A 115,343-nucleotide genomic window follows, 5' to 3' on the forward strand; every position below is an offset into this window, starting at 1 on the left:
CCAGACCGCGCAACACGGAAATCAGGGCAACGGCGGTGATACCGATGATCAGAACAACCTGTGCGGTGGTGCTGATGGGAATTCCGAACACGAAGTCGAGGCCGGCATTGGCCTGCTGGGCACCGAAGCCAAGCGACGTTGCAAGCCCGAAGAGCGTTGCGAACACGGCCAGGATATCGATGATATGGCCCGGCCAGCCCCAGGTCCGTTCACCGAAAATCGGGTAAAAGACTGACCGCATCGTCAAGGGCAGGCCCTTGTTGAAGGAAAACAGCGCCAGCGCGAGGGCAACAACCGCGTAGATCGCCCAGGGATGCAGCCCCCAGTGAAAAATCGTTGCGGCCATGCCCATGGCCTTGGCGGCCGCGACGTTTTCTTCAATCAGGTTTCCGTCGCCGTCAAAGGGCGAAGGGACGCCCAGGGGCGACGAAAACGCCATGTGATAAACGGGTTCCAGAACTCCGAAGAACATCAGGCCGATGCCCATGCCGGCGGCGAAGAGCATCGCGAACCAGCCGAAGTAGCTGTAGTCGGGTTCGGCGTCCTTGCCGCCGATGCGGACACTCCCCAATGGCGTGACGATCAGCGCCAGGCAGACAATCACGAAGATGTTGCCGGAGATGATGAAGAACCAGTCGAGATTGGACGTCAGCCATTTGCGCAGGGTGTCGAAGACCGGTCCGACGTCGTTTTGAAACGCCATGGTCAGAAAGGTGAACAGGGCAATGGTGAGACCCGAGACCATGAAAACGGGGTTGTGAATGTCCAGATTGAACGGCCCCAGCCTGGTTTCGATGTTGTCCTGTCCGATTTCGTATTCGGTGTCGATGACGTTGGCGGGCCCTTCCGGATCCGGAATGCCCTGATTGGCAGCGTTGTCGCTCATGGAGCCTTCCTTGTGGTTCTAGGCTTCGAATTATCTGACGAGGAAAACGGACACATCCGCATGCGATGCGACCCTGCCGCCGTTGGACGGCCAGAAATGATCGGTGGCATTGGGGATGTGTGTCGCCATGACGACGAGGTCCGCGCCGGTTTCCTGAATGGCCCGCAGCAGCGCATCCTCCAGATCGATTGTCGGATCGTGCGAGAACACGGCGTGGCCGGTTGCCTGAATGCCGTGTTTTCCAGCCTGGGTCTCCGCGTATGCGGCAAGCTTCGACCGGAATTCGTCCGGGTTATGCGCCAGACCGCTCGGCGCCGCCGTTGTCACAGCGGCAAAGACAACCGGAATATCGCCCTGTTTCGCGAGATATGCTCCCGTGAAAACAGCCCTTTCCAGGTTGTCCGCATGCTTCAGGTCGATCGGAATCAGTATTTTGTTGAACAAACATCCCTCCCGTCTGGTTCCGGCAAGAACAGCCAGAGTTCCTGCCTCAAGGGCGAGTAGGGGAGAGATAAGCCTGATTTGCGATTGTTCTTTTTGGGTAGCCCCGCTCCACTCCACGCCAACCCAGCGTAGTGTGACGTATAACCGCAGCGCCGTCAAAGACCGTCAGTTGCACGCTTTGAGGCGACATAAACCTGTTTTTCCGCAGGGTCATGGTCAATGATGTTGGGTGACCGGGCCGGGATCATCCATTCGGGAAGTGTTGCCGATAACCGGGAGAAACCCTGCACGCCAGGGCTTCCGACGATTTGGATGAACCGGGTTCGTGGTTTTCTGGCTGGAGGGTTCAAGTATGTTCGACCACCTCGGAATCATTGTCAGGGACGCCGAAAGCGCGGCGGCGTTCTACGCGGCGGCGCTTATGCCATTGGGCCTGCCCATCATCCAGCGTCATCCGAACGGAGCTTTCATTGTCGGAGAGCAAAGTGGAGATCGGTTCCTCTATGTCGGACCGGATGCGCCCGGCTTCTGGAATGAAGACCACAAATCTTCGCGTAGCCCGATACACATATGCTTCAGTGCTCCGTCGCGGGAGGCTGTCGACACATTCTATGAAGCGGCGCTTGCCAACGGAGGAAAGGGAAACGGCGAACCGGGCGACCGGGAAAGGGGGTATTACGCCGCATATGTGCTCGATCCTGACGGGAACAACATCGAAGCGGTGTACAAGTCTGCCTGATCGAGACGGGGGCGGGCGAGCTGAAGGGTTTGTTTGGGTTTCGACACGGGAGCGCCGCCATGCGGGGGCAGGGTGGAAAAGCGGCAACCGGCTGCTTGAGTGCAGCCTTGAAGTCTTTTGCGGGCGGATTGTCCGGAAGCTGACTTTTACGGTTCCGTGCCGTAGGCCGGGGCCTGCTCCAGAGGAGCTTCGCTATAGGGAACGCACTTGTTCCTGCCAGAAGCCTTGGCTTCGTAGAGAGCGGCGTCCGCTTTTTGCATCAGGCCCGAGAACTCGATGTCGTCGCGGCCGGCCGTGGCGAGGCCCATGCTGCAGGTGATCGTGCGCTCGACCACATCGACCTGGCAGTCTCTGACGACCCGCTCGCGCAGCCGCTCGCAGGCGATCATGGCATCGTCGACGCTGGTGTCGCTCAGGATCATGCAGAATTCCTCGCCGCCGATGCGGCCGAAGACGTCCACCGCCCTGAGGGCGTTTTTCACCGTGCTTGCGAACAGTTTCAGGACTTCGTCGCCAACGGCATGACCGTACATGTCATTGATGTCCTTGAACTTGTCCAGGTCCATCATGACGGCCGTAAAGGGCTGCTTCGTCCGGCGGAAGCGTTGAACTTCCTTGGAAGCGGCCTCGAAAAACGCGCGGCGGTTCAGGACCTGAGTGAGATCGTCGATATTCGCGACCTTTTCCAGGTTGATCTTGGCATCCATCAGAGCCTGATGGTCCCGCTGACGGGCGATTTCGTGACCGACCCAATCGGCGAACTGGCGGACGATCTGGATATCGGCCGGCGTGAAGTCCCGCTTGCGCGCGTTCGGGTCGGTGAAATTTATGGTGCCGTGTCTTGCCCCGTCCACGAGCAACGGCGCGCCGATATAGCTTTCCAGCGCGAAGATCTCATAACAGGGATGTTGCGCGAAATTGGAGTTCGCGGCGTCGGTGGTGGCGATTGGCTCATCCGCGTCAAGCGTCAGCGCGCAGTAGGTGTCCATCAGCGGAAAGCCGGTGCCCGGAACGAGTTCCCCGTTGGGGCTGTGGGCGTGGGTGATGGTGTAGTTGTCTTCGAAGACGTGACTGATGATGCCGAAACTCAGGTCGAAGTGCTCGCAACCGAGCCGCAGGATCTCACGGATCTTGTCTTCGTGTCCGAGTTCACGGGTCGAGGTGATGGCATAAAGTTCGGAGAGTGTCCGCTCCGTTTTCTTCCGGTCGGTGACGTCGGTGCCGAGAACGACAAAGCCGTCGACCTCTCCCCTGTCGTTGAAGCGGGGATTGCAGTCGACGCGGCACTCGCGGGCGATGCCGTCGGGAAAGTGGAAGCAGGTCTCCAGAACCGCTTTTCGGCCCGAACGGGCTTCTTGAAAGACTGTCCGGATGATTTCACGTTCCTTCCAGGGCAAGCGCTCCCGCAGGCGGGTGCCGATAAGCTCTTCGCTGGTGCCCCTGAACCATTCGCAAGCGGTCTTGTTCGCATAGACACAGGTTCCCGACAGGTCGACCTCCGTCACGCAGGCGGAAATGCTGTCCGCCATAAGGAACAGGTTCTTGTAGGCCGTCTCGGCCTGTGCCTGTGCGTTTTTCAGCTCCGTGATATCGACACGGATTCCGGCTATGGCGCCGCTGCCGGTGCGGGTTTCGGTGATCCTCAGCCAGCGACCGTCTTGGAGGTTCTGTTCAATGACGCTGCCATCGGCCTGCCGGTGCCATTCGAGGCGCTGGCCCAGCCATTCTTCCTCGCTCAGTTCCCCGGTGTCGTATTGTTGCCGGTTAAGGCCAAATCGAAGAATGTCCTCAAACCGGTTCCCGGGAAAAATCGCGGGCGCGGAATGGGCGTAGATTTCGCGGTAGTTGTCGTTGCAGATGACCAGCCGGTCTTCCTTGTCATAAAGGGCAAAGCCGTCCGAAACGGCATCCAGCGCATCTTCCAGCGTCAGCGCGATGTCGCTGAGCTTGTTTTCAAGCGCGATCCGGTCGCTCAGATCGCGGGCGATGAACAGGAACCCGGTGAGCACCTGGCTGGTATCATACAAAGGCGCGCTGACGACTTCGACCGACTTGATCGTTCCGTCGCCGAGAACCAACTCGATTGGACACGCCTTGTGGCGCTCCTGATCGGACGATTTCGAGTAGAGCTTGCCGATGTCGTCATACTGGGATTGCTTGGCAAAAAAACGCCGGGTTTTTGATCCGACAAGTTCTGCGCGTTTCAACCGCAGGAGATTTTCCATGGCCTTGTTGGCAAAGACAATGACCCGGTTGGGATCGGTGACCAGAATGCTGTCTCTCAGGTCTCCAAAAGACGTTTCAAGGTCCAGCATGATGCTTGCCACCAACTTCTCCCCCGGCTGCGAGCTAATTTGTTATTCCCGATATAAAAAACAGAAAAGATTTAACAAAAAAAGTATGGGGGAGCTTAATTGTTAAATCTACTATTGCGTAAATTGGCAGAAATAAATTCGACAATGTCATTACTTTAAGTTTTTAGTGAATTAAAATTTAGAAAATTTTTTATGCGATCCAGCGCAGCCAGGATGTTTTCTGAAGAGTTGGCGTAAGACAATCTGATGTATCCTTCACCCATCGTGCCGAAATCCGGCCCGCCGATCGTGGCCACGCCTTCTTCTTCCAGAAGCGCGGATGCAAGGTCCTTGGCCTTCCATCCGGTGCTCCTGATATTCGGATAGGCATAAAAAGCGCCGCGAGGCGTCTTGCAGGACAGGCCTTCGATCGCGTTGAGACCGTCGACGATGAGCCTTCGGCGGCCGTCGAATTCCGCGACCATGTCCCGCACGGCATCCTGCGGTCCGTTGAGCGCGGCCAGTCCGCCAAACTGCGCCGGGGCGTTGACGCAGGACCATGCATTGACCGCGAGCTTGCGCGCCTTGTCGAACAATGTGTCCGGCCACACCGAATAGCCCATGCGCCAGCCGGTCATGGCATAGGTCTTCGACCAGCCGTCGAGCAGGATAAGCCGGTCGCGCAGGTCTTCGAACTCCAGAAGCGACACATGCTCCGTGCCGTCGTAGGTCATCTGTGAATAGATTTCGTCCGACAGGATGGCGACATGCGGTAAGGCCTCCAGGCCGGCGGCGAGTTTTTCGATCTCGGCGCGCGGCGTGACACCGCCAGTCGGGTTGGCCGGAGAATTCAGGATCAGAAGGCGCGTCCTGTCAGAAACCAGAGAGAGCGTTTCCTCCGCGGAGAAGGCAAAATCGTTCTCTTCGCGGATTGGAACCGGCACCGGCCGGGCCCCGGTGAACTCGATCATCGACCGGTAAATAGGAAATCCCGGATCCGGATAGAGGATTTCCGCGCCGGGTTCTCCGAACATCAGGATTGCCATGAACATGGTGACCTTGCCGCCGGGCACGATCAGAACGTTTCCGGGGTCGGTTTCGACACGGTAGCGCTTGTGCAGGTCGGAGCTGACCGCTTCGCGCAAGGGGGCGATGCCGGTCGCCGGCGTGTAGCCGTGGTGGCCGTCCCTCAGCGCCTTGACGGCAGCCTCGACGATGTGGTCCGGGGTTTTGAAATCGGGCTGGCCGATGCCGAGATTGATGACGTCGCGGCCCGATTGTGCAAGCTCGGTCGCCCGGGCCAGCACGGCAAAGGCGTTTTCTTCCCCGATGCGATCAAAACCGTCGATTGTCTTCAGCATGCTGTCCTCCCGTGTTCGCTTCCGGCGCGAACCAATTACCGGCTTTTTACGGCGTGCGTCAGGCCTTGGAAAGGCGCAAACGGCCAGGAAGCGTCTCGCTGGAAACAAATAGGTTTCGTTGCCCAGGGAAAATAAACGCAGGCCCTCCCATTGCGCGGTCGATATGCTTATATTTCCGCGCACATGGCCCGCCGATCTGCGGGCGGATCTCAAACGAACGCCAGGATTTAGCGCAATGACCGCGGCCCAGGATGCACCGGCTCAAATTCCCGTCACCGTTCTCACGGGCTATCTCGGAGCCGGCAAGACCACTCTCCTCAACAGGATACTGACCGAAAATCACGGCCAGCGCTATGCCGTGATCGTCAACGAGTTCGGCGAAGTCGGTATCGACAACGACCTGCTGGTGGAATCCGACGAAGAAATATTCGAGATGAACAACGGCTGCATCTGCTGCACGGTGCGGGGAGACCTGATTCGTACGGTGCAGAACCTGATGAAGCGCAGGAACGCGTTCGATGCCATCATCGTCGAAACGACCGGCGTCGCCGACCCGGCTCCGGTCGCGCAGACCTTCTTCATGGATGACGACGTCCGGGCCAAGGCAAGGCTCGATGCCGTCGTCGCGGTCGTCGATGCGCGGCATGTTCTCAAACGCCTGGAAGACACGGAAGAGGCGGAAGACCAGGTTGCCTTTGCCGACGTGATCCTGATCAACAAGACCGACCTCGTGTCGGAACAGCAACTTGCCGAGGTCGAGGCGCGCATCCGCTCTATCAACCCCTACGCGGTCCTCCACCGGAGCGAACGCTGCGGGATCGATATTGCCAAGGTGCTCGACCGCGGCGCGTTCGACCTCGACCGGATCCTGTCTCTCGATCCGCATTTTCTGCAGCATGGCCATCATGCCGACGAGTGCGGACCCGATTGCGATCATGACCATGACCACCATCACCACGGCCACGATCACGATCATGAATGCGGTCCCGACTGCGACCATGATCACCATCATCATCACCACCACGACGATCCGCATTCAGTGAAGAGCATTTCGTTGAAGGCGGGCGACCTCGACCCGAACATGTTTTTTCCCTGGATCAATCAGATCACCCAGGTGCAGGGACCGAACATCTTGAGGATGAAAGGCATCCTTGCCTTCAAGGGTGATCCTCAGAGATATGTGATCCAGGGCGTTCACATGATCGTCGAGGGCGATCATCAGCGGGACTGGAAAGAAGACGAGCCGCGCGAGAGCCGCCTGGTGTTCATCGGCCGGGACCTGAACTGGGATGTCCTGAGAGACAGTTTTCAGGCCTGCGCGGCCGAATAAGGACCATCGTTTTGCCGACAATTGCGCCTGTGGATGTGGACGGTTTCGTCGTCCGTGCCGGTTTTTTGAAGGATTGCGTCTTTTTCGCCTCCGGCGAGGGAGACATCGTGTTTTCAGGTCAGGGCGAGCGGACGGAGCGGCCTCACAAAGCCGGTCTTCTCGCGGCCGAGCCGGTACGCGACGGTGCGGGCCTGATTACTTCGGGAGATGACGGCCGCGTTTTTCTGAGCGACGGCGACGGCTCATGCGAATGTCTCGCGGAGCGACCGCGCAAGTGGATCGATCTGGTCGCGGCCGGCCCGTCCGGGGCTATTGCCTTCGCGAGTGGAAGGACCGCTTGGGTGCGGTTTCCCGACGGACGAGAGAAGGAATTTTCGAACGACACTGCCGTCGGCGGGCTCGCTTTTGCCCCGAAGGGCATGCGTCTCGCGGTTTCGCACTACGACGGTGCGACGCTTTATTGGGCGGGGACCGACGGGGCTCCGGTGAAACTGACCTGGAAGGGCGCGCATCTGGGTGTGAGTTTTTCGCCGGACGGCAAGTATCTCGTCACAGCCATGCAGGAAAACGCTCTCCATGGATGGCGGCTGTCTGACGGGCAGGACATGCGGATGACGGGATATCCCGGCAAGGTGAAGTCCTTCAGCTGGTCGGCAAAAGGCCGGTATCTGGCGACGTCCGGAGCGAATGCCGCGATCCTCTGGCCGTTCTTCGGCAAGACCGGACCGATGGGACAGTCTCCGTTGCAACTCGGTGCGCGGGGCGACGCTCTGGTCACCGCCGTTGCCTGTCATCCGGTCGAGGATGTCGCCGCTGTCGGGTATCAGGACGGCATGATCATGATGTGCCGGTTCGAGGATAACGCGGAAGTCCTGTTGCGCCGTCCCGGCAACGGTCCGGTCAGTTCCCTGGACTGGGACGGAGACGGCACCCGGTTGGCCTTCGGCACGGAGGCCGGCGAGGCGGGGATCGTCAGTCTGCAAGACTGAACGGGTTACGTTTTTTTTAAGTCTGCATCCTGTCGGGAGACGGTTTTGGTTCGGATCTTGATGCTGGTTGTCATGCTGCTCAGTGGAACGGCGACATCGCAATTGCCGGAGTTCTCGCAGCAGTACCGGCAGCGGCTCGGTGGCGCCATCGACGCCCTGGAGGAGATCCTCGCCGACTTCCGCCGGGACGCCGAGCAATTCGGTTTGACCGTGCAGCAAGCTATCCAGCGTCAAAGAAGTTCTCCCGATCCGTTCGTCAGGGCACGCGGCAACAGTATGGCAGTTGCGGAAACCCGCCTGGACCGGCTGAAGCGCCAGCAGCGGGATCTGGCGGCCGCGGGACCGGTTCAGCGGATGGTGATTTTCGCGCAGGGCTTCGATGCCAGGCTTGCCCGGGCAACGGCGGACGATTTCGAACCGGCGATTCCGGTGACCTTGACGGGATTTGCCAGTGCCGGGGTGGGCGGGCTTGCCGGTTTTTTGCTGGTCAGGCTTCTTGTCGGTTTGGCGCGGTTCGGCGGCCGGCGGAGGCCGGTGCGCGATTGAGCGTTCTCATGCGGAAATGGTGCTGCCGGTGATCTTGTGACCGATACTCGGCACAGGACGGGTGGCGCAACACCGCCGATGGGCTGCTTTCCAAAATCAAATCGTGCAAACTTGTCGCGCAATGTTATGGGTCCTCACCCTAGGCAATCAAATTTTGTTGGACCCCTTGGAAAGGAAACCGGATGGATTCAATTACACGGATGCGCTGTTTCCTTCAGGTCGTCGATTCAAACGGGTTTTCCGCCGCGGCCCGGGAGATGGGGCGGTCAAAAGCTCTGGTGTCGAAATATGTGGGTGAGCTCGAGGATGAACTCGGTGTGCGCTTGCTCAACCGAACGACGCGTCAGGTGTCGCTGACGGAGGTCGGGGAAGCCTATTACAAAGAGGCGGCCGAAATTCTTCAGCGCATCGACGATCTGCAGACCTCGGTCCAGTCGACACATCGGGAAGCGCGTGGACGGCTGAGGGTCTCGGCCCCCAGGTCCATGGGCGACGACATGCTGAACCGGGCGATGATGCAGTTCCTTGTCGAGCATCCGGACATCAATCTGGACCTGCGCCTTGAGGACAGGTTCGTCGATCTGGTCGAAGAAGGGTTCGATGTGGCCGTCCGCGTGGCACAGCTGGAGGATTCCAGTCTGATCGCGCGCAAGATTGCTCCGTTTCGGACTGTCGTCTGTGCGACGCCGCAGACGATAGAGACCTTTGGTGCGCCAAAGGTTCCGGGCGACCTTTCGTCTCTCCCCTGCCTGATCGACACGAATTACCGGTTCAGGCAAAACTGGAACTTTCAGCAAAACGGCGAGCGCCTTTCCGTGTCGGTGAAGGGACCGCTGGAGGTTAACAGCGCCGCGGCCGGGCGCGATGCGGCGCTGTGCCATCTGGGGTTCTTGAGGACGCCGCTGTTCTTCGTCGTCGACGACGTGAAAAAGGGAACGCTCAAGATTCTCCTGGAGGACTATGAGGAGCCTATGCGCGGAATATATGCCGTTTACCCGCACAGACGGCATTTGAGCACAAAGGTTCGCGTTTTCGTCGACTTCCTGGCCGAGTGGTTTGCCCGGCAGCCGAATTCCTAAGGAAAATTACGTATACATTACTTCTTGATTGCAGTTTCGTTGCTTTGCAAATGCTTCCGTGTATTTGTAATTTTCAATTTGGCTTTCTTGAATTTTTTGTGTCTCAGGGCCATTATCTTTCCATGGACAGTACCCAAAGGCAAATTGCGGCCAGTCTGGAACAGGTTTTCTGGAACAGAGGTTTTGCCGAACCCAGCGTGCCCGAACTGCGAGCGGGCGCGGGTATCAGCATGCGGACGCTTTACCGGTATTTTCCATCCAGGGAGGCCATGATCCTCGGTGCCCTGGAATATCGTCATCAGCGATACATCACCTATGTCCGCGAAGGGGTCTCGGGCCCGGGGCTCGAAGCGGCCGAACAATTGTTCGACAAGCTCGGCGGCTGGATGCGCATGACAAAGGGCAAGGAATGCTTTTTCCGGCAGGCGCTCGCCGCCAATCCGGACAGCGGGGAAATCGAGGCCACCGTCAAGCGCCACAAGGGTGAGCTGCTCGCCTTTTTCGGTGAATTGAGCGGCCAGGAGAACTTTGCCTCGACGCTCTATATGCTCCATGAAGGCGTTACTGCCTGTTACGCCGAAATGGGCGAGACGGCTGTCGAGGACGCCAAGCGCCTCGTCCGGCAGATGTTCAAGGCCGTGAACCGACAACAGTATTGCTGAGCAGGCGCGTCAGTCTATTTCCGGTCCGAGGCAAGCTGCCTTTCAAACCCATCGAGGGCCTGCCGCAGGAACGGCAAGGCCTTTTGCCGGTACCGCCAGGGCTTGACCCGGGCCGGAAGGCGGCTCAGCCAATGAGAATTCGGTCCCTTTGACGAGCCTCGTTCGCGGCAGAGATGACGAACGCTCGGCATCAGCTTCATCTCGAAAACACGAATGAGTTCGCGCAACTCCGCAAGCGATGCGAAATAGAAAGTAAAGCCGTCTATTTCAACCAGAAAGGCTGGGAAGCCCCGCCCGCCAACAGGGCGGGTTAGCGGTGGGTCGTAAGCGTCCGCGTAGACCCAGATCTGGTTTCTGCGGGTGGGAAGATGGACCCAGAAAGCCATCGGCGACCAGACCGGCATGTCCTGATAGGCGATCCAATAGCGCTTCAATTTCCGGTTCCTTCCCGTTCAGAGCGCCGTGCGACAAGTCCGATCCATGCACTCGGGTCCCATCATCCTGATGGCCCGGACGCGACGGTGCAACCGGTTTCGGTCTACGGCGCCCGTCAATTCAGGCCAGACCGAAACGCGCTCCCTCGGGGGGCGTACCTTCGGTCAGGCTCTCCGTCCCTTCGCCAGTCTTTCTTCCGCGATCGCGTCCGCCACCTGTTCGGGGGTGCTTTCCTCTCTGGCGGCGCGTTCGAAGATGACGGCCAGCGTGTCGCCGATCGCCTGGGTCTTGTCGCGCACGGCCGTGTCGCCGCTTCCGGGGCTTGCCAGGGCGATTGAAATAACGCCGCCGGCATTGATCGCGTAATCGGGCGCGTAAAGTATGCCGCGTTTCTTCAGTGCAATGCCGTCGGCGGGGGTCTGGAGCTGATTGTTGGCGGCTCCGGCCACGATCCGGGCCTCGATCTGTGGAATGGTTGCGGCGTTCAGGCCGGCGCCAAGGGCGCAGGGAACGAAGATATCCGCCTGCACCCTATGGGCTTCGGCCGGGTCGACCGCGGTCGCGCCAAAAGCCTCCAGGGCCCGCAGCACCGCAGGGGCGTGAATGTCGGAGACGATCAGTTTCGCTCCCGCCTCATGAAGCCGGCGGGCGACGTCGAAACCGACATGGCCAAGCCCCTGGACGGAGACGGTCTTGCCGTCCAGGTCGGTGCTGCCGAACACATGGCGCGCAGAGGCCTTGATACCCTCGAAAACACCCAGGGCCGTATAGGGGGACGGATCCCCGAGGCCGGTCGCGCTGGTGCCGCGGACATGCGCTGTATGCCGGGCGACGGCTTCCATGTCGTCAGGCGACACGCCGACATCTTCGGCGGTGATGTAGGTTCCGGCAAGACGGTCCACATGGCGGCCGAAGGCCTCCATCATCTCCACGGTCTTCTCCTTGCGCGGATCGGCGACGATGACGGCCTTGCCGCCTCCGAGATCGAGGCCGGCGAGGGCGTTCTTATAGGTCATCCCCCGGGACAGGCGCAGGGCGTCCGTCAGGGCGGCGGAGGCCGTTTCGTAAGGCCAGACGCGGCAACCGCCCAGGGCGGGACCAAGCGTCGTGTCGTGAACCGCGATGATCGCGCTCAGACCGGTGTCCCTGTCCTGAGCGAAGACGACATTTTCGTGCGCTCCCATCTCCGGATGGTCGAAAACGGCGCTGTGGAGTACCGAAGTGTGCAAGGCGTTCATTTTTAAGCTCTGCAAGCTGATATGGACTGCGAATATTTTAGGCAAAAAACAGAGAAATATGTCTTCTTTGATCTAACTTCTGATCGTTCTGTGTTATAAAAATTTCTGATTTTGATTCACCTGAGAAAATTTGTTCTTCAGGAGTTTTGCGTTGCGGGGCAGGTGCGGCCTTTTTCCTGCCGTCTTTTCTCGTCACGCAGGCCGGTGTATGTAACAAACTTACATTCGACCTGTTGGTGCGCCGTGAAACGTCCTCTCTTTCTCTTCGCCAAGACCCTGTTTTCGGTTCTTGGCTTCATCGCCACTTCCTGCGCGATCGTGTCGATGTCGGCGGTTGGCGCTCTTGCCCATCCTCATGTTTTCGTGGAGACCCGGTCTCAACTGGTTTTCGACGATGACGGCAAGGCGGTCGAGGTCAGACACGTCTTCCGGTTCGACGATGCCTTTTCCGCTTTTGCGATGCAGGGCTTCGACACGAACAACGATGGCGTCTATTCGCGCGAGGAACTCAGCGAGCTTGCCAAGGTCAACGTCGAGAGCATGGCCGATTTCGGCTATTTCACCTTCGGCGACAACACCAAGGTGGAGCTCGATTTCACCGCGCCGACCGACTACTGGCTGGAGGTCGCGACGGTTCCGCTCAAAGACTACTGGGCGATGAAACCGGAAGACTTCGAGGCGATGGAAGAAGATGTCCGCATGAATGGCGGATCGATGCCGGAAAGCGTCGATCTTCTGGAATTGCACTTCAATCTACCGCTGAAGGACGCGACGGGAGCCGGAGAGCCGATCACCCTCGATGTCTACGACCCGACCTACTACGTGGACTTCAGGTTTGCCGAGAGCGACAACGCCGTCGGTTTGGAGAACGCCCCCGGCGCCTGCACCGTGACGAGGAAAGAGCCGCCGCCCCTGGACGATGCCACGGCCTATGCCCTTGCCCAGGTCGGTGCCGACCAGCGGGAGTTGCCGCCGGAGCTGCAATGGGCCGCGAGTTCCCAGATCAACCAGATGATCGTCACATGCGAATCGGACGCTGCGAAAGCCGGCGAGAGACCGGAAGGCAGCGTGGCGGAAGCGGATGCGGGCCGGCCGGATCCTGACGGTGCGGTCGACGAAACGGCGCCGGCACGGGTCGACGAAAGTTTCGACGTCGCTGAAGCCACCGCCCAGGTGATCAACGATCCCCCTTCGGCCCCCGTTCAGGTGAGCCTTTTGGATCGGATTTTCGGCACCATCGCGATCCAGCAGAAGGAATTCTACCAGAAACTTGTGGCCAGTCTCAGGTCGTTCCGTAGCAATCCCAACGCCATGTGGCTTCTGATCGCCATCTCCTTTGCCTATGGGGTTTTCCATGCGGCCGGTCCGGGCCACGGCAAGGCGGTGATCACGTCATATGTGGTCGCCAACAACGAGACGTTGCGCAAAGGCATCGTGCTGTCGTTTCTTTCGGCCTTCGCGCAGGCGGTGACGGCGATTGTGCTGGTCGGCGGTCTTGCGATGGTCTTCAACCTGACCAGTATCGCCATCCAGGACACCGCCCGCTGGTTCGAGGTCGGTTCCTATCTCCTGATCACCGGGCTCGGCGGTTGGTTGCTCTGGGGGAAAGCCGTAAGGCCGCTTCTCCTCTCGATCGCGGGCCGCTTCGAACGCGGTGGACAACTGGCCCATGCGGGAGCGGGCGCGGCCGGTCATCACGATCATCACCACCATGGGCATGGCCACCATCACCATCACCATCACGAAATCGGTGACGACGGGGTCTGCGCAACTTGCGGCCATGCCCACGCGCCGACACCTGACATGATCCAGGGCAAGATCACGGTGGGGCGCGCGGCCTCGATCGTGCTGGCTGTCGGGTTGCGGCCCTGTACCGGCGCGCTGGTCGTGCTCGTCTTCGCGCTTTCCCAGGGCATGATCGCCGCCGGCATCGCGTCGACCCTGGTCATGGCTGTCGGCACGGGGATCACGGTTTCCGTGCTCGCCAGCCTTGCGGTCGGCGCCAAGGATCTGGCCGTGAGGCTTTTCGGCGCGGGCAGCCCCACGGCCGGCCGCGTTCACAGAGCCATCGAGATTACCGGTGCGGCGGTCGTGTTTCTCCTCGGCCTGACGCTCCTGATCGCGACGCTCGGCTGGGGGTGAGGCGCCAGGGATGGGCGCCTGTTCCTTTTCCGCGAGGCGTGGACGGCCAAAGCGTCGGTCGCGGTGGCTTCAGTCCTGAGCCGTCATAGACCAAGCCGCTTGTCGCGGTAGGTGCGTACGGCGTTTCCGAAGGCTGCGAACAGCCTTTTCGAAGGGCCGTCGGTGGTCACCCAGTATTCCGGGTGCCACTGGGTGGCCAGGACATAGCCCGGACTGTCCTTGACGGAGACGGCTTCAATGGTGCCGTCTTCGGCTTCCGCCTCGATGACGAGGCCGTTCCCGAGTGCGCCGACCGCCTGCCGGTGGAGCGAGTTGACCTCGAAAGGTTCTTCGCCGAGCACTGCCGCCAGGCAGCCGCCTTCGGTGACTTCAACGGGGTGGGCGATGCGAAAACGTTCGTCCTGTTTGTCCGAGGTCGGTGCGCGGTGATCCCGGCGGCCTTCGAGAACCTGGATTTCGGTCAGAAGCGTGCCGCCGAGCGCGACGTTGAGCTCCTGCATGCCACGGCAGATCGCGAAGACCGGAATACCGCGCTCGACCGCGCGCTTCAGGAGCGGCAGCGTGGTCGCGTCCCGGTCCGGGTCGTAAGGGCCGTTTTCCTGTGTCGGCTCCTGGCCGTAAAGCAGTGGATTGACGTTTGAACGGGAACCGGTCGCCAGGACGCCGTCGACATGATCGAGCGCCGCATCCAGGTCCAGTTCGGAGCCGAGCGAGGGCAGGATCATCGGAATGGCGTCCGAGCCCTTCAGCACGGCATGAAGATAGGTGGAGATCGCGGCGTGCCAGTTGTAACCGTCGAGAGCCTTGACGTCGGCGGTTACGAGAACGAGCGGTTTGGTCATTTTGAACCTTCGGAATCAGACGCGGGTGTCTTGGGGCGAAGCGAGGTGAACGGTCCTTGGTCTTAGCCGAAAGCGGGTCATTCCAGCAATCCCAGATCCTGGGCGACCTTGTAGAGCTGGGCGGCATTCTTGGTGCCGACCTTTTCGCGTAGGTTCAACCGGTGGGACTCGACCGTGCGGACACTGATGCCGAGTTCCTTGGCGACTTCCTTGTTCGGCTGTCCCCTGGCGATCGCGGCCAGAACCTGCCGTTCCCGCTCGGTCAGGCCGTAGGGGTCTTCAACCGGTGCGGACGTATTGGCGCCGACGAGTGTCGGGCCGACGGCCGCGGAAAAATAGTAGCCGCCGGAAGCGACACTGTTTATCGCGGTGATCATTTCGGATGCCGAGATGTCCTTCAGGATATAGCCGCGCGCACCGGCCTGGACGACCCCGCGGACATATTCCGGGTTGTCATAGACCGACAGGATGAGCACCGCGACGTGGGGCCGGGACTTGCGGATCTGCGTCGCCGCTTCAAGTCCGTTCATAACCGGCATGGACACATCCATGAGCAGCACGTCCGGATGAAGCTCCATGGCAAGCGCGAGAGCTTCCCTGCCGTTGGTCGCTTCGCCGACGACCTTGAGCTCGGGTACTTTCTCCAGGCGCGCGCGGATGCCGTCGCGGACCAGTTCGTGATCGTCGGCCAAAAGGATCCGGACAGGTTTGCCGGCCGCCTGAGGCGTGGAAGTCTGCATTGTCATTGCCGGCATCATGCTGCCTTTGCGGTCTGATTGTCGAGGGGCATCTGGACTTTGATCTGAGTGCCTCCGGAGGGGCGCCGGTTCACGGTCAGGGTGCCGGCATAGGTTTCGATGCGTTCGCGCATGTTGCGGAAACCCAGGCCGCCGGTCTTCGGCAGGGGGCTTGGCAGGCCAATGCCGTTGTCTTCCACCGAAAGCACCAGGCTGCGGTCGCCGACCGTGAGGCTGATGCTGACCTCAGTTGCCCTGGAGTGGCGGGCGACATTGGTCATGCATTCCTGAACCACCCGGTAGAGCGCCGTCTTGGCGCCTTCGGACAGGCGGCTGAGCGTTTGTTCGGCGGAGACGTTGACGGTGATGCCGGACTGGCTCTGGAATTCCTTGCCAAGACTTATCAGGGCGGCCGCGAGCCCGATGTCGTCCAGGATGCTGGGTCTCAGGTCGCGCGAGATCCGCCGGACCTCGGCGATGGTGCCGTCCAGGGTTTTCAGACATTTCGCGGCCTGTGTCTGTAATTCCGTCGTGTGCCCCGCCTCGCTGTGGATCATTTCCACGCCGTAGCGCACGGACACGAGCAGTTGGGAAATACTGTCATGGAGCTCGGTCGATACCCGCTTTCGCTCCTGTTCCTGCACCTGGAAAATCCGGTTGGTCAGCTCCTTGAGCCTGCTGTCGGCGAAGCGCTGCTCGGAGAAGCGAACACCTGCGATCAATGAGCCCGCAATCACGATTGCCGCCAGCGTGATCATGAAGGTGACAAGCAGCGTCTGGCTGATACTGCGCGCGAAGTCCGCCCGGATCGCCACGACCTCCCGGGCGATGTCGTCCGTGTAAAGCCCTGTGCCCAGCATCCAGCCCCATTTGTCGAGCAAAATGGCGTAGCCAAGCTTTTCCTCGACCGTTCCCGTCGAGGGCTTGTTCCAGACATATTGGTGAAAGCGGCCGCCCTGCCGCGCGGCTTCGATCAGGTTGCGGATTACATAGTCGCCGTTCTCGTCCTTCAGGTCCCACCAGTTGCCGCCAACAAGTTGCGGCAGTTTGGGATGGACGATGTTGGTGCCGTCCAGAGTGTAGGCGAAGAAATAGCCGTCATAGTCGAAGGTCAGCTGTTCCAGGATCTCCTTCACCTGGGCCTGCGCGGCTTCGCGTCCGCCGGGTTCGTGCTCGTAGATCTGCTCGATGGACGTCAGTGCGAGGCTGACGTAGTTGCGGATCTCCTGTCTTTTCGCGGACAGGATCCGCTCTTCGACCGCCCTGGTCTGGGCATTGATCAGTTCCGTCGACTGGTAATAGGTCGTGACGCCGATCAGCAGGGACACTGCGACCAGGGGTAGAAGCGTGATGAGCAGCAATTTGGTCTTAAATGTCACCGAAACCGTCCTCTTGTTGCGCGACCATTACCCGGAATGAAGATCTATTGCGAAGTTTCAGTACTACTACTGAGGTTTTGCGCAAAACCACGAATAGCGTATCAACCTCGCAGTCAACTAGACATACGGCGAGATCGGTGCAAGTGTGTAGCCCGGTCCGCAACCGGGTCCGATTAGGGAGGAAACTAATGGATCGTCGTTCGTTTATTAAAAAGGCCGGTCTTGGTGCCGGCGGTATCGCTGCTGGTTCCGCACTTGCCGCTCCGGCAATCGCGCAGGGCGCCAAAGAACTTACCATCGTCTCCACATGGCCGCGGGACTTCCCGGGTCTGGGCATTCCGGCCCAGCGTCTGGCAGCCCGTATTGCCGAGCTGACCGAGGGCCGTCTCAACGTTGAATATTTTGCCGCCGGCGAACGTGTCGGTGCCTTCGATTCCTTCGACGAAGTCGCTTCCGGCAACGCTCAGGCCTACATCGGCGCCGACTACTACTGGAAGGGCAAGCACCCGGGCTGGGCTGCCTTCACCGCCGTTCCGTTCGGCCTGACCTACACCGAAATGGACGCCTGGATGAAATTCGGCGGCGGCCAGGAGCTGTGGGACGAACTGGCCGGTGAATTCGGCCTGAAGAACCTCGCCATGGGCAACACCGGTGTCCAGATGGGCGGCTGGTTCAACAAGGAAATCGAAACCGCCGACGACCTGAAGGGTCTGAAGATGCGTATTCCGGGCCAGGGCGGCGACGTCATGGCGAAACTGGGCGCGTCTCCGGTTTCCCTGCCGGGCGGTCAGATCTACGAAAACCTCGTCTCCGGCGCGATCGACGCGACCGAGTGGGTCGGTCCGTTCAACGACTACTTCATGAAGTTCTACGAAGCCGCCAAGTACTACTACTACCCGGGCATGCACGAGCCGGGTGCGCAGCTGGCCATCGGCTTCAACAAGGCGTTCTGGGACGGCCTCGACAAGACCGACCAGGAAATCATCAAGGCGGCCTGTAACGAGGAAAACTCCCTGACGATGGCGGAAACCAACGCCAACAACGGTGTCTACCTCGAGCGCCTGATCACCGAGCACGGCGTTGAATTGCGTGAGTTCTCCGACGAGATCTACGACGCGTTCGGCGAAGCCGCTCAGGAAGTTCTGGAAGAAGCCATGGATCACTCGGCCCTGTCCAAGAAGATCTACGAAGGCTTCATCAAGGCCCGCCAGGAAATCGGCAGCTACATGGCGATCTCCGACGTTGCCTACAGCAACAAGCGCAACCGCTTCCTCGGTATTCCGAACTGATCGGTAGCAAATACAAAAGGGGCGGGAGAAATCCCGTCCCTCTTTCATTGGCATAAGAAAAAAAGGCACAGCCAAAATGACGGCCTTGGACACGGTTCAAGACGGCGCGCCTGTTGTGAAGTCCAGCGAAAGCGGTTCGTCCGAAGGGGCTCGGATTTTCCGGCTCTTTGGCTGGATCGTGCTGGCGATCATGACCGGGTTCGTGATCAACAATTACCTGACCTACTGGCAGGATCTGCCCGGTATCGCGCCGATCTACGGCGGTGCGGCGAGCGGTTCGTCGCCGCTGCTGTGGTCTTGGCTGCAACTGGCGCTCTATGGTCTCCTGGTGCTGGCCGCCATCGCCTATGTGCTGAAAAACAGCCGGACGCTGCGTGAAGACAGCGCCCGCATCAGCAATATCAACGCCTTTCTCATCCGCGCCGCCTTCTTCGCCGTTTTGATTGTCGGACTTGTCGACAGCTTCATCTCGTTCGTGCGCATCGAGGAATTCCTGCCCGGTCTCGTGGGCGAGGGGCTTGCCAACGATCTCGGGCGCTCCCAGTTCCGGGGACCTTATGTGCATATGCCGCTGATCGCGCTTGCCGTTGTGATCGCGGCGTTTACGCGGACTCTGGGCTTTACCTGGCTTGCACTGCTCGTGGTCGCGGCCGAGTTCATGATCGTGATCGGACGTTTCGTCTTTTCCTACGAACAGGCGTTCCTGTCCGACCTGGTCCGGTTCTGGTACGCGGCCCTGTTCCTCTTCGCCAGTGCCTACACCCTGCTCGAAGAGGGCCATGTCCGCGTGGATGTGTTCTACGCGGGCTTTTCCGCGAGGACCAAAGGTATCGTGAACGCAGTCGGGTCGGTGGTTCTCGGGATGAGCCTTTGCACCGTCATCCTGGTCATCGGCATGGGCGGCAAGCAGAACATCATCAACAGTCCGATCCTGACCTACGAGACCACACAGGCCGGCTTCGGTCTCTATGTGAAGTATCTCATGGCCGGTTTCCTGGGCATTTTCGCGATTTCCATGATGATCCAGTTCGTGGCCTATTTCCTGGACGCGGTCGCCGATATCCGCGGCGAGCCGGGCGGCCGGGACCATGACAGCCATACTGTGCAATAGAGCCTGACGAGACCGATTGAAATGGAACTTTTCTTCCTTCTGCTTCTCATTGTCCTGATGGCATTTGCGCTCGGTTCCGGGTTTCCGGTGGCCTTCGCCCTGCCGGGGTCCGCGATCCTGACCATCGGCATCGCGGCCGGGTCAGGTTATCTCTTCGCGGGCGATCCGGACGCGTATTTCTCCCATGGCGGACCCGGACAGTGGCTCAGCGCCGGGGTGACCAACTTCCGCGGCATCTATTGGGAGGCGGAGCGCGACACGCTGATCGCGATTCCATTGTTTGTCTTCATGGGCATCATGCTGCAGCGCTCCAAGATCGCCGAGGACCTCCTGGTGACGATGGCGCGTCTGTTCGGGCCGGTTCCGGGCGGCCTCGGCATTTCCGTCGTGTTCGTCGGCGCGCTTCTGGCGGCCACCACCGGCATCGTCGGCGCGACCGTCGTCGCCATGGGCCTGATCTCGCTGCCCGCGATGCTGCGCAACAACTATTCGGTCCCGCTGGCGACCGGAACGATCGCGGCCTCCGGTACGCTCGGCCAGATCATTCCGCCTTCGATCGTGCTCATCATCCTGGCCGATCAGCTCGCCAGCGCCGTGGACCAGGCCGGATCGCTGCGGCAAACGCTTTACAAGGCAAGCACCGGCGAATTGTCGATGCCGTCGGACTACGCCGTGGTTTCGACAAGTGCGGGTGAAATGTTCCTCGGCGCCTTCCTGCCGGGTCTTGTGCTTGTCGGGCTCTACATGCTGTTCATTCTGGGCTTCGCGCTCATGAACCCGAAGTCGGCGCCTGCCGTCCATGAAGAGGGGACCTTCACCCGGCAGTTCGCCGTCAAGGTCGTCATCACGCTGGTGCCGCCGCTCGCATTGATCTTCCTGGTGCTCGGATCGATCATCGCCGGTGTCGCCACCGTGAACCAGGCCGGCGCAATCGGTGCGATCGGCGCCATGGTCATGGCCGGTTACCGTCTGCGGGACGGCAAGCGCGGGGCCTACAGCCCGGCGATCATCGCCATTCTGGCGCTGCTTGGCCTGGCGCTTGTGATCAGCTTCTTCGGTTCGGTGAACATCAAGCTGATCGAAACCAGCGACGACCTCGTCGCCCTGGTCCTGGCCCTGATCGCGGTTTCGCTCCTGTTGATCGCGATCTTCTGGTCCGGCTGGCGCACGCTGCAGCTGGAGAACACGCTGCGCGGCGTCATGGTGGAGACGGCCAAGACGACATCGCTCGTGTTCATCATCCTGCTCGGCGCGGCCATGCTGACATCGGCCTTCCGCGCCTTCGGCGGGGAAGAGCTGGTCAAGGACTTCCTGCAAGGTCTGCCGGGAGGATTCTGGGCACAGTTCCTGATCGTCATGCTGGTGATCTTCATCCTCGGCTTCTTCCTCGATTTCATCGAGATCGCCGTCGTGGTGGTGCCGATCGTCGCGCCGATCCTGCTTGCCGACCCGTCCGCCAATGTCACCGCCGTGTGGCTGGGCGTGATGATCGGGCTGAACATCCAGACCTCGTTCCTGACACCGCCCTTTGGCTTCGCGCTGTTCTACCTGCGCGGGGTTGCCCCGGCGGTGGTCAAGACGCTGGACATGTACAAGGGCGTGATTGCCTTCATCTTCCTGCAGCTGGTGGCACTCTGCATCGTGGGTTTCTATCCGCAGCTGGTGAACTACCTGCCGAACCGCTCGTCGCTTCTGTCCGAAACGGCGCCGCCGCCCAAGAACCCGCGCCTTCAGTACTGCATGGAAAAGCTCATCTACGCAGACTTCCAGGACAATGGCGACGGCATTCTGGCGGCGATCCAGTCGGCTGAAGGCATCGATATGAGTTACCTGCCGGCGGATGTTCAAAAGGACATGTCCGAAGGCTTTGAAAAAGCCCGGGACGCGCTTCCCAAGATGCAGGCGATTCACGACGCAGAGGCCGAGGTTGCCGCGGCCGCCGGAGCCTACCGGCCGGTCCATACCAAGGTCCGCGCACTGGAACGCGACGCCCGGCGTCTGGAAGAGCAGATCGAGGAACTGGAAGTGGTCGTCGATCGCTCGGGCGAAGGCGGGATTTACACCGCGGAGCAAGGCGAGCGGGCGCAGGCCCGGATCGAGGCCCTGACGGCTCAGCACGACGCGCTTCTGGCCGAGATTCCTTCGGACTGGGAAGAGACCTACGGCACTTTCTCGAAAATCCAGAAGGCCGAGAATACAGCACGGCTGACCTATCGCAGAACGGTCGATCAGGCCTATGAGCCGGTTCTGGAATTGAAGGCCATCCTGGCGGATGCCGATCTGGTGGCCAGCCTGAGGCCGGAGATCGAGGCCTTGAAGGAGCAGGTTCCGCAACTTGATCCGAAGGCGGCCGTCGACGCCATCGCCACCATGCGTTCACGCGTGGGCGAAGCCGAGGGCACAAGCGATATCCGCGACGGTTTGAGCGAGGCGCGCAAGATCATGCGGAGCCGCGAGCCGAACGCCGAAGAGGCGATTGCGGAGATCGACAAGTCTCTTGCGGCGCTCGACGCGGACCTCGCCTGGCGGCAGAAGGCGGCGGCAGACATTCTGCCGAAGCTGGAGGCTTACGACGAGGCCGTTGCCAACTCTATCGGCCTGCGCGCGCAAGACAGGCTGCCGACGGACATGGCACTCGACGTCGCCGGCTGCCTGTCGGGGCACCGCAACATCTCGCTGAACTTCTGATCGGTTCGAGAGCAATTCCTGAAGCGGGCTTTGCAGCCCGCTTCAGAGCGCTGACAAGCCTTCAGACGGTCATTCCGGACAAGTGCAGCGGAGCTGCGCGCAGATCCGGAAACCAGAAATCTTCTGCGCCAAAGGCGCTCAGTATTCAAGTTACATCAGATAGATACAAGAGAAGGGGCTCGCTGCCGCTCGCGCTTGTCAGCTGGATTCCGGCTCACGCGACACCGCTTCGCGGTGCGCTGGCCGGAATGACTTCGGGACGTTCGTCAGCAATCCGAAGCGGGCTGGTATCCCGCTTTTCTTGCCTTTTGTCCTGTTCGGACTTGCCGTCGAAAACGGCCTTTGGCAATACCTGCTTGCCTGTGATTCCTAGCCCCACTTCACATCGCAGGCCAGCATGTAGCCTGAGCCGTAGATGGTGCGGATATGGGCCGGGCCGTCCTTTCGGTTGAGCTTCTTGCGGATGCGGGAAATACGCACGTCGATCGAGCGGTCGAGGCTTTCGTCCCGCCCTCCGTGTTCCAGCAGATAGTCCCGGGTCAGAACTCTTTTGGGTGCCCTTAGCAGGGCTTCCAGAAGCGTCGCCTCGCCGGTCGAAAGGAACGTTTCCTCGCCTTCCGGCGAGGTCAGGCAATGGGAGGCCGGCTGATAGGTCCAGCCTTCGAAAAGAGCGAGTTCCGGCCGCTGGTCCGGCTGGGGCTGATCCGAGGAACGCCGCAAGATCGATCTGATCCGGGCAATGACTTCGCGCGGATCGAACGGCTTGACCACATAGTCGTCCGCGCCCAGTTCCAGACCCATGACCCGGTCGCTCGCGTGACCGCGCGCGGACAGCACGATGATCGGCACGGAAGACTGGCGCCGGATTTCGTTGATCAGGGTCATGCCTTCCATGTCCGGAAGGCCGAGGTCGACGATACAGGCGTCCGGGGTTTCCCGGTCGAGGGCCGCAAGCAGCTGCGCGGCGGTGGAAAAGACCTTGCCGGCGATTTCGAACTGGCTCATGGCGTCCAGCAGTAGATTGCCGATATCCGGTTCGTCATCGACGACGAAGACAGTCCGTTTGACCGCTTGGGCTGGGCGTGTCTGCAAGGCTTGAGCCTTTCTCATGGTTTCAACGACAGGATCCGGTGCAGGGTCTCGGCAAGCTCGCCATCGGCAAATGGCTTGGCGAGAACCGGAAACTCGCATCGGTTGCCCTGGTCTGACAAGCCTGACCAATCGGCGTAACCGGACATCAGCGCGATCGCGAGGTCCTGCCGGTGGCGCCGGATGTCGCGGGCGAGGACGAGACCGTTCTGCTGACCGGGCATCACGATGTCGCTGAGGACGCCGCGCAGTTCAGGAAGCTCCAGGGCGAGGGTCTTGGCGTCTTCGGCGCTCTCGGCTCTCAGTACCGTATATCCCAGGGTCTGGAGCTGGTCGGTGACGGTGTCGGCGACATCCGGGTCGTCTTCGACCAGCAGCAGAAGCTCGCCCTGTCCGCGCTTGACGTCCGGGGCCTTGTCCGCTCCCTCCGTCTTTCCCCAGGCTCGTTCAAGTCGTTCAAGGGGAAGAAACAGCGACAGGCAGGTTCCTGCGCCGGGTGCGCTATCAACCTGGATCGCGCCGCCGGATTGACGGATGAAGCCGTAGACCATGGATAGCCCGAGACCGCTTCCGGTGCCGAAGTTCTTGGTGGTGAAGAAGGGTTCGAAGATCTTGAGCCTGATCTCTTCCTCCATGCCGCCGCCCGTATCCGAGACTGAAATGCGGGCGTAAGGGCCTGGCGGAACGCCGAGGTCGCCGGCCTGTTCTTTAGTCAGGTCCGTCTCCGAAAGGCTCAGGCGCAGAAGTCCACCGTCCGGCATGGCGTCGCGGGCGTTGAAGGCCAGATTGATCAAAGCGGTTTCCATCTGGGTCGGGTCGATCCTCGCGCCGACCCTGTCGTCAGCCGCGTCCGCTTCCAGGGAAATGACGGAAGGCAGGGACCCTTCCAGCAACCGGGTGGCGTTGCCGATGACCTGCGCCAGCGGAACGATCTTGGGATCGATGGCCTTGCCGCGGCTGAAGGCCAGCAGCCGCTGGATCAGATCGGAGCCTCGTTTCGTGGCCTCCATCATGGGCTGCAGCTTGCCGTCCAGCGCCTGCCTGTCGATTGGCGTTTCCAGCCGGCTCAACGAAAGCAGGTTCCCCATCAAGATGGCGAGCAGGTTGTTGAAGTCGTGGGCGAGGCCGCCGGTCAGCTTGCCGACGGCGTCCATGCGCTGGGATTGCACGAGGGCGGCTTCCGCCTGTTTCTGATCGGTGGCATCCAGAGACAACACGAAAATCCCGAGGGTGCGTCCGTCCGCGGTCATGTCCGGGATCAGGGTGGAGCGCATGTAGGCGGACGAACCGTCCGGACGCTGGCGCTGGTATTCATAGCTGACCGCGTTGCCTTGAAAGGCCCGTTCGATATGCGGTTCGAGTTCCTTGAAGAGCTCCTCGCCGACGACCTCAGGCGCACTGCGGCCCGCCACGGAGGCGACCGAATGACCGAACCAGTCGGCGTAGCGGCGGTTGGCGAAGCGGAAGACCGGACCGGGCGCCATATAGGCAATGAGCGCCGGTATGTTGTCGGTGACCAGACGCAGCCAGTCCTCGCTTTGGCGCAGCGCCCGGGTGCGCTCGGCCACTGTTCGCTCCAGCTTCTCCTGCAGGCGGCGGTCCGCCGTGACATCGGAGTAGGTGGTCACGAAACCGCCCTGCGGCAGCGGCGTGCCGGAGACGGCGATCACCTGGCCGTTCGGGCGGATACGTTCGAAATAATGCGGCTCGAACAGCTTGGCGCGTTCCAGCCGGCGGCGTATCTTGCCTTCGATGTCGCCCGGACCGTATTCGCCGCGTTCCGCGTTGACCCTCAGGAAAGCTTCCAGATGGGTTCCCCGGCGGGCGAGCTCGTGCGGGAAATCGAGCATTTCCCAAAGGCCACGGTTCCAGGCGACAAGCTTCAAATCCGCGTCGAAAGCGGAAAAACCCTGATTGATGTGGTCAAGCGCGGCCTGCATCAGATCGAGTTGCGTCTTGAGCTGCTGTGTGTCCTCCATGGTGGAAGATTAAGGGCAAATGACCGGTTTGGCCATGTACTCCGGGAGGCATTGTTCAAGCGCCGCTTCCAGGTATTCGTCCTCTGCGTCTTGACGGTGTGGAACGGTGGAGGAGGATGGATATCTACAGGCGGATCCGAGGCGCGCACCTCCGGATTTCCGCCGGAAATGCGGCCCGCGGCTGAAACGCAAGCCCGGCACTACGTGCCGGTTTCGCTGTCGCTCAAGTCGTGGTGGAAGTGAAACAAATTGCCGTTAAAGTCCTTGACCGTGAACTGCCGCAATCCCCACGGTTTGTCGTCGACCGGATCGACGATATCCGCGCCGCGCGCGGCAAGTTCGGCGTGGGCTTCGTCCACGTCTGCGGAGAAGATCCAGAATGTCGCCGGGTGGATTTCGCCTTTTGTTTCCCTGAAGAAGATCGCGCAATTCCCGTGTGAGACGGCCCCGATCGCGCCCTCGGGATGAAACCAGCCGATTTCAAACCCCATGAAGTCCCGGAAGTAGCGCTGCGCGGCCTTCACATCCGCAACCGGCAATTCGGGCGTGGGCTGCTCGAGTTTCATGACCATACTCCGTGTCGGGTCCAGTACGGTCGCCAGTTTATCGCTAAGTGCGTTTAAGTTGAATTTTCATCTCAGGTATTTCGATGCTCCTGCCGTGCGGCCGCCTTCTGATGTGGGCAGACTTCCGCGCCGATCGGGACTACCTGTAATGTTCTAGAATTTCGTCGATCCGGCCGCTGTCCTTCAGCTTTCGGAAAGCGCGTGCCAGATCGTCAAACGGAACCGGCGACTTGCGGGAAATCATGGCTTTTACGTCATGGGTGCTTTCGATCTTCTCGGCGACGATGAAATCACCCTGTGCCTGATGTTTCGCCAGATAATGTAAGATGAGCGTGTCGGCATCCAGCAGGGCGTCGATGCGGCCCAGTTTCAACCTTTTGAAATTCGACGCGAGCGAGTCGACATCGTCACGGATCACGGTCCCCTCTGAAAATCTTTCATCGAGTTCGCCCGGATACCGGTACCCGCGGATTGTCCCGATCCTCTTTCCGGTCAGATCGTCATAGTCGGCAACAGAGAAAGAATTTTGCACCGAAACGACATAGCGTCCCGATTCCCGGAACAAGGTTTCGGACCAGAGAAACTGCTCCGGATTTGTGTACCAGCGCGGACTGGACAAGACCAGGACATGGGATTTTCCGGTCAGGAGATGGTTATCCATCCGTGCCCTTGGAATGTTCTCGTAACTGATTTCGACATCGATCTCATTTGCGACTTCATCCATGATGTCCTTGACGATACCGCCCACCAGCCTGCCGTTTTCCACGAAGGCATACGGCTCGCCATAGTGACTTCCGAAGCTGACGATCAATCCATCGTGATGGGCGGATACGGGCGTAAGAAATGATATAAAAACAATTAGATAGAAAATCAGCCCTGGGGTTCTCATCAGTGGAATTCCTATGCGCTTTGAATTCTTTTTGTTTTTCGGCATGGGAAATCATTGGAGATGCTTAAGAGATCTGCCTGTATTTAATTTCCATGGCTGGAACTATTTTAAACGAGGAGTTGTAAATAAAAAATCCGGCTTTTTGCCAAGGTAATTTCTATTATCGCTCGAACCTATTGCCGAAGGCAGCCGAACATGACCTGACCTTTTCCGTCCCAGGCAATTTCCAGCAGATCGGCGTCCCGGTGACAGGAGAATTCGTTGCGCTGTCGTCCGCAGAACCAGACGACCGGCTGGCCTCGGGCGATCGGCAGGCGGCTGGTTTCGTTTCGAAACAGCGTTTTGCGTTCCTTGTCGCCCCAGACTTCCATTTCGTAGTCCAGGCAGCGGTAGCTTCGCTCATCGAGAAATTGCTGGGCCTGCACCGGCGAGGATTCGCCGGCAAGGAGCGGCGCGATGACGAGGAGCAGGGCCGGGGCGAGTTTGCGCATCTAATTATCCTCTTCGCCTGAAGCTTCTGTCTCGGGAATGACGCAGTTTATCCGGATCCGTCCCGCGTCCCGCCAGCTGATGACGGCCGAGGCCGCAGTGTCGGTGCAATCGAAAGTTTCTTTCCACAAAAGGGTCGCACTGGATTCGCCGGGCCGCAAGCAGAGCAATTGAAACGTGGTGACCGCGACCGGTTCTGCAATCCCAGCGGAGGGAAACAGGTCTGTATCGCCGGTACGGATCACGAGAACTTCGCTGACCGGGTCGCAGCGGTCCTGCAGAAACTGGGCCTGCGCCACCTTGAAAGACAGGACTACGGCCGCCAGCGCACAGGCCGAGACCCGCCCGGCGCTCATGAGCAGAATTCCTCATAGCCCGTGTCGCTGCCGTCGAGAAAGTCACGAATGACGAGATTCCGGTCGCCGAAGACCGGCGGTCCGACGGCGAATTCCGCCGAGCGGCAGGCATAACCCTTGGCTTCCGCCGGCAGTCCCTTGTCCTTCAGGAGAAGCGCCATTGCGGACAGCGACTGGAACAGGACGAGCCGGTCGTCGGTATATTGGGCGACCCGGACCGCCTTTTCGAACGCGGTTCGGGCGGCGTCGGGATCGTAGATTTCCGGAAACTCGCGGCGGATGCGGATATTGCCGACGGTCTTGAGGATTCTCGAAAGCCGGGGAAAGTCCTGGGCCTCGTCATAGTAGAGCGCGGCCTGCTCGTATTTCTGGATGGCTTGCGCGAATTTCAGGTGGTTCTGATAGATGTTGCCGATGGCTTGGTAAACGCTGCCCTTCATGGAGTCGTCCGACCCCTCCAGACTGCGCACGGCCCGCTCCTCCAGGGTGATCAGCGCCTCGGTAAAAAGGCCCTGGTCGCTTTCGGTCCGAGCCCGCTGCATCAGCACGTTCAGATATTCATCGTTGCTGATGGCGCGAGCTTTTTTCTCCGCCTCGTCGAACAGCCGCCGGGCGCGCTGGACCTCGTTGTTGAAGGCCCGGTTGATCGCCAGTTGCACCGTCGCGAAGACTTCTAGCTGGGTATAGTCCTGATTGTGGGCGAACTCCCGGATCGCGGCATAGAACCCGGCCGTTTCGTTGTCGAAGGGATCGAGCGTGTTGCCGAAATTGATGGCAATGATGTCGGTCTGTTCGCGAATGAAGCCGTCCAGCTGGTCCTGAACCCTCTGGCTGTCCTGCTCGATTTTGGAAAAGGTCGTCTCCAGACCGCCGAATTCGGTCTTGAGAACGTCGAAGTCCGCGAGCAGGGGACCCAGTTCGCGTTCCAGTTCGTCGATCCGGTCCCGGAACGCGTCGAGGTCCGTTTTGGCGTTGGCGACGTCCTGGGAGAGATCGCTCAGGCTCGCGCGCAGCTCCTCCCGCGCCCGGTCGATGAAATCATAGCCGAAAAAGGCGGCTGCGGAGAGCAGGATCGCGAAGGCGGCGCCGTAGCGATACTTCAGCGTTGTCTCGACCCGCGAACGGACGCTGTCGGCGAGACGCCGCTCGAAAAGCTCGAACCTCTCCTTGTCGGACAGCCTTTGGCCCGAACTTTGATCCGGCTTTTCAACGGACGTTCGATCTGGCGGGTCCTGGGGCATCCTGCGCTCATCCGGTCATGGGGGTTCAACCATAGCAGGTTTTCACCTTCCCGAGGACTCTGGAAAGTGCCGTAGAGACATGCTTTGCGTCGAAACTTCGGCACTTTCTGGTTGTGTGTCGGTTGAGAGTGAAGCCGTTTGAAAGGTGCTTTCTCATTCGGGTCAGGCTCCCGGCCAAAATGCGGGAGGCGCGGTCGGCTGTTTTGTTATCCGGCCGTTTCGTCTGTCTTCAATTGCGACAGAACCTCCGCTGCGAGTTCAAAGGATTTCTTGCGCGCGCCGTGGTCGTGGATCATGCCGGTGATCATCAGCTCGTCCGGCCGGTAGCGGTCGATGAGCGCGCCGAGCTCTTTCCTGACGGTTGCGGGCGAGCCGGTTGCCGAACAGGAGAGCGCCAGGTTCACCTGCGCCAGGATCGGGGCGGGGATTTCCTCGGTGATATTTTCAACCGGCCGGGGCAGTTTGCCGGGGTTGCCCTGTCTGAGCCGGGCGAAGGCCAGCACCTGTGACGAGCGCAGATAGGCGGCCTCCCGGTCGGTTTCCGCCACAAAGACACCCGCAGCGATCATCGCGTAAGGTTCGGCAAGTTCCGCCGAGGGGCGGAACGTGCGGCGGTAGATTTCCAGGGCTTCTTCCAGCATCTGTGGCGCGAAATGCGAGGCGAAGGCATAGGGCAGGCCGAGGGCGGCGGCGAGTTGCGCACCGTAGAGGCTCGAGCCGAGGATCCAGACCGGTACATGGGTGCCTTCACCCGGAACGGCGCGCACGCGGGGGTCCAGCGGACCGTTGCCGAGATAGGCCATGAGTTCCTGCACGTCGTGGGGGAAGCTGTCTTCGCCGCCTGCAAGGTTCCGGCGCAGCGCTCGCGCCGTCGCCATGTCGGTTCCCGGCGCGCGGCCGAGGCCGAGATCGATCCGGTCCGGATAGAGCGTCGCCAGCGTTCCGAACTGTTCGGCGATAATCAGTGGTGCGTGATTGGGCAGCATGACGCCGCCGGCGCCGACGCGCATGGTCCTGGTCGCCGCCGCAACCTGGCCGATCACGACGGCGGTCGCCGCGCTCGCGATCCCCGGCATGTTGTGATGCTCGGCGAGCCAGTAGCGGCGGTAACCCGCCTTTTCGGCGGTTTTCGCCATATCGACCGTGTTGGCAAGGGCATCCGCCGCCGTCTTGCCTTCCGGCACGGGGGAAAGATCGAGAAGGGAGAAATGCTGCATCGGGATCGAAACTCCATTGAGCGGTTTATTTAGGAAGTTTCAAATGGGGAAGGAAGGGGAAGGGCGCGGCCGTATTGTGCCCGGCCGCGACTCTCGGTAATTCGAACAGGGGTATCGGAAGGTTGGTCCCGCCCGTCGGAAGGATTCAAGATGGTGGATGACAGCATGCAGGCCTTGAGAGACGGCGGCAGCCGGACTTCCCGGCTGACGGCGAACTGGGTCTATGGCGCGCTGCCGTTCGCCTTGCTGCTGATCGCGTTTTCGCCTTTCGTCGATGGCATTGCGTTGCCCGTCTATCTGTCCCTGCCGGTCTATATGCTGCACCAGTACGAGGAGCACGACGCCGACCGGTTCCTGAAAAACATCAATCTGCTGCTCGGACCGAAGGCGCGCGGGCTGACCCATGCCTCCGTCTGGACAATCAACGTCATCTTTGTCTGGTTCCTGCTGCTTGGTGTTTTCTATGTGGTCCGCGTGGCGCCGGGCTGGGGGGTGGTTGCCGCCTATCTGATGGCGATCAACGCGCTCGTTCACATCGCGGCGGCAATCCGCACGAGACAAGGCAATCCGGGCCTCGTCACGGCCATCGTCCTGTTCCTGCCGCTTTCCGCCTGGATCTTCGCCATCCAGCCCGCGAGCGTCGTGCAATATCTGGCCGGTGCGGCGCTGATCGTCGCCCTGCACGGCGGCATCGCGTTCTGGGCAACACGAAGGGGTGCATAGGAAATAGCCGGGGCCGGGGGACTGTCCTCCGAAGAGTTCTGTGGCACAGGGCGGCCAAGACCTTTGGTTTCCATCCAAGAGCGATTAAAAGGGCGATGTGAGGAAGACACCCCAAAGACATCGAAGGGTAGAGCGGAACATGGAAAAACGCAGGCTGGGCGCCAATGGGCCGGAAGTCGGGGCAATCGGGTATGGCGCCATGTCGTTTTCCGACATGTACGGCCCCACCAACGAGGCGGAGAGCCATGCGATCCTCGACGCCTGCCGCGATCTGGGCGTTACCCACCTGGACACCGCGAATGTCTACGGGATGGGGAAATCGGAGAGCGCCATCGGGAGCTATCTGAAAGCCGATCCGGGTGCGCGCGACGCGTTCGTCATCGCGACGAAGGCGACGATCACCCGCGATGCGGACGGCAAGCGCAGTTTCGACAATTCGGCGGAGCATCTTGAAGCCGAGCTGGACAAATCCCTGCTGCGGCTCGGTCTGGATCATGTGGACCTCTTTTACGCCCACCGCCGCGATCCGCGCTTCACGCCGGAAGAAACGGCGGCCAATCTCGGGCGGCTCGTGGAAAAGGGCAAGACCCGTGCAATCGGTCTTTCGGAGATCGCCCCCTCGACGTTGCGGCGCGCGGCGAAGGTCTTTCCGATCGCAGCCGTTCAATCGGAATATTCGCTTTCCACCCGTTTCCCCGATCTCGGACTGGTGCAGGCGTGTGCCGAACTCGGTGTTGCCATGGTGGCTTTCTCGCCGGTGGGCCGTTCTCTTCTGACGGACAATCCGATCCCGCGCGAGCGCATTCCGAGCCTGCCGTTTCTTGCCGGAAACCCCCGTTTCATGGAGCCTAACCTGACGGAAAACCTGCGCATGGTGGAGGGCTTCCGGACCCTTGCGGCGGAAATGGGCACGACTGCGGCCGGCCTGGCGAACGCCTGGCTTCTGACCCGCGGACCGCATGTGATCCCGATCCCGGGAACACGGTCGGTGGAGCACCTGCGCGAATGCGTTTCTGGCGCGGCCCTGTCGCTTTCAGAAACGGACCTTCAACGCATCGAAGCCGTGCTGCCCGTCGGCTGGGCACACGGGGACCGTTATTCCGACGACCAATGGATCGGGCCGGAGCGCTATTGCTGAGGGGTGATCTCCCTCCTGGGGAGAGTTTGCCCTGAATGGCCGGGTGAAGGGGTGCGAGCCGGCCCTGCGACGCTCCCAACCTGGTGGCAAGAGGGGTGCCCTATACCGTGATCCTTATGCCGCCACGCTGTCCGGCGGTGCGCACGTCTGCGAGGAAGCCGGGGTTGGTCTGGCCGTCGCGGGTGCCGACAACACGAAAATCGCCCGCGCTTACCCGATCGCCGAAGAAGAGCCAGGCGGTGGCGGGATCGCACTGGTTGGAGGTCCACTCCAGACCGTCGATGCCGGGAAACCGATGGTGGATGGCCTCCGCCCACTTGACAGTCGCCGCATAGAGTGTCGGTGGGGAGGCGATCAGCGCGGTCCGGCCGATCCGCCATTTCTTAAGGTCCGGTGCGCGCAGAGACGCGAGGGTCAGATCGCGCAGCACTTCCAGTGTGCCGTGGGCCCGGCGCGTGACGTCGGCCTTGCGCACGGTCTTGAATTTCGCCTTGGCCGGAATGTCGTGAAAGACGGTCTCGTAGATCGCGGCCTCCAGCGTTTCGCCTGCATAGAGCGAGGGGACACAGGCGCCGGAGGTGTCGCGGACCGGCGCGAAACGGGTTGGTCCGCCCCGGCATGGGTTGAAGGCGTTGGAGGCGAAGGACCGGTCGTGGACGCGCTCGATCAGCGTGCCTTTTGCCAGCGCGACGGTATTGGGTGCGGTCAGGTTTGCCGGAGGCTTTCGGATCGACATGGGAGCGTGTGCTCATCCCAAGGGGAATAGGTTATGGCTCATCTGACCTGGTTTCCCTGGTCTCAGCCGATGGCGGGATCTGAAAGCCGCCGGGCGGCCTGTACCACGTCTTCGACTTGCGCGAGGCACTCCTGCGGCGCCTTGCCGTCGAGCCAGCCGTTGCCGGAAGCAAACCAGAGTGCGGTCTGCCAGGGCGACATGTCGCGCGGCAAGGTGTCCAGGATTTTCCTGATTGCCGGGTTCGGCTCGCCATCGGCGAACTGGAAGGCCGGGTAAAGATCAATCCCACCCTTGCGTATGCCAAAGAGCTTGCCTTCCCGCTTCCAGCGCGAGGCGGGCTCGCTCCTGTTCGCCGGTCTCAGCCCGGACTTCTCGCGCACTTCCGCGCCGGTCAGAACGGGCGTCTCGGCCAGATACTCGGCGCGCAAGGCCGCGTTGTCGAGGTCCAGCGCGCTTTCCACCTCGGCCCGGGGAAGGTCCTCGGCAAGGATTTCCAGAAGCCGGTCGATGTTCTTTTCCTGAAGGGCCGCCGCATGGCTGGTTGCCAGCGGTCCGAGCCGCTCCAGAACCAGATCCAGAAGTGCGGCCAGCCGCCCGGTCGGAGCCCCGACCAGCCGCCACGCACCATTCGCCTTTTCGGACGGCGCGAACGCCGCTTCGACTTTCCGCCGGATGCCCGCGGGAAGCCGTGCGATCTCGGCTTCAGTCAGGTCGATATGGGAGAGGGTGTCGGTCATTGGCTTTCAGGTTGACGTGAGAGTCGTGATTGAAAACAAATATAGTGGAAATCATGAAAAGACGCAACGATAGGTGAAGAGGGGCGCGCGGTGGCACGGCGTCCGCCGGTTGATGTCTTCCGGATTAAGATACCCGGGGGACATGTTTCCGGCCTCCTTCTCTGTCCATTTCCTGACGTCTCTGCGAAAATCGGAAAACCGGGCTATGATCGCCTGAGAACCTGTTTCGGACCAAGTTGGGAGGATCGGCGGCATGATTACACTGGAAGACTGCCTCGGGCTTTGCGATTTGAGCGAGGAAGAGATCCTGGCGATTGCCGAACACGATCACCTTCCGGAAATCGCCGCGATCGCCAAGGGCCAGTATCTGCTCAGGAAAGAGCATGGCACGAGCACCATCTTTTCCATTGTCGTGGACGATATTCGCGACGCGCAAGCCAGGGGCGACAAGGACCATGTGGTCGCCTTGCTGCATGTGCTTCATCACTTTGTCCGGGCGCATCCCGAGGCCGCGCCGGAGGTGCACCCCTGGAGCCGAGTGGGGTGAGGCGGTGTCGGCGCCGAGGTCTCGAACAGGTTGGCAACCTCCCGGCGGTCCGTACCTTGCAGGTTTTCCAGCAATGTTGCCCCGACCATGGAACCGGGCGCTTGTGTGAACGACCTCTTGGCCTGGAGTGAACACGTCACGGCGAACGAGGTGCTGCTTGTGGAACCTTGCACGGGAATTTGACGTGCCTCCGGCAAGCCGGACTGCGCCGCATGGACCGGTTTAGAGGCTCTTGTGCCTCCTCCGTGCCATGCGGCGGTCTGGTATAACCGAAGTGCAGAGAGCGGACAGAGGAAGGTGCTCCGGTGAGCTGTGCGTCCCTGGTCGTCCTTTTAGGGAGTCAAATCGACGACTTTCGAAAAATCGAGATTCTGTGGCGTTATCCACCCCAATTCGCGCGGGCCTGTGTCTCTCGGCTCTCCCGTAAGCGGAACAGAGTTGCTTACGACAGCGACCGCAAAATCTGCCGCCCACACCGTACCCGTTCCTTTCAGGAAGAACCCGAACTGAAGGGATACGCCTTCTGGCGGCACATCCAAAACGACTTTTCGTCCGGTCAGGCCATTATCGCCGAAGAGCCATCCTTCGGGGTGGTGCCGGAGGTTGTCAAACGCCAGGGAATGCCCCGGTGACTTGTCGATCCGTGCCCATAGTGTTGCACCGTGGGAAACCCGTTCGGTTGCCAGATCGGCACGAATAGCAATCCGCTTTCCGTGATAGGGGACCGCGGAGACAGTTTGCGCGAGCGTCCCGAACACTTGCGCTATATCGCGATAACGCGTGAAAGGGGTGCGGGTGTAGCGGATCAGCGCTGCCCTTCTGCCGGATCCGCCCACGCTTTCATCGATGCCGTAGTCGAATTCGGTTGGGTGTTCGCCAATGAAATCCCATGACGTGAGCGCTTGCACGCGGCGTGTGGTAGACGCTTTGTCCCGCTTGATGCAAGCAGCGAGGGTGTTCCAGTCCGCCAATCCAAACTGCTTGGCAATTATATTCAGGCATTCGCCATGGGTGATGTTTATATTCTTCTCGCGCAGAGAAGTTTCGAGAACCTTCGCCATACGTTTGGCGTCTCGATAGGTCTGCATTGCATTTCCCTGTGACGGGTCAATCCCGGAAGATCAGTGCTCACGTTGCTGACGGATCGACCTCTCGCAAGGAAATTGATCGCCTTTTGATGCTTTCACCATCCTGAACAGGTGTGAGCGGCCGGCAGCATCAGCCTCACTGCCACGGTGCTTGTCTGGCCGATTTCTGTCAAGCGATTCCTCGCCGCGATTTGTCGGACCGGTTTCCCGGCTGATTGGAAACGACGATCCCGAAGACAGTTCAGCGAAGGCTTCTGGTGTTTCACGAGCCCAGCGGATGTCGTGACTGAATTTGATCCGGTGCCTGAAGGCTGAAGTCCGCTCCCGACATGCGCTTCACGCTCAAAAAAAAGGCCGCCCAACCGGACGGCCTCCTTTTTCTGATTGCCGGGAGTGCGCGGTTCACCGCTTCCCGGTCAGGCAGCCTCGCTGGTGGAGTTCGCCTTGATACCTTCCAGGAAGGCGCCGACGCTGGCGCGCAGGTCGCGGGCTTCCTTGTCGAGGCTGCCGGCGGCCGTATAGACCATGTCGGCGGCTTCATTGGTGATGCCGGCCGCTTCCGAAACGCCCGCGATGTTGTCCGAGACCTGCTGAGTGCCGGCGGCGGCCTGCTGGATGTTGGAAGCGATCTCGTTGGTGGCCATGCCCTGCTGCTCGACCGCAGCGGAAATGCTGGTCGTGATCTCGTTGATCTTGTCGATGGTGGCGGTGATCGTTCCGATCGCCTCCACGGCATGGTGGGTTTCGCCCTGGATAGAGGAAATCTGCGACGAGATTTCTTCGGTTGCCTTGGACGTCTGGGTGGCCAGTTCCTTCACTTCCGCGGCAACCACCGCGAAGCCTTTGCCGGCCTCTCCGGCACGGGCTGCCTCGATGGTGGCGTTGAGGGCGAGCAGGTTGGTCTGTTCCGCGATCGCCTGAATGAGGGTCACCACCTCTCCGATCTTGGCGGCGGCTTCAGAAAGTCCCTGGATGCGCTGATTGGTGGCGGACGCCTGGGTGGCCGCCTGCGAAGCGATCTCGCTGGAAGAGGAGACCTGGCGGCTGATCTCGGAGACCGAGGTGGCAAGCTCTTCCGCCGCCGCGGCAACCGTTTCCGTGTTTGCGGAGGCGGTCGCGGCCGCCGATGTAACGGCCTCGCTCTGGTTCGTCGTCTGCTGCGCTCCGGAATTCAGGTTGGTGGAGGCGTGCTGCAGGCTTTCCACCGATCCGGTGATCGTGTTCAAGAGACCGGAGACCTGAACATCGAACTCCGAAGACAGGGTCTGAATATTGCGCGAGCGCTGCAGGTCGAGTTTCTGGCGTTCGCCCTGCTCCTGTTCCAGCACCCGTCGGGTGTTTTCATTGGCGACGAAGGTCTCCATGGCTTCCGCCATTTCTCCGATCTCGTCGCCGCGCTGCATGCCCTGGATCTCGACATCGGTGTCGCCGTCGGCCAGCTTTTTCATGCTCCGGGTCAGCCCCTTCAGCGGACCGGCGATGTTGCGGATGGCGGCGGCCGCGACGATCGCGGCGATCAGGCCGCCGACGGCGACAAAGCCGAACATCTTGCTGGCCTTGGACCAGAAAGCCGCCGCCACATCGTCAACATAGACGCCCGTGGCCGTTACCCAGCCCCAGGGTTCGAAAGCTTCGGACCAGGAGGACTTCGGGAGGAGCGCGTCTTCTCCCTTGCGGGTCCACATGTAGGTCACGACCCCGCCGCCATTGCGGGCAACCTCGATAATCTCGCGGACATGGTACTTGCCGGTCTTGTCCTTCGAGTCCCAGGCGCTCTTGCCTTCGCTTGCCTTGTTGGCGCTGACGATGCGGGTGCCGTCGTAGCTCTGGATGAAGGCATAGTTGTTGCCGTCATACTGGATGGCGCGGACCACGTTGCGTGCCCATTCCTGGGCCTCTTCCCGTGTCAATTCGCCGGAGGCTTCCAGGCCGTGGAAATATTTCAGAACGGAATTGGTTATCTCGACAACCGTCTGTGTTTTTGCAGTGCGCTCGCCGTAAAGGATTGAGCGCAAGGACAACAGATCGTAGGTCGCAAGCGCCAGCGTGAAGACGGCGAGACTGATGACCGGGATCCAGATCTTGAAGCTGATGCGAAATTTATCGAGGAACATTCGAGTTGTCCTATTCAAATATCGATAATCTGTAATTGCATGATTCTATTAAATAATTCTGAATTTCAACGAGCGAAGGCCGTGTAAATGTTATGGTTTTTTACTCTCGGTTCGCGCAGGTGGAATCGCGGTTCGGTTGTCCTGATGAACCTTCGCAAGGAGCTTGCCGTGTATTGTTTCTGAATTTGCGTGCCGGTTTGCTTTTCTGTAATTTCATCTCCTCATTCAGGGATTTCTTCGCATGTGCAATATACTTGAAACAATTTGGCACAATTGACACATACTCGTGAAAATTGCCCTCTCTAGCGTAATGGTCGCCGGGCCGGAAACGCCGCTCCCGTCCGCCTTTAACAATTTAAAGGTTGAAGGTTCGGGCGGCAGATTGTTTCATGGTCCCAAGACAACGATCCCGGAAAAATCGGGGCGCTTGAAAACCGGTCCGACCGTCTGCGGAGGAGCAGGGAAGCGGAAGGTCCGGTCGGTCGGAAAAAGATGGAGCCCTTCGCCCGCGTTCAATCGGGTGCGGGAGCGGCTCCCGAGGGGAAGAAACGACATATGGCAGGGTCAGCCAGCGCTTCACCGCGCGGGGAGGACACCTTTCCCAAAATCCTTCTGCGCAACGCGAAGGTTTTCGGGACCCGGACCGCGTTCCGGGAAAAGGATTTCGGGATCTGGCAGAGCTGGACCTGGTCCGAGGTGTGTGAGGAAATCCGTGCGTTTTCCATCGGATTAAAGTCTTTGGGTCTTCAGGCCGGAGACAAGGTCGCCATCGTCGGGGCTAACCGGCCCAGACTTTACTGGTCGATGGTCGCCGCCCAGGCGCTCGGCGCGGTGCCGGTGCCGGTCTATGCCGACAGCGTCGCGGAGGAAATGGCCTATGTGCTCGGGCATGCGGAAGTCGCTTTCGCGGTCGTGCAGGACCAGGAGCAGGTCGACAAGCTGATCTCCATGGCCGAGGACGTGCCGAGCCTCAAGCAGATCGTTTATGACGAACCGCGCGGCCTGCGCGATTACGAACACGAGCATCTGCACGATTTCGCCTCCGTTCAGGCTGAAGGCAAGGCGCTTCTGGAAAAGACGCCGTCGCTTGCGGGCGAGTGGGAAGAGGGCTTTTCCGGGGGCAAGGGCGCCGATATCGCGGTGATGCTCTATACCTCGGGCACGACCGGACGGCCCAAGGGCGTGATGCTTTCCTTCGACAATCTGGTCGTCTCCGCTATCAACGGCAACGTCTTCGATCGTCTCGACGAGACCGAGGAAGTGCTCGCCTATCTGCCCATGGCCTGGATCGGCGATCACGTGTTTTCGCTCGCCCAGGCGTTTACCGCCGGATACTGCGTCAACTGCCCGGAGAGCATGGACACGATCGACACCGACCGGCGGGAGATCGCCCCGACCTACTTTTTCGCGCCGCCGCGCGTCTTCGAAACCATGCTCACCAACATCATGGTGCGCATGGAGGACGCCGGAAAGACCAAGCGGCGCATGTTCGACTATTTCATGGGCGTGGCGCGCAAGGTCGGCGAGAAGATCCTCAACGGCGAGTCCGTTTCTCTCGGTGACCGGCTGCTCTATGCGCTCGGCGAGTTCTGCGTCTACGGCCCCCTGAAAAACCGCATGGGCCTGACCCGGATGAAGGTCGGCTACACGGCAGGCGAGGCGATCGGGCCGGAAATCTTCCGCTTCTTCCGCTCGCTCGGGCTGAACCTGAAGCAGCTCTACGGCCAGACCGAGGCCAGCGTCTATATCACGCTGCAGCCGGACGGAGAGATCTTCGGCGACACGGTCGGCAAGCCGGCGCCGGATGTCGAGCTGAAGATTGCCGACAACGGCGAGGTCATGTACCGCTCGCCCGGCGTTTTCGTCGGCTATTTCAAGAACGATCAGGCGACGGCGGAAACCAAGACGCCGGACGGCTGGGTGCATACGGGCGATGCCGGCATCATCGCCGACAACGGGCACCTGAAGATCATCGACCGGGCCAAGGATGTCGGCAAGCTGACCGACGGTTCTCTGTTCGCGCCGAAATACATCGAGAACAAGCTGAAGTTCTTCCCCAACATCAAGGAGGCGGTCGCCTTCGGTCACGAGCGGGACCGGGTCGGCGTGTTCATCAACATCGATCTGACCGCTGTCGGCTCCTGGGCGGAGCGCAACAACGTCAACTACGCCTCCTATCAGGAACTTGCCGCCAATCCGGACGTCTACAGGATGATCGAGGAACACGTGGACCAGGTGAACCGGGATCTCGCCAACGAGCCGATGATGGCGGGCGCGCAGATCAGACGGTTCCTCGTTCTGCACAAGGAACTCGATGCCGACGACGGCGAGCTGACGCGGACCCAGAAGGTGCGCCGTTCCTTCATCGCGGAGCGCTACGCGCCGCTGATCGAGGCACTCTACGACGGCTCGGCAACCAAACATGTACGCACCGAAGTGACCTTCGAGGACGGCCGCAAGGGCGCGATCGAGGCGACGGTGGAAATCAGAGACATGCCTGTGCACGTGGCGGGTGAAGGTTTTCAGGAGGCCGCCGAATGAACGCTTTCGCACTCGACACGACGACCGCTCCGTCTGACGAAACGGTCAAGGCGGAGCGGGAACTTCTCCTCAGGGTCGACAACGTTTCGCTGTCCTTCGGCGGGGTGAAGGCGATCACCAACATCTCCTTCGATATCCAGAAGGGCGAGATCCGGGCGATCATCGGGCCGAACGGCGCCGGCAAGACCTCGATGCTCAATGTCATCAACGGTTTTTACCATCCGCAGGAAGGCACGATCACCTGGCAGGGCCAGGTGCGCCGCAAGATGAAGCCCTACGAGGCGGCCAGCCAGGGGATCGCGCGCACGTTCCAGAACGTGGCGCTGTTCAAGGGCATGACCACGCTCGACAACATCATGTCCGGACGCTCCTTGAAGATGCACCGCAACTTCTTCTGGCAGATGCTGTGGCGCGGCCCGGCGGAGAAGGAGGAAATCGAGCACCGGCGCAAGGTCGAGGACATCATCGACTTCCTGGAGATCCAGGCGATCCGCAAGACGCCGGTCGGGCGCCTGTCCTACGGCCTGCAAAAGCGGGTCGAACTCGGACGCGCGCTGGCGATGGAGCCGGACCTGCTTCTGCTCGACGAACCGATGGCGGGCATGAACCTGGAAGAAAAGGAAGACATGAGCCGGTTCATCCTGGACGTGAACCAGGAGTTCGGCACGACGATCGCGCTCATCGAGCATGACATGGGGGTCGTGATGGATCTGTCCGACCGGGTGGTCGTGCTCGATTACGGCAAGAAGATCGCCGATGGCCCGCCGGAGGAGGTGCAGGCCAATCAGGACGTGATCGACGCGTATCTCGGCGTGAGCCACTAGGGGGAGACAGACCTTGCTTTACGACATTTTCATCGACCCCTTCGTGCAGATGTACGAGATGCCGGATTTCTTCCTGCAGGTTCTGTGGGAAGGCTTCGTGGCCGGCATTCTCTACGCGCTGATCGCGCTCGGCTTCGTGCTGATCTTCAAGGCATCCGGCGTCTTCAACTTCGCCCAGGGCATCATGGTGGTGTTTGCCGGCCTGACACTGGTCGGCCTCAACGAAAACGGCGTGCCGGCCTATCTGGCGCTGCTGCTCACGATCGCCGTCATGGGCGTGCTCGCCTATGGAGTCGAGCGCGTTGTGATGCGGCCCCTGGTCAACCAGCCGGAAATCATCCTGCTGATGGCGACCATCGGTCTGACCTATTTCCTGATCGGATTCGGCGAGTTCGTCTTCGGCGGCGAACCGAAGCAGATGATCGCCGAGCAACTCGGCCTGCCGACCGGCTCGACGGCCTTCGAGATGGGCGAACGCGGCCTGATCATCCTGCAGCATATCGATATCGCCGCGGCGGTGATCGCCGTGGTCATGGTCGCGGCGCTTGGCGTCTTCTTCAACAAGACCCGGATCGGCCGGGCGCTCCGGGCGGTGGCGGACGACCACCAGGCGGCCCTTTCCGTCGGGATCTCGCTCAACCAGATCTGGGCCATCGTCTGGTTCGCTGCCGGTCTGGTGGCGCTGGCGACGGGCATCATGTGGGGCGCGCGCTCCGACGTGTCCTTCGCGCTGGAAATCGTCGCCTTCAAGGCGCTGCCTGTGCTGATCCTGGGCGGGTTCACCTCGATCCCCGGCGCCATTGTCGGCGGCCTGATCATCGGCTTCGGCGAGAAGATCGGCGAGCTTTACTGGGGCGGTCTGGTCGGCGGCGGGATCGAATCCTGGCTCGCCTATATCATCGCCCTGATTTTCCTTCTGTTCCGGCCGCAAGGCCTCTTCGGCGAACGCATCATCGAGAGAATTTAAGAGCATGTTTTATCGCGAAGCTGGCCAATTCAAGACAAGCTACAAGGCGGATCAGGCGCTTCTGCCGATCCTGCAGGACCGGATCGGCCTTGCGGTCATCCTTCTGACCGCCTTTGTCCTCATTCCCGTCTTTGCCAACGACTTCTTCCTGACCTCGATCATGATCCCGTTCCTGGTATTCGCGCTGGCGGCGATCGGGCTGAACGTGCTGACGGGGTTCTGCGGGCAGCTGTCCCTCGGCACGGGGGCCTTCATGGGGGTGGGCGCCTATGCGGCCTACAAGCTCACCTCCATCTTTCCGGACGCCAACGTGATCCTGATGGTGCTGCTGTCGGGCGTGTTCTCCGCCGCCATCGGCGCGGTCTTCGGCCTGCCGAGCCTGCGCATCAAGGGGCTTTACCTGGCTGTGACCACGCTGGCGGCGCAGTTCTTCCTGGAATGGTGCTTCATCCGCATTCCCTGGCTCTATAACTACAACGCCTCGGGCGCGATCGAGATCCCGCGCCGGGAGGTCTTCGGAGTGATCGTCTCCGGCGCGGAAGCAACCCCGATCGCCCGTTATTTCGTGGTGCTGTCGATCACCGCCGGGATCGCCTATCTGATGGCGAATGTGCTCAGGGGCCGGATCGGCCGGTCGTGGATGATGATCCGCGACATGGATATCGCCGCCGAACTGATGGGCATCCGGCCGCTCCAGACCAAGCTCATGGCCTTTGCCGTGTCGTCCTTCATCTGCGGCGTCGCCGGCGCGATGATGGTGTTCTTCTGGCTGAACGCCGCCGAGCCTTCGTCCTATTCGATCCGCCTGTCGTTCCAGATCCTGTTCATGGTGATCCTGGGCGGGCTCGGCAGTCTGGCCGGTTCCTTCCTGGGGGCAGCTTTCATCTGGATCCTGCCCGTCATCCTGAAATTCGTTCCCGGTCTGATGGGGATCGACATGGCTGCCGAAACCGTGGAGCACGCGACCTTCATGATCGTCGGCGCACTGATTATTTTCTTCCTGATCGTCGAGCCGCACGGTTTCGCAAGGCTCTGGCAGATCGGGAAGCAGAAACTCAGGGTCTGGCCGTTCCCCTACTAGGAACGGACAGCCTCGTCCTATGCCATCCGGACTGGACCGATCCGGGGAGGAATGGCGCAACAGGTCTGTCGGTGCCGGATGGTCCGGCCCGTATGGGAGGAAAAATATGAGGAACTTCAAGCAACTCGCGCTTGGAACCGCCGTTGCCGCAGGCGTCGGACTCTCCGGCATCCTGACAAGCGCGGTTCAGGCGCAAGACGCAAACTACGTCCCGCTCCTGACCTACAGGACCGGACCCTACGCCGGCTCCGGTATTCCGATCGCCAACGGCATGCACGACTATCTGGCGATGCTCAACGCGCGTGACGGCGGCATCGGCGGCGTCAAGATCGAGATCGAGGAATGCGAGACCGGCTATAACGCTCAAAAGGGCGTGGAGTGCTACGAAGCCACCAAGGGCAAGGGCGCGGTGGTCTATAATCCCTATTCCACCGGCATTACCCTGCAGCTGATCCCCAAGGCGGGCGTTGACAAGGTTCCGGTGCTGTCCATGGGCTACGGCCTGTCCGCGGCCGCGGTCGGCAACACCTTCCCCTGGATCTTCAACGTGCCGGACACCTACTGGGACGGTGCTTCCGTCGTCATCAAGTATATCGGCGAGCAGGAAGGCGGTCTTGAGAACCTGAAGGGCAAGAAGATCGGCTACATCTTCCTCGACGCCGGGTATGGCCGCGAGCCGATTCCGCTTCTGGAACAGCTTGCCGAAAAATACGGTTTCGAGCTGCTGAAATACCCGGTGCCGGGTGCGGAAATGCAAAACCAGTCGTCGCAATGGCTGAATGTCCGCCGCGACCGTCCGGACTACATGGTGATGTGGGGCTGGGGCGCCATGAACCCGACCGCGGTGAAGGAAGCCGTCAAGATCCGCTTCCCGATGGACAAGTTCATCGGTGTGTGGTGGTCCGCGGGCGATGACGATGCCGCAGCCGGCGGTGAGGGTGCCAAGGGCTACAAGGCGCTCAACTTCTCCGGCGTGGGCAGCGACTTCCCGGCGCTCGACGACATCAAGAAGCACGTCATCGATGCCGGCCAGTCCTCCACCGACGCCGAAAGCGTGGGCAGCACGCTTTATAACCGCGGCGTCTTGAACTCCGTCATCATTGCGGAAGGTATCCGTACCGCGCAGGAACTGACCGGCAAGAAGGTCATCACCGGCGAAGACATGCGCATGGGCCTGGAGGCGTTGAACCTCGACGAAGCCCGCCTGAAAGAGCTGGGACTGTCCGGTTTCGCGCATCCGATGAAGGTCACCTGCGAAGACCATGCCGGCAGCCATCCGGTGTTCGTGCAGGAGTGGGACGGCAAGAAGTGGCGTCAGGCATCCGACTGGATCGAGCCGATGACCGACATCGTCCGTCCGCTTCTGGAAGCGGCCGCCGCCGAATACGCGGAGAAGAACGCTCCGTGGCCGGCCCGCACGGAGCCCTGCCCGAACTGATCGGCAAGACCGGGAGAGGGGGCGAGTGCTTTGCGTTACCGCGAGATTTGCCCCCTCATCCCAGCCCTCTCCCTGAGGGAGAGGGCCCCCGCTGCGGAGCGGCGTCAGGTCCTTGCAGGCAGTCGGGGGGATGTGAACGGAATGCCGGCGGGTTTGCTCGGCGTCAAAGCCCTCTCCTCAGGGAGAGGGTTGGGTGAGGGGACGAACGCTTCGGTTCATGCCGCGTTCAGTCTCCGACCCGGCCCAACAGGAATTCAGGAGTGGCCTTGATGGCATTGCAGGAAGTGGAACAGACAGGTCCGGACGGGGCGGCCGAAGCAGCCGAAACGATCCTGTCCGTCAACAACATCGAGGTCATCTACGACCACGTGATCCTTGTTCTGAAAGGCGTGTCCCTGACGGTGCCGCGCGGCGGGATCGTGGCCTTGCTCGGCGCCAACGGGGCAGGCAAGACGACCACCCTGAAAGCCGTTTCCAATCTGCTCAGCGCGGAACGCGGCGAAGTCACAAAGGGCAAAATCGTCTTCGAGGGCGATGAGGTTCAGGCGTTGTCTCCAAACGATCTGGTCCGGCGGGGCTGCATCCAGGTCATGGAAGGCCGCCATTGCTTCGGCCACCTGTCCATCGAGGAAAATCTGCTGACCGGCGCCTATACCCGCAAGGACGGCTACGGCGCGGTAAAGGCCGACCTGGAAATGGTCTACAATTACTTCCCGCGCCTGCGCGAGCGCCGCTCGAGCCAGGCGGGCTACACGTCCGGCGGCGAGCAGCAGATGTGCGCCATCGGCCGCGCGCTGATGAGCCGGCCGAAAATGATCCTTCTCGACGAGCCCAGCATGGGTCTGGCACCTCAACTGGTCGAGGAAATCTTTGAGATCGTGCGCCAGCTGAACTCCAACGAAGGGGTGTCCTTCCTGCTGGCGGAGCAGAACACCAACGTTGCGCTGAAATACGCGACCTACGGCTACATCCTTGAATCCGGCCGCATCGTGCTGGACGGCGATGCCAAGGCATTGCGCGAGAACGAGGACGTCAAGGAATTCTATCTGGGCGTCGGCGGCGAGGGCCGCCGGTCGTTCCGGAATGTCAAACACTACAAGCGAAGGAAGCGCTGGCTGGCCTGACCGGCCGGAACTTAATCTAGCGGAGACGACCATGAGCGACGACACTTTCGACGCGCGCGAGCGGCTGGACCCCGCTCAGCGCGAACAGGAGCTTTTTGCCAAGTTGCCGGAGTTCCTGGCGCATGCCACCGCTCGCTCCAGGGGATGGGCGCAGCATCTTGACGGAACCGACCCCGCTTCGGTGACGGACCGGTCCGCGTTGAAGGACCTGCCGGTCTTGCGGAAGTCGGACCTTCAGGAAAAGCAAAAGGCAAACCCGCCGTTCGGCGGTTTCCTGGCGGGAGACCTGTCGACGGCGCATCGGGTGTTCATGTCGCCGGGACCGATCTGGGAGCCCCAGGCGCCGGGTCTGGATCCCTGGAATGGCGCACGCGCGCTCTTCGCCGCCGGGTTCCGCAAGGGCGATACGGTTCTGAACGCCTTTGCCTACCACCTGACACCGGGCGGTTTCATACTCGACCAGGGTGCGATCGCGCTCGGCTGTACCGTCTTTCCGGCGGGTGTCGGCAACACGGACATGCAGGCGGAAGCCGTCGAGGTGCTGAAACCGGCCGGCTATGTCGGCACGCCTGACTATCTCAAGGTTCTCCTCGAGCGCGGCCGGGAGCAGGGCCGCGACATGTCCTCGCTCAAGAAGGCTCTCGTCTCCGGCGGTGCGCTGTTTCCCTCGCTCCGCCAGGAGTACGAGGACCAGGGCATCCGGACAGGCCAGTGCTATGCCACCGCCGATCTCGGCGTGATCGCCTATGAAACGGATGCGCGCGACGGCATGGTCGTCAACGAGGAGTATATCGTTGAAATCGTCCGCCCGGGCACCGGCGATCCGGTCGCGGACGGTGAGGTTGGCGAACTTGTCGTCACCCACTTCAACAGTCTTTATCCGCTGATCCGGTTCGCCACCGGAGATCTGTCCAGGATCGTGCCCGGCCAGTCGCCGTGCGGACGCACGAACATGCGCCTGGCCGGGTGGATGGGCCGCGCGGACCAGCGCACCAAGGTGAAAGGCATGTTCGTCGATCCGGCGCAGATCGCCCAACTGGTGGCTGCGCATCCGGAGGTCGTCAAGGCGCGGCTGACTGTCGGCCGGCAAGGGGATGGCGACGCGATGACGCTGACGGTAGAAACCGAAGGCGCGGGCGAAGACCTCGCCGGCCGGGTGTCGGCCACCTTGCGCGATGTGACGCGGCTCAAGGGCGACGTTCAAATGGTCGCTCCGGGGGCTCTGCCGAACGACGGCAAGGTGATATCCGACGAGCGGGATTACGGTTAGGCGCAAAAGGCTTTGGCCGGCCGGGCGATCGCACTTGGTCCGCCTTCAGCCATTCCGGATTACGGACAGGGACTGTCCTCCGTCCGAGTAATCCAGAGTGTTCCTTGAACGTATATGATTTGTCTCATTGGCCTTGATCACCGCTTGGCCTATGTAAGGCACAAAGAAAATGCTCAAGGAATTCGCCTTCTCATGACCGTTCAACCCACCGAACCTCTTAACGCCGACCGGACTGCGGACTTTCGCCAGATGAAACTGCCTCGGGATCACCCGTCGGTAAAGACTGGCAAGGTGGGCGTCCTTCTGGTCAATCTCGGCACGCCGGACGGCACGGACTATTGGCCGATGCGCCGCTATTTGCGGGAGTTCCTGTCCGACAAGCGGGTGATCGAGTGGCCACGCGCCATCTGGTATCCGATCCTCTACGGCATCGTCCTCATGACCCGTCCGGGCAAGTCCGGCAAGGCTTACGAGGAAATCTGGAACCACGAGAAAAACGAATCCCCGCTGCGCACGATCACCCGCAGCCAATCCGACAAACTGGCGGAGATTCTGGGGGACGAGGGCGGACGTCTCAAGGTCGACTGGGCGATGCGCTACGGCCAGCCGTCGATCCCGGACAAGCTGAAGGCGTTGAAGGACGAGGGCTGCGACCGGCTCCTGGTGTTCCCTCTCTATCCGCAATATTCGGCAAGCACGACGGCGACGGTCAACGATGTCGTCTGCAAGACGCTGCTCAAGATGCGCTGGCAGCCGGCCATCCGCACCGTGCCGCCCTATCACGACGATCCGGTCTACGTTGAGGCGCTCGCGAAGTCCGTTCAGCAACACATAGCAAGTCTGGACCAGGAGCCGGAAATGGTTCTGGCCTCCTTCCACGGTATACCGCAGTCCTACTTCCGGCGCGGCGATCCCTATCACTGCCACTGCATGAAGACGACGCGGCTTATGCGAGAGGTTCTGGGCTGGGACGAGACTAAGCTCAAGATCACCTTCCAGTCACGGTTCGGGCCCGAAGAGTGGCTGCAGCCCTACACGGACAAGACCGTCGAGCAGCTCGCGAAAGACGGCGTCAAGGACATCGCCGTCATGAACCCCGGTTTCGTTGCCGATTGTCTGGAAACGCTTGAGGAAATCGCAGGCGAAGCCGCCGAGATCTTCGAGGAAAACGGCGGCGAGCATTTCTCGCATATTCCCTGCCTGAACGACAGCGAGCTTGGGATGGATGTCATCGAACAGGTCGTTCGCCGCGAACTCGGCGGCTGGATCTGAACTGATCCGCCGCCCTTAGAACGCAGGACCTGGGCTTCAAAGGCGTTGGTCCCGGCGCGCAGCACATGACATGGAGGCAACCCGGCGTCCTTTGGAGGCTGGGTTCTTCGTTTCGTCGCCGGACGAAGCAGGGCTGCCGCGCGCGATAGAGACAAGGTCACGGCCCGGCGGCCGGGCCGTGAACTGTCCGAGAACAACGGTTCTTCTTTCGCGGATACCCGGTCGTTTTGACGTCGTCGCAATTCCTTAAACGATTCCAACGAAACTCCGCAGCAGACATCAATCGGGCTTTCCGTTCGCTCCGCGACCGGGAACAAGCTGGAACGCTGAGTCAAATCAGCGCATAGTGACTGAAAATCTTTCGGGAGATGAATATGGATTTGCCAATCTCGGGATTCAATATTTTCCTGATCGGCCTGGTAGCCCTGGTCGTTCTGGTCTTTTTTGCCGGCGTCAAGACAGTGCCCCAAGGGTACAACTACACGATCGAGCGTTTCGGCAAGTACCGCAAGACCCTGACACCCGGCCTGAACTTCATCATTCCGTTCATAGACAAGATCGGTCACAAGCTGAACATGATGGAGCAGGTGCTCGACGTTCCGTCGCAGGAAGTGATCACCCGCGACAACGCCACGGTGACCGCCGACGGCGTGACCTTCTACCAGGTGCTCGACGCGGCGCGGGCGGCCTATGAGGTGCTCGGTCTCCAGAACGCGATCCTGAATCTGACCATGACCAACATCCGGTCCGTCATGGGTTCGATGGACCTCGACAATCTCCTGTCCAACCGCGACGAGATCAACGCCCAGGTTCTGCGTGTGGTGGATGCGGCCGCCGAGCCCTGGGGCGTGAAGATCACCCGGATCGAGATCAAGGATATCAATCCGCCGCGCGATCTGGTCGACGCCATGGCGCGCCAGATGAAGGCGGAGCGCGACAAGCGCGCCGCGATCCTGGAGGCGGAAGGCAAGCGGCAGTCGGAAGTGCTCAAGGCGGAAGGCGAGAAACAGTCGCTGATCCTGGAGGCGGAAGGCCGGCGCGAATCCGCGTTCCGTGATGCGGAAGCCCGCGAACGCGAGGCGGAAGCCGAAGCCAAGGCCACCCTCATGGTCAGCGAGGCGATCGCCGCCGGAGATGTGCAGGCCATCAATTACTTCGTCGCCAACAAATATGTGGAAGCCTTCAAGGAACTGGCCAACTCCCGCAACCAGAAAACGCTGATCCTGCCGATGGAGTCGACCTCGCTTCTGGGGGCGCTGAGCGGTATCAGCGAAATCGCCAAGGAAGCCTTCGGCGAAGAGGCCCAAAACCGGCGGTCTTCCGGGCGGATACCGAACACCGGCCCGAATGACGGAGGCAACCCGTCGTGAGCCTGATCGAAAGCATCGTGGCCGCGCTCGGCCCCTGGAGCTGGTTCGTTCTTGGGCTCATTCTGCTGGGTCTGGAGATCCTGGCGCCGGGCACGATCTTCCTGTGGTTCGGGCTTTCCGCTCTGGTCGTCGGTGTCGTGGCGCTGCTGTTCGATCTCCCGTGGCAGATCTATGTGGCGCTGTTCCTGGCCCTGTCTCTGATCAGTCTGCTGATCGGACGGCGTCTGATGATCAAGATGGCGTCGGAAAAGGGCGACCCTGGCCTCAACCAGCGTGGCAGCCGCTACATCGGCCGCGAGTTCACACTGACAGTGCCGTTGAGCGAAGGCACGGGAAATCTGTCCATCGACGACACGATCTGGCGCATTACTGGACCGGATCTGCCGGCAGGCACGAAGGTTCGCGTGGAGTCCATCGACGGAGCCCGCCTTGTCGTCAGTCCGGCGGACTGAGGCCCCAGATCAGGGATTGTGGCCCGGCGGGATCGGTGGTTCCTCGGCCTTGAGAAGGATGCCGATCCGGCGGTTCGCGGCAAGATACGGATCGTTGGGGAAGAGCGGCTCGGTGTCCGCCTTGCCGACGACCGCGTAGAACTGATCGCCCTGAACGCCGTATTCCGCCAGGATCTGGCGGGCGACGTTGGCCCGTTCGCTGGACAGGTCCCAACCGGTGTAGCTCGGATCGACGGTGGTTTGTCCCGAGGTGGTGTGTCCCGTGATCTCGATCCGGTTCGGCATTTTTGAAAGGACCGGCGCCATCTTGGCAATCAGGCGGCGGGTCGTCTCGTAAGGGTATTTGGAGCCTTCGCGAAACATCGAACGGCCGTCCTGATCGACCAGCATGATGTTGAGGCCCTCTTCGGTTTCCTCAAGAATGATATTGCTGGAGATCTCGGTAATTTCCGGCATTTCCTGCCACGCCTGGCGCAGCGAGGCGGCCGCGGTCGCGAACTGCCGCGGTTTCTCGATTTCGGCCTCGAGCGTGTCGTGCGTATTGGCCTCCGGCCCCTGCTTGGTCCGGTTTTCGTGGCGTTCCTCGGCGAAGTCGGAGTCCAGATCCTGCTGGACCTGGCTGATGTCCTTCATGTAGTCGCGGATCGGGATCCCTTCGACTTCGATAATCCCGGTCTTGCGGGAGTTTTCCTTCACCCCGAACGCGTCGCGCATCGATCCGGCGACGACCTGGAGCTTCTGCTTGTCCTGAATGGAAAAGGAAATGATCAGAACGAAGAAGCACACGAGCAGCGACATCAGATCGGCGAAAGTCACCAGCCAGTCCGGAGCGCCGCCGCCGCCTTGCTGTTTCTTTTTTGCCATCGCCTCGTGTCCGGTTGTGAGTTGGGTCTGGAGGGCTTAAGCGGCGTCCGCCAGCTCCGCGCGCGCCTTTTCGGGCAGGTAAGCCACCAGCATTTCCTTGATGAGCGCCGGGCTCTTCGATTCACGGATCTGACAGACACCGTCAATGATCAGCGTCTGGTTGACCTCGTCCGTGTCGAACTTCGCGTCCAGCTTGTCGACAAGCGGAAGACAGATGATGTTGGAAATCAACGCGCCATAAAGGGTGGTCAAAAGCGCGACAGCCATGGAGGGGCCGATCGCGGCCGGGTCGTCCATGTTGGCAAGCATCTGCACCAGACCGACGAGCGTCCCGATCATGCCGAAGGCGGGGGCGGAGTCGCCCAGGGCCTTCATGACGCGTTTGCCTTCCGAAAGGCGGGCCAGATTCAGGTCGCGTTCGCGTTCCATCGATTCCCTGATGAACTCGAGCTCGTAGCCGTCGGCGATATATTGGACGCCCTTTGCCAGGACAGGGTCGGAAACGTCGACATTTTCCAGTCCGAGAGGGCCGGATTTGCGCACGATCTCTCCGAGATTGGTGATTTCGGAAATCAGGTCGCGCGGCTTGGGGCCCGCTCCACCGAGAGCGACCTTAAATCCGGTCACGAAGGCCGCCATGATGTCGGAAATCTGAAAGCGGATCAGCGTGGCGGCAAGGCCGCCGCCTATCACGATCAGGATCGAGGGAACGTCGATGAACTGGCCGAAGCTGCCGCCGAGAAAGATAGCGGTTACAACGATGCCAAACGCACCGACAATTCCGATTAGGGTCGCCAGATCCATTCTGTACACACACCGAAGTCTGCGGCATCACGCCATTAAAACCTGGCTGCAGTCTAAATCCGGTATGGCTAATCAATTCCTAATGGTCTTCGGGATCGCGGGCCGAAAACAAAATATTTTTTTCGCGCCGGTAATTCTGACGAGGGTTTTCAGTTACCGTCTCCCATCGTCAGGGACAAGGGGCACCCGGTTTCAGGCCGCCCCGATACGCAACAGGTCGTGCAGATGGATGATCCCGACCGGCCGTCCGTCGTCGATCACGAAGACAGAGGTGATCGACAGGCTGTTGACGAGTTCCAGGATGGAGGCGGAGAGGGTGCCCGGTTCGACCGTCTTTGGCCCGCGGGTCATGATGTCGCCGGCGAGCCTGTCCAGGAGATTGGAAGAAACGTGTCGGCGCAGGTCACCGTCGGTAATGATGCCGACGAGCCGGTTGAGTTCGTCCGTCACCCCGAGGACACCGAAGCCCTTCTGACTCATCAGGACGATGCCTTCGCTCATGGGCAGGGAAGCGGGCGCCAGCGGCAGGCTGTCGCCGGAATGCATGATGTCCTTCGCGGTCTTCAGGCTTGCGCCCAAACGTCCGCCCGGATGGTAGACCCTGAAGTCCTGAGCGGTGAAGCCGCGGCCTTCCAGAAGGGCAACGGTAAGCGCATCGCCGATTGCCAGCTGGATGAGAGCGGAGGTCGTCGGCGCCAGCCCGTGCGGGCAGGCTTCGGTCACGCCCGGCAGTTTCATGACGATGTCCGCTGCGCGGCCCAATGCGCTGTCCTGGCGCGAGGTGATGGCGACGAGCGGCACCCGGAAGCGCCTGGTATAGGCGACGATACCCGCAAGTTCCTGAGTTTCTCCCGACCAGGACAGGGCGATCACCACATCGTTCTCGGTGATCATGCCGAGGTCGCCATGGCTTGCTTCGCCGGCATGCACGAAAAAGGCAGGTGTTCCTGTCGAGGCGAGGCTCGCGGCGAATTTGGTGCCGATGTGGCCGCTTTTGCCGATGCCCGTCACGACGACCCGGCCGCGGCTCTCCAGGATGAGCTCGCAGGTCTTTTGAAACGGTCCTCCGAGGCCGTTCTTGAGGGCCGCGCGCACGGCGCTCAATCCCGCGATTTCCGTTTCCAGGGTACGTTCGGCGGAAACCAGACTTTGGCTGGACATGTCGGTGTCTTCTTCTGAAATGAGATCGGTCTGGTTGTTGGGCATCATTTTAGGCTTTTTTGTGGTTTTGCCCTTTGGGGCGGTCATGTCTCCCGGGTTTATCGCCTGTCGGCAACCTCTGCAATCTCTGCCGTCGCCAGGTGCCGGTGATGCCGTGGCGGCTTTCCTTCGCCGATTGTCAATTTGCGACAAGGAAACCAAGCATTAACCATCCTTCGTCAGTTTGAGACTGAATTCAAATGCGACCGGTCCCGAAAATAAATGCGCCCGTATCTGTATGTTCTTGTCTGCTGCACCGCCTTGCAGGCCGTCTCCGCGGCCGCGCAATCGGCGTTGCCGGACTTGCGGGGATCGGCGGATGCGGAAGATGCGCTCGCCGCGGAAGAGACGGCGGACGCGGCGGCACAGAACACACAGGTCAATCCGACGCGGTCGAACGTCTTCGCGTTGCGTCCAACGCTGAACGCGGCGGAAGCGGAGGCCGATTCAAGCGGTCTCGGCACCAACGGGCCGGTGCTGCCGATCCGTCCCTTTTCCGACAGGATTGCCGCCGTTGGCCGCTCGGTCGCCGTCAACGGAGAGGTGATCGACACCAGCGTCTTCGGTGGGGATACGAGCTTCGATGCGCCGCAGGGTATCCGGCTGGGGTCTTTCACTCTGACGCCTCAACTCACCCTGTCTGCAGGCTACACCGACAACACCGCAGGATCCGCGGCCGGAGAAGGAGGATCTCTGGTGAGTATCTCGCCGGATGTGGCCTTGACGTCCAACTGGTCGCGACACCAGTTCGACGCTTCCCTGCGCGGGACATATGTCAGCTATCCGGAAAACTCGGACGACAATGACGGCACCGTCACGGCAGCCGCAAACCTGCGCCTCGATGTCAGCGAAGCGACCCAAATCGACGGCGGGGTCGCCTTCACCTACGCCCGGGAAGAAGACGGAAGTGCCGAATCCGCTTCCGGCGTCGACAATATTCAAACGCTGTCCGGATCGCTCGGGGCTTCCAGGCAAGTGGGCATTGTCGCCGCCACCGCCGCCTTCGATGTCGACCGGAGCACATACAGTTCCGACGATGGCTCCGACAGCGTCTTTGAAAGCGCCCGGGACAACACGCTTTTCTCCACCAGTCTCAGGCTGGACGGCAACACCGGGAGTGTTTTTTCGCCCTTTGTCGAAGGATCGCTCCTGTTGCGGCGGTACGACGAGACCTGCAGCGGGGCCCTGTGCGAAAACCGCAACGCGAACGGCTACCAGCTCAGAGGCGGCCTGACGGTTGCCTCGGCACCCAAGGTGAGCGCGGAAATCGGCGGCGGCTGGAGGATCGAGAACATCGAGGACGACAGGCTGGACGATCTGTCGGGACTTGTCGTCAGCGGCTCCCTCGTCTGGTCTCCAAGCCGCCTGACGACCGTGACCGGCGGTATCGGCACCAGCTTCGATTCGACCGACATTCCCACGGCGAGCGGTTCGATCGTCTACTCCGGCGACCTGCGCCTGGCGCATGAGTTCAGCGACCGCTTGGTTGCCGAAACCGGGGTGGGCTACAGCTACCGCACCTACGAAGGCATTTCGATCGAGGAACAGACGCTGACGGGCTTCGGCGGTGTGACATTCGCCCTGACCAAGAACACGGCGCTGACCGCGAATTACACGCACCGCCGATTCGAGAGCTCGCAACAGGGCAGCGATTACACTGAAAACGCGGTTGAAGCCGGCCTTCGTTTCCGGCATTAACTATTCAGTAACCAGAACGGGACCATTCATTGGGCGGGGGCAGAAACGAACACGGATCCGGGCTGAAGGAGGCCCAAATGCGGACGTTTGTGCGGCGAGCTTCCAATACCATGAATTCATTGATATTTTTCGAGCCACTTAAAAGGCGTCTTGGCCGGTTCCTGACTGCGGCGGTCGTTGCCGGCGGTTTGGCCTCCATGGTATCGCCCGTGTACGCCGATGCCGGTTTCAACCGGTTCATCCGGGATTTCTGGCCCCAGGCAAAGGCTGCGGGGATTTCTTCACAGACCTATAACGCGGTTTTTACCGGCATGGAGCCGGACGACGATACGCTGCGGCTGATTAACAAGCAGTCGGAATTCGTGAAACCGATCTGGGAGTATCTCGACAGCGCGGTCTCCGACGACCGGGTCGAGAAGGGCCGTAAACTGCTTCAGGAGTATGGCCCGGTCCTTCGCGAGATCGAAGCCCGTTACGGTGTCGACCGGAATGCGGTTCTGGCCATCTGGGGCATGGAAACGAACTACGGCGGTTTCATGGGCCGCCACAACGTCGTCCAGGCACTCGCTACGCTGGCCTATGCCGCACCCCGTCGCAAAAGCTTCTGGACAAAGGAATTGATCACGGCTCTTGGCATCGTTCAGGCCGGTCATGTCCGATTTCAGGACATGGAGGGGTCCTGGGCCGGCGCCATGGGGCACACCCAGTTCATGCCGTCGAGCTGGAAGGCCTATGCGGCCGACTACAATGGAGACGGACGCCGCGACATCTGGACCTCGATTCCGGACGCGCTGGCCTCGACCGCCAACTATCTGAAAAAACACGGCTGGCAGACCGGCAAGACCTGGGGCTATGAAGTCGCGCTTCCACGAGGCTTCGACTATCATCTGGCGGACGGCGAGAAGACGCTGACACTCGGCGAGTGGGCGAAATACGGCATCAAACGGTCCAACGGACGGAATTTTCCCCGTCCGTCCGACAATGCCATTCTGGTGCTTCCGGCAGGCGCAAGCGGACCGGCCTTTCTGATGCTGCGCAATTTCTACGTCATCAAGCGCTATAACAACGCCACCGCTTATGCCCTGGCCGTCGGACATCTGGCCGACCGGATCATCGGAGGAGGCAGGCTGGAAGGCGACTGGTCCCGCGATCATCTGCCGCTCAACCGGTCGGAAACGGCGGAGCTCCAGAACCTGCTCAACCGGCGCGGGTTTTCCGTCGGAACAGCCGACGGCAAGGTCGGACCGGCGACAAAGCGCGGCATCCGGGCCTACCAGCGCTCGAAGGGACTTGTTCCGGACGGCTATGCCTCCGTGGTTTTGCTGGCGAAACTGAAACTTGGCGGTTAAACTCGGTTACGGAATCCTTGCCATTCAGGAGCCGATGGTGACAGCCCGCAGGCGTCAAAGACGATCGCTTAAATCCATCAGATTGACCGTATGGGCCGCCGCGGCCTGCGCGTTCGTCCTTGCCTGCGAAGGCGTTCCGGATGCGCTTGCGCAGGAGCCGGCGCAAAAGGAAATCGTCATCGCCCAGAGCGGGATTCTCAAGGGCTTCAATCCTTTCGCTCCGCTGCAAAGGCTTTTCGGCGGCGGTAAACGGCGTACGAAGAAGCAACGTCCGAGCAAGCAAAGATCCCAGACGAGCCGTCGCGCAACCGGCACCCCCCCAGCTTTCGAAGCTATACCGAAAGACCCGAATGCCGGGTTGATCCTGGTGGTCGGCGACCGGATGGCGCGTGGGGTGGCCGACGGGCTTAAATTCGCGCTTGCCGAAAAGCCTCAGGTCCGCGTCGAGACGGTGACGGATGACAAGGCGGGCTTTGCCGGGAAGAGCCCGCCGGACTGGCCAACGCAGGTCCTCGCCAAGATCCGCGGCGCGGATGTAAAGGCGGTGGTGGTCATGATCGGACGCCAGGACCTGACCAAGAGCTTTCCCGGCGAGCCGCCGGTGGATTTCATGACCGGAGAATGGCTGGACGTCTATCGGGACAAGGTGGACGATCTCGTGCGGGTCGTCCGCCAGGAGAAAAAGCCGATTGTCTGGGCCGGTCTGCCGCCGACGAACGACGAGCTGGTCAATGCGGACTTTACCCAGTTGAACTCGATCTTCCAGAGCACGTCCGAGGACCGGCGGATCCGGTTTGTCGACATATGGGATATTTTCCTGGCCGAAGACGGCAGCTACTCTTCCTATGGACCCGACGTGGACGGCAAGAATGCCCGGCTCAGGACCAACGACAGGATCGATTTCACCTGGGCAGGCTATCGAAAAGTTGCGTTCTTCGTCGAGCGGGAGCTGTCCCGTCTTCTTGGCGGCTATGGGGGATATGCTTTTGAAGGGGTCGCGGACGATCCGAACTTCATCGTCCTGACCGGCCGAACGACCTCTCCGGAGGCGCTTCTGCTTGGCGGCGAGGACGACGAGGAAATCGACCCGCAGAGCACGGCCTATCGTTTCTTCGTCAAAGGCGATGCGTTGAAACCCATGCCGGGCCGGGTGGACAATCGCCGTATCGCCTCCCTGACGGAAGAGCTCGCACCCGTGCATGTGATTACGGAGAAGCCGGCCGCCCTGATGGGGCCGCATGCTTTCGAAGAGGTCGACCCCAATCGGCCGCCGGAGCTGTTCGAACGAACCGAGCCGGTCCGGTCCGGAGGATCGGGCCAACGGGCGTCCGCCCCGGTCAAACGTGTCTATCTACCCGTTGATGCCCGCACCGGCGCACCGCTTTGAGCGGAGCCCTGTTTACTCACAGAATATTTGGTTTCCCGAGCGACCTTCTGAAGTCCCGGCTCGAGGCCGGGGCTTCATGGCTTGAATGGGCTTAAAGCAGCTCGCATTTTGACGGAAACGCTTTTCGCTGTCCGAAATCAGAGATTTCAACGCGATCGGCTTTAACGCGGCAGGTCGGTGGAGCCGGTCAGGAAGAGGTCGACGGAGCGTGCTGCCTGGCGGCCTTCGCGGATCGCCCAGACCACCAGGGACTGGCCCTTGCGGACGTCGCCGGCGGCGAACACCTTGTTCATGCTGGTCATATAGTTCTCGGTATCGGCCTTCACATTGGTGCGGCCATCCAGTTCCAGCTTTTCACCCGACTGGGCGATATAGGTATCAAGGCGGGGACCAGAAAAACCGATTGCAGCCAGAACCAGATCGGCACGCAGAATGAACTCCGTTCCCTCGATCGGGCGGCGCTTCTCGTCGACACGGGCGCATTTGACGCCGACGATCCGGCCGTCTTCGCCGACGAGACCAAGGGTGGCGGCGGAGAACTCGCGCTCGGCACCTTCGGCCTGGGAGGAGGACGTACGGAACTTGGTCGGCCAATAGGGCCAGGACGTCATCTTGTCTTCTTTCAGCGGCGGGATCGGACGGATGTCCAGCTGTGTGACGGAAAGCGCACCCTGGCGGAAGGCGGTTCCCACGCAGTCGGATGCGGTGTCGCCGCCACCGATGACGACCACATGCTTGCCGGCTGCCCAGATCGGGGCCTCGTCGCCCTCGGGCTCACCGCCGACACGGCGGTTCTGCTGCACAAGGTAATCCATGGCCCAATGGCAGCCTTCCATCTCCATGCCGGTGACGCCCGGGTCGCGCGGCCGCTCGGCGCCGGCGCACAGGATCACCGCGTCGTGCCGGTCGGAGAGTTCTTCCAGGCTGACCGTGACACCGACATTGACGCCGTAATGGAAGGTCACACCCTCGGCTTCCATCTGTTTGACCCTGCGGTCGATATAGTGCTTTTCCATCTTGAAGTCCGGAATGCCGTAGCGCAGAAGGCCGCCGGCTTTCGGTTCGCGTTCATAGATGTGTACCGTGTGGCCGGCACGGGCAAGCTGCTGGCCGGCCGCCATTCCGGCGGGACCGGAGCCGACGATCGCGACCGCCTTGCCGGTCTTGGCCGCCGCCGGTTCGGGAACGATCCAGCCTTGTTCCCAGCCCTTGTCGGCAATCGCCTGTTCGACCGATTTGATGTTGACCGGAATGTCTTCCAGATTGAGCGTGCAGGCTTCCTCGCAGGGCGCCGGACAGATCCGCCCGGTGAACTCGGGGAAATTGTTGGTCGTGTGCAGATTGCGCAGGGCGATTTCCCAGTCCCCCTGGTAGACGAGGTCGTTCCAGTCAGGAATCTGGTTGTCGACCGGACAGCCGTCCGGGCCATGACAGAAAGGAATGCCGCAATCCATGCAGCGGGCAGCCTGATTGGCGACTTCCTGCTCGTTCAGCGGAATGGTGAATTCGCGGAAATGACGGATACGGTCAGAAGCCGGCTGGTATTTTTGTTCCTGCCGATCGATTTCCAGAAAACCGGTTACCTTTCCCAAGGCGACCTCCTCAAATTTTTGCGTCCCTAAGGCGGCTGCAATCGGCCGCGTTATGCGGCCGAGAGCCAGTTTGTTTGTCTCGAGCGTTATTCGGCCGCGACCATGCCCAGCCGCTGCTCCTCCATTTCCCGGAGCGCGCGGCGGTATTCGACCGGCATGACCTTGACGAATTTCGGCCGGTAGGTGGCCCAGTCGTCAAGAATGGCCTGTGCCTTGGCCGAACCCGTGTAATCCACATGCTTGGACAGCATCTGGCGCAGGCGTTCGTCGTCGTGGCGGGTCATGTCGCAGGAAAGATCCACGCGGCCCTTGTGCTCGATATCGCCGCCGTGATGGTGCAACTTTTCCAGAAGATCGTCTTCTTCCGTCACGGGCTCCAGTTCCACCATGGCCAGGTTGCAACGCGATCCGAAGGTGCCGTCTTCGTCCAGGACATAGGCGATCCCGCCGGACATGCCGGCCGCGAAGTTGCGCCCGGTCTGGCCGATCACCACGACGACCCCGCCGGTCATGTATTCGCAACCGTGGTCGCCGACGCCTTCGACAACGGCGATGGCGCCGGAGTTGCGGACCGCGAACCGTTCGCCCGCAACACCGCGGAAGTAGCACTCGCCTTCCGTCGCGCCGTAAAGAACGGTGTTGCCGACGATGATGGAGTTTTCTGCCACGATGCGGGTGTTGTCAGGCGGGCGGACGATGAGCTTGCCGCCGGCAAGTCCCTTGCCCACATAGTCGTTGGCGTCGCCCGAAAGGTCGATGGTGACCCCCCGCGCGACGAAGGCGCCGAAGGCCTGACCGGCGGTTCCCTTGAGGTTGATCTTCAAGGTATCCGGTTTCTTCAGGCCCTTGTTGCCGTAGCGCTTGGCGATCTCGCCGGAAAGCATCGCACCGACGGACCGGTCGACGGAGCAGATCGTTTCGTCGATTACGGTCGGTTCCAGATTGTCGAGCGCCGGTTTGGCGGCGGCGATCAGGCGGCGGTCGAGAATGTCGACGATCGGGTGTTCCTGGCGTGCCGTCCAGCGGGTTTCCTCCGCGGCAGCCTCCGGCTGGAAGAAAATCCGGGAGAAGTCCAGCCCCTGTGCCTTCCAGTGCTGGATGGCCGCGTTCTTGTCGAGAAAATCGGAACGTCCGATCAGGTCGTCGAGTTTCGCGATCCCGAGATTGGCCATCAGTTCCCTGACTTCTTCCGCGACGTAGAAGAAGTAGTTGATGACGTGTTCCGGCGTCCCCTTGAACCTCTTGCGCAGAACCGGGTCCTGGGTGGCGATGCCGACCGGGCAGGTGTTCAGATGGCACTTGCGCATCATCAGGCAGCCGGCGGCGATCAGCGGCGCCGTTGAGAAGCCGAATTCGTCCGCGCCCAGGAGCGCGCCGACGATCACGTCCCGTCCCGTGCGCAGGCCACCGTCGACCTGAAGGGCAATGCGCGAGCGCAGGCCGTTGAGCACCAGCGTCTGCTGGGTTTCGGCCAGGCCGATTTCCCAGGGCGACCCGGCATGCTTGATGGAGGTGAGCGGCGAGGCACCCGTACCGCCGTCATAGCCGGAAATGGTGATGTGGTCCGCGCGGGCCTTGGCGACGCCGGCCGCGACCGTGCCGACACCAACCTCCGACACCAGCTTGACGGAGATGTCGGCTTCCGGGTTGACGTTTTTCAGGTCGTAGATGAGCTGCGCCAGATCCTCGATGGAATAGATGTCATGGTGCGGCGGCGGCGAGATCAGGCCGACGCCCGGTGTCGAGTGACGCACCTTCGCGATCACCGCGTCCACCTTGTGGCCGGGCAGCTGACCGCCTTCGCCGGGCTTGGCGCCCTGGGCGACCTTGATCTGGATCATGTCGGAATTGACAAGATACTCGGTGGTCACGCCGAAGCGGCCCGAGGCCACCTGCTTGATGGCGGAACGCTCCGGGTTCATGGAACCGTTGGGGAGCGGCGCGAAGCGCTCGGGCTCCTCACCGCCTTCGCCGGTGTTGGACTTGCCGCCGATCCGGTTCATCGCAATCGCCAGCGAGGTATGGGCCTCCCTCGAAATGGAGCCGAAGGACATGGCGCCCGTGACGAAACGCTTGACGATCGCTTCCGCCGGTTCGACCTGATCGAGGCCGATCGGCGTACGGCCGAGCTCTTCCGCCGACTTGATCCGGAACAGGCCGCGGATCGCGTAGCGGCCGCTATCCTCGTTCACCTGTTTGGCGAAGGCGCGGTACATGTCCGGCAGTTCGGAGCGGACCGCATGCTGCAGGGTCGCGATGGACTCGGGCGTCCACATGTGGCTTTCGCCCCGTGTGCGGAAGGCGTATTCGCCGCCGACCGACAGGGACCGGCGCAGGATCGCGACGTCGCCGAAGGCGTCCTCGTGACGCAGGACCGTTTCTTCCGCCACCTCGTCCAGGCCGATGCCCTCGATCATGGTGGCCGTGCCGAAGAAGTACTTGTTGACGAATTCCGTGGACAGACCGACGGCGTCAAAGATCTGCGCGCCGCAATAGGACTGATAGGTCGAGATACCCATCTTGGACATGACCTTCAGGATGCCCTTGTCGATGGACTTGATATAGCGCTCGACGACTTCGTACTCATCGACTTCTTCCGGGAAGTCCATCTCGCTGTGCATGGACAGAAGCGTTTCGAAGGCGAGATACGGGTTGATCGCTTCCGCGCCGTAGCCGGCCAGAACGCAGAAATGGTGCACTTCGCGGGCTTCGCCGGTTTCCACCACGAGACCGACCGACGTGCGCAGCCCCTTGCGGATCAGGTGATGATGCACGGCCGCTGTCGCCAGAAGCGCGGGGATTGCGATCCGGGACCGGTTCACCAGGCGGTCGGACAGGATGATGATGTTGTAACCGTCGTTGACGGCTTTTTCCGCGCGTTCGCAGAGTTCCGCCAGCGCGCCTTCCATGCCGTCGGCACCTTTTTCCGCGCTATAGGTAATGTCGAGGGTCTTCGCGGAGAACTGGTTGTCGGCAACGTCGCCGATCGCCCGGATCTTTTCCAGGTCGTCGTTGGTGAGGATCGGCTGGCGCACTTCGAGGCGCTTGGAGGTCGAGAGGCCTTCCAGGTCGAAAATGTTCGGACGCGGGCCGATGAAGGAGACAAGGCTCATTACCAGCTCCTCGCGGATCGGGTCGATCGGCGGGTTGGTGACCTGCGCGAAGTTCTGCTTGAAATAGGTGTAGAGCAGCTTCGACTTGTCGGACAGCGCTGAAATCGGCGTGTCCGTGCCCATGGAGCCGATGGCCTCCTGACCGATGGTCGCCATCGGCGTCATCAGCAGCTTGATATCTTCCTGGGTGTAGCCGAAGGCTTGCTGGCGGTCGAGCAGGCTTTCGCCCGCGACCGGTGCGCGCTGGCGCACGCCCGGCAGGTCTTCCAGGACGATCTGGGTCCGGTGCAGCCAGTCCTTGTAGGGGTTCGCGGTGGAAAGCTGGCGCTTGATCTCGTCGTCGGAGACGATCCGGCCTTCCTCGAGATCGATCAATAGCATCTTGCCCGGCTGCAGACGCCATTTCTGGACGATCCGCTCTTCGGGAACCGGCAGGACGCCGACTTCAGAGGACATGATGACGAAATCGTCGTCGGTGACAATGTAACGGGCAGGGCGCAGGCCGTTGCGGTCCAGCGTCGCGCCGATCTGACGGCCGTCGGTGAAGGCAACGGCGGCCGGGCCGTCCCACGGCTCCATCATTGCCGCGTGATATTCGTAAAAGGCGCGGCGGTTGTCGTCCATCAGCGGGTTGCCGGCCCAGGCCTCCGGGATCAGCATCATCGCGGCGTGGGCCAGCGAATAGCCGCCCATGACCAGGAATTCCAGCGCGTTGTCGAAACAGGCCGTATCGGACTGGCCTTCGTAGGAAATCGGCCAGAGCTTGGAAATGTCGTCGCCCAGAAGGGTGGAGGAAACGGACGCCTGACGGGCGGCCATCCAGTTGACGTTGCCGCGCAGCGTGTTGATCTCGCCGTTGTGGGCAACCATCCGGTAGGGATGCGACAGTTCCCAGGACGGGAAGGTGTTGGTGGAAAACCGCTGGTGCACCAGCGCGAGGGCCGACTGGAAGCGCTCGTCCTTCAGGTCGGCGTAGTACGCGCCAAGCTGATAGGCGAGGAACATGCCCTTGTAGACGATGGTGCGGCTCGACAGCGAGGTGATGTAAAAGCCATTTCCGACCGCATCGGTTTCCTTGCGAACGGTATTGGAAATCACCTTGCGAAGAACGTAAAGCCGGCGTTCGAAGGCGTCCCGGTCATCGCCGTTGGACTTTCTGATGAACACCTGACGGGATACCGGCTCGGTCGCCGCAATGTCGGGGGCCTTGGAGAGCGAGGAATTGTCGACCGGAACGTCGCGCCAGCCGATCAGGTCCTGACCTTCCGCCTTGATGACGCGCTCGACGATTTCTTCGCATTTCGCGCGCAGGACTTCATCTTGCGGCATGAACACAAAGCCGACGCCGTACTGGCCGAATTCGGGAAGAGGCGTTCCCGCCTTTGCCATCTCTTCGTCGAAGAAGGCGTGCGGAATCTGCACCAGCATCCCGGCGCCGTCGCCCATCAGGGGATCCGCGCCAACGGCGCCGCGGTGCGTCAGGTTTTCGAGGACCTGCAAACCGTCGGCGACGATCTTGTGCGATTTTTCGCCCTTCATGTGAGCAACAAAGCCGACGCCGCAGGCATCGTGTTCGCGCGACGGATTGTAGAGCCCTTTGTCGGCAGCCGTGCCAAGTCGTTCGGAAAGAGTGGAGGAGGTGGCTTTTACATCCACGCCTCCGTCCTGAATGGCTGTGCTCGTCGTCAGCTCTGGTCTCGTCATGTGCGCCCTCACTCTTAACCCCAGTGTCGCCGTGGCCTGAAGCGTCGGGTTCCGTTCGGGTCGCATTCACGTCAAGAATGCGGCTCGGCGAACCCTGGCCCAAGTGCCCCGGCTCTGTTGTTGTGTCTACCGCGCCGGTCTATCAAAACAAACCGCCGCATTGACGCAGCGGGCTTTCCGCTGCCGAGACGTATCGTCTCGCATCTTTCACGAACCCTCCCCAGGTCCGCTGTCTGGTCAGCCCGGTCGTTTCGTTCGAAACGGCGTCTGAGATCGCTCAGAAACGCCGCTGCATTTGGGACAGTATCCCTGTCCTATTCCGGGCGGCGCGAACATGACAGATTTCGCCGCAAGGAGCAAGAGCGTTTCTCCGAGGGGCTATTATAATTGTTTCGCACAAAAAGCGCTATGCGTCCGGAAAGGACAATTCCGCCGGGTTCCAAGAAACAATCTTTCGTTTGTTAAATGTTTGTTCCGCGACTGCGCTCTCAATTCAAGCGGCAACGACCATGAACAGTCCGACGGTGCCGGTCCGATCCGGGAGCAAGATGCGCGGCCTGGAGTGGTCGGCTCGGCAGTTTAACCGGTGCAATAGTGTCCGGAGAGAGGGATATACCTGCCGAGGGATGCATTTGTCGCCTGCCGGATAGGTCCTATTAACGAGGGGCGGTATAAAAGGTCACGGGCGTTTGATTTCCTATTTATCGTCATGACGCTCATTTACTGAGAGTGCCCGCGTGGTCAGGACGCGCAGGCTTTTTGTTGGAATTCAAAGCCGATCAGAGGAGTTTGAGATGAAGAACAAGGCTATGTCCGCGGCGATCGTTGCCGGCGCCGTTGCAACCGCCGTCGCCGGTCTTGCGGCCAGCGTACCGGCTCACGCCCAGGCCAAGGAAAAATGCTACGGTGTTTCCCTGAAGGGTCAGAATGACTGCAAGGCCGGTCCGGGCACCACCTGTGCGGGAACCTCCACCGTCGATTATCAGGGCAACGCCTGGACGCTGGTTCCGAAAGGCACCTGCACGACCATGAAATTGCCGGGCGACCGCCATGGTTCGCTGACGGAACTCAAGCGCGACCTTCCGGAAGCCTGACGGCAGCCTGTTGGCTTCCGCTCGGCGATGACCGCAAGTCGGGCAGGTGGACGGGACGCCGCCTGCCCAAACGTCACTTCCCGCCAGGGAGAAAACCATGCTGGGCGAGACATCTTCCCCAAAGAGCGATCGGATCGGATCGGCGATCCCGGCACGCGCGGGCGCCGGTCTCAAACCGGAACACGTCGCCGAGATCCTGCGGACGGAGGCGGACATCGGTTTCTTCGAGGTCCATGCCGAAAACTACATGGGTGCGGGTGGGCCGCCGCATCGCCAGCTGGAAGCGATCCGCGACCGATATCCGGTCTCGCTGCATGGCGTCGGATTGTCCATCGGCGGCGAACAGCCGCTCGACAAAGAGCATCTTCAAAGGTTGGCGGCGCTTAACCGGCGCTACGAACCCGGTCTCTTTTCCGAGCATCTGGCCTGGTCGACCCACGACACGTCCTACTACAACGATCTTCTGCCGGTGCCCTATGACCGGACCACGCTGGAGCGGGTCTGCGATCATATCGATGAAGTTCAGGAGACGGTCGGACGGCGGATGCTTCTGGAGAATCCTTCGACCTATGTCGCCTTCGAACAAAGCACCATGAGCGAGATCGAGTTCATCAAGGAGATCGCGCGGCGGACCGGTTGCGGCCTTCTTCTCGATATAAACAACGTTTATGTGTCCTGTACGAATCATCAGCATTCGCCGGAAGACTATCTCGCCGCCTTTCCGATGACGGATGTCGGCGAAATTCACCTCGGCGGTCATGCGCCGGACACGGACGACGCGGGCAGGCCCTTGCTGATCGATGCGCACGACCGGGCAGTCGACGATGCCGTGTGGCGGCTGTATGAGAGCGTCGTTTCAAACCACGGCGCGTTGCCGACCCTGGTCGAATGGGACAACGATATTCCCGCTTGGCAGGTTTTGCGCGCGGAGGCGGAAGCCGCGGATCTTATTCTGTCTCGCGCGGAAGAGACCGTTCTGTGGCGCGTTGTCTGACATGTCCATGACGGTCTTTCCTTCCAAAACCGGCGCGAAGGACTTTGCCGGAGCCCTGCTTGACAGCGCGGCCGCGACGCCGGACGGGATCGTCGGGCCGGACGGGAAAGCCGCGCCGAAAAGGTTCAACGTTTACCGGAACAACGTCGTCGTCAGCCTGTGCGAAGCGCTTGGGCAGATCTACCCGGCCGTAAAGACCCTGCTGGGAGACGAGTATTTCAATGCCGTCGCGCGCGCCTTTGTGACCCGGCATCCGCCACAATCGCCGGTCCTTATCTGGTATGGCGGGGCGTTCGCCGCCTTCATCGAGGAGTTTCCCCCGCTTGAAGCCTATCCTTATCTGGTGGATGTGGCCCGGGCGGAATGGTCCTGGCTGCAGGCTTATCACGCGGCGGATGCGGCCCCGATGGACCCTGCGCTTCTGGGCGCCCTCGATCCCGAGAAGGTCGGAGAGGCCCGTTTAGAAAAACACCCGGCCGCCCTTCTTGTACGGTCGGACTGGCCGGTCCTGGATCTTTTGCGCGCCAACAGGTTTTTTCCTGAAGACGCTGTCGCGGTCGATCTCAGCCTGTCCCAATCGGTTCTGATCACACGGCCGGATCTGGACGTGGAGATACGACTGCCGTACCCCGGTGGTGCGGTCTTCATTGAGGCTTTATTCGAGGGATTTGCGCTGGCGGAAGCCGCCGGAAAGGCGCAATCTCAATGTGCGGAATTTTCGTTGTCCGACTGTTTGTCGGACTGTTTGTCCAGCGGAGCTTTCACGGGTCTGACTGCAGGCCGGGAATAGTTGTCTAAGGTTCGGTAAGGGGGAATTATGGGAGCGCTCATCGGCTTCTTCATCAGGATTTACACCGCTGTGTTCGGTGCGCTGGAACGGTTAACCAATGGCTGGTTGCTGGGACTGGCCGCCCGTTTCATCTTTGCCGCCGTTCTTTTTCAGTTTTTCTGGAATTCCGCGCTGACGAAAATCGGCGGAAACATCATGAACATCTTCACCCCGACCGCCGGCGCCTATGCGCAAATGCTGCCCAAATTGATGGAGCAGGTCAGTTACGATACAAGCCAGGTTGCCTTCTTTCCCTATGGACTGATGGTTCTGCTCGGCACGTGGGGCGAGTTCCTGCTTCCCATCATGGTGGTTGTGGGCCTGTTCACGCGCTTCGCCAGCCTTGGCATGATCGTCTTCATCATCGTTATGTCCTATGTGGACATTTACGGCCACGGAGCGGACGCCAAGACCATCGGCGCGCTTTTCGACGGCGAGCCCTACGCGATCATCTCTGACGACCGGCTGCTGTGGATCTTCCTGCTCCTGGTTCCGGCGCTGAAAGGTCCAGGCGTGATATCCCTCGACTGGCTGCTCGGGTCCTACTATCGCAAGCGGGAAATGTACTACTGAGAAAATCGGGTTGCCGCTTGCCCGGTCAGGTGATTAAACCGGTCCATGAATTTCGCGAGCGACAACTGGGCAGGGGCGGCGCCGGCGGTGATGTCGGCGCTCGCCCGCCACAATACCGGGTTCGCGCCGGCCTACGGCACGGACCCGCTGACGGAAACCGTTTCACAGACATTCCGCGACATTTTCGAGCGAGACGTGGCCGTGTATTTCGTGGCCACGGGTACAGCGGCCAACGCGTTGTCACTCGCCGCCTGCACAAAACCCGGCGGGATTTTCTTCTGTCACGGGAGCGCACATATCCAGGTGGACGAGTGCAATTGCCCGGAGTTCATGACCGGGGGCGGCAAGCTCGTCAGCGTTGCCGGGCAAAATGGCAAGTTTACCGCAGACGCGCTTTCTGAGGCTATGGCTGCGTTTCCCGACGGTGTCGTTCATCACGGGCAGGTGGCCGGGGTTTCGATCAGTCAGGCCACGGAAAGCGGAACCGTCTACACGCTGGACGAAATCGCGGCGGTCAAGGATGTCTGCCGTTCCCGCGCCGTTCCGTTGCATATGGACGGGGCCCGTTTCGCCAACGCGCTGGTCACGCTTGGATGTTCGCCGGCGGACATGACCTGGAAGGCGGGCGTGGATGTCCTGTCCTTCGGGGCGACCAAAAACGGCTGCTGGTGTGCGGAGGCCGTGGTGTTCTTCGATCCGGAGGTGGCCCGAGGCTTTGAGTATGTGCGCAAGCGCGGCGGGCATCTCTTTTCCAAGAGCCGGTTCGTCGCAGCCCAGTTTGAAGGCTATTTCGAGAATGACAATTGGCTGGCGACGGCCGGCCACGCAAACGGGATGGCCTCGAAGCTTGCCGAAGGTGTCCGGGAGCGCGGCGGACGCACGGCCTGGCCGGTGGAAGCCAACGAACTCTTCCCGGTCCTGAAACGGAGCCGGTTCGAGGCGTTGAAAGCGGCCGGGGCGGCGATCTACGAATGGCCGTTGCCTGAGGGAGCCGGAAGCCCCGCGCCGGCGGACGACGAAGTCTGTTTCCGAATGGTCACAAGCTTTGCGACCGAAGAGGCGGAGGTGGACGCCTTTTTGAAGGTGCTGGCAGACCGGTCTTGAAGACTGTCTGAGGGCTGCAACGAAAAGGGCGCCCGGTTTCCCAGGCGCCCTGATAGCGTTCGAAAAAACAGAGAAGTGTCCGCCTTTAGTGAGCGGCGCCTTCGATCTGTTTGGCAGAGCCGGACGCGATCTCGATCTTGCGCGGCTTCATCGCTTCGGGAATTTCCCTCACGAGATCGACGTGCAAGAGGCCGTTCTCGAGGCTCGCGCCTTCCACGCGGACATGTTCGGCGATCTGGAACCGGCGCTCGAAGGAGCGTGCCGCGATGCCGCGATAAAGGATTTCGCGGTCGGAATCTTCTTCGCCTTTCTCACCCTTGATGGTGAGGGCGTGTTCTTTCGCTTCCACCGAAAGCTCGGCATCGGTGAAACCCGCGACCGCCATGGTGATGCGGTAGGTGTTTTCGCCGGTGCGTTCGATATTGTAGGGCGGATAGCTGGGGGCCTCGTTGCCGGCGGAATCCAGCATCGAGAAGAGGCGGTCGAACCCGACGGTGGACCGGTAGAGCGGAGAGAAGTCCAAGTGACGCATGTTATCGTCCTCCTATGAGCAACTGATACTTCACTGATGTTTGCGCCCCGGCCCCCGGTTTCCGGCGGGACAGGACTGTTACGCAGACCCGTATTGGCGCCTGCGAACTAGAGGTGGGCATTCCGTTTTTTCATTTCAAGAGCCATGCGTGCGCTGTGGCTTTCCGGAGATGAATGCCAAATGAACGAAGCCTTCCGGTTCGGTTCAACCGGCATCCGGCATCTTCCTTTCAACGTCAGCGCGGCGCTGGCGGTGAAACGAGGAGACTGAAATGTTTTTTTCCGCTTCGAAATTGTCCGTACCTCTCGTCGGCGCTCTTTTTCTCGCCTGCGCCGGGGCTGCATCCGGCGCAGGCGCCGCGCCATTGTCGGGGCCCGTCAAGATCGGGGAAGCGCAGTCGGAACTGGTGATCAAGGCGGACCATCGCGGCCACCGCGACGGCCGGCACTGGAACGGGCCCCGTCACGGGTATCACAAGCTGGGACCGCGCCAGATCCGACGTAGCCTGAGACACCGCGGTTTCCATGGCATCAAGATCGTCAACCGCCGCGACCGGGTTTACATCGTCCATGCGCGCGGCTGGCGCGGATTTCCGATGCGGCTCGTGGTCGACGCCCGAAACGCCCGTATTCTGCGCAGCAAGCCGGTCGGCCGTCATTTCTACCCGCACCGGCACTGGTAGGACTTCGTTCCCGGATTTGTCACATTTCAAGCCAGGCTCTTTGGGGAGCCCGGCCTGAAGTGTGTTGTGGGGGCGTGCGAAGCCCGTTATCAAGTTCATCTGGAACGGTTAACGCTCCGATATCTTGAACCGGACTGCCATGAGCCTGCACGAACATCCGAACAATCCGATACCAGCCGGCGCCCATTGCGATTTTGTCGAAACACCCGACCGTGTCCGTATACGCTATGCGCACTGGCCGGCCGCGGGCAAAAGGCGGTTGGGAACGGTGACCCTGCTGCAAGGGCGCGCGGAGTTCATCGAAAGATATTTCGAGGTAATCGAGGACCTTCGAGCACGCGGCTTCGCCGTTGTTGCTTTCGACTGGCGCGGTCAAGGCGGTTCGCAGCGCGTCACCCGGAACCCAAACCGGGGACATATCTCGAATTTCAAGAAATTCAGGCTGGATCTGAGGACGGTCCTGAAAAAGGTCTCCCTGGCGACCTATCCCGGACCGCATTTCGCTCTGGCGCATTCTACCGGTGCGTTGGTGCTCTTGTCGGACAGCGAACGGCTGCGGACCATGCTGGACCGGGCGGTTCTGGTTGCTCCGCTGCTGGGATATGCCCCGGGCTCTCGAGGGCCGGAACCCGCTGAGGTCGGCCGGAAACTCCTGAACCTGATTTCCCTTGGCCTTCTCGGGAAACCCGGGCTCAAGACAACGGCGCCCAAGACCTCCGCCTTTGTCGAGAAACTGGGATATCCGGTCGCCCGCGTCCTGTCAGCCATCGGCTTCGGCAGGCTTTACACGCCGGGGGGCGGAAAAAAGCCCGATTGGACGTTTGAGAACAACGGCCTGACATCTGACAGAACCCGGTTTGAACGCTCCGCCGAGGTTCAGGAAGCCGCGCCCGAACTGGCGATCCGGGGTGTCACCTTCGGCTGGCTCAGTGCCGCGACCCGCACGATGAAATCCTTCAGGAGACGCGATGCGGGCCCGAACATGAAACTTCCCTGCCTGGTCTTCGCCGCGGGAAACGATCAGATCGTTTCGACACCGATGATCGAGGATTTCGTGGCGCGCACCAAGGCCGCGGCCTATGTCGAGATACCCGGTGCCGGACATGAAATCATGATGGAGCGGGACATTTACAGAGAGCAGTTCTGGGCGGCGTTCGATGCCTTCATTCCCGGCCTGGAAGCCGAGCAGGACCTCGAACGGGCCTCACGCGGAGAGCGCGAGTTTTCCTAACAGGACGTCGTGCAGACGCGGATCGCCGGAGGCGACGATGCGTCCGCCTTCTGAAGGCGATCCCCCCGTCCAGGTCGTCACGACGCCGCCTGCCCCTTCCACGATCGGGACAAGGGCGACAATGTCGTAGGCCTGAAGACCGGATTCGATAACGGCATCGCCGTGCCCGGCGGCGACCATGCAATAGGCGTAACAATCCGTGCCGTATCTGGACAGCCGAACCTCGGCCTCCACCCGGTCGAAAGCGTCTCGTTCCTCCTGCGTGAACAGGGCCGGCGTGGTTGTGAAGATTGTCGCGTCTTCAAGGCGCGTGCAGGACCGGCTGCGCAGGGACGTCTCACCGAGCGGTCCGCGATACCAGGCCGTTTTGCCGTCTCCGGCAAACCTCTCGCCGATATAGGGCTGAACCATCATGCCGAGGCTGGCGGCTCCCCTGGTTCTCAAGCCGATCAGGGTTCCCCAGGTGGGCAGGCCGGTGATGAAGGCGCGCGTTCCGTCGATCGGGTCCAGAACCCAGACGTTTTCCGCCTCGAGGTTCTCCGGACCGTGCTCTTCTCCCAGAATGCCGTGGTCCGGAAAAGTGCTGTTGATCAGCCTTCTCATGGCCGTCTCGCCGTTTCTGTCGGCAATGGTGACCGGGTCGAAGCCTTTGTCCCATTTGTTGTCGACCGCGAAACCCTGCCGGAAATGCGGCATGATCGCTTCGCTGGCGGCATCGGCAAGTCTGTCCAGAAAAGGCGCGAACGCGTTCGAACCCGGTCCAATTTGCGTCATCTTCGCTCCTGAAAGGCGGTCCGGATTTCCGGAGGGTAAGTCAATGTGACGCTTATATAACCGTTTCTGCTGAAAAATGAATCTGCAAAAGAGGCTTTATTGCTCATTGTTTCATCAGAAAATGAACCTGAATGGGGTTGACCTTTGTGCGGTGCGGTGCGATTTTATTGCAGTGCGATACTTTATCGCATCGCCCTCCTTGGGCGTTTCCTCCCTAGACTCTGGCCGCTTCTTTGAAAGCGGCCTTTTTTTTATTCCGCCGCGATCGGATCGGAATAGAGCGCTGCGTCGGGCATGGAGGTCAGGTCGCGGGCGAAGTCCCGCAGATTGTCGAAAAGATCCTGAAAGCCGCTGGAGGGTTCAAACCTGGTTTCGTTCAAGTAAAGGCCGCGGTTGATCTCGATCTGGAGGGCATGAAGGCCGCTGGCGGGCCTGCCGTAATGCTCCGTGATAAAGCCGCCGGCATAAGGCTTGTTGCGGCTGACGGTATAGCCCATGTTCCGGAGGATCGAATAAGCGAACTCGGTCAGCTCCGGACTGCAGCTCGTTCCATAGCGGTCGCCAAGGATAAAGTCCGGCCTTGTGTCCGTGGTCTGGCATTTGACGCTGGACGGCATGGAATGGCAGTCGATCAGAACCGCATAGCCGAAGGTGACATGGGTCTGGGCCAACAGACGGCGCAAGGTCGAATGATAGGGCTTGTAGATTTCCTCGACCCGGCCGAGGGCTTCCTCGACAGGCAGCTTGGACCGGTAGATCTCATGGTTTTCGCTGACGATCCTCGCCACCGTTCCAAGACCGCCGGCAACGCGGATCGAGCGGATGTTCGCGTAGGACGGCAGACGTCCGCTGAACATTTTCGGGTCGAGCTCGTAAGGCTCCCGGTTCACGTCCAGATAGGCTCTCGGGAAGTGGGCGCGCAGGAGCGGGGCTCCCAGCGGTACGACATGACCGAACAAATCGTCCACATAGGCATCCTCCGACCGGCGGATCGAAACTTCGTCCAGTCTCGACGAGGCAATGAAGTCCGCCGGATACTGGCGGCCGGAATGAGGGGAGTTGAAGACGAAGGGTAGCCGCTGGTCCGCGGGACTAAGAACATCGAACGCCGGAAAACCGTTGAAATCGGCTTCGAATGGAATTTCGGGCGGTGGGCTTTCGATGTCCGACAAATGATGTGTCCCGGTTGTTGAGTTTCTTATGGTGCCAAGGAATCAACACGCAGTCCACAGTCACGGCATCAAAAGCTTAGGAGAACCAATTCTCCCTATCTTTCTGTGGGATTCGAGCTATAACCGGCTTCAGAGGAACTTGCACCGTCCGCAAATATAAAGAAATGGTCGTTTACGATGCCACGTATCCTGCTTGCCGAAGATGATAACGATATGCGTCGCTTTCTCGCCAAGGCGCTGGAGAATGCCGGACACGATGTCGTTTCGTTCGATAACGGTAAAAGCGCCTATGAACGTCTGCGCGAAGAACCGTTTTCCCTGCTGCTTACAGATATCGTGATGCCGGAAATGGACGGCATTGAGCTTGCCCGCCGTGCGACGGAACTGGACCCGGACCTGAAGGTGATGTTCATAACGGGGTTTGCCGCGGTCGCCCTGAACCCGGAATCGGACGCGCCGAAAGACGCCAAGGTGCTGTCTAAACCCTTTCATTTGAAGGATTTGGTGCAGGAAGTGGAGCGCATGCTCGCCGCCTGAGGGGCGTGCCCGCGCAGGTTCCGAATACGGCGCGGGAAATTTTGACAGTTCGGTGAAAAGGGGGGTTGCCTTGATCGGCGTTCCCCGTTATATCGCACTCCACCACGGCGCGCCGGCGCCGGATTACCGAGACATTCGGGCGTGTAGCTCAGCGGGAGAGCACTTCGTTGACATCGAAGGGGTCACAGGTTCAATCCCTGTCACGCCCACCATTTTTGCGCTGATTGAAGTTTCATGAGGCGCGGACCGGACCGAAGCAGGCGCAATCCCTGCAGGCTTCGAGACCGGTGCGGGGCCATAGCTCCGGACTTGCAATTCATCGGCCTTCTCCTGTCGTTCAGGTCAGACAGGGTGACCGGCCGGTTTAGGGACATGAGCGCCTCCGGCGCTCATTTGGTTTAAAGAATCAGGGCCCTGTTGAGGGGGACAGAGACATGAAGATCAAAAACTCGCTCAAAGCGTTGATGGGCCGCCACCGTGACAACCGCATGGTTCGCCGGAAGGGCCGCGTCTACATCATCAACAAGAAAAATCCGCGTTTCAAGGCTCGTCAGGGCTGATACCGACGGCACGTCCGCTGACGCGCGCTTCTGAAAAAACGTTCTGGCCGAACCGGTTAGCAAAGCGTTTTCCGGAAGTGGAGGCAGGTCAGGCAGGCTGTGCACAAAGACGTGTGAATTTACCCGATTGACCGCCGCATACAACGTTCCATAATCGTTGTATGCGGATTTTTGTGTTTGCCCTTCTCTATCTTGCGAGCGCCGTTGTCGTTTCGGCGCAACCGGTGCCCGATCTTGGACCGGAGGTCGATCCGCCGTCGGCGGAGGATTTCAGCCCCATGCCGGAGGAGCCCTCCGAGGAGGGTGGCAAGGTTGTCGTGGAGGAAACCGATCCGGAAGAGGAAGGGTCTCGCCTCGAACAGCTTTTCGCGGACCTTGAAGGGGCCGAGACACCGCAGGCCGCGCAGCGCGCGGCGCGGCAAATCCAGTTGCTCTGGCTGGACTCCGGCAGCGATACCGTGGATGTCCTTATGTCCCGCGCCGGCAGGGCCGTCCAATCGGAAGATTTCAGTCTGGCACTCGATCTGCTCGATGTCGTCGTGCTTTTGAAGCCGAACTTCGCGGAAGGCTGGAACCGCCGGGCAACGGTGCACTACATGCGCGAGGAGTTCGGCAAGTCTCTTGTCGATATCGAGCGCACTCTGGCGCTGGAGCCGCGCCACTGGGGCGCCCTTTCCGGCCTGGCGATCATTCAGCGCCGGCTTGGCTTCAAGGATGAAGCCCTGAAGACCTTCAAGCGTGCGCTGGACGTCTATCCCGGACTGGAGAACGCGGAGAAATCGGTTCAGGACCTTGAGAAAGAGGCAGAAGGTGAACCGGTCTGACCGGCACCGCGTATCCGGTCAGAGCTTCGTGTTCTGATTTCGACGGATTGCCTTTTTCATGATTATTGTTCGACTGTTTATGTTTCTTGTGCTGGCCTTCGGCCTGGTTCTCGCAGCTTCAGGGGCCTATACCGCGTGGCGGGCGCATCAGATTTCCGACCGGATCAGGCCGGATGGAAGTTTCGCCACTGTTGATGGCGTGAAACTGCACTATCATTTCGTTCCCGCGTCAGGGGAGGGCAAAGATGCGCCCTTCCTGGTTTTTCTGCATGGGGCGAGCGGCAATGCCTACGACACATTGATGGCTTTCAGGAAGGCCTTGGAGGGGCGGTACGGGCTGCTCTTCCTGGACCGGCCAGGGCTAGGGTTTTCCGAGCGGGATTTCAGCCGGCACAGTTCCCCCGAAGGTCAGGCGGAACTGATTGAGGCCCTGCTCGAGCGTCTCGGCATCGGGCGGGCGATCGTGATCGGGCATTCCTACGGCGCGGCCGTCACGGCGGCGCTTGGCCTGAGGGCGCCGGAACGCGTGACCGGACTGGCTTTCCTTGCGCCTGCCAGCCACCCCTGGCCGGGCGATGTGGATTGGTATTACAAGCTGGCCGCCATGCCGGTTGCCGGAGAAATCTTCGCCCGGACCGTGGCTTTGCCGTCCGCGGAAATGCTGGCGCCGACGGCTATCGAACGGGTCTTTTCGCCAAACCGGGTGCCGGACGACTACAGCAGCCGGACTAGATTGCCGCTTGTTTTCCTGCCCTCGACTTTCCGCGCCAACTCGGCGGATATCGCGGGGCTGAAGGAAAGCGTGACCCGTCAGTCGAAGCGCTATCCCAGCCTGAGCCAGCCGGCGCTGGTTGTGACCGGAACAAGGGACAAGGTCGTCTGGCCTTCCATACACAGTGAAGGCCTGATGCGGGACCTGCCGGATGCGGACCTGCTTGTGCTGGAAGGGGGAGGGCACATGCCGCATCACACCCATACTGACGAGATCATTTCGGCGCTCGACAAGCTTGTTCTTCGCGTCGAAGCGAAGACTGCGGGCCTGACGCAACAGGCGCGCGCCAAATAGCCACGCGCCTGTTTCAACCGATTAGATCGTTAAATGCCGCCCTGTCCGTCGCTGCCGACAAAGGCAATGCGCAACATGTTGGTGGATCCAGGCGTGCCGAAGGGAACGCCGGCCGTCACAATGATGCGCTGTCCGGGCTTGGCGAATTCATCCGTGAAGGATATCCGGCAGGCGCGGTTGACCATGTCTTCCTCGTTGGCCGCGTCTTCGCTGACGACGCAGTGCAACCCCCACGCAAGCGCAAGACGGCGCGCTGTGGCGATAACCGGGGACAGAACGATCACCGGGCTCGCCGGCCGCTCGCGGGAAGCCCGCAAGCCGGTCGCACCGGAGGTGGTGTAGCAGACAACGGCGGCCAGGTTGAGCGTTTCGGCGATCTGGCGCGCGGCGGCCGAGATCGCGTCCGCGCCGGTGGCTTCCGGTTCCGTCCGCTGCGCATGGATGATGGTGCGGTAGTTATTGTCCTGTTCAACCTGGGTGGCGATCTTGTCCATCGTGGAGACCGCTTCGACCGGGAATTCACCGGCGGCGGATTCCGCCGACAGCATCACCGCGTCAGCTCCTTCGAAGACAGCGGTGGCCACGTCGGAAACCTCGGCGCGGGTCGGAACCGGCGAAGAGATCATAGATTCCAGCATCTGGGTCGCGATTACCACCGGCTTGCCGGCGCCTCGGCAGGCACGGGTGATGCGTTTTTGCAGGCCCGGAACCTGTTCGAGGGGCATCTCCACGCCCAAATCGCCGCGGGCGACCATGATTGCATCGGACAGCTCGATGATTTCGTCCAGTCTGCCGATGGCCTGGGGTTTTTCGATCTTGGCCAGAACACCGGCCTGACCGCGGGTGATCTTGCGGACTTCGGCAAGATCGTCCGGACGCTGCACGAAGGACAGCGCGACCCAGTCGACATTCTGCTCGAGGGCGGCGATCAGGTCCTTGTGATCCTTCTCGGTCATGGCGCTGGTGGCGATTTCCGAATCCGGAACGCTGACGCCTTTGCGGTCCGATAATTTACCGCCGACGATAACCTCGGTCACTGCCTTGGTCTTGCTTGCCTCCAGCACCTTGAGCTGGATCTTGCCATCGTCGAGGAGAAGCCTGTGACCGGGTTCCAGCGCCTGAAGAATTTCCGGATGAGGCAGGTGGACCCGGTTGACGGTTCCGCCGGACGTGTCGGCGTCGAGCGTGAAGGTCGCTCCGTTTTCGAGCATCACGGGGCCGTCCGCGAAGGTCCCGACGCGCAGCTTCGGGCCTTGAAGGTCGGCCAGAATACCGATCGGCCGTCCAACCTTTGCCTCGACAGAGCGAATCCGTTCGACGAGCATCTTCAAACGGTCGTGATCCGCATGGCTCATGTTGATGCGGAACACATCAGCGCCGGAGCGGTACAATTGTTCGATGGTGTCTTCGTCTGAGGATGTGGGGCCGAGTGTCGCTAGAATTTTAACTCGCCGGTTCCGCCTCATCGCCCACCTGTCCCCTGTTGCACGGGTTCGGTCAGCTGAACAGTCCAGCTGCTCTGCTCGCCCGTGTCGATTTCAAAAAAGCCTGTCCGCTCAAAGCCGCGTGCCACGCAGTCCTCAATCCCGCGAATGGTGAATTCCTTTTCCCGGGTACACATGAACGCACGGCCGCCCCATTCGCCGAACTCGTCATAATCAACGGCGTAAATGTAATAGTATCGTGACACCAGGGCGCCGGGAACCAGTGTTTCACAGGAATTGGACGCAAGGTTCCACCAGCCTTCGGTGACCCAGTCGCTCTTGTCCTTGTAGCCGATCGCGACGCCGACCTGGCTGTCGGTCTTGTTGCAAAGCCTCAGATCGGCTTTGGCAACGCTGTTGGATGCCGAAAGAACCATCAGGGACAGAAGTCCGGAAAGGACAGATTTCATGGGCATGCTCATGCGTGCCCAAGACCCACCTTGGTTCCGTTCCCCAACCTGAAACATATGCAGTCGTTCACTTTGCTGCTTTACAGACATTCGCTTTTTGCGTGGACAGATGGGACTTGTCAACGTCGTTAACCAAACTGGCGCGGCTTTCACCCAACCTTGTCTCCAAATGCCCTCTCCTTGCCGTTTGCCCAAGAGGGGAGACTGACCTCCTATGTGATCAGAAATGGGGCGGTAACAAGGCGGAAATGGTTGTGGCGGTCAATTGGCGAGCTTTCTGGGTAAAGTTGTCGCCTGAAGCCGGCAAAAGCACCAAATATCAACAGGCTAGTGTGGTGATGTTGAGAATCGTGCGTTGATTGCCGCTCTCTCGGCAAAGAGTTTCATTTCTGAAAATCACGCTCGAAACAAAACAGGGCTGGCCATATCTTTCCGACCCCTGGGCTGGTTCCGGGCGTGGCGCCAGATGTGGCAAGCTTCACAATTCGGGAGGCTGGAGAGATGGCTGGAAAACAATCGGCTGAAAAGTCGGCAGTTCGTGCGAAACTTTGAAATCGAACTTGGTTCAGCGGCCGGTTTGCCGTAAACCTGTGCGCCTGCGCCCCCTTTCCGCTGGCTCGTGCAAGGCCATGGGGAGGGGGTTCCGGAAATTTTCATGAAATAGGCAATGACAGACAGCGCAGCCGAAGTCGAAGAGGCATTCCAGCCGTTTGAATATGTTCATGGCGACTACGCCTCCGGAATCCTGCTGTTGTGCGATCACGCAAGCAATGCGGTGCCGCGCGAGTACGGAGACCTCGGTGTGCCGCCGGAGCAGTTCCAGCGTCATATCGGCTACGACATCGGCGCCCGGGCCGTGACTCTCGAACTGGCCAGGCGGCTTGGCGCGCCGGCGTGCCTGACGACCTACTCCCGGCTGCTGATCGACCCGAACCGGGGCGACGACGATCCGACGCTGATCATGCGCCTGTCTGACGGAGCCGTGGTGCCGGGCAACGCGAAGGTCGGCAGGTCGGAGCGGGCCAATCGGATCGAGCGCTTTCACAAGCCTTATCACGACCTGATCGACCGGACACTCGACGCAATGATGGCCGACGGGCCCCCGCCTGTCGTCGCCTCCATCCACAGTTTCACACCTGTCTGGCGCGGGGTGCCCCGGCCCTGGCACGCCACGGTCCTCTGGGATTGCGACCCCAGGGCCGTAAGGCCGATGCTTGACGGCCTCAGGGCGCAGGAGGGACTGATCGTGGGCGATAACGAGCCTTACGACGGGGCTCTCAAAAACGACACAATGTATCGCCACGCAATGCGTCGCGGGATAGCGCATGTGCTTCTGGAGTTGCGGCAGGACCTGATCGCGGACGCGGCGGGATCGACCGAATGGGCCGGGCGGCTTGAGCCGATCCTTCGCGATATCGCGCAGCGGCCCGAATGCCGGCGAATCGAGAAATACAAGTCACGCAGCGACACTTGAGTGTGCCGCGGAGTTCATCAAGTCAGAGGGAGCTCAGGGAGATGGATGAACAAACCAAACTGGAATTGGAAGCGGCTGTCTTCAGGCGTCTGGTCGACCATCTCAGGGGCCGGACCGATGTCCAGAACATCGACATGATGAACCTTGCGGGCTTTTGCCGGAATTGTCTGTCCAACTGGTATCAGGACGCCGCCGAGGAAAAGGGGCTGTCCCTGGACAAGTCGGAGGCCCGCGAAATCGTCTACGGCATGCCCTATGAGGACTGGAAGACGAAATATCAGACCGAAGCGACCGACAAACAGAAAGCCGAGTTTGAAAAGAACCGGCCCCAGCACTGATTGCGGTACTTTTTGCGCGAGGGTTGCTTGACGCTTGAGCGTGACTCTGGCACGGCACGCTGACTTCAAACTTATCGCCGATGCTCTAAGAACAAAGAACAAGGAGAACTCTATTCATGTCCGATCCCGGTGGAGTGGCAGCCGATCAACTGCGAGCGTTTGTCGAACGTATCGAACGCCTGGAAGAAGAAAAGAAGGTCATCTCGGACGACATCAAGGATGTCTACGCCGAGGCCAAGGGCAATGGCTACGACGTCAAGATCCTGCGCAAGGTGGTTTCCCTGCGCAAGAAGCAGCCGCATGAGCGGGAAGAGGAAGAAGCGGTGCTCGACCTCTACATGCATGCGCTAGGGATGGCTGGTCCGGGCCCGTCCGAAGGCTGAATTTCTCAAGGCCTGCGTTGGAAAGGGCGGCCCTTCGGCCGCCCTTGACTCCGCCGACACACGTCATGCCGTCATTCCGGTCAGCATGCCACAAAGCGGCATTGTGTGAGCCGGAATCCAGCTGACATGCGCGAGCGGCAGCGAGCACCTTCTCTCATATCTATCTGATGTAATTTGAGTATTGAGCGCCTTTGGCGCAGAAGATTTCTGGTTTCCGGATCTGCGCGCAGCTCCGCTGCACTTGTCCGGAATGACCGTCTGAGAGCCGCCCTTCGGCCACTCTTTTCGTTCATGGCAAAGCCGCGATTGCGGCCTTCCGGTATTTTTCAATTGGGATTTATCTGGCGAAGCGCACGGGCAGAACGACGACAGCCGGTCCGTCGAACCTGTCGGTTCTGAGGCTGCCATAAGGCCGGTTTTCAAAGCTTGCCGCGACGAAGCGGTTACCCGGTTTCATAACGTTTTTCAGTTCACGCTGATTGGGATGGCTCAACCAGGCAAAGGACTGATGGCGGGTCGTTCTGGAGCCCGACAGGAGTGCCGGCGCGGATTTGTCGGGCAGGCTCGCGAAACCCGCGAGAGGGTCGACGATCCGATCCTTGGGAATGCGACCCGAGACGGTGGGTTTCGCCTGTTCGTCTCGCGTCAGCTGGCCTTGCCGGCCGGCGGGTTGCGGTTCTGCTGCCGGTGCGCGCAGCGAGCGGCTCAGCGCCGGAACCGGAGGCGTTGCGGTCGCGGATGCGTAGGCAAGTGTCGCGGCGGGGCGCGGGGCGGGGGTTGGCGAAGGCGTGGCGGAAGCCGTCGCCGCAGCAATTGCCGCCACCGGATCTTCAGCCGGCGCGCTAGCGGGGACCGGAATGGAGCCGGTCTGCCCAAGGGCCTGCGCCGCGTCCTGAGCGGCTTCGCTCAGGCGCTGGTCGGGTTTGTGCGAAGGCGCGCGGGCGACCTGAAACCGGGAGTCGAGGGTCGCATCCGTCAGAGCCGGCTGGCCGGCTTCCAGTGCCGCACGCTGGGCGTCCAGGGTGTTGGGGGCGGGCGGCGCCTCTGAAACCGACGGCGCCGCTGCGGCGGCCTGGGGTTTGGAGGAGGGGGCCGCACTGGCCACAACAATCGGTGCGGCTTCGGGGGCCGGGGTCTCCTGCGGCGCAGGCTCGACGAACTTGCGGGCTGGAACAGGCGGGTTTTCGATGACGGGAGAGACCGTGTCCGCCGCAGGGCTTGCCTGGGCGCCGGCACCGATGGCGCCGGGAGGAGCCTTGTCGCCGGCCGGCTTGTCCCTGCCGCCGCCGAACAGGCTCGCAAACAGGTTGCCGCCGGACGACGGACGCTCCTGGGCGCTGGCAGTTGTCGTCTTCGACGGATTGGTCAGGCTCTGGTTGCGTGTGCTTGGCGACCGGTCGTTGGAGGCGACAAGTGTCGGGCGGGACGAACTCTTGCCGAGTTTTCCGGCCTTCGCCTGCGCGAGCGCGATTTTATAGCCGCTGAGCGGTTTGCCGTCCGAGGGAATATGCAGGGTTTTTCCGTCGGGAAAGACCTTGGCCAGCTGCGAGCGGCTCATGCGCGGCCAGTGCCGCACGCGGCCGGTGTCCATGTGGACGAAAGGCGAGCCCGACCGCGGGTAGTATCCCACGCCGCCGATCTGCTTTTTCAGGCCCGTGGCGCGCAGCTTGGCGAGGTTTACGCCCGGAATGTAGAAGTCCATCGCTTTGCCGAGCGTATGCTGGCTGTTCTTTGCAACTCCGGAGGAGCGCTTGCGCAGCATGTTGTTGGTTGCCGGCGACCGGTAGCTGGACACGACGTGGATATGATCTCTGGCTCCGACCTTCTGGTAGACTTCCCAGACAAGGTCGAGAAGTTCCGGATCCATTTTGATGATTTCGTTCCGCCGCCAGTCCCTCAGGAAGCGGTTGGCTTCCCGGAGCCCCTGGGGCAAGTAACGGCCGTTCTTCTTGAAGGTGACCGATACGCGCTCTTTGGTGTGCGTATTGTAAAGCTTGAGCGTGCGGGTTTCGGCCTGGGCGGATGTCAGGCAGGCAGACAAAATCGCAAGCGCGCCCACCGCTTTCGCGGCACGCTTCAACCAGCCGACGGCGCTGAAACCAACTAACCGATTACGCAATCTCTATCTCGCCGTATCCGAGGGTTCTCACCCATCCCGTGCTCCCCAGCAGGAGCGCCATTCTTAATCGCTGCAGGTTAAGAAGTTTTTACCCTAATTTCACTTGCCCGATAATCGTTGCCCAACTGCAACGTTGCAAGTGTGAACACTCCGAACCGCCTCCGTGCCGCTGGATAAAGGGAGAATGCGTCAAAAAATCGTCCAATTCCCTTTCACGAGCTTATTCGGACAGTACACCCCGCTGAAAAGCCGTAGGTCCTGAACCGACGCTACTCGCGGTGGATTCTAAGCCCGTCCGCTCCGGCTGTCCTTGAACTGTGTCAATTCAGGCGGCGGCGTCCTTGCCGTCTTCCTCGAGGCCGTATTCCTTCAGCTTGCGGTAAAGGGTCGAGCGGCCGATGCCGAGCCGTTTGGCGACTTCGGTCATGCGCCCCGAGTAGTGGGCGATGGCGGCACGGATCAGTTCTTCTTCAATGTCCGCAAGCTTTCGGACATGTCCTTCCCGATCGAGGTTGCGCATGAAGCCGAACGGCGCTGACTGTTCGAAACCGGTTTGCGCGGGTGGAGAGGAGACGGCCGGGGCCTGTGGCGCCGCGGACCGGTGCGGAGCATGCTGAAAAGGCGCGGGGGCGGGCGCTTCCCCGACACCGGAAGGGACTGCGGGCCTCGGGTCGGAAACCGTCAGTTGTTCGGTCGCGGCCTGGATTTGCGGGAAGTCGTCTTGCGTCAACTGTGCGCCGTCGCACAAAACGACGGCACGGAAAACGGCGTTTTCCAGTTGCCGGATGTTTCCCGGCCAGTTGTAGTCCTGAAGCATGGCGACGGTGTCGGGGGTGACGCCGGCGACCTGCGGCTTGCCCTCCTCGGCCGCGAAACGGGCCAGGAAGTGGCGGGTCAGCGCAGGAATATCCTCCCGCCGGTCGCGCAAGGGCGGGATCCAGATCGGAAACACGTTCAGCCGGTAGAAGAGATCCTCCCGGAAGACGCCTTCCTTCACCTGGTCGATCAGTCGCCTGTTGGTCGCGGAAATCAAACGGAAATCGACTTTGACGGGACGGCGGGCGCCGATCGGATCGATTTCGTTTTCCTGAATGGCGCGCAGAAGCTTGACCTGCACATCCTGCGGCAATTCGCCGACCTCATCGAGAAAGAGCGTTCCGCCACTGGCTTCCTGGAACTTGCCCACATGCTTGTCGACGGCGCCGGTGAAGGCGCCTTTCTCGTGACCAAACAGAATGGATTCGACAAGGTTTTCCGGGATTGCGCCGCAATTCACGGTCACGAGCGGTCTGGACTTGCGGTCGCTCGACCCCTGAATGGCGCTGGCGATCATTTCCTTGCCGACACCGCTTTCTCCTTCGATCAGGATCGGAATGTTGGACGCGGCCGCCCGTTTGCCCAGACTGATCACCCGTTCCATCGCCGGGGAGTTGGTGATGATGTCGGCGAATGTCAGCGTTCCCGACGCCTGTTTGCGGAACCGGGTGATTTCCTCTTCAAGGGCCGAGGTCTTCAAGAGATTGCGGATCGAGACATTGAGCCGTTCGGGTGCGACCGGCTTGACCACGAAGTCCTGGGCGCCGGCATTCATGACGCTGACGACCGTGTCGATGCCGCCATGAGCGGTCTGCACGATCACCGGCGTCGCGTTCTTGTCTTCGCGCAACCTTTTGAGAACGCCGAGACCGTCCAGCTCCGGCATCACCATGTCCAGGATGATCAGATCGATGTCGCCTGCTTCCGGCCCGCTCATGATGCGCACGGCTTCGACACCGTTTTCCGCTGTCTTGGACCGGTAGCCGAATTTCTTGACCGCTTCCTGAAGCAGCCTGCGCTGAATCGGATCGTCATCAACGATGAGAATTTTGCCGCTGAGTGCTTGCATGAGAGGCCTTGTCCGTCCCGATCTGTCTCGTTTCGGACCATTCTGGTCGCGATTGGGTAAATAAATCGTCCAGGACGAGGCGAAAAATTTATGTGATTTCGATTGCCGGGAAGGGGCCGGGACGACTAGTAACGATGTATGAGTTTCTGACGCCCTCACGCGAGACATCAGTCCACTGGAGAAGAGAATGCCGACGACGCGTCCCGTTTTTGCGCCCCAGTCTTCAGCTTCAGCAGATCTCGGAGACCTGCCCGAATGGGATCTGAGCGATCTTTACCCGGCGATGGATGCACCCGAGGTTGGTGCGGATCTGAAAGAAATCCTGGATCGGAGCAAGACCTTCGAGACATCCTACAAGGGACGCCTGGAGGATCTCGCGAAGGACAATGTTCCTGCTCTGGTTACCGCGATCCGCGCCTATGAGGATCTGGAAGACCTGATGGGCCGGCTGATTTCGTTCGCCGGGCTCGCCTATGCCGGCAACACGATCGATCCCGCGACGCAAAAATTCTACGGCGACGTCCAGGAACAGATCACCACCGCTAGCTCACATCTGCTGTTCTTCACCCTGGAGATGAACAAGATCGACGACGCGGTGATGGAAAAGGCGCTCGCCGACACCGGCCTGGCGTACTACCGTCCCTGGATCGAGGACCTGCGCAAGGGCAAGCCCTATCAGCTGGAGGACCGGGTCGAGCAGCTCTTTCACGAAAAGTCGGTCACGGGCGGCGGGGCCTGGAACCGTCTTTTCGACGAGACGATGGCGTCCTTGACATTCGATGTCGCAGGCGAGGAGCTGGGTATTGAACCGACGCTCAACCTGCTTGTGGATCCGAAGCCGGAAACCCGCCGCCTGGCGTCGGAAGCGCTCACAAAAACCTTCAAGGACAATTTGCGGGTCTTCACGCTGGTCACCAACACGCTGGCCAAGGACAAGGAAATCTCCGACCGGTGGCGGAACTTTTCCGATGTCGCCGACAGCCGGCACCTCGCCAACCGGGTGGAGCGGGAGGTGGTCGACGCGCTTGTCGCCGCCGTGCGTGACGCCTATCCGCGTCTGTCGCACCGCTACTACAAGCTGAAGGCCAAATGGCTCGGCATGGAGCAGCTCAACACCTGGGACCGCAACGCGCCGCTGCCGGATGCCGACACGCGCGTGATCCCCTGGGCGGAGGCCAGGGAGACGGTCCTGTCCGCCTACAACGCCTTTTCGCCCGATATGGCCGGCATTGCGGCGCGCTTTTTCGAAAGGCGCTGGATCGATGCGCCGGCGAGGTCCGGCAAGGCTCCGGGCGCGTTCGCCCACCCGACGGTGCCGAGCGTCCACCCCTATGTGCTTGTCAACTATCAGGGCAAGGTTCGCGATGTGATGACGCTGGCCCATGAGCTGGGTCACGGGGTGCATCAGGTGCTTGCCGGGCCGAACGGACCGCTGATGGCGCCGACCCCGCTCACGCTTGCCGAAACCGCGAGCGTCTTCGGCGAAATGCTGACATTCAAGTCGCTGCTGGCCAAGGCGGAGAGCCCGCGCACAAGAAAAATCATGCTCGCCTCCAAGGCCGAGGACATGATCAACACGGTGGTGCGTCAGATCGCGTTCTACACCTTCGAGCGCAAGGTCCATACCGAACGGCGCAACGGAGAGCTGACATCGGACAAGATCGGCGAGCTCTGGCTCTCCGTGCAGGGAGAAAGCCTGGGGCCGGCCATCAAGCTGAATGAGGGCTACGAGACTTTCTGGACCTACATCCCCCATTTCATCCATTCACCGTTCTACGTCTATGCCTATGCCTTCGGCGACTGCCTGGTGAACTCGCTTTACGCGGTTTACGAGGATGCGGAGGCCGGCTTCCAGGAGAAATATTTCGACCTCCTGAAGGCGGGCGGCACGAAGCACCATTCGGACCTGCTTGCGCCGTTTGGTCTCAGTGCGGCCGATCCGGATTTCTGGAAGAAAGGTCTTTCGGTTATCGAGCGCATCATCGATGAGCTTGAAGAGCTCGACGACGCCTGAAGGGAAGGGGAGTTAAAGCTGCATGGACGTAAAAACGGCTCCCCCCTTTCTGCATACGCCCTATGACGGTTCCAGCCAGCCTTTCTCGGTCGGGCTGAAGCCGATCGGCGAGGACGTCTTGCTGGAGCCGGACCGGTTCCTGGATCCGTATCTGCACGAAAAGCAGGACCTTCTTTCGCAGAAGCGGGATGCGGTTTTCGGAGCCGAGCCGGGAACGGAAGACGCGCAGGCGGAGGTCTTGAGCCTCATTCTGGATAATCTCGACCGCTATCACGGCGACAGGTACCGGATCGGTCCAGACAGTGTCGAAATACCCGAAGCCGGTCTGAAAATTCCCCTACAGGGGGAACCAGCGCTTCTGACGGCCTCGATGCTGGTTCAGGAAGACCTCGTTCTCATGCGGGCGGGCCCGGACGGCTATCGCCTGGTCGCCGCGTCTCTGTGTTTTCCGTCTTCCTGGTCGCTGACGGAGAAATTCGGCCGGTCGATGACCGGTATTCACGACAACGTGCCGGGCTTCAACGGCGCGCGCATGGGAAACATGGTCGCGCGGTTGTTTGAAAACCTGAAACCGGGCCAGCTCGTCTGCCGGTATAACTGGTCGCTTTACGCCGATCCCGGTCTGCATCACCCCAAACCCAAGCGTATCCGGGCGGAGATTCACGCGGGTCTGTTGGCCCGGCTTTTCATGCGCGTCGAGCGGCAGACTTTGCAGCGGTTGCCGGGCTCGGGAGATCTTCTGTTCACCATCAAGGTGCATCACGATCCGCTGGCTCCGCTCGCAAAACACGAGGACCGGGCGCGACTTGCCTCCGGCCTCAGAGAACAGCTTCTGGCTCTCGATGAAGACCAGCTCGCCTACAAGGGTATTGCGCAAATGCGCGACGATCTGGCGCGTTCGCTCGAGACCATCATCGACTGAGTTTCCAGAGTGCTCCGAAGGCGATGTTCCGTTCCATCTGGATATTGCCCTTGAAGCTCATATTTAGTGCGGTGAAACACCGTCTGACAAAAGTGGGAGCACCGTTCCGACATGCCCGAGAGCAGGGACCGCGAAAGCAATAGGTTATCGGCCCGTATGGGCCGTTATGCCAAGGTCGGCACCAATATGGGCGGGCTTGCCGCCAAGGTGGCTGGGGCCAAGCTGTTTGGCAGGGAACTCGACAACGCCAAGAACGCGGCCGAGCTTGCCGCTGCCCTCGGCGGGCTCAAGGGGCCCCTGATGAAGGTGGCTCAGCTGCTGTCGACCATTCCCGACGCCCTGCCGCCGGAGTACACGACCGAACTGGCCCAATTGCAGGCGAGCGCGCCGCCGATGGGCTGGGCTTTTGTCAAACGGCGGATGCGAGCCGAGCTCGGGCCTGACTGGCAGGGCCGGTTCGCCGAATTCGGGCGGGAGCCGGCGGCGGCGGCCTCTCTCGGACAGGTGCACCGGGCGACCGCCCATGACGGCCGGGTCCTGGCCTGCAAGCTGCAATATCCGGACATGGCATCAGCGGTGGAAGCGGATCTGAAACAGCTCCAGATGCTGTTCTCGCTGCACCGGCGCATGAGCCCGGCCATCGATACGCGGGAAATCGCCAAGGAAATCAGCGCCCGGGTCCGCGAGGAACTCGACTATGTCCGCGAGGCCGCCCATATCGCCATGTATCGGGAGATTCTGTCCGACAGCGAGGAAGTCCGGGTGCCCAGCGTGGTGGAGGAATTATCGACCGGACGGCTGCTGACCATGGGCTGGCTAACGGGAAAGCCGCTTCTCGACTACAAGGAACACTCCCAGGAGGAACGCAATCTTCTGGCCAGGACCATGTTTCATGCCTGGTGGCATCCGTTCAGCCACTTTGGAGTGATTCACGGTGACCCGCACCTCGGCAACTACACCGTGTTCGAGCAGGACGGCGCCCCGGCGGGGATGAACCTGCTCGACTACGGCTGTATCCGGATCTTTCCGGAAAGCTTCGTCCATGGCGTCGTTGAGCTCTACCGGGGGCTCCTGGAGGAGGACAACGACCGGATCGTTTCAGCCTACGAACGCTGGGGCTTCTCGAACCTCAAGAAGGAGGTCATCGAGGTCCTGAATATCTGGGCGCGTTTCATCTACGGGCCGCTTCTGAGCGACCGGGTCCGTTCGATCGCCGACGGCGTGTCGGCGGCCGAATACGGACGGAAGGAAGCCTTCCGGGTACATTCCGCCCTGAAGGAACTCGGCCCGGTCACCGTGCCGCAGGAGTTCGTTTTCATGGACCGGGCTGCCATCGGGCTCGGCGGCGTCTTCCTGCATCTGAAGGCCGAACTCAACTTCTTCCGGCTCTTCAATGAACAGATCGACGGCTTCGACGCCGAACAGGTAAGCCGGCGTCAGAGCGCGGCACTGAAGGCGGCGGGCCTCGCCGATGCGCCGCACGCGGCGTGAGAGGCCGGTTGAAACCTGCTTGAAAGGGACGTAATCGGCGATCCCCGCCCGAATTGGCCAATCGCAACATTGCCGAACAGGAAAACTTTGTTGTATGAAGACTGCCAATCGATTTTTTCCTGGGGGGACTTTCATGTCTGACGATACCGCGCCGGCTATGGATTACGAGGCTCACGAACAGACCTACGAGGGGTTCATCACCTTTTCCAAGGTCGGAACCATCGCCGTTCTGAACATCGTTCTCTGCCTGATCCTGTTCGCGTTTGGCGGTACGGTCGCCACGGTGTTCGGCTGGCTGATGCTGATCGCGACGATCGTTGCTTCCGTCATTGGCGTAGCGCTCGGCGCATCGGGCTGGATGGCTCCGGCAGCGGTGTTCGTGCTGACTGGCATTCTCGCCATTCTCACGGTCTGAGGACCGACGGAGGAACTTCGCGCCTGAAGGCGTTTTGTAAAAGAGGCGCGGGTTTACCGCGCCTTTTGTTTTAAGACGATGACCCAGAGCGTTCCTTCCACTTTCGACTACAGACCGCCGGCGGATCCCTATCTCGCTGTGCTCCACGCCGACGAAGACCTGCTGGTTGTCGACAAGCCGAGCGGTCTTTTGAGCGTGCCCGGCAAGCGGGTGGAGCATGCCGACTGCCTGGAACTGAGGGCGCGGGACGCCTATCCGCAGGCACGGATCGTGCACCGTCTGGACATGGATACCTCTGGCGTCATGGTTCTGGCGATGAACCCGGCCGCCCACCGCCATCTCGGCCTGCAATTCGAACGGCGCAAGACGGCGAAGACCTATCTGGCCGATGTCTGGGGACATGTCGCGGAGAATGAGGGCGAGATCGACCTGCCGCTCATTTGCGACTGGCCAAATCGGCCGAAACAGATGGTCAGTTTCGAACACGGCAAACCGGCACTCACCCGGTTTCAGGTGCTGGAACGCTTTGAGGTCACGACCAGGGTGCGGCTCTTTCCGCATACCGGCCGGTCGCACCAGCTCCGGGTGCACATGCTCGCGCTCGGTCATCCGATCGCGGGAGACCGTTTCTATGCGCAAGGGGATGCGCTTGCCGCATCGTCCCGGCTGGCCCTGCACGCCGAATGCCTGGAACTCCACCATCCGGCGAATGGCGAGCGGGTGAGTTTCCGCTCGGCGGTGCCCTTTTAACGAGGCACCTCGAAGGGACGGTCACCGCCGCTCGGGATCATGGCCGGGGTAGAGATCCTGCATGCGGTTTCCGCAGATGGCGCGGATGATTCCGGTTTCTTCCGGGGTCAGTTCCGCCGTTTCCCGGTCGGCGCGTTCCGGCGTCGTACCGGGGTCGGAGGCCGGCTCCCGGATATCGACCGGGGTGTCAGCGACCTCGGGTTTGATGCCGCGTAAACCGCCGAAGGCTTCGATCCCTGCGATGGTTGCATCGCGGTTTTCGATCAGATCCTCATACCGTACGACGTGCAGCATGGACGGCAGGTTCTGGAAGTCTTTCTTCATCAGGGCGGCGATTACGTCGGTGTTCTGGACCCATCGATTGCAGGCCTTGACCAGTCTTTCCTCGTTGACGATCCAGTTCTCGGCTTTTTGCGACCTGATGACATCGTAGACGTTCCGGTACATGTAGATGCACTTCAGATCCGAGATCAGGTCCGCGATTTTCACGATTTGCGAAAAATTGAGGCTGGGAACCGTCGTGGCCCAGACTTCCTTGTCGATTTGCCGTGTCGCCTCGTCGAAATGCTGCCGGTAGAATGTAACCGCGCCGACCAGGGCGTGTTTGCCAAACTCTCCTGGCAGATCAAGGGAAACCATCCAGAAATCATAGTTTCCTTCGAAGACATTCGCCCATTCGGCCTCATGCCTTGGTTCGTGCTCCTGAATGGCGACCATTTCCTGGTGCGCGAACTCGCAGATCTGGCGGAGCCGTTCGCCGGTGTTTTCGCCGTAGCAGATACCGTTCTGGGAACTGCTGATCAGCCTTTGCAAAAGCATGGTACCGGAGCGGGGCGCCGCCGAGGTGACGAAAATCGGATTGGCTGTCATCTGGGAAGGGTGCCTTCAGCGCGTGGGCGCGAACGAGTGAAGTAGCGAATCGAGCAAAGGCTAACACAGTTGCCCGACCGGGTCGAAACGGGCAGGAACCTGTTCGGTGGATGCCGGCTGCAATCAGGTCGCGGAACCGCCCAGGGCACGCATCTTGTCAAGCCATTTGCCGACCTTTGCTTCGCTGGTGTTTTCCACCATGCCAAAGACCGTGGATCTGACCGGCTTGAAGCCGATAAAGCCAAGTATGTTGCGCTTCAGGTTCTTCAGGCTGTGCGCCCGGTACCAGAAAGTGTAGGCGAAGGCCGGCATGCCCGTGGTGACGACCACGCGGGCCGATTTGCCGCGCATCTTTCCCTTAGGCCATCTGTCCTGTTCCGACCTTTCGAAGGCGGTGTCATAGTGGAGGACCTGCTCCAGGAAGGCTTTGGTGTAGGCCGGCAGCGTGCCGAGCCAGAGCGGGTAGATCAGAACGAGATGATCCGCCGAGAGCAGCGCGTCGCGGGCGGGCTGGAGAACGGCGGGCGTCGGCTCGTGTTCAAATTCGGAGGGCTTGCGCAGCACGGGAAACTCGAGATCGGCAATGCGGATCAGGGTGGTCCGATGCCCGGCTGCTTTCGCGCCCTCCTCACAGGCCAGGGCGAGGGCGTGGCAGAGATGCCTGTCCACCGGGTCCGGGTGACCGTCCAGGATAAGTATCGAGGTCATGACGCGCCTGTCTTTTCTGTGGAACAGGCGGATTATAGGTGACCGGCGACGGCAAGGCGTTGACCTTTGTCACGCGTGCCTTGCTCCGCTCGGCAGGTCCTAACCCCGGCCGACCCGGCCGAGACCCTCACGGGCGATCTTGTTCGAGTTGTCGAGGGTGATCGCGCGGGTGAAGTTGCGGTGCGCATCTTTCGGCTTGCCGAGCATTTCCAGGGCGAGGCCCCGGTTCGCCCAGGCAACGGCGGAATCCCGGTCGAGGTTGACCGCCATGGACAGGTCGGCGAATGCCGCGTTCGGGTCGTTGATCGCCAGGTAGGAAATGCCGCGGGCGATATAAGGCGCCGCGGCCTTGGGGTTGAGGCCGATTGCGGTCGCAAAATCCTCGATGGCGCGGTTGTCCTGATTCTGGGCCTGATAGATCAGGCCCCGATTGTAGAACGCGCGGGCGTCGCTGCTGTCGCGGGTGATGACCGAGTTGAAGTCCGCCAGGGCGGCGCTGAAATTGCCTTGCTGACGATAAATGTTGCCCCGGCCCACATAGGCGACATCGTAATCCGGCTTGATGTTGATCGCGCGGGTATAATCGGCAATCGCCAGCTGGTCCTGACCCTGACGCCGGTAGACCAGGGCCCGGTTGGCATAGGTCTGATAGGATTGCGGGTTGAGCTGAAGCGCCCTGTCGAAGTCCTCGACCGCCTGATCGAGCTTGCCGGCCTGACCGTAGGCGATGCCGCGCGTGCTGTAGGCATGGGCGTCTGACGGATTGGCTTCGATCACCGCGGTCAAAGAGGCGATGTTGGTGGACGACCCGGCCGATGAATTGACCGGAACCCCATCGTAAACGCCGGAGGTGTTGCAGGCGCCCAGAAGCGATGCAAGTCCGAGCAGGAAGGCGTGTGGCAGGTACTTGCGCATGCGGCCCTTGATGTCTTTCTTGATCAGGCGATTGGACATGCCGTTCATCTGCCTCCAATGGGGCGGGAATATGGCTCGGTTCCGATCCCGGAAGCATGTCCAAAGCCAACTTCGCAAAACGCCAAAAAGCCGACCGTGACATCGGCCGGCCTTACGGCAAAACTGCTTAGGAATGGCTGGCCGTGCGGCCGGGCTCAACTCAAGCCGCGCTTAGCGGCGAGCGGATTTGCCCGGAACGAGACCTTCGCGCTGAGCCCGCTTGCGAGCCAGCTTGCGCGCGCGGCGAATGGCTTCAGCCTTTTCACGCGCCTTCTTTTCGGACGGCTTTTCAAAGTGTCCGCGAAGCTTCATTTCACGGAAGATGCCTTCGCGCTGCATCTTTTTCTTAAGCGCTTTCAGCGCCTGATCGACATTGTTGTCGCGAACCAAAACCTGCACGCGTTTTTTCCCGTTCTTGATGCGCCGCGGCCAATCCGCGGCAGAATTGGATATTGCCAGTATTGGACAATGATTGAAGCGAGGTTTGGCCAGCCGGTCCCGTCACCACCTCGAAACACGCAAGGAATGCACGAGGCATTCACCCGTGAGTTCAAGTGTCCAGATGTGTACAGAAACCTGATCGCCGCTGACGCGTCGCTCACTTTGGGCGGTTGAATACCAGAGCGGGCGGCGCATGTCCACAGCCAAACGAAAATAAAGGCGCGCGACCCGTTCCGCCGCAAGAGGTTCCCCGCGCAGCAGGCGCTTGCCCGGTGAACCGTTGCGCTGGACAGATACCGGTTTGGCTATTAGTGGTGAAGGCCATCTGCCGTAGTCCCGACGAGCCCGACCGGGCAGGCTGGCCGCCCAAAATTTGGAGAAAGAATGACGCAGACCGCGTCAAACACCCCCGATTCGCAATCGGGAACGTCCTTGTGGCGGAGCGATATCCTGCCGACGCTGGCGCTTGGCCTGCCGCTGGCCGGTGCGCAGATCGCGCAAATGGCGATCAATACGACCGATGTCCTCATGATCGGCCGCCTCGGGGCGGAGGAACTGGCGGCGTCGGTTCTGGCCTTCAACTTCTACATGCTGCTCTGGTTCTTCGGCATGGGGATCATTCAGGCGGTGATCCCTCTGGCGGCGCGCGCCCGGGGACAGCGCAAGGCACGCGACCTGCGCCGGGCGGTCCGAATGGGGTTCTGGGTCTCCGTTCTCTTTTGCGTGCCGGTCTGGGGCGTTCTGTACTTCATAGAAACGATTCTGCTGGCCGTCGGGCAGGAGCCCCGGCTGGCCGCGCTTGCCGGTCACTACATGCACGTTCTGCAATGGGCCATGCTGCCGGCACTTCTGATCATGGCCGTGCGCGGGTTTCTCACGGTGATGGAGCGAACCCAGGTGGTTCTTTGGGCAACAATCGCCGGCGCGGTGGTGAATGCCGTTCTGGACTATCTGCTCATTTTCGGGGAGTTCGGGTTTCCACGCCTGGAGCTGGTGGGGGCGGGCATTGCCTCCGTCTTCAGTGCCTCGACCACCTTCCTGTTTCTGCTTGCCTATGCCGTCTGGCATCCGAAGCTCAAGCGCTACTATATCGTTGGCCGGATCTGGCGGTCCGACTGGCCGGTGTTCTTTCAAATCCTGCGTCTGGGAGTTCCGATCGCGTTGACCCTTACCGCGGAAGGGGCCCTGTTCACCGCGTCGTCCGTGATGATCGGCTGGCTCGGGACCCTGCCGCTCGCTGGGCACGGCATCGCTCTGCAGATCGCCTCCATTACCTTCATGGTTCCCGTGGGATTGTCGGTGGCGGCGATGACGCGGGTCAGTCTCGCGGCCGGGCGCGGCGACCATGAAGCCGTCGGCCGTGCCGGCTGGACGGCTCTCGGCGTGACGGTGGTCTGCATGGGCTCCTTCGGGGTGCTGTTCTGGACCATGCCGGAGTTTCTCGTCGGTCTTTATCTTGACGCGAGCGATCCGCAATCGGCGGAGGTGCTGGCTTACGGTGTATCCTTCCTGCTTGTCGCGGCGCTCTTCCAGCTTGCCGACGGAGGCCAGATCATAGGGGTCAACAATCTGCGCGGCCTCGGCGACACCGCAATCCCGCTGCTTTATGCCTTGTTCGGTTACTGGGTGGTCGGCATCAGCCTGTCCCTGGGGCTCGGATTTGCCGCCGGCTGGGGCGGGGTTGGTGTCTGGAGCGGACTGGCCGGTGGCCTTGCCTGTGTCGCGTTCCTGGCGAACCGACGCTTTGCCCGCAGGGAAGAGCTGGGGCTGGTCACCGCAGCGTGAGTTGAGGTTACGGTCATGGCCACCAGTGCGAGCCGGACCCGATTCCGGAACTCTGGCCAGACCTGACGCCGCCCAGTTTTGTTCCATTCGGCTGACGGACGTAACGAGGCAGCGCGAGTTCCGCTTCCGAGATGCCCGCTTTGCGGCAATAGTCGCGAACGTATTGCTCGGTGGCCTCGTGCCGGACTTCACGGCTCAGAGCCTTGCCCCCGGCGGCGCGCAATGCCTTGATTCCGGAGCCGACCCCGACGATCAGCAGCACAGTGTCGGCCACTTCGCCGGCGGCCTTCGCCACCCTCAGGATCTTCACCGCGAGCCCCGCGCCGGCAACCGTCTTGCTGACGTAATCCGCGAGCAGGTGGGCGTTGTATTCGACGACTTGCGCCGCGACCAGAAGGTGGATCTGCGCCTTTACGACATCGCCACCGGTATTCGCCTTCTGGGCCTTCATGCGCAGTTGGTGCGCGCGGCTCCATATCGAAACCGGCGGGAAGTCGGCACCGCCCAGCAGATCAGACACCATTGTGACACCTATCGCGGCGCTGCGGCGATCGCGCATCAGGTCCAGATGTGTCGACCAGCCGCTTTCGTACTGCCTGTCGAACCGCTCAAGCTCGCGTTTGATCTTGGTCTGGACATGCCCGGTCAGCACCGATCTGTAATAGCCCGCCCCCAGCATGGTTGTGCCCAGCAGTTCGTCCCGGTCAATGATGGCGTCGTCGGTATCGATCATGTCGCCGTTTCGGCCGAGGGTGAACCAGAAATCCCATTTCGCAGGCTCGCGCCCCCGCGCTTCGTAGGGCTGTTCCAGATGAAGCCACACCCCCATGGAACCAAGCGTCCGACCCACCCTGGCGAGGTATTCGGCTTCGTCCGGATTGTTGGTGCGCGGAACCAGGGCATCGGCGGAGAGCATTCGTTTGTGATCGACTCGAATCAAGCCATCTCTTCGAGTGGCCTGTACCCGTTTGTCCAGGATCCTCCTGGCTTTCCTTTCCTTCGCGCGGTCGCGCAGCACCAGGTTTCCCGAGCGTGCGATCACCGCGGCGTTCATCGCCTTCCGGTAGGCTTCCTCGTAAACCGGGTTCAAGATCGCCGCGTCGATCACGCGTTGTAACTGACGGATATCCGGGCGCGAGAGCAGTCCGGCCAGATGCGGCACGGTCGCAATCAAAGCTTCGGCTTCCGGTGCTCCCAGTTCCTTTGCCTTGCGTCTGTTTTCGTCTTTTTGACCCACGGTTCGCACTCCAGGGAAGGTCATGTCACTTGTGAAGATGGCGGCGCATGGGGCAACGCAGGCTTAGGCGGCCGACATCTGGCTGGAGCGCCTTTTAGCGGCCAGGTTCCCGGCTCACGTGTGCCGATGGTCACTGTTGATGCCGCAATTCCTCACGCCTTGGACGGCACACGGGTGTCGGCCTCCCGGCGCGCGCTGCGCCAGGCCGGACGTAAGGATGAAGGAGTGTCGAAGCGGAACCGGCGCTTCGCTCAGCCGGTCTTCTGACTGATCCGGTTGACGTGGCCCATCTTGCGGCCATGCCGGATCTCCGCCTTGCCGTAGAGATGCAGCCGCGCGGCCGGGTCCTTGAGGGCCTCCGGCCAGGTGTCGGCATCGAAGCCGATCAGGTTTTCCATGATCGCGTCGGAATGCCGGTCCGCCGAGCCGAGGGGCCAGCCGGCGATGGCGCGGATGTGCTGATCAAACTGGGACGTCAGGCAGGCGTCCTGGGTCCAATGGCCGGAATTGTGCACCCGCGGGGCGATCTCGTTGACCAGAAGCCGCTCTCCGGCGTCGTCACGGACGAGGAACATCTCGACCCCCATGACGCCGACATAGTCGAGGCCCTTGACGATTTTCTCCGCCATGGCGCGGGCTGACTCGGCTGTTTCTTTCGAGACGCCGGCCGGAACCGTCGAGGTCTTCAGGATGTGGTTTTCATGATGGTTGCGGGCAATGTCATAGCAGGCACAGGCGCCATCCAGATCTCTTGCCACGATGACGGAGACCTCGCAGTCGAAATCTATCAGGTCTTCCAGAACCGCGGGCACCCCGCCGAGTTCGTCGAAGGCGCCGTCCGCATCCCCGGCCTGGCGGATCATCAACTGGCCCTTGCCGTCGTAGCCGAGCCGGCGGGTCTTCAAGACGCCCCGGCCGCTGAAGGTTTCCAGGGCGTTTTCCAGGTCTTTCTGGCTGTTGATTTCCGCAAAGCCGGCAATCGCGACGCCGGCTTCCGTCAGATACCGCTTTTCAAACAAGCGGTCCTGGGAAACTTCCAGGGCGCGCACGCCGGGACGGACGGGAACGAGTGCGTCCAGATGCGCGGCCGTGGGCCCGGGGACATTCTCGAATTCATAGGTAACGACGGAAACGGAGGCCGCGAACCGGTTCAGGGCATCGATGTCTTCGTAAGGGGCAACCGTGTAAAACGCGCTGACGTCAAAGGCCGGGCTGTTTGGATCTGGGCAGTAAATGTGGGACTTGAGCCCCATCGAGGCCGCTGATTGCGCCAGCATCCGGCCGAGCTGTCCGCCGCCGAGAATTCCGATCGTGTCGCCTGGGCTCAGCCGTGTGCGTTCGTTCATCGCGGAAAATCCTTTTCGGCCAGTCAGGCGTCGTCGCTCGGGACCTCGGCGACCGCCGCCGTGCGCTCTGCCCTGAACCTGTCGAGGGCTGCCTCGACCTCGGTGTCGCTCAATGCCAGGACCGCGGCCGCCAGAAGTGCCGCATTGGTGGCGCCCGCCTTGCCGATGGCAAGCGTGCCGACCGGAATTCCCCCGGGCATCTGCACGATCGACAGAAGGCTGTCCTCACCGGACAGGGCCTTGCTTTCCACCGGAACGCCGAAGACAGGCAGAGGTGTCAGGGCGGCCACCATGCCCGGCAGATGCGCCGCGCCGCCGGCTCCCGCGATAATCACCTTGAAGCCCTCGGTCTTGGCGCTTTTGGCGAAATCGTACATGCGGTCGGGCGTGCGGTGGGCGGAGACGATGCGCGCCTCGAAGCTGACGCCCAACTGGCTGAGCGTATCGGTCGCGTGTTTCATTGTCGGCCAGTCCGACTGACTGCCCATGATGACGGCGACATCCGCTTGAGCCATGTTTTACTCCGGTTCCTGCCCTAGAAGAGCCGCGGAGTATAGGCACCGCGCCGCGCATCGCAAGGGTGAAATCTCTCAGGGGACGACCGCAGCGAAACGGCCAACTCAAGCGATGATGTCGGGGTGGAGTTGATCCTCGAGCACGGAGATGCGGTCCTTGAGGATCAGCTTTTTCTTCTTCAGGCGCTGAAGCTGCAGGACATCGTGGTTCGCGGTTGACGCCAGTGCTTCCACGGCAACGTCCAGATCCCTGTGTTCCTGACGAAGCTGAGCCAGTTCCCGCCGCAATGCGTCCGTATCCGTTTGCGCCATTTATGTCCCCTAAAAAGCAGGACACAAGTCCTAGTCTATTTTGCAGCCGGCGGGCAAGTTCGCATCTTTCGCGAGCCCGCACCGGGTTTGCTGAACTTGCCCCGCGACGACAAGGCGCACCGTCGGCGGCGCAATTCGAACAAGCCGGTAAAACGGTGAGCTGGCAAATGTTTCATCCGGAATTTTCGTTACTTCTGAAGCGCTTAAATTGCCCTTCTTTTTAAGGGTTTTCTTAGCATAACCGAGAGAATGCATAATTTGACGGCGAAATGGCCGAGATATGCGAAATCCGCAATCGACAAGGCCGGATTTCCTATGGCACCATCTTCGTGTTGAGCCAACAGACAGGAGGATATCCATGTCAATGCAGTCGCATCTCGCCGAACTCGAGCGCCGTCACGCCGAAATGAAACGCAGGATCGAAGACGCTCAGTTGCATCCGAGTACGGACTCTCTGGAATTGGCTGGCATGAAGCGACAAAAGCTCAAGATCAAGGATGAGATTGAGCGAATACGCAAGGATGTGACGCTCCACTAATTCTCACATCCTTCGAAACCGGAAAACGCCGCGCCTGATCGCGGCGTTTTTGTTTTATGGACCTGATCAATGCGGATCGCGGCTTGGGGCAGAGGGGGTCCCGCCAGGTGTGGCCGATGCACCATCAAGTGCCCCATCCCTGGCCTGGCAGATACATGATGTTTCCAATTCGCCCATTTGCTTTTTGGTCCTAGACTTTTTGCAGCGTTCTGCATGCCTTTGGGGGCGTGTTCTCCTGCGGACTTCGCCGTTTCGAACCTTGTTCGGAAGTATCCGTTGTCGGAAGATCTGTCGGCCTGGGGTGCGTGAATCCCACCCCTGTCAACCGGCTGCCTTCAGGTTAGAGCAGAGATGCCTTCCTCAGGGGAAGTCTTTCACTTCATTCGACTTTCTTCGCGCTGGGCAGACGATATCCCCTTGACCCGTCCGGGCATCTTGGCCAATAAAGAGGAGAAAAGTTGACTTAAAAACTCATATATTATGCTTCATTGTGCCTCACGAAAACCACTTCGCCGTGATCTCGCGTTCCCGGTTTTTTCGGGCGTTTTCGTCGCATATGAGATGTTGAACGCGCACTGCGTAGCGTGTCCGACCCGGCCATCGGAGACACCGCGTCATGTTTCGTGAACTGACGATGGTGTTCCTGCGGCAGCGCAGTGCGCTCAAATGGAGCGTTATGCGAATCGTCGGAGACCATCAAATCGCGGAGGACCTTGCTCAGGAAACCTACCTGAGGGCGCACAAGGCTCTCGAAGCAGGTCCGATTCAGCACATCGACGCCTTTTTACACAAGACGGCGCGCAATCTTGCGATCGATCATGAACGCAAACGCCGCTTTCGGTCACTCTACGAAAGCTCGGAGGGGCCATCGACTGAAATAGACTCGGTTGCGGACAATGTGGTTTCCGTTGAACAGGCCCTGATCGAGCGCGAACGGTTCGAGGAATTCGAGAGAGTGCTGGCCGGTCTGCCGGACCGGGTGCGCAAAGCCTGGATACTGGCCCGCGTCGACGGCCTCTCCTATTCCGAAATTGCGGACATCCTGGGCGTGTCACGGAACACTATCTTCAACGATGTGAAACTTGCGATGGGGGCTTGTTACGATGTGCTCAAACGCCTTGACCGGGGATAGTTTCTGCACGTATGCAACTGCTGGAATGCGGCCCTGCGTTGTTCCCGTAAAAAGGCGGGGCATGCGCTTGGAAGCACTTCGTCGAAACGGCTTGGCCCAACAACCGGCTGTTCGGTAGATATTGGATGGTATGTTGGAACGCGGCATCATGACGGGGGAGAACGCTTACCGGCACGGCGACCCGGTCGTCGATGAAGCGTTGGACTGGTACCTGCGCCTGTCGGACGGTGTGTGCGATCATGAGCTGCGCGAGTTCGAGACCTGGCGGGACCGCAAGCCGGAGCACAAGCGGGCGTATCTTTTCATCGAACGCATGAATGGTCTTGGCTCTCTCGAACGGGCATCCCGAGCCACCGCGGAAAAAATCCGAAACGACGATTTGCCGGTGCGAGCACATTACCTTTCCAGGTCAGGTTGGAAAGCCTGGGCAGGTCGTGCAGCGGCCCTTGCCGCCGTCTTGCTGATATCGGCGTATGTCTTTCCCAATCTGCGTCTTTATCTGCAGTCTGATCATATGACGGGTGCAGGCGAGCAAGAAACGGTCACGCTTGAAGACGGATCGGTCGTGACGCTGAACACACGATCGGCAATCGCGATCGATTTCGACGAAGACCGGCGGCAGATCCAACTCCTGGCAGGTGAGGTTTTCTTCGATGTCGCTCACGATCAACGGCGGCCGTTCATCGTCAATTCCGGTTTCGGGAAGACGAAGGTTCTGGGTACCCAGTTTTCCGTGTTTCACAAAGACACGGAGGATGAGGTCGTTCTGAAGACCGGCAGTCTGGAAGTGGCGTCGCAGACGGGTTCGGCGGAACGCAGCGTGCTGAAAAGCGGAGAGGGCCTGACCGTCAGCAAAAAAGACATCGGCGATGTCCGTCAGGTCGATGTCGAGCAGGCGCTCTCTTGGTTGAAGGGCCGGGTCGAGTTCCGTGACACCTCTTACGGCGCGGCGTTAGCGTCACTTGAACGCTACTATGGCGGCCTGATCGTCAATGTCTCTTTCGATCTGGAAACGGCAAGGGTCAGCGGCACTTTTGCCATATCGGATCCCGAAACGGCGATCCGGACACTTACCGTGGCCGCCGGCGGATCAACCCGCCAATTTCCTGGCGGACTCTTAATCTTGAATTAAAAGTTCAATTTTTTTGTGACGCTGCGCTGACCCGGACGTCTTGTCTTTAGAGGGTGGCGTTCGGCTCAAGAGATCGACGCTGCCCATCTCCAGATGAGTAAAGGGTAGCAGAATGAATCGCCGTGGGCTGGCACAGAAACCGTTTTTGCCGATCGGAAATACAAACGCCAGGCCCGAAAGGCCATTGGCGCAGTTGCTTATCAGCGTCGCACTGGCCGGAAGTCTCACGGGAGCGCCACTCGCCGCTGCGCAGGCCCAAGGTGCCGGTTCCAACGCGGAAAGCCTGCAAACGGTCAATTTCTCGATCCCAAGCCAGCCGCTGTCGCAGGCATTGAACGCTTTCGCCAAAGCCTCTGGCTGGCAAGTCGCCTATTCCCCCGATGCAACGAGAGGTGTCAGGTCGAATCCCGTAACCGGCCCTCTGGCGCCCGATCAGGCTCTTCGGCAGCTGTTGGCTGGAACCGGTGTGGTCGCAAACATCACCGGACCTCGCAGTGCCGCCATAATAACCGGCGCGCAAAGCGGCGCCATCCAGGCCGATCCGGACACAGTTCTCCTGGAGACGGTGATTGTCGCTTCGGGTGAAGGCGAGAAGTACGACAAATACAGTGCGGCAGGATCCACCGAGTATATTTCAGCGGATCAGATCGAGCTCTTTCGCGGCACGTCGCCGGGCGATTTCCTGAAGGGAACGGCCGGAGTTCTGGTCGGGGAGAGCCGGAACGGCGGCGCGATCGACGTCAACATCCGCGGCATGCAGGGCCAGGGCCGCGTTCCTGTGATCATCGATGGCAGCTATCAGGAAACGACAACCTACCGCGGCTACTACGGGATAACCGGCAAGACGTTTCTGGATCCCGATCTGATCGGAAGCGTCGAGATCGAAAAAGGTCCGAGTGCCGGCGCGGATGGCGTCGGAGCGGTAGGCGGCGTCGTGCGCATGAGCACACTCAATCCGGCTGATATCATCACGGAAGGAAAAAACTACGGTGTGAGGCTGAAGGCCGGCGTGGTGGGCAACTCCACCTCCGCTCCCGGTTTTCCCAAGTCAACGGCCGGCAAGGGTTTCATGGTGGAGGAGGATGCGATCACGCTCGGCGCGTCCGCCGGCGGTGCCGACCAGTATGACCGTCCGGGCCTGCTCGAGTTCTTCACGGGCGACGACTTCGCCGGCAGTGCGAGTGTCGCAGGCGCCTACCAGGTCGGCGGACTTGAGGTTCTGGCGGCATTTGCCCGGCGATCGGTCGGAAACTATTACGCCGGGACAAACGGGGGGCAGCCGACCGAGGACTATGAATACCGCCGCGGCCAGGAAGTTCTGAACACCTCCAATGACAGCAAGTCCTACCTGCTCAAGGGCATCTTGTCGTTCGGCGACGGTCACTCGGTAAAGCTCGGCTACACCCGGTACGAGAGTACCTACGGCGAGGTCATGCCGAGTACCATGGCCGGCGTCCTTTCGATCGGCACGCTGCAGCACGATCTCGGCTATACGGCGGTGGACACCGCAACCGCCCGCTACGAATGGCAGCCGGAAGACAGCAGTCTGATCAACCTGACCGCCGATTTCTTCTATACCAATCTCTATCAGGACATGAAAACAGCTTATACGACTTACGCATTTCCAGGCTATGTAGCCGCTGTGCCAGTCGCATACATCAACAGGACCGAGCAATGGGGAGCCAATGTCTCGAACATCTCGAGTTTCACAACTCCCATCGGCGACCTGGAACTGGAATACGGCGGTATGTACCGCAAGGAAATGACCTATCCCGCTCCCGAACACTACGAACTGATCGACAGCGGTCAGGGCGTTGAAGCCTGGTCCGTCCGGGATGGATGGCGCGAGGAGTACAGCGGGTTCGCCACCGTGGAATATCTGCCGCATGACAAGGTGACCCTGCTGGGATCGTTGCGGTATACGCACAGCAAATCATTCGACAACGTTCTTCTTTACAATCTGGATGAGAACAACTCGGAAGAGAATTCCGGCTGGGCTCCGATCGTGTCCGCGAAATACGAGGTTTTTCCCGGGGTGCAGGTCTACGCGAAATACGCCGAGGCCATTCGGATGCCGAGCCTCTATGAAGCCACCAGCGGCTGGTCGGCTTCCAACCGGCCCGAGACGGAGCTGAAGCCCGAGCATTCCAGGACGTATGAAGTCGGCGCGAACGTCCACGTGCAAGGCTTTCTGTCAGACACCGACAATCTGGGCATGAAGCTGTCGCTTTTTGACAGCACGGTCGACGATTACATCAGCCGCGATACGTCGGGAGGCTCCCTGGTCAACATCAGGAAAGCCTATCTCAAGGGCGTTGAGATGTCGTTCGACTACGATAGCCGTTATGTTTTCGCGAGCGCCTCGGCGACGAGATACCTGGACACGAACTTCTGCAAATTGGATGGAGAGTGTTTCCAGTCCGGAACGAGGTATGGCTATTCAAGCCTTCATCTGCCGCCTGAGTTCAGTGCAAACATCACCGCCGGTGTGAAGCTTTTCGACGAAAAGCTGAGGCTCGGTGCGCGCATGTCCCACATCGGTTATCGCGCGGCAACCGAAACCGGACTGTTTGGCGGGGCGGTCACCGCCAGAGTGGACTGGGAGCCTTATACGGTCTTCGATCTTTTCGGCAGCTACGATGTGAACGACCACCTCCAGATAGACTTTGCGGTCGATAACGTGACTGACGAATACTACATGGATGCTCTGTCGGTCTCTCCCATTGCATCGCCCGGACGAACCGCGCGTCTGAATCTGACGGCGAAATTCTGATCCGGACGAACACATGTTCGTTCAGGCCTTCGGCGTATCGGGTTTTGAGCCTGCACGCTTCGATCATCGTGGCCATCTGATGCCAACCGCAACGAACCACCTGAAGCCGGGTTTCTGTTCCTTGCGGTTGGCATCCGGCAGGTGCGGGCGCGTCCCGTACCGGCGGCCGAAACCTGATTCCCCACAGACCCTAAACGGAAACGAGGAGAACGCGTGCGGTTGCCCGGGCATCGGTTGATGATCGCGATGCACCCGCAAAGTCACGCAGCCGATGGGAACTCGACCGTCCCCTCAAAGCGCCTTTGCCTGTTCTCTCAGGGCGAATTTCTGGATCTTGCCGGTGGAGGTTTTCGGCAATTCGCAGAAGACAACGGTCCTGGGGGCCTTGAAGCCGGCCAGGTGCTGGCGGCAATAGGCGATCAGATCGTCCTCGCTCGCTGCTGATCCCGGTCTCACTTCCACAAAGGCGCAGGGCGTTTCGCCCCATTTCTCGTCCGGCCGGGCGACAACGGCGGCGGCCTGGACATCCGGGTGCTTGTAGAGAACTTCTTCCACCTCGATCGAGGAGATGTTTTCCCCGCCGGAAATGATGATGTCCTTGGAGCGGTCCTTGAGCTGGATGTAGCCGTCGGGATGCTGGACGCCGAGGTCGCCGGAATGGAACCAGCCGCCCCTGAAGGCGGCTTCCGTCGCGTCCGGGTTCTTCAGATAGCCTTTCATCACCACATTGCCGCGGAACATGACTTCGCCGAGGGTCTGGCCGTCGGCAGGCACGGGTTCGAGCGTGGTGGGATCGAGCACGCTCAGGCCTTCCAGCGCGACATAGCGAACACCCTGCCGGGCCTTTTTCTGAGCCTGCTGATCAAGCGGGAGATCGTCCCATTCCGATTTCCAGTCGTTGACGACCGCTGGGCCGTAGACTTCCGTCAGCCCGTAGAGGTGCGTGACGTTGAAGCCGGCGGTCTTCATGGCGGCCAGCACGCTTTCGGGCGGTGGCGCGGCGGCGGTGAAGAACTCGACCGGCTGTTCAAGCGCGCGTTTCTGGTCGTCGCCGGCATTCAGAAGCGTCGACATGATGATCGGCGCGCCGCACAGATGGGATACCTTTTCGTCGGCGATCAGATCCCACATCGGTTTCGGCCGCACCCAGCGCAGACAGACATGGGTTCCGGCCACGATCGACAGCGACCAGGGAAAGCACCAGCCGTTGCAGTGGAACATCGGCAGGGTCCAGAGATAGACCGGATGTTTCGCCATCGACGCGGTGATCACATTGGCCTGGGCGAGAAGATAGGCGCCCCGGTGGTGATAGACCACGCCCTTGGGATTGCCCGTCGTTCCTGAGGTGTAATTGAGCGTGATCGCGTCCCATTCGTCGGCGGGAAGCGACCATTGGAAGTCCGGGTCTCCCGATTGTACGAAGTCTTCGTAGTCGTGTGCGCCGAGACGTTCTCCGGTTTGCGGAAATTCCGGGTCGGAGTAATCGATGACGATGGGGCGCACGCTGGCCAGCGCAAGCGCTTCCTTGACGACCGGGGCGTATTCCCGATCCGTGATCAGGACCTTGCTTTCGGCGTGGTCGAGCTGAAACGCGATGATTGCCGCATCGAGCCGCGTGTTCATCGAATGGAGCACCGCCTTTGCCATCGGGACCCCGTAGTGGGCCTCGAGCATCGGCGGCACGTTGGAAAGCATCACGCTGACCGTATCGTTCCTGCCGATACCGAGGGCGGTCAGCGCCGAGGCCAGCTGGCGGCTGCGCTTATAGAAGGTGCGGTAGTCGGTGCGCTGACTGCCATGAACGATGGCTGTCCGGTCGGGAAACACATCGGCCGCACGCGCCAGAAAGCTGAGCGGGCTCAGCGGCGCGTAGTTGGCGGTCGTCTTGTCCAGACCCTGAAGATAGGGGCTCACCTTCGCGTCCATGCGCATCCTCCCTGAAATGTTTTGGAACATGAAAACCGGAAACGCGCGGGCACGCAATCCGCATTTGGCGCGTCCGCTTAAGCCAAAAGGTGTAGCAGCCCGTCATAGGTCAGTTTCGCGCCGATCAGACCCATGAAAATATAGGTGAGCGTGTAGAAGGTTTCCGGCTTGATGATGCGCACCAGATAGACCCCGGACAGAGTGGCGACCAGGGCCACCGGAAACAGGGCGACCGAAGTGGCGAGATTTGTGGGGGCGAACTGGCCGAGCAGAAAGTACGGCACCAGTTTGACCGCGTTGACGGAGGCAAAGAAGATTACCGCGGTGCCGACAAAGAGTGTCGGGGCAAGGCGCAGGGGCAGGGCATACATCTGAAAGGGTGGTCCGCCCGTGTGGCTGATGAAACTGGTGAAACCCGCGATAGCGCCCCAGAAGGTGCCTTTCGCCCGGTTGTGACCCGCGGCATGGGCCTGTTTGCGGCGCTTTAAGATATAGTCGATGACGAAAGCGATCGCCGTCAGACCGACCAGCAGGGTGACGAAATCGTCGTCGACATGCGCCGCTGCGGCCCAGCCGATGCCGATGCCGATCAGCGCGGCGGGAAGCAGGATGGACAGGGTTTTCCAGTCGGCCCGGCCCTTGTAGGCCAGGAGCGCGACCACATCCATCACGATCAGGATGGGCAGCATGATGCCTGCGGCCTGAAGAGGCGGCACGACCAGAGACATGAGCGGTACGCCGAGCATGGCCAGAGTGCCGCCGAAGCCGCCCTTGGACAGGCCGACCAGAAACACGGACGGTATGGCGGCCATGTAGAACCAGGGATCGATAATCGGAAGCATGCGCTGTAAGGCCGGTCGGAACAGGTGGGGCGAGACCGGCAAACAAGCATGCCGGAGGGATTACGTAAAGTCCCGACCACCTAATTGCCTATGCGGCAAGACTTGCAATTTCGTTAGGTCCTGCAACATTCTGTGCTCAAAGTGCCGAAGTGGCTGTTGGGAGGATACAACATGGCGAGCCGGTATCACGATGTCTATCAGACCTGGAAGGACGATCCTTTAGGATTCTGGAAGGCGGCCGCATCCGAAATCGATTGGGTCTCGTCGACGGACAAGGTTTTCGATCCGGACATGGGCCAGTACGGCCGATGGTTCCCCGATTGGGAATGCAACACCTGCTACAACTGCCTGGACCGTCATGTGGAGCGCGGCCGGCCCGGCCAGCCGGCGCTGATCTACGACAGCCCGATCACCGGCAAGAAAGCCAGTTATACCTACGCGGAGCTTCTCGAGGAGGTCGAGGCCTTCGCCGCCGTGCTGTCCGACAAGGGGCTGCAGAAGGGCGACCGGGCCATCGTCTACATGCCGATGATCCCGCAGGCGATTATGGCCATGCTCGCCTGCGCGCGCCTCGGGGTGATTCACTCCGTGGTCTTCGGTGGATTTGCCGCCAACGAGCTGGCCACCCGGATCGACGACGCCACGCCGAAGGCGATCATTGCCGCGTCCTGCGGGATCGAGCCGGGCCGGGTCATCGCGTACAAGCCGATGATCGACGGGGCCATCGAACTGGCGAACCACAAGCCGGACTGCTGTCTCATCTTTCAGCGGGAAGAGCAGGCGGCCGAGCTGATCGACGGCCGGGACTTCGACGCCGGCCGGCTTCAGGACGACGCGAAATCCGCCGGCCGAACCATCGCGCCGGTCGCGGTGAAGGCGACTGATCCGCTGTACATCCTCTATACGTCCGGGACCACCGGCCAGCCCAAGGGCGTGGTCCGCGACAATGGCGGCCATATGGTCGCCCTCAAGTGGTCGATGACAAACCTTTACGACGTTCAGCCGGGCGAGGTCTTCTGGGCGGCCTCGGATGTCGGCTGGGTGGTCGGACATTCCTACATCTGCTACGCGCCGCTTCTGCACGGCTGCACGACCGTCGTCTTCGAGGGCAAGCCGATCGGCACGCCCGACGCGGGTGTCTTCTGGCGGGTGATTTCGGAGCATAACGTCGCGTCGCTGTTCACGGCCCCGACCGCCTTCCGGGCGATCCGCAAGGAGGACCCGAACGGCGAGCTGATCAAGAAATACGACCTGTCGCAATACCGCTCACTTTTCCTGGCGGGCGAGCGGGCGGATCCGGAGACCGTGAACTGGGCCATCGACCAGCTTCAGGTGCCGGTGATCGACCACTGGTGGCAGACCGAATCCGGCTGGTGCATGGTCGGCAATCCGCTCGGCCTCGGTCAGTTGCCGGTCAAACCGGGCTCGCCGACAGTTCCCATGCCCGGTTACGACGTCCAGGTTCTGGACGATGCGGGCCATCCGCTGGAGGCCAACGCGCTGGGCAACATCGTGGTGAGACTGCCCCTGCCGCCGGGGGCTCTGCCGACGCTTTGGAACGCGGACAAGCGCTTCTTCGATGCCTATCTCGCCGAGTTTCCCGGCTATTACAAGACTGCGGATGCCGGCATCATCGACGACGACGGTTATCTGTCGATCATGGCGCGCACCGACGACATCATCAATGTCGCCGGGCACAGGTTGTCAACCGGGGGCATGGAGGAAGTCCTTGCGACCCACCCGGATGTCGCCGAATGCGCGGTGATCGGCATCGCCGACCCGCTGAAAGGCCAGTTGCCCTGTGGTTTCGTGGTGCTGAAGGCCGGCGTGGAACGCTCGCACGACGAGATCGAGAAGGAACTGGTCAAGCTGGTTCGAGACAAGATCGGTCCGGTTGCCGCGTTCAAGATCGCGATCACCGTGGACCGGTTGCCGAAAACCCGGTCCGGCAAGATCCTGCGTGGCACCATGCGTCAGATTGCCGACGGCGAAAGCTACAGGATGCCGGCAACGATCGACGATCCGGCGATCCTGGATGAAATCAGCGACGCCTTGAAAGATCACGGGATTTCCGTCTGATCCTCTCACGTGACGCTGCTGGAGCCGCAGAACGGCCATCGACAGCGATGCATTTCGGACTTAATGTCGGGCCGCCGCGGAGCGGCCCGCGCGGTTTGCGCGGCACATGAATACTACAAACAGCCGTGAGGTTTTCCGTGTCTTTGGAGAATAAGGTCGCCGTCGTTACCGGCGCAGCCCGTGGCATCGGCTTTGCCGTTGCCAAGCGTTTTGTCATGGACGGTGCCAAGGTCGTCATCGCGGATGTGGACGACAGTGCCGGAGAGGCCGCCGTCGAGGATCTCAAGGCGCTTGGCGAAGCCATGTTCATTCACTGCAATGTCGCCGAGCGCCTCAATGTCCGTAATCTCGTTGCCGAAACCCTGAATGCCTATGGGGATATCGACGTTCTCGTCAACAACGCGGGTATCGTCGTCGGAGCGGATTTTCTCGATCTGGAAGAAGAGGACTTCGACAGGGTGCTGTCGATCAATCTGAAGGGCGCGTTCCTGTGTTCCCAGGCGGTTGCCCGCCACATGGTCGAGAAAGTCGAAAACGGCGGCGATCCCGGCTGCATCGTCAACATGTCGTCGATCAACTCGACGGTCGCGATCCCGAATCAGCTGCCCTATTGCGTTTCGAAGGGCGGCATGAACCAGCTCACCAAGACAACGGCCCTGGCACTCGCGAAATACGGCATCCGGGTCAATGCGATCGGACCGGGCTCCATCATGACCGAAATGCTCGCCTCGGTGAACAGCGATCCGGCGGCGAAGAAGCGGGTCATGGCGCGTACGCCGATGCTGCGGATCGGCGAGCCTTCCGAGATCGCCGGCGTGGCCGCGTTCCTCGCGTCCGCCGATGCGGGCTATGTGACCGGGCAGGTGATTTATGCCGATGGCGGCCGCCTGCCGTTGAACTATACGGTCGAAGTCCCCGAGGACTGAGCACCTGCATCGACGCGACTGTCCTGAGGCGGCCGTGCCGCCTCGGGCAAGTGAGAGGCCGGGTTCGTTAGTCCGGACAGGTGCGGTGAAGCTGGGCGCAGGTCCAGAGCGGCGAAATCGAAGTTTTCTGGAACCCGGTCGTTCAGCCAGGGGTTATGCCGTCACCGCTTCCCTATCCATCCCGAATTGCAGCCGGGCCAGCTTGGCATAGAGGCCGCCGGCGGCGCTCAGCTCCGCATGGGTCCCGGTTTCGACGATCCTGCCTCCGTCCATGACCACGATCCTGTCCGCCTTCAAGACGGTGGCGAGCCGGTGCGCGATCACCAGCGTGGTCCGGCCTTCCATCAGGCGGTCCAGGGCCTGCTGGACCAGATTTTCGCTTTCGGCGTCGAGCGCGCTTGTGGCTTCGTCGAGCAGCAGCACCGGGGCTGCCTTGAGTACGGCGCGGGCGATCGCGATCCTCTGGCGCTGGCCGCCTGACAGGGTGATGCCGCGTTCGCCCACGGGCGTGTCGTAGCCGTCCTTCAAGGCGTCGATGAAGGGGGCCGCAAGGGCTGCTTCCGCCGCTGCGGCGATGTCCTCTCGGGAGGCGTCCGGGCGGCCGAAGGCAATGTTTTCGGCAATTGTCGCGCCGAAGATTGCCGTATCCTGGGGGACCAGGGCGATATGCCTGCGCAGATCTTCCGGGTCGAGTTTCCTCAGGTCCACACCGTTCAGATGGATCGCCCCCGAGGACGGATCGTAAAACCGCATGAGCAGGCTGAAAAGGGTTGACTTTCCGGCCCCCGACGGGCCGACGACCGCAACGGTCTCGCCCGGGGCGACGGACAGGGTCAGATCGGTGACGACGGGCGCGTGGCTGGCGGGGCCATAGGCAAAGGAAACCTTGTCGAAACGGATGTCCCCTTTTGAGGTTTCCGGCAAACGCTCCGGCTCGGTGGGGGCGTCGATCTGCGGCTGGATTTCCAGAAGTTCCGACAGGCGCTCCGCCGCGCCGGCGGCCTGCGACAGCTCGCCCCAGACTTCCGACAGCGCGGCAAGGGACCCGGCGGCGAGGATCGAGTAAAGCAGGAACTGGCTGAGTTCGCCGCCGGTAATGCGCCCGGCGAAAACATCGCTTGCGCCGATCCACAGCACCGCGACGATGCTGGCGCCGATCACCATGATCGCGAACCCGGTAAGCGCCGCGCGGGCGGCGATCGCCTTGCGGGCGGCCTGGAACGCGGCCTCGACCGCCGAACGGTAGCGCGCGGCGCTCCGGCGCTCATGGGTGAAGGCCTGCAGGGTTCTTACGGAGCCGAGCATTTCACCCGCATAGGCGGAAGCGTCGGCCAGCATGTCCTGCGCGAAACGGGAGCGCTTGCGGACCTGCCGTCCGAACCCGAGAACGGGCACGAGAATGACCGGGATCGCTGCCAGCACAAAGACGGAGAGGCGCGGGCTGGTGACCACCATCATCGCCGATGCGCCCGTGAACATGATCAGGTTGCGCATGGCAAGCGAGGCGCTTGCGCCGAAGGCGGACTTGATCTGGGTGGTGTCGGCAGTCAGCCGGGAGAGAATTTCTCCCGATTTCGCGCTGTCGTAAAAGGCGGAGCTGAGGTGGGTCAGATGGGCAAAGACATCGGAGCGCAGATCCGCGACCATACGCTCTCCGATCCACATCACCAGAAAAAAGCGGACGGCGCTGGCGGCCGCCAGGGCGCAGACGACGCCGATCAGCACCAGAAAATAGGAATTCACCAGGGCGGGGTCGTCGGCACCGAAGCCATGGTCGATCATTCTGCGCACCGCCGCCGGCAAGACGAGCGTGACAATGGCAGCCGAAAAAAGCGCAATGACGGCGCCGGTCACCATGCCCTTGTGCCGGGCAAGGTAAGGCAGAAGCCGGGCCAGCGGTTTCAGCGACCTGTTGGCGGTTTTCCGGTTGGACGGTGCGTCAGGAGCGGGGGCGTCAACCAAAGGTGTCTCCTCAGTGTTTCGCGTCTGTCTTTAACACGAAGCGACGACCACTCAACAAGAGGTTCCGCTTCAGCCCCCATCGGCCTTCCGCGTTGCCATGAAAACGCGAAGGTTTCTTTGACTTTCGGCAAACCGGGAAAGCTTGATTTTGCCCCTTGTCTTGCCAGCCGCCTTGGGGTATATCCCCGCCTCATGTTTCTGAGGGCGGCGTCCGCATTCCGGATCGGCGGCCCTTCGTTTGTTTGCGCCTGAGAGGCCGCTTTGAAAAAAGGCAGTCCAAGGTGTTTGAAAGGACCGGCCATGAAAGCGGATATTCATCCCGACTACCACACCATCAAGGTCGTCATGACCGATGGCACCGAATTCACCACCCGCTCCACCTATGGCGCGGAAGGCGACACGCTGCAGCTCGACATCGACCCGACGTCTCACCCGGCGTGGACCGGTGGCGACCGTCAGCTCATGGACCGCGGCGGCCGCGTGTCCCGCTTCAAGAACAAGTTCGCAGGCTTCCTGGGCTCCTAAGCCGCTCGGAAACAGCCAGCTTTACGTTCGAGAGACCCGGTCATTGGCCGGGTCTTTTTTTTGCCAATCCGAACGGGCTTTTTCCGGATCGGCGCTCGGCTGACGCCTGACCTGCTCAGAATGACGGTGCGAGGGCATGCCATCAAAAAAGCCGCCTCGCGGCGGCTTTTTCGAATAGGGACCTGTCGGAGGGGATCAGCCGAGTTTGCCGAAAGCGGCGTGGAGCTGGCTGATCTGGGAAGCGACCGGGTTGTCGTTGGTCGCCTCTTCCATGTCGGCTTCGCCGTTGGTGCGATAGAGCATGTTGTCGAGGTGGACCACGCGTTCCTGGAGGCGGGTGGAGCGTTCGATCAGCTCCTGCAGGGTATCAGGCAGGCCTTCCCACGAGGAGCCGCCGGTGGCGCTGCTCAGCTTTTCAAGGCGGACCTTGTTCTTTTCGCTGCCGGCCTGTTCGCGCGACATCTCACCTTCGTTCACCGCTCTTTGCAGGAGCAGCCAGGAGGCAAGCTGCATCAGCCGCGTCGTCAGGCGCATGGATTCCGTTGCGTAGGCAAGCGACGCGGGGCGGGGAAGCTGTTTGGCTTCGTCACGGCCCTGTCCGTCCAGATAGACCGCCGTTTCCTCGACGAGCGACATGCCTTCCTGAAACAGGCTCTGGAAGTTCTCTGAGTTCGCCAGATGATGCGCGATATGCACCGCCTCGATACGACCGTCAGTCTTTTTGTTGTCTTCCGTCATGGGATTGCTACGCCTCAACTCTTGTCCGGTTCGTCCCGCATTGCGTTTCGGATTGTCCCGGGATGCGACACCCCGTCCGAAATGTTCCTTTTTGGAACGATGCGAGCCTTCATGCCGTGAACGGAGCAAACACTGTGCCAGTTCACTGAAAAGGCGACCGTCAACCGGATTTGAGAAAAGATACTACGCGGCGCGCGCAAAAAAAAGAGCCGCACGGTTGCGGCTCTGAGTCTTTAACAGGGAGGCGTCAAACAGAGTGGACAGGAGCCACTCACATCCAGATGACTGGATAGCCTTGTTTATAATTTGGAAAGATTAATGAGAGGTAAACGCATAAAATTTTACCTGAAATAGTAGCCTGATTCCGCCTCTATGACTGTGCCGTGGTTGGAATACTGTAATATTTGTCGAATTCAGTCCTGAAAAAAGGCGTTTGCTGCATCGCGAATAGTGCCGCGTTGTTCCAGTGCCTTTTTTGTGCGGTCGATTTCTTCCGTTAACGCCTCAATGCGCTCCGAGAGTTCGGCCTCGGACAATCGGCTCAGGTCCTCTCCCACCGTGATTGTGCCGGGGGCGGATTTTTTGGGGACATCGTCGTCGAACAGGCTCATTTCCAAATCCTTTCGCCGCCATGCGCTTTTGCTGCGATCCGTAATCAATGGCGCCTGGTACGGCTTGTGCGCCACGCTTTCTTTCAAATAGTCTGGCCGAGAAATTTATCACAGACCGCCTCGTCAGTCCCAAAATGAACCATTCGCGAACCAAAAAGGAAGTGCTCAATGCAGAATTTGCCGGACCGTATGACTGTCGTTGCGATTTCGGAACCCGGCGGACCGGAGGTGCTTCGGATTGAAGAGCGTCCGTTGCCGGAACCGGGCTCCGGGGAGGTTCTTGTCCGGGTCGCGGCCGCGGGCGTCAACCGCCCGGACGTCTTGCAGCGCATGGGCGCCTATCCGCCTCCGAAAGGCGCTTCCGACCTGCCGGGACTGGAAGTGGCCGGAGAGGTGGTCGCCTGCGGGCCGGAGGTCGAAAGACACAAGATCGGCGACAAGGTCACGGCGCTGGCCCCGGGCGGCGGCTACGCGGCTTATTGCAAGGTGCCGGCCGGGCATGCGCTTCCCATCCCGGAAGGGTTGAGCCTCGTCGAGGCGGCGGCGCTGCCGGAAACCTTTTTTACCGTCTGGACGAATGTCTTCGACAGATGCGGACTGACGGCGGGTGAACGCTTCATGGTTCACGGTGGAACGTCGGGTATCGGCACCACCGCCATTCAGCTGGCGAAGGCGTTCGGAGCGGAGGTCTTCACGACGGTCGGGTCGGAGGAAAAGGCCGAAGCGGTGCGCAGGCTCGGCGCGGATCACGCCATCAACTACCGTGAACAGGCGTTCGAAAAAGCCATTCTGGAAATCACGGGCGGCGAAGGCGTCCATGTGATCCTCGACATGGTCGGCGGCGACTATGTGGAGCGGAACTGGAAGGCGGCGGCGGTCGAGGGGCGGATCTGCCAGATCGCGACGCTCAACGGCATTTCCGAAAAGGTGAATTTCTCCAGGCTGATGGTCAAACGGCTGACCCACACGGGTTCAACGCTGCGGCCGCGCAGCGACGCGTTCAAGACGCGGATCGCCGAGACCCTCGAAGCCAGGGTCTGGCCGCTGATCGAATCGGGAAAAATCAAGCCGGTTATGGATTCAACCTTCCCCCTGAGCGCCGCCGCGGAGGCGCATCGCCGCATGGAAGGCTCTGGTCACATTGGCAAAATCGTTTTGACGGCGGAGTGAGTTCGGCAAGCCGTCCGGTTGTGGCCAGCCAAAAACGCCTCTCCATTTGCGTTTACGCGGCGTTCAGCCTATATTCGCCGAACTTCCCATTAAATTGAAATGGAACATCGCTTTTCCGCCCCGCCGGGTGGGGGAGCAGACGAGAGGAATTTATCCGATGGCGAACACGCCGCTCATGCCGAAGGCAACCGCTGTCTGGCTCGTGGACAATACCGCGCTGAGCTTCACCCAGATTGCCTCCTTCTGCAAACTTCATCCGCTGGAAGTCAAGGCGATTGCCGACGGCGAAGCCGCCCAGGGTATCAAGGGTCTCGACCCGATCCTGACGGGGCAGCTGACCCGCGAGGAAGTCGAAAAGGCCCAGAAAGACCCGAACTACCAGCTCAAGCTGCAGGGGTCGAAAGTTGTTGTGCCGGAATCCAAGCGCAAGGGACCGCGCTACACTCCGGTGTCCCGCCGTCAGGACCGGCCGAACGCCATCCTCTGGCTGGTGCGCAACCATCCGGAGCTGAAGGACGCGCAGATCATGCGCCTGGTGGGAACAACCAAGCCGACGATCGCCGCGATCCGGGACCGGACGCACTGGAATTCGGCCAATCTGACCCCGTCCGACCCGGTCACGCTCGGCCTGTGCAGCCAGCTTGAGCTGGATATGGAAGTGGAAAAGGCGGCGAAAAACGCTCCTCTGCCGGTTGCCGGCGAGGTGCAGGAAACGCTGATGCCGGTCGAAGACACCACCAGCGAAGACGCCATCGCCGCTGCCTTCTCCCTCGATCCGAGCCAGCCGATTAAGCGCGAAGAGGAAGAGGAAATCGACGCCGACGCCGTCTTCGCGAAGCTGAACTCGCTCAAGGAGCAGGAAAGCGATGCGGACAACGGGGAAGAAGACACGGACAAATAAGCCGGTCCTGTTTCCGGAGAGTTGAACAAGAAGCCGGCGGTCCCAACGGGCCGGCGGCTTTTTCAATATCAGGCCGGAGAAGCCCCGAGGCCGGTCTTAGTGCCGTCTGGCGTATTTCTCGAAATGCTCGACCAGGGCCTCGCATTCGGTGCCGAGCTTGTCGCCACGGGGTTTGATTACGGCATATTCGAAACGCTCATCAACATTCAGGGGCCTGACGATACCTCCCATGCGCGCATGGTCCTCCGCCGTGAAGGCATCGACGATGCCCACGCCAACGTTCCTGAGCACCAGCGCTGAGACGATGTGGGACAGATAGGATTTCATCTTCAGGATCGGCGGATGCTTCATCTTCGCGAAAAGCCGGTCAAAGGCCCGTCCGGTCGAGGTGCTGTCGACGAACCCCACGAAATCCAGTCCAGCCAGCTGTTCAGCCTCAATGCGTTCAAAGCCGCCGAGGAAATGTCCGGGGGCGGCGATGAAGCGGAAAGGCACGGAACCGGTCTTCACGACATCGATCTCGTATTTGTGCTGGGTCGGTATGCCGAAACCGATCTGGCATTGCCGGAGCGCGACCTGGCGGACCACCGGCAGTGTCGTCATCGACAGGAATTCGGCACGGAAGTTCGGGCGCTGTTCCAGAAGCTCGGAGATAACCGAGGGGAGGACCGACTGCGCGAACGCGGGAGCGGAGGCAATCGTCAGGGTCGCCCTGTAACCGTGCTTGATCTGTTCCGCTGCCCGTTCGATCTGGGCCAGTCCGACAAAGCTGCGCTCGACCTCGGTCCAGAGCTCGTGCGCCTCGTGGGTGGCGACGACGCGGCTGCCGTGACGGGTGAAGAGCTGAAGGTCGAGACGGGTTTCAAGGTCCCGGATCAGGCGGCTCACCGCAGGCTGGGAAATCAGGAGTTCGTCCGCCGCGGCGGAGACCGTTCCGGTTCTCATGACCGCCCGAAAGGCTTCAAGCGATCGGGAGGAAATTGCACTGACCATAACATTACCGTATACTTGCCTTCAGTAATTATATTTGTCTTATACTAAGGTCGGCTGCAAGCTTTTAACCGGTAATCGTGTCCGGGGGCTGAAGCGGTCGTGCCTGTCGAAAAAACTGAA

At 60.9% G+C, this 115,343-nt stretch carries 103 protein-coding genes and 1 tRNA gene (2 of these 104 only partly in view); 57 read left to right on the top strand and 47 right to left on the bottom strand.

Features of this window, described 5'->3' with window-relative positions:
• Positions 1-886, bottom strand: the 5' portion of a protein-coding gene (locus JF539_RS18475; RefSeq protein ID WP_207142196.1) for a BCCT family transporter. 752 nt of this gene lie to the left of the window's left edge; 886 of the gene's 1,638 nt are visible here — the first part of the coding sequence; its start codon is at positions 884-886; its stop codon lies beyond the left edge, outside the window.
• Between the two features lie 30 nt (positions 887-916).
• Positions 917-1,330 carry a universal stress protein gene (locus JF539_RS18480; RefSeq protein WP_207142197.1) on the bottom strand — a complete coding sequence of 138 codons (414 nt, stop codon included), beginning with the start codon at positions 1,328-1,330 and terminating at the stop codon, positions 917-919.
• 325 nt (positions 1,331-1,655) lie between these two features.
• Here JF539_RS18480 and JF539_RS18485 point away from each other — a divergent pair, with 325 nt between their 5' ends.
• Complete coding sequence (locus tag JF539_RS18485; RefSeq protein WP_328809267.1) at positions 1,656-2,069, top strand: VOC family protein; 414 nt, start codon at positions 1,656-1,658, stop codon at positions 2,067-2,069.
• Positions 2,070-2,215: 146 nt separating this feature from the next.
• On the opposite strand, the gene JF539_RS18490 is transcribed toward JF539_RS18485, so the two are convergent.
• Both JF539_RS18490 and JF539_RS18495 read right to left on the bottom strand, forming a co-directional pair.
• Complete coding sequence (locus JF539_RS18490) at positions 2,216-4,396, bottom strand: diguanylate cyclase (RefSeq protein ID WP_209017410.1); 2,181 nt, start codon at positions 4,394-4,396, stop codon at positions 2,216-2,218.
• A gap of 143 nt (positions 4,397-4,539) precedes the next feature.
• Positions 4,540-5,724 carry a pyridoxal phosphate-dependent aminotransferase gene (locus tag JF539_RS18495; protein WP_207142199.1) on the bottom strand — a complete coding sequence of 395 codons (1,185 nt, stop codon included), beginning with the start codon at positions 5,722-5,724 and terminating at the stop codon, positions 4,540-4,542.
• Positions 5,725-5,959: 235 nt separating this feature from the next.
• Between JF539_RS18495 and JF539_RS18500 the strand changes: the two genes are divergently transcribed.
• The 5 genes from JF539_RS18500 (at position 5,960) to JF539_RS18520 (ending at position 10,330) form a co-directional block, all read left to right on the top strand.
• A complete protein-coding gene (locus tag JF539_RS18500; RefSeq protein WP_207142200.1) occupies positions 5,960-7,054 on the top strand; it encodes a CobW family GTP-binding protein in 1,095 nt (364 codons plus the stop codon).
• An 11-nt stretch (positions 7,055-7,065) separates the two neighbouring features.
• Positions 7,066-8,043 carry a WD40 repeat domain-containing protein gene (locus JF539_RS18505; RefSeq protein ID WP_207142201.1) on the top strand — a complete coding sequence of 326 codons (978 nt, stop codon included), beginning with the start codon at positions 7,066-7,068 and terminating at the stop codon, positions 8,041-8,043.
• A 45-nt stretch (positions 8,044-8,088) separates the two neighbouring features.
• Positions 8,089-8,589: a DUF2937 family protein gene (locus JF539_RS18510; protein WP_207142202.1), complete on the top strand. Its 501-nt coding sequence runs from the start codon at positions 8,089-8,091 to the stop codon at positions 8,587-8,589.
• A 182-nt stretch (positions 8,590-8,771) separates the two neighbouring features.
• Positions 8,772-9,668 carry a LysR family transcriptional regulator gene (locus JF539_RS18515; protein WP_207142203.1) on the top strand — a complete coding sequence of 299 codons (897 nt, stop codon included), beginning with the start codon at positions 8,772-8,774 and terminating at the stop codon, positions 9,666-9,668.
• A 122-nt stretch (positions 9,669-9,790) separates the two neighbouring features.
• Positions 9,791-10,330 (top strand): TetR/AcrR family transcriptional regulator, encoded by a 540-nt coding sequence (locus tag JF539_RS18520; protein WP_207142204.1) that lies wholly within the window; start codon positions 9,791-9,793, stop codon positions 10,328-10,330.
• 14 nt (positions 10,331-10,344) lie between these two features.
• On the opposite strand, the gene JF539_RS18525 is transcribed toward JF539_RS18520, so the two are convergent.
• On the bottom strand, positions 10,345-10,764 hold the full coding sequence (locus tag JF539_RS18525) for a hypothetical protein (protein WP_207142205.1): 420 nt from the start codon (positions 10,762-10,764) through the stop codon (positions 10,345-10,347).
• A gap of 165 nt (positions 10,765-10,929) precedes the next feature.
• Positions 10,930-12,003, bottom strand: a complete 1,074-nt coding sequence (locus JF539_RS18530; RefSeq protein ID WP_207142206.1) for a Glu/Leu/Phe/Val dehydrogenase — start codon at positions 12,001-12,003, stop codon at positions 10,930-10,932.
• A gap of 324 nt (positions 12,004-12,327) precedes the next feature.
• On the opposite strand from JF539_RS18530, the gene JF539_RS18535 reads away from it, so the two are divergent.
• Positions 12,328-14,145 carry a DUF1007 family protein gene (locus JF539_RS18535; protein WP_207142450.1) on the top strand — a complete coding sequence of 606 codons (1,818 nt, stop codon included), beginning with the start codon at positions 12,328-12,330 and terminating at the stop codon, positions 14,143-14,145.
• 83 nt (positions 14,146-14,228) lie between these two features.
• Here JF539_RS18535 and JF539_RS18540 read toward each other — a convergent pair whose 3' ends face one another.
• The 3 genes from JF539_RS18540 to JF539_RS18550 form a co-directional block, all read right to left on the bottom strand.
• Entirely contained in the window at positions 14,229-14,987 is a 759-nt protein-coding gene (locus tag JF539_RS18540) for a gamma-glutamyl-gamma-aminobutyrate hydrolase family protein (protein WP_207142207.1), read from the bottom strand.
• Positions 14,988-15,064: 77 nt separating this feature from the next.
• Positions 15,065-15,733, bottom strand: coding sequence for a response regulator (locus JF539_RS18545; protein ID WP_209017412.1), 669 nt, complete (start codon positions 15,731-15,733; stop codon positions 15,065-15,067).
• A gap of 8 nt (positions 15,734-15,741) precedes the next feature.
• Positions 15,742-17,103 (bottom strand): cache domain-containing protein, encoded by a 1,362-nt coding sequence (locus JF539_RS18550; RefSeq protein ID WP_207142208.1) that lies wholly within the window; start codon positions 17,101-17,103, stop codon positions 15,742-15,744.
• 188 nt (positions 17,104-17,291) lie between these two features.
• Here JF539_RS18550 and JF539_RS18555 point away from each other — a divergent pair, with 188 nt between their 5' ends.
• The 3 genes from JF539_RS18555 (at position 17,292) to JF539_RS18565 (ending at position 22,191) form a co-directional block, all read left to right on the top strand.
• The gene (locus tag JF539_RS18555) at positions 17,292-18,392 is read left to right on the top strand and encodes a TRAP transporter substrate-binding protein (RefSeq protein ID WP_207142209.1); all 1,101 of its coding nucleotides are present in this window, start codon (positions 17,292-17,294) and stop codon (positions 18,390-18,392) included.
• 76 nt (positions 18,393-18,468) lie between these two features.
• A complete protein-coding gene (locus JF539_RS18560; protein WP_207142210.1) occupies positions 18,469-19,503 on the top strand; it encodes a TRAP transporter small permease subunit in 1,035 nt (344 codons plus the stop codon).
• A 21-nt stretch (positions 19,504-19,524) separates the two neighbouring features.
• Positions 19,525-22,191: a TRAP transporter large permease subunit gene (locus JF539_RS18565; protein WP_207142211.1), complete on the top strand. Its 2,667-nt coding sequence runs from the start codon at positions 19,525-19,527 to the stop codon at positions 22,189-22,191.
• Positions 22,192-22,560: 369 nt separating this feature from the next.
• Here the strand turns inward: JF539_RS18565 and JF539_RS18570 are convergent, their stop codons facing one another.
• The 8 genes from JF539_RS18570 to JF539_RS18605 form a co-directional block, all read right to left on the bottom strand.
• Positions 22,561-23,283 (bottom strand): response regulator transcription factor, encoded by a 723-nt coding sequence (locus JF539_RS18570; RefSeq protein ID WP_209017413.1) that lies wholly within the window; start codon positions 23,281-23,283, stop codon positions 22,561-22,563.
• A 14-nt stretch (positions 23,284-23,297) separates the two neighbouring features.
• Positions 23,298-25,259 (bottom strand): PAS-domain containing protein, encoded by a 1,962-nt coding sequence (locus JF539_RS18575; RefSeq protein ID WP_207142213.1) that lies wholly within the window; start codon positions 25,257-25,259, stop codon positions 23,298-23,300.
• A 200-nt stretch (positions 25,260-25,459) separates the two neighbouring features.
• Positions 25,460-25,825, bottom strand: coding sequence for a glyoxalase superfamily protein (locus JF539_RS18580; protein WP_209017414.1), 366 nt, complete (start codon positions 25,823-25,825; stop codon positions 25,460-25,462).
• Between the two features lie 139 nt (positions 25,826-25,964).
• Positions 25,965-26,714, bottom strand: a complete 750-nt coding sequence (locus JF539_RS18585; protein WP_207142215.1) for a substrate-binding periplasmic protein — start codon at positions 26,712-26,714, stop codon at positions 25,965-25,967.
• A 173-nt stretch (positions 26,715-26,887) separates the two neighbouring features.
• On the bottom strand, positions 26,888-27,205 hold the full coding sequence (locus JF539_RS18590; RefSeq protein WP_207142216.1) for a hypothetical protein: 318 nt from the start codon (positions 27,203-27,205) through the stop codon (positions 26,888-26,890).
• Complete coding sequence (locus JF539_RS18595) at positions 27,206-27,559, bottom strand: hypothetical protein (protein ID WP_207142217.1); 354 nt, start codon at positions 27,557-27,559, stop codon at positions 27,206-27,208.
• Positions 27,556-28,800 carry a hypothetical protein gene (locus JF539_RS18600; protein ID WP_207142218.1) on the bottom strand — a complete coding sequence of 415 codons (1,245 nt, stop codon included), beginning with the start codon at positions 28,798-28,800 and terminating at the stop codon, positions 27,556-27,558. Before JF539_RS18600 ends, JF539_RS18595 begins: the two co-directional genes overlap by 4 nt.
• A 206-nt stretch (positions 28,801-29,006) precedes the next feature.
• A complete protein-coding gene (locus JF539_RS18605) occupies positions 29,007-30,017 on the bottom strand; it encodes an LLM class flavin-dependent oxidoreductase (RefSeq protein ID WP_207142219.1) in 1,011 nt (336 codons plus the stop codon).
• A gap of 150 nt (positions 30,018-30,167) precedes the next feature.
• Between JF539_RS18605 and JF539_RS18610 the strand changes: the two genes are divergently transcribed.
• Positions 30,168-30,740: an HXXEE domain-containing protein gene (locus JF539_RS18610; RefSeq protein WP_207142220.1), complete on the top strand. Its 573-nt coding sequence runs from the start codon at positions 30,168-30,170 to the stop codon at positions 30,738-30,740.
• 139 nt (positions 30,741-30,879) lie between these two features.
• Positions 30,880-31,878, top strand: coding sequence for an aldo/keto reductase (locus tag JF539_RS18615; protein ID WP_207142221.1), 999 nt, complete (start codon positions 30,880-30,882; stop codon positions 31,876-31,878).
• A gap of 100 nt (positions 31,879-31,978) precedes the next feature.
• On the opposite strand, the gene JF539_RS18620 is transcribed toward JF539_RS18615, so the two are convergent.
• A complete protein-coding gene (locus tag JF539_RS18620) occupies positions 31,979-32,614 on the bottom strand; it encodes an RES family NAD+ phosphorylase (RefSeq protein WP_207142222.1) in 636 nt (211 codons plus the stop codon).
• Between the two features lie 62 nt (positions 32,615-32,676).
• Positions 32,677-33,351 carry a hypothetical protein gene (locus JF539_RS18625; protein ID WP_207142223.1) on the bottom strand — a complete coding sequence of 225 codons (675 nt, stop codon included), beginning with the start codon at positions 33,349-33,351 and terminating at the stop codon, positions 32,677-32,679.
• Between the two features lie 253 nt (positions 33,352-33,604).
• Between JF539_RS18625 and JF539_RS18630 the strand changes: the two genes are divergently transcribed.
• Positions 33,605-33,898 carry a hypothetical protein gene (locus JF539_RS18630; protein WP_207142224.1) on the top strand — a complete coding sequence of 98 codons (294 nt, stop codon included), beginning with the start codon at positions 33,605-33,607 and terminating at the stop codon, positions 33,896-33,898.
• A gap of 332 nt (positions 33,899-34,230) precedes the next feature.
• On the opposite strand, the gene JF539_RS18635 is transcribed toward JF539_RS18630, so the two are convergent.
• Both JF539_RS18635 and JF539_RS18640 read right to left on the bottom strand, forming a co-directional pair.
• Complete coding sequence (locus JF539_RS18635) at positions 34,231-34,986, bottom strand: glyoxalase superfamily protein (RefSeq protein ID WP_207142225.1); 756 nt, start codon at positions 34,984-34,986, stop codon at positions 34,231-34,233.
• 416 nt (positions 34,987-35,402) lie between these two features.
• The gene (locus JF539_RS18640; protein WP_207142226.1) at positions 35,403-37,100 is read right to left on the bottom strand and encodes a methyl-accepting chemotaxis protein; all 1,698 of its coding nucleotides are present in this window, start codon (positions 37,098-37,100) and stop codon (positions 35,403-35,405) included.
• Between the two features lie 555 nt (positions 37,101-37,655).
• On the opposite strand from JF539_RS18640, the gene JF539_RS18645 reads away from it, so the two are divergent.
• The 10 genes from JF539_RS18645 to JF539_RS18690 all read left to right on the top strand — a co-directional run bounded on the left by JF539_RS18645 (position 37,656) and on the right by JF539_RS18690 (position 49,439).
• Positions 37,656-39,641 carry an AMP-dependent synthetase/ligase gene (locus JF539_RS18645; protein ID WP_207142227.1) on the top strand — a complete coding sequence of 662 codons (1,986 nt, stop codon included), beginning with the start codon at positions 37,656-37,658 and terminating at the stop codon, positions 39,639-39,641.
• On the top strand, positions 39,638-40,465 hold the full coding sequence (locus tag JF539_RS18650; protein ID WP_207142228.1) for an ABC transporter ATP-binding protein: 828 nt from the start codon (positions 39,638-39,640) through the stop codon (positions 40,463-40,465). The genes JF539_RS18645 and JF539_RS18650 overlap by 4 nt, the downstream gene beginning before the upstream one ends.
• A 13-nt stretch (positions 40,466-40,478) precedes the next feature.
• Positions 40,479-41,432 carry a branched-chain amino acid ABC transporter permease gene (locus JF539_RS18655; protein WP_207142229.1) on the top strand — a complete coding sequence of 318 codons (954 nt, stop codon included), beginning with the start codon at positions 40,479-40,481 and terminating at the stop codon, positions 41,430-41,432.
• A 4-nt stretch (positions 41,433-41,436) separates the two neighbouring features.
• On the top strand, positions 41,437-42,513 hold the full coding sequence (locus tag JF539_RS18660) for a branched-chain amino acid ABC transporter permease (RefSeq protein ID WP_207142230.1): 1,077 nt from the start codon (positions 41,437-41,439) through the stop codon (positions 42,511-42,513).
• 106 nt (positions 42,514-42,619) lie between these two features.
• Positions 42,620-43,951, top strand: a complete 1,332-nt coding sequence (locus JF539_RS18665) for an ABC transporter substrate-binding protein (protein ID WP_207142231.1) — start codon at positions 42,620-42,622, stop codon at positions 43,949-43,951.
• Between the two features lie 269 nt (positions 43,952-44,220).
• Complete coding sequence (locus JF539_RS18670) at positions 44,221-45,075, top strand: ABC transporter ATP-binding protein (protein WP_207142232.1); 855 nt, start codon at positions 44,221-44,223, stop codon at positions 45,073-45,075.
• 31 nt (positions 45,076-45,106) lie between these two features.
• Positions 45,107-46,345, top strand: coding sequence for a phenylacetate--CoA ligase family protein (locus tag JF539_RS18675; protein ID WP_207142233.1), 1,239 nt, complete (start codon positions 45,107-45,109; stop codon positions 46,343-46,345).
• 249 nt (positions 46,346-46,594) lie between these two features.
• Positions 46,595-47,617, top strand: a complete 1,023-nt coding sequence (gene hemH, locus JF539_RS18680) for a ferrochelatase (protein ID WP_209017445.1) — start codon at positions 46,595-46,597, stop codon at positions 47,615-47,617.
• Positions 47,618-47,991: 374 nt separating this feature from the next.
• Positions 47,992-48,987 (top strand): SPFH domain-containing protein, encoded by a 996-nt coding sequence (locus JF539_RS18685; protein ID WP_207142235.1) that lies wholly within the window; start codon positions 47,992-47,994, stop codon positions 48,985-48,987.
• Positions 48,984-49,439 carry an NfeD family protein gene (locus JF539_RS18690; protein ID WP_207142236.1) on the top strand — a complete coding sequence of 152 codons (456 nt, stop codon included), beginning with the start codon at positions 48,984-48,986 and terminating at the stop codon, positions 49,437-49,439. Before JF539_RS18685 ends, JF539_RS18690 begins: the two co-directional genes overlap by 4 nt.
• 9 nt (positions 49,440-49,448) lie before the next feature.
• Here the strand turns inward: JF539_RS18690 and JF539_RS18695 are convergent, their stop codons facing one another.
• From JF539_RS18695 to JF539_RS18705, 3 genes are all read right to left on the bottom strand, one after another.
• A complete protein-coding gene (locus JF539_RS18695; RefSeq protein WP_207142237.1) occupies positions 49,449-50,303 on the bottom strand; it encodes a flagellar motor protein MotB in 855 nt (284 codons plus the stop codon).
• Positions 50,304-50,339: 36 nt separating this feature from the next.
• Complete coding sequence (locus tag JF539_RS18700) at positions 50,340-51,107, bottom strand: motility protein A (RefSeq protein WP_207142238.1); 768 nt, start codon at positions 51,105-51,107, stop codon at positions 50,340-50,342.
• 192 nt (positions 51,108-51,299) lie between these two features.
• A complete protein-coding gene (locus tag JF539_RS18705) occupies positions 51,300-52,313 on the bottom strand; it encodes a KpsF/GutQ family sugar-phosphate isomerase (RefSeq protein WP_207142452.1) in 1,014 nt (337 codons plus the stop codon).
• 216 nt (positions 52,314-52,529) lie between these two features.
• Between JF539_RS18705 and JF539_RS18710 the strand changes: the two genes are divergently transcribed.
• The 3 genes from JF539_RS18710 to JF539_RS18720 all read left to right on the top strand — a co-directional run bounded on the left by JF539_RS18710 (position 52,530) and on the right by JF539_RS18720 (position 56,741).
• On the top strand, positions 52,530-54,005 hold the full coding sequence (locus JF539_RS18710; protein WP_207142239.1) for an outer membrane beta-barrel protein: 1,476 nt from the start codon (positions 52,530-52,532) through the stop codon (positions 54,003-54,005).
• A 110-nt stretch (positions 54,006-54,115) separates the two neighbouring features.
• Positions 54,116-55,354, top strand: a complete 1,239-nt coding sequence (locus JF539_RS18715) for a lytic murein transglycosylase (RefSeq protein ID WP_207142240.1) — start codon at positions 54,116-54,118, stop codon at positions 55,352-55,354.
• Positions 55,344-56,741 (top strand): DUF459 domain-containing protein, encoded by a 1,398-nt coding sequence (locus JF539_RS18720; RefSeq protein WP_209017415.1) that lies wholly within the window; start codon positions 55,344-55,346, stop codon positions 56,739-56,741. Before JF539_RS18715 ends, JF539_RS18720 begins: the two co-directional genes overlap by 11 nt.
• A 161-nt stretch (positions 56,742-56,902) precedes the next feature.
• On the opposite strand, the gene JF539_RS18725 is transcribed toward JF539_RS18720, so the two are convergent.
• Together JF539_RS18725 and gltB are read right to left on the bottom strand one after the other, a co-directional pair.
• Positions 56,903-58,333 carry a glutamate synthase subunit beta gene (locus tag JF539_RS18725; RefSeq protein WP_207142241.1) on the bottom strand — a complete coding sequence of 477 codons (1,431 nt, stop codon included), beginning with the start codon at positions 58,331-58,333 and terminating at the stop codon, positions 56,903-56,905.
• A gap of 86 nt (positions 58,334-58,419) precedes the next feature.
• A complete protein-coding gene (gene gltB, locus JF539_RS18730; protein WP_207142242.1) occupies positions 58,420-63,150 on the bottom strand; it encodes a glutamate synthase large subunit in 4,731 nt (1,576 codons plus the stop codon).
• A gap of 794 nt (positions 63,151-63,944) precedes the next feature.
• Between gltB and JF539_RS18735 the strand changes: the two genes are divergently transcribed.
• From JF539_RS18735 to JF539_RS18755, 5 genes are all read left to right on the top strand, one after another.
• Positions 63,945-64,244 (top strand): DUF2282 domain-containing protein, encoded by a 300-nt coding sequence (locus JF539_RS18735; RefSeq protein ID WP_207142243.1) that lies wholly within the window; start codon positions 63,945-63,947, stop codon positions 64,242-64,244.
• 97 nt (positions 64,245-64,341) lie between these two features.
• Complete coding sequence (locus JF539_RS18740; RefSeq protein ID WP_207142244.1) at positions 64,342-65,238, top strand: DUF692 domain-containing protein; 897 nt, start codon at positions 64,342-64,344, stop codon at positions 65,236-65,238.
• Positions 65,239-65,245: 7 nt separating this feature from the next.
• Positions 65,246-66,028 (top strand): DNA-binding domain-containing protein, encoded by a 783-nt coding sequence (locus JF539_RS18745; RefSeq protein WP_209017416.1) that lies wholly within the window; start codon positions 65,246-65,248, stop codon positions 66,026-66,028.
• A gap of 27 nt (positions 66,029-66,055) precedes the next feature.
• Entirely contained in the window at positions 66,056-66,640 is a 585-nt protein-coding gene (locus JF539_RS18750) for a DoxX family protein (protein ID WP_207142246.1), read from the top strand.
• A 45-nt stretch (positions 66,641-66,685) separates the two neighbouring features.
• Positions 66,686-67,744, top strand: a complete 1,059-nt coding sequence (locus JF539_RS18755) for a threonine aldolase family protein (protein WP_207142247.1) — start codon at positions 66,686-66,688, stop codon at positions 67,742-67,744.
• Positions 67,745-67,829: 85 nt separating this feature from the next.
• On the opposite strand, the gene JF539_RS18760 is transcribed toward JF539_RS18755, so the two are convergent.
• A complete protein-coding gene (locus JF539_RS18760; protein ID WP_207142248.1) occupies positions 67,830-68,276 on the bottom strand; it encodes an Hsp20 family protein in 447 nt (148 codons plus the stop codon).
• Between the two features lie 271 nt (positions 68,277-68,547).
• Between JF539_RS18760 and JF539_RS18765 the strand changes: the two genes are divergently transcribed.
• Both JF539_RS18765 and JF539_RS18770 read left to right on the top strand, forming a co-directional pair.
• Positions 68,548-68,958 (top strand): hypothetical protein, encoded by a 411-nt coding sequence (locus tag JF539_RS18765; protein WP_207142249.1) that lies wholly within the window; start codon positions 68,548-68,550, stop codon positions 68,956-68,958.
• Positions 68,959-69,097: 139 nt separating this feature from the next.
• A complete protein-coding gene (locus JF539_RS18770; RefSeq protein WP_207142250.1) occupies positions 69,098-70,189 on the top strand; it encodes an alpha/beta fold hydrolase in 1,092 nt (363 codons plus the stop codon).
• Here JF539_RS18770 and hisN read toward each other — a convergent pair.
• Both hisN and JF539_RS18780 read right to left on the bottom strand, forming a co-directional pair.
• Positions 70,163-70,963 carry a histidinol-phosphatase gene (gene hisN / locus JF539_RS18775; RefSeq protein ID WP_207142251.1) on the bottom strand — a complete coding sequence of 267 codons (801 nt, stop codon included), beginning with the start codon at positions 70,961-70,963 and terminating at the stop codon, positions 70,163-70,165. The genes JF539_RS18770 and hisN overlap by 27 nt on opposite strands.
• Before the next feature lie 251 nt (positions 70,964-71,214).
• A complete protein-coding gene (locus JF539_RS18780) occupies positions 71,215-72,135 on the bottom strand; it encodes an N-formylglutamate amidohydrolase (protein ID WP_209017417.1) in 921 nt (306 codons plus the stop codon).
• 177 nt (positions 72,136-72,312) lie between these two features.
• Between JF539_RS18780 and cpdR the strand changes: the two genes are divergently transcribed.
• The 5 genes from cpdR (at position 72,313) to JF539_RS18805 (ending at position 75,122) form a co-directional block, all read left to right on the top strand.
• Positions 72,313-72,672 (top strand): cell cycle two-component system response regulator CpdR, encoded by a 360-nt coding sequence (cpdR, locus tag JF539_RS18785; protein WP_148582983.1) that lies wholly within the window; start codon positions 72,313-72,315, stop codon positions 72,670-72,672.
• A 137-nt stretch (positions 72,673-72,809) separates the two neighbouring features.
• A tRNA-Val gene (locus JF539_RS18790) sits at positions 72,810-72,884 on the top strand.
• 222 nt (positions 72,885-73,106) lie between these two features.
• A complete protein-coding gene (gene ykgO / locus JF539_RS18795) occupies positions 73,107-73,232 on the top strand; it encodes a type B 50S ribosomal protein L36 (protein ID WP_008551489.1) in 126 nt (41 codons plus the stop codon).
• A gap of 161 nt (positions 73,233-73,393) precedes the next feature.
• Positions 73,394-74,056, top strand: coding sequence for a tetratricopeptide repeat protein (locus tag JF539_RS18800; RefSeq protein ID WP_207142252.1), 663 nt, complete (start codon positions 73,394-73,396; stop codon positions 74,054-74,056).
• A gap of 58 nt (positions 74,057-74,114) precedes the next feature.
• On the top strand, positions 74,115-75,122 hold the full coding sequence (locus tag JF539_RS18805; RefSeq protein ID WP_209017418.1) for an alpha/beta fold hydrolase: 1,008 nt from the start codon (positions 74,115-74,117) through the stop codon (positions 75,120-75,122).
• Positions 75,123-75,151: 29 nt separating this feature from the next.
• On the opposite strand, the gene pyk is transcribed toward JF539_RS18805, so the two are convergent.
• A complete protein-coding gene (gene pyk / locus JF539_RS18810; RefSeq protein ID WP_207142253.1) occupies positions 75,152-76,588 on the bottom strand; it encodes a pyruvate kinase in 1,437 nt (478 codons plus the stop codon).
• Positions 76,585-77,016, bottom strand: coding sequence for a DUF1036 domain-containing protein (locus tag JF539_RS18815; RefSeq protein ID WP_236042559.1), 432 nt, complete (start codon positions 77,014-77,016; stop codon positions 76,585-76,587). The genes pyk and JF539_RS18815 overlap by 4 nt, the downstream gene beginning before the upstream one ends.
• A gap of 667 nt (positions 77,017-77,683) precedes the next feature.
• Between JF539_RS18815 and JF539_RS18820 the strand changes: the two genes are divergently transcribed.
• The 3 genes from JF539_RS18820 (at position 77,684) to JF539_RS18830 (ending at position 79,211) form a co-directional block, all read left to right on the top strand.
• The gene (locus JF539_RS18820) at positions 77,684-78,490 is read left to right on the top strand and encodes an N-formylglutamate amidohydrolase (RefSeq protein WP_207142255.1); all 807 of its coding nucleotides are present in this window, start codon (positions 77,684-77,686) and stop codon (positions 78,488-78,490) included.
• A gap of 41 nt (positions 78,491-78,531) precedes the next feature.
• Positions 78,532-78,828, top strand: coding sequence for a DUF1244 domain-containing protein (locus JF539_RS18825; protein ID WP_207142256.1), 297 nt, complete (start codon positions 78,532-78,534; stop codon positions 78,826-78,828).
• Positions 78,829-78,944: 116 nt separating this feature from the next.
• Positions 78,945-79,211 (top strand): DUF2312 domain-containing protein, encoded by a 267-nt coding sequence (locus tag JF539_RS18830; RefSeq protein ID WP_207142257.1) that lies wholly within the window; start codon positions 78,945-78,947, stop codon positions 79,209-79,211.
• A 337-nt stretch (positions 79,212-79,548) separates the two neighbouring features.
• Here JF539_RS18830 and JF539_RS18835 read toward each other — a convergent pair whose 3' ends face one another.
• Complete coding sequence (locus JF539_RS18835; protein WP_419247693.1) at positions 79,549-81,270, bottom strand: DUF882 domain-containing protein; 1,722 nt, start codon at positions 81,268-81,270, stop codon at positions 79,549-79,551.
• Between the two features lie 385 nt (positions 81,271-81,655).
• The gene (locus JF539_RS18840; RefSeq protein WP_207142259.1) at positions 81,656-83,215 is read right to left on the bottom strand and encodes a sigma-54-dependent transcriptional regulator; all 1,560 of its coding nucleotides are present in this window, start codon (positions 83,213-83,215) and stop codon (positions 81,656-81,658) included.
• Between the two features lie 187 nt (positions 83,216-83,402).
• Here JF539_RS18840 and JF539_RS18845 point away from each other — a divergent pair, with 187 nt between their 5' ends.
• The 5 genes from JF539_RS18845 (at position 83,403) to JF539_RS18865 (ending at position 88,807) form a co-directional block, all read left to right on the top strand.
• A complete protein-coding gene (locus tag JF539_RS18845; protein WP_207142260.1) occupies positions 83,403-85,229 on the top strand; it encodes a M3 family oligoendopeptidase in 1,827 nt (608 codons plus the stop codon).
• Between the two features lie 22 nt (positions 85,230-85,251).
• The gene (locus tag JF539_RS18850) at positions 85,252-86,151 is read left to right on the top strand and encodes a heme-dependent oxidative N-demethylase family protein (protein WP_207142261.1); all 900 of its coding nucleotides are present in this window, start codon (positions 85,252-85,254) and stop codon (positions 86,149-86,151) included.
• A gap of 111 nt (positions 86,152-86,262) precedes the next feature.
• Complete coding sequence (locus JF539_RS18855) at positions 86,263-87,642, top strand: ABC1 kinase family protein (protein ID WP_207142262.1); 1,380 nt, start codon at positions 86,263-86,265, stop codon at positions 87,640-87,642.
• Between the two features lie 133 nt (positions 87,643-87,775).
• Entirely contained in the window at positions 87,776-88,057 is a 282-nt protein-coding gene (locus tag JF539_RS18860) for an aa3-type cytochrome c oxidase subunit IV (protein WP_207142263.1), read from the top strand.
• 78 nt (positions 88,058-88,135) lie between these two features.
• Complete coding sequence (locus JF539_RS18865) at positions 88,136-88,807, top strand: RluA family pseudouridine synthase (RefSeq protein ID WP_207142264.1); 672 nt, start codon at positions 88,136-88,138, stop codon at positions 88,805-88,807.
• A 21-nt stretch (positions 88,808-88,828) separates the two neighbouring features.
• Here the strand turns inward: JF539_RS18865 and JF539_RS18870 are convergent, their stop codons facing one another.
• From JF539_RS18870 to rpsU, 4 genes are all read right to left on the bottom strand, one after another.
• Positions 88,829-89,677 carry a sulfotransferase gene (locus tag JF539_RS18870; RefSeq protein WP_207142265.1) on the bottom strand — a complete coding sequence of 283 codons (849 nt, stop codon included), beginning with the start codon at positions 89,675-89,677 and terminating at the stop codon, positions 88,829-88,831.
• Between the two features lie 123 nt (positions 89,678-89,800).
• Entirely contained in the window at positions 89,801-90,385 is a 585-nt protein-coding gene (locus JF539_RS18875; protein ID WP_207142266.1) for an NAD(P)H-dependent oxidoreductase, read from the bottom strand.
• A 99-nt stretch (positions 90,386-90,484) separates the two neighbouring features.
• A complete protein-coding gene (locus JF539_RS18880) occupies positions 90,485-91,339 on the bottom strand; it encodes a tetratricopeptide repeat protein (protein ID WP_209017420.1) in 855 nt (284 codons plus the stop codon).
• A gap of 171 nt (positions 91,340-91,510) precedes the next feature.
• Positions 91,511-91,738 (bottom strand): 30S ribosomal protein S21, encoded by a 228-nt coding sequence (gene rpsU, locus JF539_RS18885; protein WP_207142267.1) that lies wholly within the window; start codon positions 91,736-91,738, stop codon positions 91,511-91,513.
• Between the two features lie 426 nt (positions 91,739-92,164).
• Between rpsU and JF539_RS18890 the strand changes: the two genes are divergently transcribed.
• A complete protein-coding gene (locus tag JF539_RS18890; RefSeq protein WP_207142268.1) occupies positions 92,165-93,565 on the top strand; it encodes an MATE family efflux transporter in 1,401 nt (466 codons plus the stop codon).
• A gap of 13 nt (positions 93,566-93,578) precedes the next feature.
• On the opposite strand, the gene JF539_RS18895 is transcribed toward JF539_RS18890, so the two are convergent.
• The 4 genes from JF539_RS18895 to JF539_RS18910 all read right to left on the bottom strand — a co-directional run bounded on the left by JF539_RS18895 (position 93,579) and on the right by JF539_RS18910 (position 96,975).
• Positions 93,579-94,802, bottom strand: a complete 1,224-nt coding sequence (locus JF539_RS18895; RefSeq protein ID WP_207142269.1) for a hypothetical protein — start codon at positions 94,800-94,802, stop codon at positions 93,579-93,581.
• Positions 94,803-95,053: 251 nt separating this feature from the next.
• Positions 95,054-96,148, bottom strand: a complete 1,095-nt coding sequence (locus JF539_RS18900; protein WP_207142270.1) for a 5-(carboxyamino)imidazole ribonucleotide synthase — start codon at positions 96,146-96,148, stop codon at positions 95,054-95,056.
• A 23-nt stretch (positions 96,149-96,171) separates the two neighbouring features.
• Entirely contained in the window at positions 96,172-96,663 is a 492-nt protein-coding gene (purE, locus tag JF539_RS18905) for a 5-(carboxyamino)imidazole ribonucleotide mutase (RefSeq protein ID WP_207142271.1), read from the bottom strand.
• A gap of 105 nt (positions 96,664-96,768) precedes the next feature.
• On the bottom strand, positions 96,769-96,975 hold the full coding sequence (locus tag JF539_RS18910) for a YdcH family protein (RefSeq protein ID WP_207142272.1): 207 nt from the start codon (positions 96,973-96,975) through the stop codon (positions 96,769-96,771).
• 358 nt (positions 96,976-97,333) lie between these two features.
• Here JF539_RS18910 and JF539_RS18915 point away from each other — a divergent pair, with 358 nt between their 5' ends.
• The 4 genes from JF539_RS18915 (at position 97,334) to JF539_RS18930 (ending at position 102,550) form a co-directional block, all read left to right on the top strand.
• On the top strand, positions 97,334-97,513 hold the full coding sequence (locus tag JF539_RS18915) for a YdcH family protein (protein ID WP_207142273.1): 180 nt from the start codon (positions 97,334-97,336) through the stop codon (positions 97,511-97,513).
• Positions 97,514-98,129: 616 nt separating this feature from the next.
• Positions 98,130-98,645 carry an RNA polymerase sigma factor gene (locus JF539_RS18920; protein ID WP_207142274.1) on the top strand — a complete coding sequence of 172 codons (516 nt, stop codon included), beginning with the start codon at positions 98,130-98,132 and terminating at the stop codon, positions 98,643-98,645.
• A 148-nt stretch (positions 98,646-98,793) separates the two neighbouring features.
• Positions 98,794-99,777, top strand: a complete 984-nt coding sequence (locus JF539_RS18925) for a FecR family protein (protein ID WP_207142275.1) — start codon at positions 98,794-98,796, stop codon at positions 99,775-99,777.
• Between the two features lie 184 nt (positions 99,778-99,961).
• The gene (locus JF539_RS18930) at positions 99,962-102,550 is read left to right on the top strand and encodes a TonB-dependent receptor (protein ID WP_207142276.1); all 2,589 of its coding nucleotides are present in this window, start codon (positions 99,962-99,964) and stop codon (positions 102,548-102,550) included.
• Positions 102,551-102,841: 291 nt separating this feature from the next.
• Here JF539_RS18930 and JF539_RS18935 read toward each other — a convergent pair whose 3' ends face one another.
• On the bottom strand, positions 102,842-104,476 hold the full coding sequence (locus JF539_RS18935; protein WP_209017421.1) for an acyl-CoA synthetase: 1,635 nt from the start codon (positions 104,474-104,476) through the stop codon (positions 102,842-102,844).
• A 77-nt stretch (positions 104,477-104,553) separates the two neighbouring features.
• Positions 104,554-105,318: a sulfite exporter TauE/SafE family protein gene (locus JF539_RS18940; protein ID WP_207142278.1), complete on the bottom strand. Its 765-nt coding sequence runs from the start codon at positions 105,316-105,318 to the stop codon at positions 104,554-104,556.
• Positions 105,319-105,489: 171 nt separating this feature from the next.
• Between JF539_RS18940 and JF539_RS18945 the strand changes: the two genes are divergently transcribed.
• Together JF539_RS18945 and JF539_RS18950 are read left to right on the top strand one after the other, a co-directional pair.
• Entirely contained in the window at positions 105,490-107,397 is a 1,908-nt protein-coding gene (locus tag JF539_RS18945; RefSeq protein WP_207142279.1) for a propionyl-CoA synthetase, read from the top strand.
• Positions 107,398-107,534: 137 nt separating this feature from the next.
• A complete protein-coding gene (locus tag JF539_RS18950; RefSeq protein ID WP_207142280.1) occupies positions 107,535-108,323 on the top strand; it encodes an SDR family NAD(P)-dependent oxidoreductase in 789 nt (262 codons plus the stop codon).
• A gap of 153 nt (positions 108,324-108,476) precedes the next feature.
• Here JF539_RS18950 and JF539_RS18955 read toward each other — a convergent pair whose 3' ends face one another.
• A complete protein-coding gene (locus JF539_RS18955) occupies positions 108,477-110,285 on the bottom strand; it encodes an ABC transporter transmembrane domain-containing protein (protein ID WP_209017422.1) in 1,809 nt (602 codons plus the stop codon).
• 300 nt (positions 110,286-110,585) lie between these two features.
• On the opposite strand from JF539_RS18955, the gene rpmE reads away from it, so the two are divergent.
• Entirely contained in the window at positions 110,586-110,810 is a 225-nt protein-coding gene (gene rpmE, locus JF539_RS18960) for a 50S ribosomal protein L31 (RefSeq protein ID WP_008196026.1), read from the top strand.
• 195 nt (positions 110,811-111,005) lie between these two features.
• On the opposite strand, the gene JF539_RS18965 is transcribed toward rpmE, so the two are convergent.
• Together JF539_RS18965 and JF539_RS18970 are read right to left on the bottom strand one after the other, a co-directional pair.
• Complete coding sequence (locus tag JF539_RS18965; protein WP_207142281.1) at positions 111,006-111,548, bottom strand: DUF1465 family protein; 543 nt, start codon at positions 111,546-111,548, stop codon at positions 111,006-111,008.
• Positions 111,549-111,961: 413 nt separating this feature from the next.
• Positions 111,962-112,159, bottom strand: a complete 198-nt coding sequence (locus tag JF539_RS18970; RefSeq protein ID WP_207142282.1) for a DUF1192 domain-containing protein — start codon at positions 112,157-112,159, stop codon at positions 111,962-111,964.
• Positions 112,160-112,327: 168 nt separating this feature from the next.
• Here JF539_RS18970 and JF539_RS18975 point away from each other — a divergent pair, with 168 nt between their 5' ends.
• Both JF539_RS18975 and JF539_RS18980 read left to right on the top strand, forming a co-directional pair.
• Positions 112,328-113,329 carry an NAD(P)H-quinone oxidoreductase gene (locus JF539_RS18975; protein ID WP_207142283.1) on the top strand — a complete coding sequence of 334 codons (1,002 nt, stop codon included), beginning with the start codon at positions 112,328-112,330 and terminating at the stop codon, positions 113,327-113,329.
• A 157-nt stretch (positions 113,330-113,486) separates the two neighbouring features.
• On the top strand, positions 113,487-114,230 hold the full coding sequence (locus JF539_RS18980; protein ID WP_207142284.1) for a DUF1013 domain-containing protein: 744 nt from the start codon (positions 113,487-113,489) through the stop codon (positions 114,228-114,230).
• Between the two features lie 96 nt (positions 114,231-114,326).
• Here the strand turns inward: JF539_RS18980 and JF539_RS18985 are convergent, their stop codons facing one another.
• Positions 114,327-115,223 carry a LysR family transcriptional regulator gene (locus JF539_RS18985; RefSeq protein WP_268957573.1) on the bottom strand — a complete coding sequence of 299 codons (897 nt, stop codon included), beginning with the start codon at positions 115,221-115,223 and terminating at the stop codon, positions 114,327-114,329.
• Positions 115,224-115,322: 99 nt separating this feature from the next.
• On the opposite strand from JF539_RS18985, the gene JF539_RS18990 reads away from it, so the two are divergent.
• Positions 115,323-115,343, top strand: partial view of an NAD(P)/FAD-dependent oxidoreductase gene (locus JF539_RS18990; protein ID WP_207142286.1) — the start only. Its footprint extends 1,269 nt past the window's final position; only the first 21 of its 1,290 coding nucleotides appear in the window; the start codon lies at positions 115,323-115,325; its stop codon lies beyond the right edge, outside the window.

Origin of the sequence: Roseibium aggregatum (assembly GCF_017309185.1) — a bacterium.
Lineage (GTDB): Bacteria > Pseudomonadota > Alphaproteobacteria > Rhizobiales > Stappiaceae > Roseibium > Roseibium aggregatum_B.

Coding starts and splice junctions, on each gene's coding strand:
- ykgO (WP_008551489.1), top strand. CDS start 73,107: ATGAAGATCAAAAACTCGCTCAAAGCGTTGATGGGCCGCCACCGTGAC.
- JF539_RS18515 (WP_207142203.1), top strand. CDS start 8,772: ATGGATTCAATTACACGGATGCGCTGTTTCCTTCAGGTCGTCGATTCA.
- JF539_RS18560 (WP_207142210.1), top strand. CDS start 18,469: ATGACGGCCTTGGACACGGTTCAAGACGGCGCGCCTGTTGTGAAGTCC.
- JF539_RS18710 (WP_207142239.1), top strand. CDS start 52,530: ATGCGCCCGTATCTGTATGTTCTTGTCTGCTGCACCGCCTTGCAGGCC.
- JF539_RS18685 (WP_207142235.1), top strand. CDS start 47,992: ATGGATTTGCCAATCTCGGGATTCAATATTTTCCTGATCGGCCTGGTA.
- JF539_RS18825 (WP_207142256.1), top strand. CDS start 78,532: ATGGATGAACAAACCAAACTGGAATTGGAAGCGGCTGTCTTCAGGCGT.
- JF539_RS18580 (WP_209017414.1), bottom strand. CDS start 25,825: ATGAAACTCGAGCAGCCCACGCCCGAATTGCCGGTTGCGGATGTGAAG.
- JF539_RS18900 (WP_207142270.1), bottom strand. CDS start 96,148: ATGAACGAACGCACACGGCTGAGCCCAGGCGACACGATCGGAATTCTC.
- JF539_RS18770 (WP_207142250.1), top strand. CDS start 69,098: ATGAGCCTGCACGAACATCCGAACAATCCGATACCAGCCGGCGCCCAT.
- JF539_RS18845 (WP_207142260.1), top strand. CDS start 83,403: ATGCCGACGACGCGTCCCGTTTTTGCGCCCCAGTCTTCAGCTTCAGCA.
- JF539_RS18840 (WP_207142259.1), bottom strand. CDS start 83,215: ATGCAAGCACTCAGCGGCAAAATTCTCATCGTTGATGACGATCCGATT.
- JF539_RS18565 (WP_207142211.1), top strand. CDS start 19,525: ATGGAACTTTTCTTCCTTCTGCTTCTCATTGTCCTGATGGCATTTGCG.
- JF539_RS18850 (WP_207142261.1), top strand. CDS start 85,252: ATGGACGTAAAAACGGCTCCCCCCTTTCTGCATACGCCCTATGACGGT.
- JF539_RS18620 (WP_207142222.1), bottom strand. CDS start 32,614: ATGTCGATCCGAAAGCCTCCGGCAAACCTGACCGCACCCAATACCGTC.
- JF539_RS18665 (WP_207142231.1), top strand. CDS start 42,620: ATGAGGAACTTCAAGCAACTCGCGCTTGGAACCGCCGTTGCCGCAGGC.
- JF539_RS18540 (WP_207142207.1), bottom strand. CDS start 14,987: ATGACCAAACCGCTCGTTCTCGTAACCGCCGACGTCAAGGCTCTCGAC.
- JF539_RS18805 (WP_209017418.1), top strand. CDS start 74,115: ATGATTATTGTTCGACTGTTTATGTTTCTTGTGCTGGCCTTCGGCCTG.
- JF539_RS18890 (WP_207142268.1), top strand. CDS start 92,165: ATGACGCAGACCGCGTCAAACACCCCCGATTCGCAATCGGGAACGTCC.
- JF539_RS18740 (WP_207142244.1), top strand. CDS start 64,342: ATGCTGGGCGAGACATCTTCCCCAAAGAGCGATCGGATCGGATCGGCG.
- JF539_RS18745 (WP_209017416.1), top strand. CDS start 65,246: ATGACGGTCTTTCCTTCCAAAACCGGCGCGAAGGACTTTGCCGGAGCC.
- JF539_RS18635 (WP_207142225.1), bottom strand. CDS start 34,986: ATGCAGACCTATCGAGACGCCAAACGTATGGCGAAGGTTCTCGAAACT.
- JF539_RS18855 (WP_207142262.1), top strand. CDS start 86,263: ATGCCCGAGAGCAGGGACCGCGAAAGCAATAGGTTATCGGCCCGTATG.
- JF539_RS18585 (WP_207142215.1), bottom strand. CDS start 26,714: ATGAGAACCCCAGGGCTGATTTTCTATCTAATTGTTTTTATATCATTT.
- JF539_RS18545 (WP_209017412.1), bottom strand. CDS start 15,733: ATGACAATGCAGACTTCCACGCCTCAGGCGGCCGGCAAACCTGTCCGG.
- rpmE (WP_008196026.1), top strand. CDS start 110,586: ATGAAAGCGGATATTCATCCCGACTACCACACCATCAAGGTCGTCATG.
- JF539_RS18630 (WP_207142224.1), top strand. CDS start 33,605: ATGATTACACTGGAAGACTGCCTCGGGCTTTGCGATTTGAGCGAGGAA.
- JF539_RS18865 (WP_207142264.1), top strand. CDS start 88,136: ATGACCCAGAGCGTTCCTTCCACTTTCGACTACAGACCGCCGGCGGAT.
- JF539_RS18600 (WP_207142218.1), bottom strand. CDS start 28,800: ATGCCCCAGGACCCGCCAGATCGAACGTCCGTTGAAAAGCCGGATCAA.
- hisN (WP_207142251.1), bottom strand. CDS start 70,963: ATGACGCAAATTGGACCGGGTTCGAACGCGTTCGCGCCTTTTCTGGAC.
- JF539_RS18675 (WP_207142233.1), top strand. CDS start 45,107: ATGAGCGACGACACTTTCGACGCGCGCGAGCGGCTGGACCCCGCTCAG.
- JF539_RS18615 (WP_207142221.1), top strand. CDS start 30,880: ATGGAAAAACGCAGGCTGGGCGCCAATGGGCCGGAAGTCGGGGCAATC.
- JF539_RS18610 (WP_207142220.1), top strand. CDS start 30,168: ATGGTGGATGACAGCATGCAGGCCTTGAGAGACGGCGGCAGCCGGACT.
- hemH (WP_209017445.1), top strand. CDS start 46,595: ATGAAACTGCCTCGGGATCACCCGTCGGTAAAGACTGGCAAGGTGGGC.
- JF539_RS18940 (WP_207142278.1), bottom strand. CDS start 105,318: ATGCTTCCGATTATCGATCCCTGGTTCTACATGGCCGCCATACCGTCC.
- JF539_RS18870 (WP_207142265.1), bottom strand. CDS start 89,677: ATGACAGCCAATCCGATTTTCGTCACCTCGGCGGCGCCCCGCTCCGGT.
- JF539_RS18645 (WP_207142227.1), top strand. CDS start 37,656: ATGGCAGGGTCAGCCAGCGCTTCACCGCGCGGGGAGGACACCTTTCCC.
- JF539_RS18920 (WP_207142274.1), top strand. CDS start 98,130: ATGTTTCGTGAACTGACGATGGTGTTCCTGCGGCAGCGCAGTGCGCTC.
- gltB (WP_207142242.1), bottom strand. CDS start 63,150: ATGACGAGACCAGAGCTGACGACGAGCACAGCCATTCAGGACGGAGGC.
- JF539_RS18495 (WP_207142199.1), bottom strand. CDS start 5,724: ATGCTGAAGACAATCGACGGTTTTGATCGCATCGGGGAAGAAAACGCC.
- JF539_RS18830 (WP_207142257.1), top strand. CDS start 78,945: ATGTCCGATCCCGGTGGAGTGGCAGCCGATCAACTGCGAGCGTTTGTC.
- JF539_RS18760 (WP_207142248.1), bottom strand. CDS start 68,276: ATGCGTCACTTGGACTTCTCTCCGCTCTACCGGTCCACCGTCGGGTTC.
- JF539_RS18575 (WP_207142213.1), bottom strand. CDS start 25,259: ATGGAGGACACACAGCAGCTCAAGACGCAACTCGATCTGATGCAGGCC.
- JF539_RS18910 (WP_207142272.1), bottom strand. CDS start 96,975: ATGGCGCAAACGGATACGGACGCATTGCGGCGGGAACTGGCTCAGCTT.
- JF539_RS18880 (WP_209017420.1), bottom strand. CDS start 91,339: ATGTCCAATCGCCTGATCAAGAAAGACATCAAGGGCCGCATGCGCAAG.
- JF539_RS18985 (WP_268957573.1), bottom strand. CDS start 115,223: ATGGTCAGTGCAATTTCCTCCCGATCGCTTGAAGCCTTTCGGGCGGTC.
- JF539_RS18755 (WP_207142247.1), top strand. CDS start 66,686: ATGAATTTCGCGAGCGACAACTGGGCAGGGGCGGCGCCGGCGGTGATG.
- JF539_RS18605 (WP_207142219.1), bottom strand. CDS start 30,017: ATGCAGCATTTCTCCCTTCTCGATCTTTCCCCCGTGCCGGAAGGCAAG.
- JF539_RS18530 (WP_207142206.1), bottom strand. CDS start 12,003: ATGAACGCCTTGCACACTTCGGTACTCCACAGCGCCGTTTTCGACCAT.
- JF539_RS18980 (WP_207142284.1), top strand. CDS start 113,487: ATGGCGAACACGCCGCTCATGCCGAAGGCAACCGCTGTCTGGCTCGTG.
- JF539_RS18535 (WP_207142450.1), top strand. CDS start 12,328: ATGTCGGCGGTTGGCGCTCTTGCCCATCCTCATGTTTTCGTGGAGACC.
- JF539_RS18750 (WP_207142246.1), top strand. CDS start 66,056: ATGGGAGCGCTCATCGGCTTCTTCATCAGGATTTACACCGCTGTGTTC.
- JF539_RS18640 (WP_207142226.1), bottom strand. CDS start 37,100: ATGTTCCTCGATAAATTTCGCATCAGCTTCAAGATCTGGATCCCGGTC.
- JF539_RS18520 (WP_207142204.1), top strand. CDS start 9,791: ATGGACAGTACCCAAAGGCAAATTGCGGCCAGTCTGGAACAGGTTTTC.
- JF539_RS18660 (WP_207142230.1), top strand. CDS start 41,437: ATGTTTTATCGCGAAGCTGGCCAATTCAAGACAAGCTACAAGGCGGAT.
- JF539_RS18925 (WP_207142275.1), top strand. CDS start 98,794: ATGACGGGGGAGAACGCTTACCGGCACGGCGACCCGGTCGTCGATGAA.
- cpdR (WP_148582983.1), top strand. CDS start 72,313: ATGCCACGTATCCTGCTTGCCGAAGATGATAACGATATGCGTCGCTTT.
- JF539_RS18695 (WP_207142237.1), bottom strand. CDS start 50,303: ATGGCAAAAAAGAAACAGCAAGGCGGCGGCGGCGCTCCGGACTGGCTG.
- JF539_RS18820 (WP_207142255.1), top strand. CDS start 77,684: ATGACAGACAGCGCAGCCGAAGTCGAAGAGGCATTCCAGCCGTTTGAA.
- JF539_RS18625 (WP_207142223.1), bottom strand. CDS start 33,351: ATGACCGACACCCTCTCCCATATCGACCTGACTGAAGCCGAGATCGCA.
- pyk (WP_207142253.1), bottom strand. CDS start 76,588: ATGAGGCGGAACCGGCGAGTTAAAATTCTAGCGACACTCGGCCCCACA.
- JF539_RS18935 (WP_209017421.1), bottom strand. CDS start 104,476: ATGGACGCGAAGGTGAGCCCCTATCTTCAGGGTCTGGACAAGACGACC.
- JF539_RS18915 (WP_207142273.1), top strand. CDS start 97,334: ATGTCAATGCAGTCGCATCTCGCCGAACTCGAGCGCCGTCACGCCGAA.
- JF539_RS18500 (WP_207142200.1), top strand. CDS start 5,960: ATGACCGCGGCCCAGGATGCACCGGCTCAAATTCCCGTCACCGTTCTC.
- JF539_RS18765 (WP_207142249.1), top strand. CDS start 68,548: ATGTTTTTTTCCGCTTCGAAATTGTCCGTACCTCTCGTCGGCGCTCTT.
- JF539_RS18860 (WP_207142263.1), top strand. CDS start 87,776: ATGTCTGACGATACCGCGCCGGCTATGGATTACGAGGCTCACGAACAG.
- JF539_RS18555 (WP_207142209.1), top strand. CDS start 17,292: ATGGATCGTCGTTCGTTTATTAAAAAGGCCGGTCTTGGTGCCGGCGGT.
- JF539_RS18715 (WP_207142240.1), top strand. CDS start 54,116: ATGAATTCATTGATATTTTTCGAGCCACTTAAAAGGCGTCTTGGCCGG.
- JF539_RS18670 (WP_207142232.1), top strand. CDS start 44,221: ATGGCATTGCAGGAAGTGGAACAGACAGGTCCGGACGGGGCGGCCGAA.
- JF539_RS18595 (WP_207142217.1), bottom strand. CDS start 27,559: ATGAGCGCCGGGCGGGTCTCGGCCTGTGCGCTGGCGGCCGTAGTCCTG.
- JF539_RS18590 (WP_207142216.1), bottom strand. CDS start 27,205: ATGCGCAAACTCGCCCCGGCCCTGCTCCTCGTCATCGCGCCGCTCCTT.
- JF539_RS18735 (WP_207142243.1), top strand. CDS start 63,945: ATGAAGAACAAGGCTATGTCCGCGGCGATCGTTGCCGGCGCCGTTGCA.
- purE (WP_207142271.1), bottom strand. CDS start 96,663: ATGGCTCAAGCGGATGTCGCCGTCATCATGGGCAGTCAGTCGGACTGG.
- JF539_RS18650 (WP_207142228.1), top strand. CDS start 39,638: ATGAACGCTTTCGCACTCGACACGACGACCGCTCCGTCTGACGAAACG.
- JF539_RS18965 (WP_207142281.1), bottom strand. CDS start 111,548: ATGACGGAAGACAACAAAAAGACTGACGGTCGTATCGAGGCGGTGCAT.
- JF539_RS18945 (WP_207142279.1), top strand. CDS start 105,490: ATGGCGAGCCGGTATCACGATGTCTATCAGACCTGGAAGGACGATCCT.
- JF539_RS18875 (WP_207142266.1), bottom strand. CDS start 90,385: ATGACCTCGATACTTATCCTGGACGGTCACCCGGACCCGGTGGACAGG.
- JF539_RS18970 (WP_207142282.1), bottom strand. CDS start 112,159: ATGAGCCTGTTCGACGACGATGTCCCCAAAAAATCCGCCCCCGGCACA.
- JF539_RS18700 (WP_207142238.1), bottom strand. CDS start 51,107: ATGGATCTGGCGACCCTAATCGGAATTGTCGGTGCGTTTGGCATCGTT.
- JF539_RS18815 (WP_236042559.1), bottom strand. CDS start 77,016: ATGAAATCTGTCCTTTCCGGACTTCTGTCCCTGATGGTTCTTTCGGCA.
- JF539_RS18975 (WP_207142283.1), top strand. CDS start 112,328: ATGCAGAATTTGCCGGACCGTATGACTGTCGTTGCGATTTCGGAACCC.
- JF539_RS18705 (WP_207142452.1), bottom strand. CDS start 52,313: ATGCCCAACAACCAGACCGATCTCATTTCAGAAGAAGACACCGACATG.
- JF539_RS18800 (WP_207142252.1), top strand. CDS start 73,394: ATGCGGATTTTTGTGTTTGCCCTTCTCTATCTTGCGAGCGCCGTTGTC.